The sequence below is a fragment of the Synergistetes bacterium HGW-Synergistetes-1 genome (genome assembly GCA_002839185.1).
Taxonomy (GTDB): Bacteria; Synergistota; Synergistia; order Synergistales; family Synergistaceae; genus Caenicola.
Window position 1 is genome coordinate 57,672 of sequence record PGXO01000005.1, and the last position, 115,343, is coordinate 173,014.

A 115,343-nucleotide genomic window follows, 5' to 3' on the forward strand; every position below is an offset into this window, starting at 1 on the left:
TCCCACGAACGCATCCTCCTGTCTGGAAGGTACCTTCCCCTTTCAAGGGAACGGCAGGCCTTTACGAGGGCCTGAGCAAATGTGGCGCCAAGAGCAAGGACTTCTCCTGTGGCTTTCATTCTCGGTCCGAGAGAGGAATCAGCCTGCGGAAAAGTGTCGAAGGGCCATGAGGGGACTTTCACCGCGACGTAATCAAGTGCCGGTTCAGACAATGCGCTGCCAGCTCCGGTAACGGGATTTGCCATCTCAGTGAGGTCCATGCCTATTGCAATTTTTGCGGCCATCCTCGCTATAGGATATCCTGTTGCCTTGCTTGCAAGGGCGCTTGACCTGCTTGCCCTCGGATTTACTTCTATAACGTAATATTCATTGCCGTCAGGTGAGAGTGCAAACTGAACGTTGCACGCGCCGCGGATCTCAAGAACATCCACTATTTTTAAAGCCGCGGTCCGGAGCATCTGCCATTCCCTGTCTGTCAGGGTAAGGGCAGGGGAAACCACTATCGAATCTCCCGTGTGTACACCCATGGGGTCTATGTTCTCCATGCTGCATACTGCCAGGGCGTTTCCAATGTTGTCCCTGACCACTTCTACTTCTATCTCATGCCAGCCTTCAAGATAACGCTCGATCAAAGCCCTTCCGACGGGAGATGCTGTAAGGGCATCTTCCACCTGGACTACAAAGTCTTCTATATTCCTGACGACCGAGTTGCCCGATCCTCCAAGCGTGAAGTCCGGGCGAAGTATAAGCGGAAGCGGCGAATGCATCGCAAATTCCTGAGCGCCTGCGACAGAAGATATACCCCTGCTTGCGATTATCGGCTGACCGGCATCTATCATTGCCTTCCTGAAAGGTTCCCTGCCCTCTGCACGTTCTATCGCTTCAGGCTGTGTGCCCAGGACCCTGCATTCGTATTTATCCCACATTCCTCTCTTATTGCATTCCATACAGAGGTTAAGCCCCGTCTGTCCACCCAATGTCGCAACTACACCATCCGGCCTGTATTCAGACAGGATCTCCTCTACTACTTCGGGCAGCAGAGGCTTTATGCAGACAATATCAGCAACGGTGAGGTCCGTCTGGATAGTGGCAGGGTTGCTGTTAAGAAGAAGCACTTCGCAGCCTTCCTCTTTGAGGGCACGGCAGGCCTGACTTCCGGCGTAATCAAACTCGGCGGCCTGTCCTATGCGTATCGGTCCCGAGCCAAGGACAAGTACTCTTTTTATGCTGTTATCCTTCATCGTTATCTCTCCCCTGACTCGCGAACGTGTGAGACAAAATTATCAAATATGTATCCTGCGTCTTCCGGTCCCGGTGACGCTTCCGGATGGAACTGAACGCTGGACGCGTCAAGATCCTTATGGAGCAGGCCTTCGACAGTTCCGTCCCCAAGGTGCCTGAATGATACCTCAAGCCCGGTCCCTTTAAGGCTTTCTTCTGTAACAACATACTGGTGGTTCTGGCTTGTCAGTATTCCTCTGCCGGTGGCGGTGTCGATCACCGCCTGATTCGCACCCCTGTGCCCGTACCTGAGCTTATGTGTCATTGCCCCGCAGGCTCTTGCCAGGAGCTGATGTCCAAGACATATCCCAAGCACAGGTTTTTTTCCAAGGATCTTTCTTATCTCTCCTGCCTCAAACCCAAGCACCGATGGATCTCCCGGGCCGTTGCTCAGTATGATCCCGCTTACTCCGCTGGAAAGAATATCCTCTGCTTTCGTGGTGTTCGGAAACCTGACCACCCTGAATCCTCTTCCTGCGATGCTCCTTAATATATTTTCCTTTGCCCCGTAATCTAACACACCGATCGAAAGAGCACCTTCTCCAATAACTTCGACCTCTTTGCAGGAAACTTTACTCACCATGTCATGAGGAAGTTCTTTTATCTGTGGAAGAGCGGGTTTGTGATCGAGCCTGCCCATTATCGAGCCAAGTTCACGGATCTTTAATATAAGCTGTCTTGTATCTGCGCCATCTACCAGGGGCCTACCATTTTCAGCCATCCATGAACTGAGAGAACCAAACCGTCCATTTTCTGTTTCATCAAGGCTGGATACCAATGCAGCAGAAAGCCAAACTCGTCGTCCCTCAAGCCTCTCTGTGTCAACTCCGTATATCCCTACAGGAGGGAATGCGAAGACCACGATCTGTCCGCAGTAAGAAGGGTCGGAAAGGGTCTGAGGATAGCCGCATCCTGCAGTAGTGAATACGACTTCGCCCTCGACCGGGGCTGTGATTTCACCTTTTCCGCTCCAGACAGTTCCGTCAGCAAGGGTAAGGAACAGGTTGCTTTTCATGTTTGGTATCCCCTTTGTCTCCATATAAAATGGGAAATTAGTTTCACTTTTATCCCGACAGGATAGTTTACTAAACCTAAAATTTAGTTTTGTTTATTATGTATTTTTACCTGCGGTTCAAAGTTCTTGAGTATTATAACGTTGTATCGTGATTCGTCAAGAGTATTATTTTGATTACAAATCAAGTTGCAGCAAAAGTTCAATCGGTTGCACAATTTTCGAATATTACATTACGGATTATAATTTAACGGAGGTGGGAGAAAAACATGGAGCATAGTTTTGAGCCGATTATCGACGACAGATCCAGGCTGCTTATTCTGGGCTCTCTGCCCGGAGTCAGGTCTTTGATGGAAAATGAATATTACGCGAACAGGCAGAATAAATTTTGGAAAATAATTTTTTCTGTTTTTGCCAGGCCCTTCTGCACAGACTACATTTCAAAGGTCCTGCTTTTACATGATCATAATATTGCTCTCTGGGATGTTATCAAAAGCGCGGATCGCATCGGAAGCAGCGACAGTAATATAAAAGCGGCCATTGCAAATGACATTCCTAAACTCCTGCAAGATCACCCGGGGATATCTTTCATAATTTTCAACGGCCAGTTCGCATTCAAAAGCTATAGGAATTTTTTTGGCAAGCCGCAGCCACCGTTTGAAGTACTGCTCTCAACAAGCCCCGCATGCGCAGGGAGAGACGCGGAAAAGTTTGATATGTGGGAGAGGGCCGTAAAGGGCGCATTGGAGGAAGACATTAAAAATCTTCACAGCGCCCTCTGAAAAGAGATCATTTGGATAGATATTATTCGTATTTCAGTGCATCGATCGGATTGAGGAGAGAGGCCTTCCATGCCGGATAATATCCGAAACCCACACCTACAAGAGCCGAAAAAACAAAGGCAAGAATTATTGATCCGGGAGAGAATATCGGAGGGGCAGCTGTTAATGAGGCGAGGGCATAGCCGGCAAAGATCCCCAGGATTATGCCTAGTGTGCCTCCTACCATCGAAAGCACTACCGCCTCTATGAGAAACTGGAAGCGGATGTCACGGGACTTTGCGCCGACCGCCATCCTTATTCCTATTTCCCTGGTACGCTCCGTTACAGAGACAAGCATTATGTTCATTATTCCAATGCCCCCGACAACAAGCGATATTACTGCTATAGACCCAAGGAGCATGGACATTATCGCTGTGGTCTTCCGACGGGCCTCAAGCATCTGAGATATATTCCTTACGGAGAAGTCGTCCGGTTCGCCGGGCCTGATCTTGTGTCTTTCCCTCAGAAGCGCCTCTGTCTCGTTCTGTATGTACTGAAGTGAGTTCATGGAGACGCCTTTAATGTAAATGGTGCTGATCCTTCCGGGGGTGTTCCATCTTACCAGCCTTCTTTGTGCCGCAGTCAGAGGAACAAGGACCAGGTCGTCCTGATCCTGGCCCATCGTACTTTGGCCTTTGGCTCTTAATACCCCGATAATAGTGAAGGGGATCTTCTTGATCCTGATCGACTTGCCCACCGGATCTTCCCCAAAGAACATTTTGTCTGCTATTGTTTTTCCTATGACTGCTATCTTTGCGCCTTGCCTCACATCACTGTCATTTAAGTTTCTGCCGGACTCAACTTCACGATCCTGGACAAGTGAATATGAGGGAGTGCTTCCGGTTACGCTTGTGTTCCAGTTCGTGTTGCCGTAAACAAGCTGGGCTGAAGTACCTATCATCGGTGCCACTGCTTCTATGCCTGATACTTCGCGCTCTATGGCAATTGCATCATCGTATGTCAGGTACTTGGCGACAGCCGCTGCGGAAGAGGCCGACCTGTCAGGGAAGACCATTATGAAATTGCTTCCGAACGATGCTATCTGTTCATCAATGCTCTTGTTGGCTCCCTGCCCGACTGCAAAGGCAGATATGACAGCCGCTACACCTATTATGATACCGAGCGCTGTCAGCATTGACCTTGTCTTGTTCCTGCGCAGCGCCCTCACTGCGGTAAGGGAAATTTCCGTCATTGATATCATGATTTTTCCACCGTCCGGTTCAATTCGTCGCTTGTTATCATACCGTCCTTGAAATGGACTATCCTTTTCGCATAAGCTGCGACTTCAGGTTCATGCGTAACAAGGAGTATCGTTATTCCATCTTCTTCGTTGATTTTTTTAAAAAGTTTCATTATCTCGTCGCTTGTCTTTGAATCAAGGTTTCCTGTGGGCTCGTCTGCCATGATTATTGGAGCCCTGTTGACGATCCCTCTTGCTATTGCGACCCTCTGCTGCTGGCCGCCCGAGAGTTGAGTGGGCTCATGGTAGAGCCTGTCCTCAAGTCCCATCTGGATCAAGGCCTCTTTTGCCCTCTCCCTGCGTTCTTTTTTTGCCATCCCCGCATAGAGCAGCGGCAGCTCAACATTTTCTATGGCGCTTGTTTTTTGCAGCAGATTGAACCCCTGAAAAACGAAACCTATCGTGCTGTTTCTTATAACTGCAAGGTCGTCGCCTTCAAGGTCGTTGATGCTTTGTCCGTTGAGGAAATATGTTCCTGATGTTGGCTTGTCAAGACATCCCAGGATGTTCATCGTTGTAGATTTTCCTGAACCGGAAGGCCCCATCATGGCTACAAACTCTCCCTTTTCCAGAGAAAGGCTGATGCCGTGAAGTATCTCTACTTCCTCTTTTCCCATACTGAAGCTTTTATGGATATCCTTTAGTTCTACCAGGGCCATTTATTTCGCTCCGTTCGGAACAATGATACCTGTAATTACCTCATCGCCTTCACTGAGCCCTGATATTATCTCTGTGTTCTGACCGTCCGAGATGCCCCTTTTGACCTCTACCCTTACAGGTGCCTTTTTAGCAGGCACATAGACTGCAGGAGTTTTTACTTCTGCTATGGTCTGTTTCCCCATCATGCCTGCCCCTGGCTGACCGGAAGCCGCGGAAGGATCGGCAGGTTTGAACCTGAAAGCGCTGTTAGGAACTACCACTACATCCTTGCGCTCTTCAACTATCAAAGAGACGTTGGCAGTCATCCCTGGCATCAGAAGCCCCTTATTATTAGATACTTTTACTATCACTACATAGGTCACAACATTGTCTGTTGTTTTGGGAGACAGCCTGACCTGAGTAACAACACCATCAAAGGGATCGTTTGGATGAGCATCTACGGTAAAGGTCGCTTTCTGCCCCTCTTTGACACCACCGATATCTGCCTCGTCGACGTTCACTTCCACCTGCATCTGGCCTAGGTCCTTTGCTATTTCTGCTATGCTCGGCGTCTGGTAACTGGCTGCCACCGTCTGTCCTTTTTCAACGTTTTTGGCGACGACTACACCGTCAACAGGGGAATATATTTGTGTGTACCCCAAGTTGATCTTTGTTTTGTTCAGCGTCGCCTGGTATTGAGCTATCCGTGCCCTTGACACAGCGACCTGGGCTTTTGAGGTCAGATAGGTCTTCTCGTCAGTATCAACATCTGCTTTTGCAATAAGGTCTTTTTCAGCGAGTTTTCTCGTCCTTGCGAGGCTTTTCTGCGAATTTGCCAATACTGCCTCTGAATTCATCAACTCTGCTCTTGCCGCCATCAAATTTGCCTCTGCCTGCGCAACATCAGTCCGCTGAGTGGCTGAATCTATTTCGGCAATAAGCTGCCCCTGCTTTACCACACTGTTGTAATCTATGTATATTTCTTTTACTGTACCGGATATCTGCGTTCCCACGTCGACTGTTTCAACTGCGTCAAGGGTCCCTGTGGCCTGTATGACTGAACGAAGGTCGGATCTTACTGCCTTTGCAGTTTTATACTGGATCTCATCTGCGTCTTTGCTGTAGTACCAGAAAAGTCCGCCGGAGATCACTATCAAAACCAGAATGACAGCCATGATCCTTCTTTTTAGTTTTTTTGAAATTTTATCTGTGAAATTCATTCTTCAAGACCTCCCATGGCCTTTTCAAGATCAAGACGTTTTGCTTTGCATTCATATAGAGAAAGTATTGTGTTTGTCTGAGCTGAAGCATAACTTTCTACTGCATCCGAAATTTCAAGGCTGCTTCCTACACCTGCTTCATATCGTCCCTCCGCGAGCTCATATGTCTCCCTTGCCTGTCTTTCAGCTTCGAGGGATGCGCTGAGAGCCTCCCTGGCCTCAGCAAGTGCATGCCATGCCTTTCTTACTTCCAGGATCACATTGTTGGATGCGCTGCCCAGCTGAGCCCTTGCTGTAACAAGGTCTGCCTCAGCCCCCTGTACCCTGCTTCTGGTAAGTCCCCCGTCGTATAGCGGAAAGTTAAGTGAAAGCTTTGCATTCCAGCCATTGTCATCAAAAGGGGCGCTGCCGTATGCACTGTAGCCGGCAGATGCGCTTATTTCTGGAGAAAGCCCCTTTTTTTCCAATGCCAGCAGAGTCTCGGCATATTCTACTTTTTTACGCTGTGAAGCAAGGTCAGGCCTGTTTGAGATCGCTCTATCAACAGCCTGCTCTATCGGAACGCTCCATTCTTTATATGACAATACATCTGCAACATTTTCTATGTCCATCATGGGGATACCCATTGAAGATGCAAGCTGTGCCCTATATTGTTCTGCAGCCGACGAAGCCTTTACGAGCGCAAGCTTTGAATTGGCAAGATCCGACTCAGCCTTTGTAACTTCAATTTTTGGCTTTGTTCCTACCTCGTAGTATGACTTTGCCCACAAAAGCCTCTTCTGATAATTGTCAAATCTGGCTTTTGCCACTTCATGCTGCCTTATCGCCTTGTTAAGGTTGTAGTAGGCAGACTTGACTCCCACAATTATTTTGTCCCTGGTATCTATGTATTCTGCTTCTGCAGCATCCATGTTGATCCTTGCCCCTTCTATCTTAAGCCCTCGTTTGCCCCAGTCATAAACTGACTGTTCAAGCGAGATGGATGCGTTGTACCTCCCTGTATCGTATGATGAATCTGTGCTGTCACTTCTTGTGTATGAGGCGCCTCCCTTTATCTGTGGCCTGCTGTCTGCCGCGCTCTGACCGACAGCAGCTTTTTTTGAAGCAACCTTGCTCTCCGCTGCGACCATGTCAGGGTGCGTTTCAAGAGCTGTTCTGACACATGATTCAAGGGTGAGCGTTTCCGCTGCAGCCACACCTGTAAACAATATTTGGATCAAAAATAACACTGCAATAATTTTATTTCTCAACAGACCAAGCACCTCCGATCAAGATATCCTTTTTTATGCCAATGGAAGCCTGATTATGAATATGCTACCTTCGCCTTCCCTGCTTTCTGCAGTTACGCTGCCGCCGTGTGCCTCCACTACCGCTTTTGTTATTGCCAGTCCTATTCCAAGTCCTCCGCTTGACCTTGCCCGTGACTTGTCTGTCCTGTAGAAACGTTCAAATATGTAGGGCAGATCTCTGTCTGAAATACCGATGCCTGTGTCTCTGACTTTGATGTGTACGTCCCCGCCTGCTTTTTCAAGATAAATAGTGGTCCTGCCTCCGCTGTCTGTATACCTTAGGGCGTTAGAAAGAAGGTTTTCCACCGCCTGTCTTATCTTGTCTCCATCTGCTGCAAGCATTACATCCTCTTCAATTTCTCTTTTCAGTTCCACCGACTTTGCTCTGAAAAGAGGATCAAAGGTCATAGCGACCCTTTCTATTTCTTTTGAGAGGTTAACTGATTCAAGTACAAGGCCTTTTCCGGCATTCTCTATCAAAGTTAGTTTTTCAATTTCAGAAATCATCCTGGATAGCCTGTCTATCTCGTCAACTGTAAGTTGGATCCTTTCTTTTGTCGGTTCCCATACCCCGTCCTCAAATGCTTCAAGGTGCGATTTGATTATCGTTAGGGGGTTCCTCAGCTCATGAGCAATATCGCTCATAAGCCTTTTACGCAGCTCCTCCTGTTCCTCAAGTCCAAGCCCAAGCCTGTTGATGCTGTCGATCAGCATCTGCAGTTCTGTAATGTCAGATCTGAGATCATCCTGTATCCTGTATTTGCCTTTGCTTATGAGTGATGCTCGCTTCGATACGTTTAGGACAGGCCTGCTTATGAGGTCCGCCATTATAAAAGATATGACCACTGCGATAAGAAGCATAAATGCGATTGCGTATACCATGTGAGAATTAAACTTCTTAAGAAAAAGACCCTCCCTGCTCTCCCTGAAAGGCAGGCAGAGAAAACGGACTTTCCCGACTATTTTGCCTCCTGAAGAGACAGGAAGCTCATTCATTATCAGCTCCGGCCCCATTGATCTCATAATGCCGGAGGTTTCGTTGTTATCTCTTCTTGGACCGGGCCCTCTCATTGCTCCGTGTCTCATTGAGCGACTGAATTCAGCTATCAGGATGCCATCTGTATCATAAAGCGCAGCATGGACCATAGGCCATCTGAGAATATCGCCCCGGAGCTCCGTTATGATCTCTTTGTTCCAATAGCCGTCTGAACTGTATAACTCCTCTAAGACCCGGACAGCCTCCTTTTGGTCATCCAGAAGCCTGTCAGAAGAAAAAAGGCGAAACTGCCTGTCCAAAAGCTTTGAGATCCCGGTTGGGATGACGAGCATGCAGATGATAACTATCACCACGTACTGAACAAGCATCTGCGTCCTGAGAGAGCGTTTCATTTATCTACTCCGAGACCCTGTATCCGAAGCCGTGAACTGTTTTGATATAACCATTTTCATGCACCGGATCAGCAAGTTTTTTTCTGATGTTTTTGATGTAGCTGTCAATAGAGCGCTCAAAGGCATCATATTCATAACCAAGAGCATAGGTGATCAGTTCGTCTCTTGTCCATGTTTTGTCCTGCCTCGATGCCATCTTTGAAAAGATCATGAATTCATTTTTAGTCAGAGGTATGTCCTCTCCGTTTTTTGTAACTGTAAAGTTTGAAGTATCTATGATCAGACTATCTCCTACTGTTATCGTCTCTCCGTTATCCTGATCAAATGCAGCCGTTCCCCTGAGGTTTGCCCTTATACGGGCCATAAGCACCCTCGGGCTGAAGGGCTTGATAATGTAGTCATCTGCTCCGGCATCAAGCCCTGCAATGACATCGTCTTCCCCACTCTTGGCAGTTACCATTATTATTGGGACCGGGGAGTAACTCCTTATCTCCCTGCATACAAACTCGCCTTTCATACCGGGAAGCATCAGATCCAGGATCACAAGGTCATATGCTCCCTCACTGAACATTCTGAGAGCTTCAATACCGTCTGAGGCTATGTCTGCTTCATAACCTTCCCGCAGCATATAAGCCTTTTCAACATCGGCAATGGCTTTTTCATCTTCAACGATAAGGATCTTCACAGCGTCCACCCCCGTTATCAACGCTCTTTGTCCATAATTGATATTAATAAAAAATTAGAACAACTTCAGTTTCAATCAGTATAAAGCAAAAAAAAAAACAAAAGAATGACAATACTACTGGGATCGGTCTACGCCGGCCCCAGTAGTAAAATTATAATTGTCTACTGTTGTGTAGGGTTGTTTTTGAATCCCTGGCCGAAGCCGCGGCTGTTTTTGAAAGCTTCGGGATTTTTGAGCATCTCTTCTAGGCGTGCATTATCTCGGTCATTTTTGATCTTCTGGATCTTAGCGTGAAGATCGCGTACCTTAGTCTTGTTTGGTGCTTCTTTCTGAAGCTCAGTCCTTATTTCGGAATGGAGCTTCCTTATCTCTTCCATCTGTGTTCTGCCCTCGGGAGAAATTTCATGTTTGGGTCCTCTCGCCGCAGGACTGAACTTTGAAGGGTCTTTCAACACTGCCTCAAATTGAGCTGTTTCGATCTCTCGGTTAAGCGTCTGGATCTGCATATGGATCTCACGAGCCTTCGCCTTGTTTGGAATCTCTTTCTGCAGTTCAGATCTAAGGTCAATGTGGAGCTTGGCCCTTTCATCAAGCTTTGCACTGAGTTCAGGTGAAGCATCCTGCCTCATCTGTTGGCCGTACCCCATCGGCATCCCGGCACCGGCGCCAGGGCCGCATTTTTCTGCTTTGCCATATCCTGGAGCAGCCATCGCGCTGCCCGCAAAGACAAGAACTAATATTGCTGCTGCAAAAATTTTCTTTTTCATTTACATCAACCTCCAAATTTATGATCAACATCATTTGATGTTCCATGATGCTAGTCTAGCTATACCATATGGAGATTTTATGACGTAAATGTGTGGATTTTATGGGGATTTATTAAGACCAGAGTCTGACCGACACTCTGAATGGCACCCTTTCTCCACTAAAAAAGCTTCCGCTTAAGAGGGGTTCAGTTTAAGCGGAAGCGTCATATGATTATTTTAATATCCGGACATGGGGCATATAAAAATTTTAGTTTGAAAGTCCTATCTTTCGCCCAAGGTCGTAGGCCTTCATGTTGCTCTCAAGAAATTCTGGTTTTCTTGCACCCAGTTTCAGTTTAATGATCTCCCTGGCTGTATCATCAGAAATAAAATCAGACATTGCTATGACGACTCCAAGGATCACTACGTTCACAGCCCTTTCGTTCCCCAGACTTCCTGCTATCTTCGAAGCTTCGACCGGTATAACTTTGATGTCGTCTCTTGTAGGTGTGTATTTGGCCATGTCACTGTTATAGATCAAGACACCACCGGGCTTGACTGACTTTTCGTATTTATCGAGTGAAGGCTGGTTTAGAGCAACTACCACATCCGGTTTTGTCACGAATGGCGAGCCTATCTCCCTGTTGCTCACAGTAACACCGCAGTTTGCAGTTCCGCCTCTCATCTCCGGTCCGTATGAGGGAAGCCATGTCACATATTTACCCTCTTTAATGGCACCGTACGCAACCAGCTGTCCCAGGACCATTACACCCTGACCGCCAAAGCCTGCGCAAAACAGCGTGCGTGTGTAATTCGACATTTAGCAGAACCTCCCTTACTCAAAATCCTTGAATACCCCTAGGGGGTAATAAGGGATCATGTTATCGACAAGCCAGTCGCATGCGTCAGTGGGCCTCATTCCCCAGTTCGTAGGACATGTAGAGAGGACTTCAACAAAAGAGAAGCCTTTATTGTCCATCTGGTTCTTAAAAGCTTTTTTGATCGCCTTTTTAAGACCGTTCAAATGAGCGGGTTTCGCCGCAGAGACCCTTTCTATATAACAAGGCGAAGCAAGGGATGCGAGCATCTCTGACATTCTGATCGGATAACCGGCCCTGAGAGGATCACGTCCGCTCTGGGTAGTCGTGGTCTTTTGTCCGATCAGTGTAGTAGGAGCCATCTGCCCCCCTGTCATGCCATATATTGCATTGTTGACAAAAATTACGGTTATGTTTTCAGACCGGTTTGCAGCATGAACTATTTCAGCCATACCTATCGAGGCAAGATCTCCGTCTCCCTGATATGTAAAAATAAGTCTGTCCGGCCTGATACGTTTGAACCCTGTCGCAACTGCAGGCGCCCTGCCGTGGGGAGCTTCAATGAAATCTGTATCTATGTACCCGTACATAAGGGCAGCACAGCCTACAGGAGCTACTCCCGTAGTTATATCCTGTATTTCGAGTTCATCCAGAGTCTCGCATAACATCCTGTGGATTATCCCGTGAGTACAGCCTGGACAATAATGAGTATGAACTCCCTCTATCCAGCTTTTAGGTCTCTGGTAAACGATTTTTTCTGCCACTTTTAGTCCCCTCCTTTTCAGGAGAGTTCCGCAAATATCTTGCGGCACTCTTCTTCTATTTCCTCTACCCCTGGACACATACCGCCTGAACGTCCGTAAAAACTCACAGGTATGCGGTATTTGACTCCCCTGTTGACATCTTTTAACATCTGCCCCCAGTTCATTTCCACATCGAGGATGTGTTTGCAGGAGGGAACAAGAGATTCAAAATCATCATACGGGAACGGGCTTACCAAAAGCGGCCTTATGAGTCCGACTTTGTATCCTTCAGATCTGAGGCTGTCGATCGCTGACCTGGCTATCCTTCCCACTGTACCGAAAGCAGAAATGACAACTTCCGCATCGTCTGTAAGATATTTTTCGCAGGAAGTTTCATTCTTTTCTATTTCGTGCCACTTTGCTTCAAGTTTTCTGTTGTGTTCTTCCAGTTCGTCCGGATCAAGGAAGAGGCTTCTGATGATGTTTCTTTTGCCGCCTCTTTCCCTCATGTACCCGCAGGCCCATTTTTCAGGATGCGAAAGGTTTTTGCCGTGACCTTCCGGGATCTCTACAGCTTCCATTATCTGGCCTATGACTCCGTCGCAAAGCACCATTACCGGCGTCCTGTATATCTGTGCAAGGTCAAAGGCCTTCTGCACCATGTTGACTGTTTCCTGAAGAGAACCGGGGGCCAGGACTATCAGATTAAAATCTCCATGGCCGATGCCGCATGTCGCCTGATTATAATCTGACTGAGAGGGCAGTATCCCGCCCAATCCGGGGCCTGCCCTGACTACGTTGACCACTACGACAGGGACTTCCTGCCCTGCTATATAGCTCAACGTCTCCGACATAAGGGAAATGCCCGGGCTTGAGGAACTTGTCATTACCCTTTCTCCCGTAGCGCCTCCGCCAAGAATCATATTTGATGCCGCGACTTCGCTTTCTGCCTGGAGATATACACCCCCGACCTCAAAAAGCCGTTTTGACATATACTCCGGGATCTCGTTCTGGGGAGTTATCGGATAACCATAGAAATACTTGCAGCCCGCCTGAACAGCAGCTTCAGCGATCGCTTCAGTACCTTTCATCAAAGTTTTTCCCATTTTGATCACCCCTTCTCACATCATTCTTCGCGGAAGACCTTGATAACTGCATCAGGACAGCGCATAGCGCACATTCCGCATCCTATGCAGTCTTCTGGTCTTGCCGCTTCCACAGGGCGATATCCCTTTTTGTTGATCTTGTCGGATATTTCAAGAACATTTTTAGGACACGCCTCAACGCACATTGAACAGCTCTTACAGTATTGCTCGAGTATTTCGACTCTCCCTTTTGGCATATGAAACACTCTCCTTTTGTATTAAATGCGCACTTTGCCTCTTTCCCACGGCAGTAATATCTCTCTTCGAAGTATCCACAGCGGGATATTATCCGGAAGGATCTTTCTCACATCAGATGAAATCGATTCCTCTGCTATCCCAAAAAGCATCGGAACATCCATCTTTTTTGAAAATTCGTCCACTAAAATTATTCCTTCTGCACAGTCTTTAGGGCTTGTTGTGTTCATAAGGTGCGGATTAGCTGCTGTTGCGTTGACTTTTAGTCCGCATGTAGCTTCAAGTTTGTCTTTCATTTGGGCAATTTCTGAAAAAGTTTTGGTATGGGTCCTGTAGGGGTTGATGACAAAGATAAGGTCATATCCGGCTTTAATAATTTCCGGTTCAAACTGCTTTAACGCAAGTGCTCCCTTTGAATCTCCTCCGACATCAATAATAAGCCGGTTTGACGTATCATGTATCTTTGTCCGGATCAGGGGATTGATGTAGCTCATATCTCCCCATTTTATATCTCCGGGCGGCGTCAGTACCGAAAGGTTATCCTTTATTATGTCGCCCGCAAGAGCCCTGAGGCAAAAATAGGGATTGATTATGTCCATGTCCGCCAGGATAACGCTGACGCCACTGTCCGCCATAGCCGAAGCAAGGCTCATTGTCAGTTCGGTCTTGCCTGATCCAAGAGCTCCGGTGACAGCAATTACATGATTCCATTTTTTATCTTTTAACAAAGACAGGTTGTTCTCAGGGACGCGGTTATTCTTTTTCATAGATGTGAGCCTCTTCTTCCCCTGTGAGCACTTTGTAGGCCCCTTCAGCAAGTGCTCTCAGTTCGTCTTCCCCTGGCACGAAGATGACCTCTGATATCCAGGACACCCTCTCTTTGATCAGATCGCATAGATAGGTACTGTTTGCAAGGCCTCCCGTCAGTATCACAGCGTCCACTCTCCCATAAAGATTGACAGCCCTTGAACCTATTTCAGCAGCTATCTGATAGGCAAGCGCCTCTACGATGAGTTTCGCTTTCTCGTCTCCCGCATGCACCATTTCAGCTATTTTCCTGAAATCACGCGTGCCAAGGTGGGCAGCAACTCCAGCATTTCCAATAATCATTCTTTGAATTTCTTTTTCTGAATACTTACCTGAAAAACATCTTTTTATTAGATCTCCTGCATGTACTGTGCCGGCACGTTCCAATGACATCGGACCATACCCTCCAAGTCCGTTGTTCACGTCTATCACCCTGCCTTCACAGTGTGCTCCGACGGTAACCCCGCCACCCATATGCACTACTATGAACCTGCACTCCTCAATAGGTTTTCCCATTTGCTTCGCTATCCTGTATGCCACAGCTTTTTGGTTCAATGCATGGAATATGGATCTTTTGGGCATATCTGGGATGCCGCTGACATGTGCTACGGGGGACATCTCGTCAACACAGACAGGATCAACGATAAAGGCAGGAATAGATCCTGCCTTCTCTGATATCCTTTTTGCAATTAGTCCTCCGAAATTTGAAGCATGCCTTCCATATCGGCATAGTCTCAAGTCGCTTTCCATCGCTTCGTTAATAATCCAAGCGCCGCCAATCATCGGACGCAGCAACCCACCCCTGCCTGCAACAGCAGAGAGTTCGGAAACCCTGTTCCCATGGTTTTCAAGTATTTCTATTGAATTGGAAAATCGAAAGTTTTCTTCCTTTTCAGCTGACTCTTTGCAACGGTCAATATCTTCCTGGCTATACTCCGCAGATTCTGACCAGATCATATTCAGGTCATCATACAAAGCTGCCTTCATTCCTGTGCTTCCCGGGTTGATTGCAAATATCTTCATTTTTATCCGCAACCTTTGCTAAATAGAGTCATATTTCACATTTAGGTTTGTTTTTAAAAAGAAACTCTTACCTATACTTTATTATAATACATTTTTATTTTTAAGAAAAGGTTTCAATATTCAGCTGAATTTTCTGGCTTTTCTGTGCCTTGACACTCAATATTCTGGTTGTTATACTCTCCTTCGTGGCGGCATAGCCAAGCGGTAAGGCAGAGGACTGCAAATCCTTCATCCCCGGTTCGAATCCGGGTGCCGCCTCCATAATTTCTTGATCAATGATACGATTCTTTAATAAAACATAAAAAAGATCTCAAGACTTAAGTCTTGAAATCTTTTTTATGTTTTACAAAGTATGCAAGATTTTCAGTAAGATCGCAGCCGCTGAATAAATCACGAGCCTTTCCGTGGAGTCCAAATCATCAGTATAACGGATGCTACTATAAGGGGCGTAGCCACAAGCATATTGATACTCAGATGTTCCCCTCCCAGAAGCCATCCTAGAAAGACAGCCACTACAGGATTGACAAAAGCATGGGTAGCGACCCTGTTGGCCGGTTCGACCCTCATCAGCCAGAGAAAAGATGAGTATGCGACAAGGGAGCCGAAGATTATCAGGTAAATAAGCGCAAGCACTGATCTGTCGGAAAAAGAGGCCATGCTTTGATAATTTCCCGTGAAGGCCGATATCAGAAAGTGTATGGACATCATTACAGCGCCGCCGCACATCATCTGCATTCCCGACGACATCAGCGAGTCCTCATGAATTTTCGGATTCCTTGAGATAAAAGCGCCTGTTACCCAGGTGAGTCCGCTCAGAATAAGCATAAGCACCCATATCAAATAACTTGATTCAAATGAGAAATCCGCGTTAGGATCTCCTGTGACCAGGAAAAAGATACCCAAAAAGCCTAATATTATCCCAACATAATGACGCTTTGCAGGTCTTTCGCCATTGAAGAACATCCATCCTAATACGCAGAACCAGAGCGGCTCCAGTGCCACAAGAAGGGCCGCTATGGAAGATGGCACTACGGTTTCAGCGCTCGTTATCAGTCCGTATGATATTACGAATGGGAGCAGAGATGCCATAAAGGCATTTTTCCATCCCTGCACAGTAGTCCTGTAACCGGACTGAAGAAACCTGGCAGCAAAAAGCATGATTCCGGCACTAAGAAACCTTGCTCCTCCCGAAAAAAAAGGAGGAATGGTCTCAACAGAAAATCTTATGGCAAGATATGTGGATCCCCAGATAATATAAATCATCAGATAAGCAAAAATAAGTGCCGCTTTTGAAGGCTTGCTCATCCCGACAGGAGACATATAACAACCTCTTTTCATTGTTAACAGCATTCCGCCCATTATCAACAGACAGTTCAGCAATTATACAGCCATCTTTCAATAATTCTTTTTTTCATATTTAGAAAAAACGTTGTTTAAGTGCATATACCCATGCAATAATGACAAATATAAATCAAAATTTCAGTGTTATGGAATTATGTTGTTAAGTATATTAAAAAGCAACCTCTATCAAGGGAGGCCGCGAATTTTGAAAAATATCGCAAAAATGCAGTTATTCGTAGAAAGACACATGTCTGATGGAAGAGCGCTGACAGTACCCTGTACGATCGAAGTACTTTCTAGAAAAGACCAAGACATCTCTGTGAAACTGCACAACGAAGTAGCGCATGGACTCAGCCGTGAGATCTTTGCCGCAAGCACTGAAGAAGATCTGAAAAGATTTGTGAGCAAAGACGGTCTTGCTGTAGGTGCCAGATATGAAGACCGCCTGATCTGTCTCAGGACGCTCAAAACTTCACGTGAATGGGTCAGGGAATCCTTAAAGGATTATAATCTTGCTCCCGATAGATATGCTAATTCCGCAGTAACTGGTTTTTGCGTAGTAGATAGGGAATTCAGGGGAAACAACATACAGTTTCTTTCACAGTTTTACGCGGAGAACATTGTTTCGAAAAAATATGATTCGGTAGTTACGACTGTATCTCCCAAAAACATCTTCAGCCTGCAAAATGTCCTTGCATGCGGATACTATATTATTGCAATAGAATGGACTTACGGAGGTTTTTTGCGTTTTGTTCTGAAAAAAGAATTTTATCCTGCGTATCCACTCTGGACTCACGGACATCTGAGGATACCTATAAGGGAAATAAAAAAACAGCAGGAAGCTATTTCAAGGGGCAATGTCGGCTACAAGATAGTTAGAGGTCCGAGGGGATTCATAATGCTTTACGGCAGGGTGGGCCCCTGAGCTTTTCCTTATAATCAAATAATTGCGTCTATCAAGAAAAATGGCAGTCCTGCCGTTAAGACATGGACTGCCATTATTATTAATTGTCCGGGAAAAGCTATATCAGTTTTTTTATTATTCCTGAGATCAGACTTGGTCCGGGGAAAAAAGCACGGGACAACTTTTTGCCCGTGAAGCCAGTCATCAGACCGGCAAACGCCATTGCTCCGAGGACATGCAGAGGTTTTCTTTTAATTATACGGACAGGATCGAACTCCATGATCGCGGCCTTAAAATTGGCCTTCGCCTCTTCAAGAGTCAGTTCTTTTTTGTTCTGCTCCAACACCAGCCCCACCTTTGCCGTAAGTGATCGCCCTGCCCTTAGAAAGCAGCCATATACCGGTTCCTAAAAAAAGAACAGCAACAGCAAGGGCAGAAATAGGTTTTCCGATATGATCGCTCAGCCAAATGTACAATGCTGCTCCAACGGCAAAAACTCCGTAAATGACCAGTGAGACACCAAAGAACATAATAAGAAATCCCTCTATCACAAGGACAGATTTCTCTTTCAATGTTCTTCCTTCGGCCTCAACGAGATCAAAAAAACTAACTATCAAGTTGGCGAAAGTTTCCAACTTTAATCACCGTTCCTGTCCAAAGCCCAAGAGGCCTGATTACTATTCTTCTTCGGCACGCCAGCAACAATAATCGAGAAGTTTTCCTATTACTATACCGGCCCCAAAAGCTATAACCACAGAAAGGAATGGGTTGTCTGACACTCTTGTCCCAACTTTGGCAACAGCTGCTCTTCCTGGCTCTTCATATTTTTCGATCACCGGCTTTACAGCTGCAAGGAGGGACTTAGCTCCGTCATCCAAGGTGTTTTTTACCTTGTTGAAATCAATGATGCGCTTGGCTTCGGCCTTTTCCTGCTGTTCCGCGATCGTACATTTCAAGGCCTCGATTTCAGCCTTCAATTCCATGATGATGTCTTCGCTTTTATTCACCTCTGTCATGGCAATACCTCCTTCTGATTTTTCTGATTCAGTTCGTATTGCTTATGATCTCTGTTTTGCTATTTTATCATGATAGAGTATTTTCAGGAAATAAAAGGTTAAAATATAAGCATAATTACTGCAATAATTTATTTAACAGTCGGAGGTCAGAAAATGAGAGAGAACTACGTAGAGGTACCCCTCCTGCAGCAGAGGGAGATCGAAATAAAGGTACTTGGACCTGTAATAAGGGCGTTTGCTGAGGAATTCGGCAAGGAAAAAACGTATGATCTGGTACGAAAGACTATGCAGGAGATATCACGAAGCCTCGGGAAGGAAAAATCACTCAATGGAGGCGGACTGGAAAACCTGAAGGAAAAATGCATTTCAAAGTGGAACGAGGGGGGGGCGTTGGAAGTCAAGATGAAGGAAGATCTTGACTCTGTGCTTTCTTTTGATGTCACTAGATGTGAATTTGCAAACCTATACAAAGAACTGGGGTTCGGCGACATAGGATCTCTGATTTCATGCGACCGTGACTCGGCATTCCTGGAGGGATTCGATCCCGAACTGGAACTGGTGCGAGAAAAAACTCTCATGGACGGGGATACCCTCTGTGATTTCTGTTATAGAAAAAAAGGATGATTTTTTGCATCCTGAAGAAAAGTACAAAGAGCTTGTCAAATTAATAAAAAAGCTGGGAAGAGCTGCTGTCGCTTTTTCAGGAGGTGTGGACAGTGCTTTGCTTGTTTTTGCGGCCAAAGAGGCATTGGGTGACAACGCCGTTGCCTTCACTGTCTGGTCACCGTTGCTCTCATCAAAAGATAAGATAGAGGTCCTCGCTTTTGCTGAGAGGTACGGGATCAGGCTTTTCAAAATAGGGCACGATGATCTTGACAGCAGAGATTTTTGCGAAAACGGACCGGAGCGGTGCTATGTATGTAAATCCAAAAGGCTTGACGCGATGTTATCTTATGCAGCACAGCTTGAGATCCCATGGCTCCTTGACGGTTCAAATACCGATGACCTTAATGACCACCGGCCGGGAATGAAGGCCCTTAAAGAATCATTCAATGTTCTTTCACCTTTTCTTGAGTGCGGCCTTTCGAAAAAGGAAATCAGGGAGATATCATCAAGCCTGGAACTGCCCACCGCAAACAAACCCTCTGCGGCCTGCCTTGCCTCAAGAATACCTACAGGCACTGCGATCAGTGAAGAGATGATCTTGAAGGTCGATGTCGGAGAGAGCATCATCAGAAAATATCTTCCCTTAGATTCTCAACTAAGGATGCGTTATGACGGAATAACAGCAAAAATAGAAACAGACCGGGAAAATATTCCCGGTCTGATCAAGGATCTAAGTCTTATCACGGATAAACTGACCTCTTTCGGAATAACTGACGTCCTGGTAGTGAAGGACGGCTATTCCATGGGAGGAGCTACATTTCGACCGAAATGAAGAGTGTCTGTCCTCCCCTGGACACCAGTATGCCCAGTGATTTGTTCTTTGCCCCCATGACCCTGTTCCAGTCATCCAGCGTCTTCATCTTTGTCCTGTTGACTTCTAGGATAACATCACCGGGCTGAAGTCCAAGCCGGGCACCCAGGCTCCCCCTGTCAACGTTTACCACGATAAGTCCCTCATTTGATTCAAGCTTGAACTGCTTTTGAATTTCATTGTCTATCACTGCAGCAGTGATCCCCATCTGCTTTGATATTTTTGCTGTGCCCGAAGGTTCCTTTGTGGGTTTACTGCCTGTTTTCTGATTTTCACCTTTGTCTATCTCGCCAAGCACTACTTCTATTGTCCTCTTTTTTCCATCCCTGAATATTTCGAATTCTACCTTGTCTCCGGCTAGCTTGTTCCTTACAGAAAAGACTACGTCCTGGCTGTTTTTGACCGCCTTGCCTGCTATTGATACTATCACGTCGCCTCTCCGAAGTCCGTATTTTTCTGCAGGTGAGCCGGGCTGAACATCAGCAATGATCGATCCTTCTTTAACAGGTATCTTGTAGGCGTCGACAAGCGCAGCCGTCAGCGGCTGCACTGTTACCCCAAGCCAGCCTCTCCTTACTTCCCCATGCTGGATAAGGTCGTCCATGATCTGCTTGGCCATGTTGATCGGAACTGCGAACCCTATTCCCTGTGCATAAGGAACGATAGCGGTGTTGATACCAATGACCCTTCCGTTGAGGTCGATAAGAGGTCCTCCGCTGTTTCCCGGGTTGATCGCCGCGTCTGTCTGCATGAAACCCTGGAAGTTGACTCCGGGTGCCTGTAGAGTCCTGTTTTTAGCTGAAACTACTCCCGCAGTTACAGAATTCTCAAAACCCAGTGGGTTGCCTATCGCGACGACCCATTCACCGACTTCTGTCGCATCAGAGTCTCCGAGCAAAAGCACGGGAAGGTCAGGGGCCTTGATCTTTATTACGGCAAGGTCGAATGTAGGATCCTGCCCGATTTTTTTCGCGTCAAAGGACCTGCCGTCCAAAAGTGTGACCTTGATCTTGTCAGCGCCTTCAACAACATGGTTGTTTGTCAGGATATACCCATCCTTAGTAACGATGAAGCCGGAGCCTTTGCCTCTTTGAGGCACCACTCTCTCCTGCATCCCGTCTCCGCCGAAGAAATCCTCTCCAAAAAATTCTTCAAAAAATGGATCCCTGCCGAATGGATTGCTCATTATCCTCTGTTTGACCATCGTCTCTGTGTCAATATTTACAACAGCAGGAGAGCTTTTTTTGACTATCGAGACAATAGGATTGCCGTTGTAGATATCCTGTGCGTATGCTCCGACGGTCGCAGAGGCAACAGTTTTTGCATCAGGTTCCCGTGCATTCTTTACAACAGTGTATTCTGATGCAATGAAAGTTCCAAAGGCTCCCCCAGCAAACATTATCGCACCGGCTGCAGCGGCAATACCAAATTTTTTCACAGCAGTTATAATTTTTTCTTTACTCATAAACACACCTCCGCGTTTTTGACGATTATTTTTTCGAATACGTATTTCATTTTAGTTAATCCTAATTAAATTACATCAAGTATATTACGTATGGCAAAGCGGGTGAAAAAACCTAAATCAACTTCGTAAACTTTATTGCGCATTTAGTTCCATTGTTCTTTGCGCCTTTGCCTGCTATAATATTAAAGTAATGCAATCCAACCACTGTGGAGCCTGTATATGAGGAAGATATTCAGATCTTATTTTCCGACCACTCGCACATTTTTTCTTCTGATAGCCTTTTTGGCTATTACTTTTTTTGCGATTTTTGCTCTCCTTGGACATGTCAGGTCAATTTTTTTCTCCCACGCAGACACTCAAAACCAATCAGTTGTATCTATGGCAGCAAACATGGTCAACGAACGCATATACGCAAAACTCATCCAGCTGCAGGCACTGGCATATACCCCCTCTTCACAAAAGAATTTGTTCAGCAAGGAAAACCTGAATAAAAGACTCGAACAACTAAGACCGGAAGCTGCAAAGATCGGGTATGACTTTATCCAGCTGACAGACGCAGAGGGGAACACGGTAAGTACCAACGGGAAAAAAGTTGACATCGTTGAGACAGATCATTTTTATCGGGCCATTCGAGGTTTCACTGTTATATCACAGGTAGTAAGCGATGATGTAACAAGCACACCCAGAATATCAGCTGAGAGGATAGTTTTTTTAAGCGTTCCCGTTTTTTCTGGAGCTGCAGTTATTGGTGTACTTACCGCCGCGATAAATGTTGAGAAACTTTTCATACTTCAAAACATAGATATTCCCTATAGCGGAACTTTCTTATGCCTGATAGATAAAAACAACAACGTTGTTGAGTATTCAGGAAGCTACCTGAGAGAGTTCGCTCACCTTACCAGAAGTCTGAACTTTTTCAGCCCCCTCTCTACCCTGATCGAATCAGATGAACTCAAGTTTCTCAAAGAAGAACTTTCAAACCTCGCAGGAAACATGATAAAACATCACAAAAGCACCAAAAACGACAGGATGATATCTTTTGCATCTCTTCCGCATTCAGATCAGTGGAAACTTGTTGCCGTCTCATCAGAAGAGAGTATCAGGTCCCAGCAGAACAGTCTTCTTATGAAGATAGGCGCTTTGATTTTATTGAGCACTCTTTTAATGACATTAACAGCGATATATCTTTACGTAATGAACTGGAAATATAAAAGGATCCGTGAACTTTCACACAGCACGATAAATAAGACCGGATTTCATTTTTTCAAAATTTCATCTGACGGAGAAGTTATGGACTTTGAAGATGATTTCGCATCTTTTCTGGGTATATCTCCTGATAAATCAGCTTTCAACTTTAAAGAGTTCATGAATGACGGACAAACAATATTCCCGGCTAAGATCGAAAAGGATGCTTCATTCAAACTTTCTCTTCGCAACAAGAACAACGACAAGACTTTTCTTCTTATTCAGATAATCGGAAATAACGAGAGAGGTTTCTTCCCTGCATTTGCGATCGATGTTACAAAGGACGAGCTGCTCCAGGAAAGGGTCAGAAATCTTGCTTATACTGACATGACCACCAATGTTCCCAACAGGGAGAGCTTCACCCTCAAAATTGAGAGCCTTAATCAAAAATGCCTCTCAAAGAGCTTTAAAAGCGGGCTGCTCTTTATTGACATAAACGACAGCCATAGAATAATGGAAATTTTTGGACACAGGCTCTTCCAAAAAATGCTTCGTGAGGCAGCCGGAAGGCTTACGTCTGTTTCGATCCAGGCCCAAGGGAGCATTTATAACCTTGACAGCGATGATTTTGTAATAGTTATCGACGAACATGACAATATCAGCCAGATCCTTGAGATCGCAGGAGAGATAAACAAAAAATTCCTTGATCCCTTCATACTCGGAGATTGTCCTTTCGAAGTCAAATGCAGGATAGGGATAGTATCCTGCCCTGAATACCAGAGAAGGACACCTATCACTCCAAGTGACATGATCAGATACGGTGAAATTACATTGAGGCTTGCAAAATCCAATGACGACCTCTTCATTTTGGACAAACAGTCTTATCTCGCAGTGATCAAAGAATTAGACATGGAGATGGACCTGCAGAATTCAATAAGAGACAAGGAGCTAATACTTCTTTACCAGCCCATATATTCTTTTGGATCAGACAGGATAATAGCAGTGGAATCCCTCCTTTCATGGAAAAGCAAAAAACATGGGACAGTTGCCCCTTCTGTTTTTATCCCATTGGCAGAAAGGAGCGGTTTTATAAATAAATTGGGAGACTTTGTAATAGATACATCTTTTGAGTTTGCATCAAAATTGAAAGAGAATAATATATTCGTCAATTTCAATGTTTCAACAGTACAGTTCTATCAGATGGATTTTGCAGAAAAGCTTGCAGCCAAGTTAAAAAATCACGGCCTTCCGCCGCAAAGCGTGGGCCTGGAAATAACAGAATCCTGTTTGTGCAAGGACATTGCAGAATTAGTTGAAAAACTAAGTATGATAAGAGAAGCAGGCATAACGGTCTTGATCGATGATTTCGGCACAGGGTACTGCTCTCTCTCGTACCTGAAAGATCTTCCTGTCGACTATCTGAAAATAGACAGAAGTTTTATTATGGGGATCGAAAAATCGGATAAACAGGTCAAACTATTAAGAGGAATAACCAACGTAGCAAAATCCCTTGGGGTTGAGATCATTGCTGAAGGGATCGAAACAGAAGATCAGCTTGATGCCGTTATAGGATGCGGGTGCAGAAACATACAGGGATTCTATATTTCCAGACCTATGAATGAAATAAATACTCTTGATTTTATCAACTCTTACATGGGCCCGGGGAAATAATATCTGAAACATAAGTTACAGCCATATAAAAGGTGCGCGGAGCAGCAAATGCTCCGCGCACCTTTTATATATGTGAAAGTGATACGATATATATCTATCTGCTGCGCGGGGTTCTTTTTCTTCCACTATCGGGACGTGAGACAGGACAGACAAGGACCCGTCTTGAAGGTTCTTCCCCTATTGACCTTGTCTCAACCTCTTTGTTGTCTCTTAGAGCCAGATGAACTATGCGTCTTTCCCAGCTCGACATTGGCTCAAGGCTTACCGGGGTCCCCTTGCGAAGGGCTTCCCTGGCTATTGATTCTGCAAGCCTTGACAATGTCTGCTCCCTGCGCTGGCGGTAACCCCCGCAGTCAAAGCGTACCCTGCGGGTCGACATGTCATCATGACAGGCAAGGTTTGTAAGGTATTCCAAAGCCTTCAGTGTCTCGCCATACCTTCCGATGACAACTCCCACATCTTCTCCCACCAGATTGATCATTCCGTCTTCGTTCAGTTCAGGTATCAGGTCCAGGTCCATCTTATCCAAGACCTCGTTGACGAAGTGGCATGATTTTATAAAGGTGGCTGGAGCAAATGGCCTTACCTCAACTTTATACGAACTGCCAAGAAAACCAAAAAGTTTTTTATCCTCGGAAATTATCTGGGTTTCAACATCATCCGGCTCTATTCCCCAAAGTTCCGCCGCTTTTCCACGCGCTTCTTCTACAGACACACAATCCAAGATCAGGGATTCGATCTCAGGCATCGGACATTTTTCTTCCATATCTCTGTCCATCATATATACCTCTTGCTGACTCTGATAAGAGAATGACTTTTATTCATCGTCATCTTCTTCATAGTCGTCGTCCTCGTATTCATCGTCATCTTCTTCTGCTGTTGAAGATGTCGGCTTATTTTTATGAAGAGCCGGCTTGACCTGAAGTTCCTGTTTAGTTTTGGACATTACGAAATACTGCTGGACTACTCCCATAAGAGAGGAAAGGCCCCAGTAAAGCATAACTCCACCCGGCATTGAAAGACATATAAACGCCATGAAAAATGGCATTATCGTGTTCATCATCGCCATCTGGGGGTTTGTGCCGGATGAAAGCTTCTGCTGTGCCCATGTAAGGAAGGAAATGCTTATCAGCAAAATAAGGTTTCCAATATAGAGTCCTGCATTCGACAGACCAGCAGGATTTTTGAGTATCCCGGTCAAAACCGACATGACTCCGTAGTTCCCGGTGGGATCCGCAGCTACTCCGACTGCCTGTGCCAACCCTGCGGTGGTCGAAGAACCGAGTATTATTCCCATAAAGGAACCCCCGGCAAAATCATAAGTTCTCAGTACGTTGAAGAGAAGAATGAGGATCGGAAGCTGCACAAGCAACGGGAGGCATCCTGCTGCCGGATTGACCTTATTCTCCTTATAGAGACGCATCGTTTCCTGGTTGAGTTTCTCTTTATCATTTGCATATTTTTCCTGCAGCACCTTCAGCCTTGGCTGTATCTTCTGCATCTGCTGCATGCTTGTCATCTGCTTCTGATTAAGAGGATAGAGAACTATCCTTACTGCTATGGTCAAGAGCACTATTGCCAGACCAAAAGAGTTTGTGAGACCATAAAAAAATTCAAGAATCGTTAGAAGCAGTTCGCTTGCTCCACTCCATATCGCGCCCAAAACTTTCACCTAACCTTTCGAAGTCCTTTAAATAACTTCCCCATCCAGATCCGTGTATCTACTTCTTTCTGCTCGGGTACAGGGTCATATCCCCCCGGATCCCATGGGCCACAACGCAAGATCCTGCGCAAGCCCAGCTCTGCTCCGCAAAAAAGACCGTATTTCTCAACCGCTTCAGCTGTATATTCGGAGCAATTTGGAATGAAGCGGCATTTTCCACCCCCTAATATCGGTGATATTGCTGCCTGGTAAAACCTGATAAAAAAAAGTCCTGCCTGTGAAGCTAAGCGCATGTTTCCCCTTCTTTGTCAGCATTCCAGTCAAAACCGGGCCAGTCGTTCTTCATAAGCCCTCTCCTCTTGAGTGAGCAAGCAATATCCATGTAGACATCCCTCGAAGATCTTTCCAGCGCTTTCTCCCTTAAAGAAGCAATTATCCATACACCGTCCTTGATCCACGGCAAAAGCCGTCTGAATGCTTCTCTCATCATCCTTCGACCTCTGGTACGTCTGGATGCATTTGCAGTTTTTCGTCCGACGGTTACTCCGATGAGTGGTGGGTCGCCGGGGCGTTCAACAAACAACAACCGCACCAGCTCGCCTTTTTCACGGCGTCCGGTGCGGAATACAAGGTCGAACTGCCACCCGTGCTTGAGCCTGACAGCTGACGAAAAGCCGAAATTCACGGCAGATTAGACAGCAAGACGCGCTCTACCCTTACGGCGACGATTCCTTAAAATACGGCGTCCGCTTGGGGAGGCAGAACGTACGAGAAAGCCCATTGAACGCTTTCGTCTGGTGTTATGCGGCTGAAATGTTCGTTTCACAGACTACACCTCCTGTGGTTCATTTTCACATGACCTTAATTGTCTTATATGCAACCTAGTAAATATAACATACACTTCCCTATGGAGCAAGGAAAATTATACATCTTATTCATTATATATTTTTTGGACATTTAATCTGAATTTAGAGTAAAATAGAATGTGTTGTTGCAGAAAATGCCCCATATGTGCTAATATATCCGCTGTCTTTTGTGAAGGAGGTGACGGCATTGCCAAATAAGAAATCAGCGAAAAAACGAGTTCTGGTCACTGAAAGAAACCGCATTTACAACCGCTTCTGGAAAACCCGCTGCAAAAATGCAGTAAAGAAGCTTCTGGATGCAGTTGAACAGAAAGACTCCGAGCTTGCAACAAAGAGGCTGAACGAGGCTCAGGGTGTACTGGATAAAGCGGTAGTAAAGGGCGTCGTCCACCGAAATACAGCGTCTCGCCGCAAGGCTATGATGGCAGCAAGATTTAAGTCTCTTTCTGCATAAGTGACCTGATTTAATTTACAAATCTATGGAGGGGCTAAAGGTGCGTCCCTCCATTTTGTTTTTTCGTTCAGCAGCCCATCAATTCGATCACAAGCGTCTCAAGTCCGGCCCACCCCGACCCCGTACCGCTCTTTTCATCAATATTTATCTTTATTAGGCCAAGCACAAATTTGCTTATAGATCCTGCACTGTATTTTCGAGCAGCATTTCCAGCCATACTCCATGCGTAATTCTTTGCTCCCAGCGACTCCGCAAAAAGAGATCCTTTATGCGGATGCATTGACGAGTACCATGCGAGTCTCATTCTGTTGTGCATGGCAGAAACAAGAGGGATGAGGTCGCCGTTCTTGGAGATCGCGTGAAGGCTTTTCAGAGTTTTTATATGATCTCCGCTGCACAGTCCGTCGAGAAGTTTGAGAAGGTTTCTCGTACCGTCATCCAGACACATGTTTTCAATATCAGAAGTATTGACAGTACCTCCTTTTTTAAGCAGTGACAGGCTTGAGAGCTGACGTCTGATCTCCTCCGGATCCTCAGTCAGTTCTATTATCAAGGCGGCAGCTTCACGGTCTATCTTAATTTTCATCTCTTTGGCCAGATCTATGGTCCACATCATTCTTTCCCTGGGCCAGCGAGGAAAGGGGGGTGCCTTTATGATCCTGCATTTTTGAAGGGTCTGAGGAGGAAAAACTTTTGCCGGATCTGAATCATAGACCAGCAGCAATACTACCGGAGAATCAGCATCTACCATAGGGTCAAGGTTTTCAGGAAAAGGGCCCAATATGGGAGCCGAATCAACAATAACTATCCTGTTCTCGTCAAACAGTCCGCCTGAGAGATTATCAGACAGGAGAGGGCTCCATTCCCCCCCCTCCTGTCTTCCTGATACCACATATCCTTTTTTTTCAAAATGGGCAACTGTCTCCTCCAGGAGGCGTCTCTGTGCGGTACCTGAAGCAGAGATCAGGAGGAGCGAAGGCATCAGCCCTTCACCACTATGTTTACCAGTTTGCCGGGTATCGGGATGATCTTTATTATCTCTTTACCCTCTATCCTCTTAAGTGTCTGAGGTCTTGACAGTATTTCCTTCTGAAGGTCTTCTCCTGACATGTCGGCCCTTACTGTAAACTGCTCGCGTACTTTGCCGTTTATCTGGAGCACAACTGTGACCTCATCATCAGCAAGGGACTCCGGATCTACATCAAACCACTTCTCAACTGAGAGGAACGTTTCGTTTCCGATATTATGCCAAAGCTCTTCGGTAATATGCGGTGCAAAAGGAGAGAGACAAGAAAGAAGGGTCTCCACTCCCTCTTTCATCACTGACCATGCCTCCGGAGTCTTCGGCTTAAAGCTGATCAGCGCATTAGTAAGTTCCATGAGCCTTGCAACAGCTGTGTTAAACTGGCGCTCTTCGCTTATGTCCTTTGTTACCCTGTCTAAAGTGTTGTGGGTGATGCGTTTGATATCCCTGACATCCACCGCTTTAATGTCTTTCATCGGGACCCGCTCTTTTGAAGCAGACCTGATCTCCTCAAGGTTTGCTTCAACAAGACGCCATACCCGTCCAAGGAAGCGGTTTGCGCCTTCTACCCCACGTTCAGACCAGTCCAGGTCTTTTTCCGGCGGCGAGGCAAAAAGTATAAATAGTCTTGCCGTGTCAGCTCCAAATTTTTTGATTATCTCGTCGGGATCGACAACGTTGCCAAGCGATTTGGACATTTTGGCCCCGTCTTTTATGACCATCCCCTGGGTAAGAAGCCTTTTGAATGGCTCTCTCATGTCCTTTGGAAGAAGTCCCAGGTCCGCGCATACTTTTGTAAAGAACCTGGCGTAGATGAGATGGAGACATGCGTGCTCGATACCGCCGATGTACTGATCGACGTTCATCCAGTAAGCAGCATCATCCTTGTCAAAAGGCTGTTCTGTCTCCCATGGTGATGTATACCTGCTAAAGTACCATGAAGAGCAGAAAAAGGTGTCCATTGTATCTGTTTCACGCCTTGCCGGCTTTCCGCAAACAGGGCACGTGGTATTTATCCAGTCTTCACGAAGTGCAAGTGGATTGCCTCCGTTTTCAGGCATCTCGATATCAAGGGGCAGTTCTACGGGAAGCTGATCCTCAGGCACCGGGACGATCCCGCAGTGATCACAGTAGATCATTGGTATGGGGGTTCCCCAGTAGCGCTGTCTCGAGATGAGCCAGTCCCTCAGCCTGAACTGGACTTCTTTGCTTCCAAGTTTCTTTTTATCGAACCATTCACCAATTTTTTCGATCGCCTGAGGTGTTGGCAGACCGTCGAACTCGCCTGAGTTGCATGCTATACCGTCGGCATCAACAGACTCAGGCATCGTCGCCCCGTCAGGGACTGGCCCGTCCTCAGGTCTGACTACCGGGATCACGGGTATTCCGTATTTTCTTGCAAAGTCGAAGTCCCTCTGATCGTGGGCTGGAACACCCATTATCGCTCCGGTCCCATAATCAGTAAGGATGTAGTCAGCTATCCAGATAGGCACTTTTTCTCCGTTCACAGGGTTTATCGCGTAGAATCCGGTCTCGATGCCCTCTTTATCTGCACCTACTGCAGTACGCTCTATCGCGCTGCGCGATGACATTTTCTTTGCGAAAGCCCTAAGCTCTTCAGCCTTAGTCCCTCCGACCTTTTCAGCAAATGCCTCAACAAAGGGGTGTTCAGCTGCCATTGCAACGAAGGTGACGCCGAAAATGGTATCTATCCTTGTTGTGAATGCTTCAATACTGAGGTCAGTATCGACGATGTCCATTTTAAAATGGACTCCTTCGGATCTGCCTATCCAGTTTCTCTGCATGGTAACTACCCGTTCCGGCCATCCGTCAAGATCGTCGAGGCAGTCTACGAGTTCCTGTGCATAATCTGTTATCCTAATAAACCACTGTTCCAGTCCGCGCTTAACTACAGGCGTGCCGCAGCGCCAGCAGACGCCTTCTCCTACGACCTGTTCGTTTGCAAGAACTGTTTTGCAGTCTTCGCACCAGTTGACGGGGGCGTGCTTGCGGTATACAAGTCCTTTCTTATAGAACTGGAGGAAAAGCCACTGGTTCCATTTATAGTAATTAACGTTGCATGTCTCTACCCTGCGTCTCCAGTCATAACTGTAGCCTGCTCTCTTGAGCTGATTGGTCATATGTTCGATATTGCTCCATGTCCATTCAGCAGGAGGGAGTTTCATTTTTATGGCAGCGTTTTCGGCAGGCATCCCGAAAGCGTCGAAACCCATGGGATAGAGGACGTTATAGCCCTGCATCCTTAGGAATCTTGCCAAAAGATCCCCAATGGAATAATTGCGCAAGTGCCCCATATGGAGTGCTCCGCTTGGATAGGGGAACATCTCAAGGCAGTAAAATTTTTCTTTACTGCTGTCTGCCTCAACTTCGAAAACCTTTGATTCGGTCCATTCCTTCTGCCATTTTGGTTCTATGGCACCAAAATCGTATGGCATCTATATCTCCTCCGTTGCTAAATGAAATCGAAACAAATTATACATCAGGGTATTATATACTCCCGCCAATTGCAGGGCAATCTTTAGCTGACTCCCAGTCCGGCAGCACTTAATTTCTTTTATCAGATACTGAACCTTTCGAAATATCGGATATCACAAACGCCGCCCATAATTCAAATGCGTCCTTAAAATTCCAGGGATCCTTTCCGGTAAGCGAACGAATTTTTTTCAGCCTGTACTGCAGGCTGTTCCTGTGCATAGAAAGTTTGTCCGCCACGTTGCCACTGGCAAAGGGAGATTCGCACCATGCAAGAAAGGTCTCTTTTATTTCCTCATAATCATTCCTGGAATCCAGCCCTTTGAGCGTCCTTGAAACATAATCCTCCCTCACTGCGGCAGGAAGTGAATCAAGCAAGGACTCTCCTGTGAACTCCTCAGATCTGATTATTCCATTAACACCAAGCTGCTTTGCAAGCCTTAGGGATTTCCTTGCAGAGAGAAGAGAGCGGGCCAGTCCCTGGATGTCAAATGCAAAAAAACCAATAGAGACATCAGCATATATCCCCTTGCATTTTATGCTTTCAAGAAAATCATTTAAAAGTGTTTCCGCTGCCTCGTAAATTTTTTCCGGAGCCCTCTCTGAACTGGGCGCCAGCAGTACAGTCACCCTGTAATTTTCCTGCGGGCAAATAACGTTCCTGGGATTTGAAAAGCTGGTTTTCGTTTCCCGAAGCATCCTCTGAAAGGCAGATTCGGCAGCTTCATTTGACCATTTTTTCATCTCTATCACTATTGCGGCTCTGCACCTTGACAGGTTAAAACCGAGTTCCTTTGCCTGCATCATGATAAACTCTTCGTTACCGTTTCTGGGGTCGTAAGAGGCGACGTTCTCTATAAGATCACGAAGCGCTCTCTCCCTGAGGAGGTTGGACTCGAGAAATGCCTGCTCACGCAGCATGATCTCTGCCTGTTTCTGGACCAGCAGACCATATCTGGCCACTTCTTCCGGGAGACCTGCTATCGAAACGGACCCGAGCACATTGTCAAAAAGCTGAATGGGAAGGGTATATCCCGGAAGTACGTTCAGGTAATTCTCCGCGTCAAGGGTAGATGTTGCCATTGGCCTGTTTTCCTGCATTACCCTTATCGAAGGCGGGTGAAATTCTCCAACTCTTTTTTCCTCGTTGCATCCGATAATAACTCCCTTTTCATCTGTTACAAGGACCCCATATCCGATAACTTCACTGGTGCTTTTGGCAATATTCTGGGCCATTTTTTTAAACAACCGTTCCACCCCATCTTTTTATTCATGAGCATAGTTTTAAGGTAAATATTAGATAAATGTATATTCTAAAGCATAATGCTTTTAACAGTAAAAAGCAATTAGAATTCAATTATGCGGCATGATACAGAGAATAATAAAGGGGGAATTTTAAATGCGGCTGGAACTGCACAAGATACACATCACCGGCCTTGCTTTCGCCGATAAGACATACACGTCCGGCGGAACTCTTTTTATCAACAAAGATAAGGCTGAGGCAGTCATAGCAGAAGACAAACGTTTTGCTAAAGTTGAACTGGACCTGGCATGTCCGGGAGAAAGCACACGCATCATACCTGTCAAGGACGTTATCGAACCCCGAGTTAAGATCGGCAGGAACTCTTACTTTCCAGGGTTTTTTGCGCCTATGGAAAAAGCAGGATCAGGAGAGACCCTTGTCCTTGACGGGGCTGCGGTGGTCACCTGCGGTCCTATAGTTGCATTCCAGGAAGGATTCATAGACATGAGCGGGCCCGGAGCGCCTTATACTCCGTTCTCGCAGACATTTAATGTAGTCCTCTACGTTGAACCTGCAGAAAATCTTGAGAAGCATCTCTATGAGGCCGCACTCCGCGAAGCCGGACTTAAGCTCGCAGTCTACCTTGCAAAGTGCAGTGCGGAGAACGAATGGAAAGCTGATGAAGTCCAGGTCTTCGAAAAGGGGAACTCTTTCGAGGAGACACAAAAATATCCCGATCTGCCAAAGATCGTATATGTCTGCATGAATATAACGCAGGGTCTGCTTCACGACACATACCTTTATGCGAACGACCTGAAGCCGGCTCTGCCGACACTCCTTCACCCCAACGAAGTACTTGACGGAGCCATGGTCTCAGGAAACTGCGTATCAGCATGCGACAAAAATACTACATGGCACCATCTCCACAATCCTATTGTCCAGGCTCTTTACGCGAGACACGGCAAAGAAATCAACTTTATGGGAATGATCCCCACCCAGGAAAGCACTGTTATGGACGGCAAACTAAGGGCGGCAGCCATGAACCTTTCGATAGCACAGCAGCTTGGAGCCGACGGAGCGATAATATCAGAGGAAGGGTACGGAAACCCTGACACAGACCTCTGCCTGAATGCCAGATTCTTTGAGAACGCTGGGATCAAAGCTGTCCTTGTCTCCGATGAATCAGCGGGAACTGACGGAGCAAGCCAGAGTCTTGCGGATGCAACACCGGAACTTGATGCTTTCATCTCCACAGGAAACGTTAATGAGATGATAGAAGTGCCGGCTATGGACAAAGTTATCGGCTGTAAAGAAGCAATATCTCTTCTTTCAGGTGGTGCTGAAGAGAGCCTGAGAAGTGACGGTTCAATGTTCGTAGAGCTTCAGTCGGTTATTGCTTCAACTGCAGAGATCGGTTTCAACAAACTTGGCTGCGAGTGGATCTAAAAGGAGGCGGCTGAAATGACATACAGGATAGTTCATTACATAAACCAATTTTACGCCGGAATAGGCGGAGAAGAGATGGCAGACCACAAACCGGAACTTAGGGAAGGTTATGTCGGTCCCGGAATGCAGATCGAGAAACTCTTCAACGGAGAAGGCAAAGTCGTAGGAACTGTAATATGCGGAGACGGATATTACGGCGAGCATACCGATCAGGCAAGGATCGAATGCCTTGAGTTGATAAAGGGGCTACAGCCGGACATCCTCTTTGCAGGTCCTGCCTTCAACGCAGGAAGGTACGGCTTCGCCTGCGGAGATATTGCCGCAACGGTTGGGGAAGAACTCAATATCCCTACGGTATCGGCAATGTATCCCGAAAACCCCGGAGTTGAACTTTACTCGAAGAAAACTTACATAGCAATAACAACTGACAGCGCCAGAGGCATGGCAAAAGCAATTCCATCCATGGTCAGCATCGGGGAAAAACTGCTCAAGCGCGAGAAGATGGGACCAGCAAGGCTGGAAGGCTACATCCACCGCGGCATAAGAAAATCATTCTTCCATGAAAAGAGCGGCGCAGAGAGAGCTGTTGAAATGCTGCTCGCAAAACTCAAAGGAGAAGGATTCCGTACAGAGTACGAGATGCCTGTCTTCAACAAGATCCCGCCTGCAGCTCCTGTAAGTGACCTCAGTAAAGCAACGATCGCGCTTGTATCTTCGGGCGGCATAGTCCCCAAGGGGAACCCGGACCATATAAGAGTTTCATCTGCAGAAAGTTTCGGAGCTTATGACATTTCTGAGCTCAAGAATATGACACCGGAAAATTACGAGTCTATCCACGGAGGATATGACAGAGAGTGGGCAAACGTTGACCCGGATGTCGTCCTTCCCCTCGATGTAATGCGCGAGCTGGAGGCTGAAGGAGTTATCGGAAAGATCCATCCGATTTTCTACACTACGACGGGAACGGGAACAGCCGTTGCAAACGCGGAAAGATTTGGCAAGGAAATTGGCGAAGAGCTTAAAAAAGCAGGGGTAGACGCGGCAATACTGACATCTACCTGAGGAACCTGCACACGATGCGGCGCATCGATGACCCGCGAGATCGAAAGAGTAGCAGGTATACCAGTTGTGCAGATAGCAACGATAGTCCCGATAATGCTCACTGTCGGCACAAACAGGATAGTTCCTGGAGTAGCGATACCTCATCCGACCGGCAACCCTGCACTGGGTCCGGAAGGCGATAAAGCAGTCAGGAGAGAGCTGCTGCTCCGCTCTTTCAAGGCATTGACGACACCTGTAACAGAGCAGACTATTTTTGAAAAATGATTTTTCAGGCAGGCTGTGATAAATGTGACAAAGATCACAGCCTGCCTTTTTATAATTTGAGGAGAGATCGGAAATGGCGGGAAAGATACTTCAGATAGTGACGAACAACCCTGATATCTACTGGAGCCCTGAGATGCCTTACGGTGTAGTCTTTACAGAGGGCTCTCCCCTGGATGTGCTGGATAAGACTGAGGAACTTCTTCAGCATGGATGGCGTCTTCTTTCTGCACCACTACCTCCCAATGTCCCGATAATGCGCGGCCCTTACAGGTCGCTCGTGATCGAGGAATCTGAGTCAAAGTACGATAAGGACGGAATAATCGCGATCGAGAAAGCAAGGGACAGATATTTGATAGAAAGACAGAAGAACTGCGCTGAACCTCAGGAAGATTTTGCTCTTATTGACAGGCAGATGCTTCAAAGAGCTTTAAGGGATATTTCCATCCTGAACAGTATTTCTTCATAGTTTTTCACTGTCAGGGCTTATATTTAATCACAACAAGTGATACCATAAGCAGGACAGGTTTTCAGGCATATAGTATTTCAGGAGGCGATTCCAAATGATCGAATTGACAAAGGAAAATTGTGACGCTGAGGTACGCGAAGAGAAAGTGCTCCCGGTAGTTGTGGATTTCTGGGGACCTCAGTGCGTCCCGTGCATGGGACTTATGCCCCATTACATGGAAATGGCAAAAGAATTTGAGGGCAAGGCCAAGTTCACAAAGGTAGACTGCTCTGTAAACAAGAGAGTTGCAATGGGGTTCCGGGTAATGGGTCTTCCCACATTCCTTTTCTGGAAAGACGGGGTCGAAGTAAGGCGCCTGACCAAAGAAGAGTGTACACCCGAAACGATCAGGGCAGAGATAGAAAAACTCATCGCATAGGCTTCAACGTCCATCCCGGACGCGCAAAAAAATATAAACCTAAGGAGGTGTTCAGCCATGGGCAAACTGGCAGGTAAGAAACTTCTCCTCCTGGGAGAAAGGGACGGCGTCCCTGGACCGGCCATGGAGGCATGTCTGAAAGAAAGCGGAGCTGAGATAGTATTTTCTGCTACCGAATGCTTCGTCTGAACCGCAGCAGGGGCAATGGACCTGCAGAACCAGCAGCGCATCGTTGATGCGGCTGAAAAGTATGGAGCCGAGAACTGTGTAGTGATACTGGGTTCTTCGGATGCGGAAGGCGCAGAGATCTACGCCGAGACCGTAACGAACGGCGATCCTACTTTTGCAGGACCACTTGCAGGAGTCCCGTTGGGACTCGCGGTATACCACGTGTTTGATGAAGAGATCCGTTCTGAATGCAATGAAATTAAAAGGACCGCGGAGCCCTGATTTTCAGGCTCCCCGGTCCTTTTATAGATGTATCCGGATTTTTATGCTTTAAGCAAACTTAGTTTTTTTCTGCTTTCACTGTTCTGGAGCAGTCCCATAGCAACATTGAGTACATGGATGTTGTCTACCCAGAGAAAAGAAGACCCGGACAATAATTTTCCCGGTTCATCTCTCTTTGCAAAGCAGAGGCTCCCGTTTACTATCCCCCACTGAAGATCTGACCATGGGTAAAAATCCTGTTTTTCCGTCGAAAAGGCCGATTTTGTATTAACTGTGATACCCTCATCTTCAACCAGGATGTTTGCAAAAGGATACTTCTTTCCTTCAGCAAGGCCCTCCATCATTTCAGAAAAAAGGCGCCTTCCCACTGCTTTCCAGTACTTGTCGGTAAGATGCTCATAAAAATCTTTTTGTTTTGTTTTTATCGTGTATTCTTTGTCAGATGTGCCAAAGACTGCAACATATACCCGTTTGGGGAAGACTCCTCCCCTCCTGAGATCTACTCCCCATCTGAGCCGTGTAATATTTTTCATGGGGATCAGTTCTCCACACCAGTAAAAGCCTTTGGGTGTTATCTCCAGAGTCCTTTTAAAAGGCCACATACCAAAGGAACATCTAAAATCTATTTCATAATGCCATGATTTATTCTTTTCCAAAAAAAGCACATCCTAAATAATATAATATGTTAAGTTGGACAATTATACATCGAGTTTTCAGTTGATCGTGTCCCTTATTGTCACACACCCTGCCCCCGAGACAACAACATAAAGAGTTTTGCCTTCATTTGGCGGCTCCGGTTTGACGTCTACTGTAAGAGCCGGGGTGAGTGAGCTCCATTCTCCGTCAAATATACGTGGTTTTGAAAGATCTCCGGTCTGGGGAAATATCCTGACCCTTGATGTAAAATAAGTTTCCATCTTACCATGCTGTGTGCCATCCTGCCATAAAAGCCTGAATGATGTGTTTCTTGTCCCTTCTTCAGACATTGAAAGTTTGAAACTGCATTCCTCGAACTGCGCCCTTGACATGCGGTCTGTCAGCCATAAGGCGAAATTGTCAGCCTCTTCCCTGATCAATTTGTTTCCATCCTTAACATCGGAAAACATAAAAGAGGAACTTGCCGCGATCACACCAATGATCAGCATCACTACAAGAAGTTCTATTAATGAAAAACCTCTCCTGTTTCTGATCTTACTATTCTTCCGATGGTTTCAGCCGCTCTTGGGAGATCAGCCAGTTATAAAAGGGATGTTCTTTTTTGTAGAGCCGTCCATCACAGTTCGTACAACCATGTTTTGTCCAGCCCTCTGCAATGAGTTTGTAATCAGAAGCCTTCAACAGCCTGTATTCGAATGTCACGCTGTAAATTTTCACATCTGTTATCCTGCACCAGAGCTGTATCTGGTCATCATACCTTGCAGGATGTTTGTATCGGCAGTGGCTTTCGACGACAGGAAGGATCAGACCATCCTCTTCCCATTTTGAATAGGGGATGCCCGTCAGACGGCAAAACTCTGTTCTGGCTACCTCGAACCAGTCAAGGTAGTTCGCGTAATAAACGACTCCCATCTGGTCAGTTTCGCTGTACCTCACCCTTATCGTAGTCGCAAGCGTGTAGTCTTTTTGTGTCATTGCAATACCCCCTGAATTCCTGATGGCATCAGATCGATCCAGAACTGAAATAATATCTGTACAAACATTATAAGGTATAAATTTAAAGGACTGCTCCCCTCTTATGCAGAATATATTTTTCTCTGTCAGCAGGGCTGATGCCCCTAAAGGGGACTTCCAGGCCTACTCCGGGCGGACACAGGTCATAACCGTCAAAGAATGTGTTAATCGTACCGCGTCCTCCTGTAATAGATGAAAACCTGGCAGGAAAATCTATCCCTTCAGCAACAGGATACCTTCCTTCCATAACAGCTGTTCCTTTTCTGATCAACGGGGAATTAAAAGTTCCCCTCATTCCGATTATTTCACCGATGACCTTTCCTGATTTTTCCTCAGGGTAGGTTATCCTAAACCTGTTGATAGGCTCCATCAGATCTGTTCCGGCATTCGTCAGGGCATCCATTATTCCGATCGGAGTTGCCATGATAAAATCCATAGGATGAGTATGGACAACATGATGTTCCCCATCGACCAGGGTGATCTTAAGGTCTGTTACCTGCCATCCTTTTGGCCCCTGCCGAAGGGCCACAGGGATCGTCTGCTCAACCTGAAGTTGATACTTTGTATAAATTTTCTCGTTACGGACCCTGCTCTCAAAGACCACTCCCGAGCCTGTTTCAAGAGGTTCGATCTCGAAACGAAGAACAGCCCAGCATGGTTTTGGCATCGTATACTCGACATATCCCGATCCTTTGCGAGAAGGCCTTTCTTTATATATGACCTGCGGAGACCCGATAACTGCATCGATAGAAGATCTTTCTTTCAGAAGTGCTTCTATCACCTCGATCTGGAGCCTTCCTGACACGGACAATATCAGTTCTCCCGTGCTTTGTTCCCAGATGACATCAATAAGAGGGTCTTCAGCGCTGATCTGATCTACTGCTTAAATAAGAGCGGGGTAATCTTTTTCGGATCGCGGTATGACTCTGACTCTCATCGAAGGGCATGCTATGTTTATCTCATCCCTGACATTGGAGTAGCTGCCAAGGACATCTCCGTTTCGTGAATTAGAAAGTCCGTAGATCGCCGCTATCTCTCCGGCGGAAGCTTCGCCTGTGTCGATCTCTTTCGCACCTGTTACTTTTTTTATCTGTACTGCCTTATCATAACTGTGATTGCTTGCGTTATATATCAGGTCCCTGTTCTTGATACTGCCGGAAAAAAGCCTGGCATAGGCAACACGCCCCATCTGTGGATCATGTTTCATTTTAAAAATGACCGCAGATAGGCTGCTCCCTCTATCCACTATCTTCTTTTTATGGGCAAGAAATTCGATCAGATCCAGAAATTCCTCTACTCCCTCTCCGATAAGTGCCGCACCCGCAACAAAGGGGAATACCTTCCTCTGGGAGAAAGAACTCTCATATGATTCGAGAAGCTCTTCTTCCGATATCGACCCAGGACCTTGTTCGACATATTTTTCAAGCAGATCATCATTTACACCGCAAAGTACTTCAGTGATACTTTCTTTTTCCTTAGTGAAAGAAGGTATCAGTACAGCACCAAAAGAATCCCCGATTTCTTTAATGACACTCCTGACGTCAGATCCTTCCCTGTCTCTTTTGTTGATAAAAAACATAACAGGAACTCCTGAAGAACGAAGAGCCTCCCATAACACCTCTGTCTGGGGCTGTACTCCCTCTACCGCAGAAACCACTATGGCCGCGGCATCCATAGCTCGTATCGACCTTTGGACTTCTGACGAGAAATCACTGTGTCCCGGGGTATCGATTATGTTGACAGGCTGGCCTTTCCACAAGAGATAGGCTGAAGCAGCCCTTACAGAGATGCCCCTTCGCTTTTCTATCTCCATGAAATCAGTATGGGCGTTTCCTTCGTCAACACGCCCTATTTTTTTAATAGAACCGGATATGTAGAGCATCTGTTCAGTCAGGGTAGTTTTCCCTGCGTCAACATGGGCAAGAAGCCCGATGTTCCAGGGTTCTATCGCTTTTATTTGATCCATGAAATATTCAGCGGTTTTCTTATCGGATATTGTCTGGCAGGCCTGAGCAGCGGGTAACCAAACATCTGTGCGCCGCAGACATGTTCATCAGAGCCTATGGCAAGATACTCTCTTAATCCTTCAAAATTCCTTATTGCTGCAGTGAGAAAACCTCCCCAGCAGGCCCCGATGCCAAGGGCATGCGCTGCCAGTTCAAAGTATGTAAGAGCTATAGAAGCATCTTCCGGCCACATATGGGCCTTTGGCACTACCGCAACGGCAACATGAGGCGCGCCACGTAATAGGGCATCTTCCCCAGCTTTGGCCTTTGCTATCATAGATGCTCCGATAAGCGAGATCCTGGAGGTCGGGTCCTTGAATATTTCTTCTCTCATCCAGCAAAGGATAAGATTCGTTATCTCCTGCGTTTTTTCAGGATCTGCAGATACTACCCATCTCACCGGCTGCTGGTTTGATGCAGTTGGAGCAAATTTTACGACATCAAAAATCTGATCAAATAACTCCTGAGAAAGGGGGGCTTTTTTGAAACGCCTGATGCTTCTCCTTGTTTTTATGAAATTCATTGCTTCTTGTGCTGATGGCATTTTGAGACCTGAAACTGCCACCATTTCTTCATTTTTCAGGAAAGAAAGAGAATTGGCGCTTTCCGGGCAAAAGAGTGCGCAATGACCGCACTCAATGCAGTTCGCTGAAGCCTTTATCTCCATCTCCGGAAGACCGGTCTCCCCAAACTTAACTATACCTGCTGGGCACGCTTTTACACAAATTCCGCATCTGGTGCATTTTGTAGGATCTACTATCATTGACCACATTGATATTCCTCCCTGTGTTAGAAAAACTCATAGACAGATATTATTATATCAACATGGCACAATTAGTTGGGAATTGGCAAAAATAACGAACTTTTTATAAAAATTAAATTGCAATGAGTGAGATCAGCCATCCGCTTTCAAAAAAATGAATGAGCCGCAAGTATGTTGCGTACTGGCAGATTCAGCATGAATACTAAATGAAACAAATAAATTATGTTCTATAATGCATAATCAGATCATACAAAACCGGAATGGAGACAGAAAAATGAAAAAGCTGTTTTTGATCATTATCTTATTGTTGCTGGTTATTCCATCAGCAGCCTCAGCCTCCGACTTGATTCCGCCCTACCACTGGACTTACCATTCTCTTGAGATCCTCTCCAATAAAGACCTGATCAAAGAAAAGATCATACCGGGTGAAAGCACTTACACAAAGGAACAGGCGGCAAAGATGATCATCGAAGCTATGAAAAAAATCAGGACTGACCCATCGTTATTGGGAGATGATGAACTTAGCAGCATGAGACAGCTCATAAACGGATACAGGAACGAGCTTGAAACAGAAGGCCAGGATCATGACAAAATCAGGACTGAGCTTGAGGATATGGCCCTTTCTGCCGGTCTTTCTGCAATGGAAATACCAGTCACTTCAGGCTCAAAAGAGAGACCTCTCAATTTACAGGCTGTAAGATCGGTAAATAAATTCACTTTCGACATTTACAGATATTTCGCATCAAAGAACAGGAGTGGTCTCTTCATATCCCCATACAGCATTTCTTCTGCGCTTTCAATGACTTACGCGGGAGCGGAAGGCAAAACAGCAAGAGAAATGGAGAGCGTACTCCATCTTGACCCGGGAATTCACCGAAGCATGGCCGCACTGATTAATGACATAAACTCAGTTCCAAGTGAGACAGCAACTGTTAAAACTGCCAATGCCCTTTGGCCTGCCAAAGATGAACACCTGCTTGACAGTTACACAGGCAAGGTAAGCCGCTTCTACGAAGCCTCACTGACCCCTCTGGATTACAGGAAGAAAACAGAAGAGGCAAGGGAGACTATAAACAGATGGGTGGATAAGGAGACAGAGGGGAAAATAACAAACCTCGTCGGAGAGGGTATCCTGAAAAAAGACACCTCTCTGGTACTGACTAACACGATCTATTTTAAATCTGAATGGATGAACAAGTTTGATATACAGAATTCCCGGGCAATGCCTTTTCACATAAGCCCATCTGAATCTGTTCCCACTGTTATGATGGCCAAGACTGACAAAGGGATCAGATACTCTAAAGAGAGCGACCTGGAAATAGCTGAGATACCATACAGCAACAACAGGTTTTCAATGCTGATACTTCTGCCACTCAAAGGGGTAAAACTGGAGAATATAGAAAAAAAACTTGACCATCTGAAATTCACAGAATGGACTGCTCTTATGTCTCCCAAAAAAGTCAGGCTGACTATCCCCAAATTTAAGACAGAACAGAGTTTCGAGCTTGACGATGCACTGAAAGAAATGGGGATGGCAAGCGCGTTTAAAGCTACAGAAGCAGATTTTTCAGGAATGAACGGAAAGAAAAATCTCTATATCGGGGCAGCGATCCACAGGACATTCCTTGACGTCGGAGAAGACGGCACAGAGGCCGCAGCAGCAACAGCTGTAATAATGACCAAGACATCTGTGATGCATGATCCTGAGGAAACAATCGAATTCAAGGCAGACAGACCATTTATTTATATGATCAGAGACAACCAGACCGGAACCATTTTATTCATAGGCCGCTATACAAAGCCATAAATTTTTTATGATCCGTTGCTGCCTTGGCGACGTTTCTACAAAGATCCCGGCAGCAACGGTTTTTACAATATCCCTGTCTAAACTGCAAGAAGCATGATCGCTTCAGCGTATATGTGAGTTATCTTTCGAAGATTTTCAAGGGTTACGTGTTCGTCAGGCTGGTGGATAACATCAGGTTCACCGGGAAATACGGGACCAAAAGATACTGAGTTCGGAAGATACCTGCAGTACGTCCCCCCGCCGATACTTAATGGTTCTGCTGTTGATCCGGTGACTTTCTTATAAGCCTCGAGAAGTTTTTTTATCAGTGGGCTTGAAGGATCGACAAATAGCGGCTTCTTGTCCCTGTCGACAAAAAACTTCGCGCCAAGCTTCTCCGCTGATTTTTTAAAATCTTCTGCAAGCTCTGCCCCTGACAGCGTCACAGGGTAACGGAGGTCAAAACTTAGTCTGCACACCCCGTTATCCAGCTTTATCATGGCAGTGTTGAAGGTAAGTGATCCTGAGACCTCGTCCTTTCTTGCAAGTCCGAGTCCTGCGCCGTCAGTGTCCTTAAAGCTTTCAGCTGCCTGACGCACGAAATCTGATAATTCACGAGGCTCCCAGTCAAAGGATGAAAGTGCTTTAAGAAGCAATTCAACTGCATTTGTTCCCAGCTCCGGCGACATTGCATGAGCCGATACTCCTTTTGCCCTTATTATGGTTTTTCCATCTGTGCCTCCGATAATGACGCCCTCCGCAGACCTCAGTTTCCTTATGATATTTTCTTCAAAGAGGCCGTCAAAAACCGCCTCGGCAGAGTCCGGTACAACATTATATCTTTCTCCTCCTTTGATGGAAAGAATGCGCGGGGCAGAGCCTTTTCCCGTATTTGAGAACTTTTTTTCCATCCAGCAGTGAAATATTCCCTTTTCAGCGTTGATCAACGGGAAGTTGGCATCAGGAGAAAAGCTTGAACCGGGAATTTCTTCCGTTTCGAGGTATCTGGCAATACATCTTCCGCCGCTTTCCTCGTCCAGTCCTACTATCAGCCTGATCCGGCACTCAAGTTTGAAACCGGAGTCACGCAGTGCCTTCATTGCATAAAGCACCGAAAATGCCGGTCCCTTGTCATCAAGAGACCCTCTGCCGTAGAGCCTTCCTTCAACCACTTTGCCGCTGTAGGGGGGAACGCTCCATGCCGCGGTCTCTCCCTCCGGGACTACATCAAGGTGGGCAAGTATCCCCACTAGTTTTTCTCCGCTGCCCATTTCAGCGTACCCGGCATAATTTGAAATATTGGCGGTCATGAAACCAAGTTTTTCAGCGCACTTTAGGAAGCCTTCAAGGGCTTCTGATATTTCCGGGCCAAACGGGTGCTCCACGGAGACGAGCGATTCGTCATAAACACTTCGGATCATAAGGGATGACTGCAAGTCCTTCAGCAAGTCTTCAAAATCGTCATCAATGATCTTATGCATCAAATTTTCCATACACAACCCGCCTTCTTAAGGGAGAGCAGCTGTCGTGTCGGCCGCTCTCCCTCTGTATTTGAATAATTATCAGACTCCCGCGATCATTGAGAGTATTTTTGCTACAGTAAGACCGCCAAATGTTCCAAGGACATACCCCATCAAAGCCATCAGAACTCCAACGGGGACAAGTGTCTCTTTGTAAGCTGCGGCAATTATAGGTGCAGCTGCTACAGCGCCTATGTTTGCAAGGCTTGCCACTGCACATGTAAAGAGGTCCAGCTTGAACAGTTTGGCAAGCAGAGCCATTAAGGCTGCATGGATCGCAAGTATCACAAATCCGGCAAAGAGATAGTATGGAGCATCTGTAAGTTCTTTGAACGAGGCTCTGGAAGCTATCAGGCATATTATTACATAAAGCATCGTCATAGAAACAGGTGAGGATCCCGGGACTTTGCCAAGAGGAGTAAGGGCACATATAACACCAGCGACGGTGGCAAGTACTATCGTAACAGTGTTAGCAGAATAGAAATCGCTCTTTCCGAATGTTTCGGCAAGCATAGGGGATAATATTGAGGCAAGCCAGCTTGAAAGCGCCGAAACGAGAATGCCGGCTCCGATAAGTAGACATAGGTCACTCGTTTCCATTTTTGTTCTCGCATTATCGTCGCCCTGTGACAAGGTTTCGCCTATTGAATCGATAAGGGTAGTGTCGCTCTTCGTCCAGCGGTTGAAAATATAGGCATAGGGAACCGTCGCAAGCAGCATTATTACCCAGATAGAGTAATTTACATTGTCTACAAGCAACGTGTAACCCATGGCTGAATCGTTGATGCCAAGCGCCCCCTGAATGGCGACCATGTTTGCTGTTCCCCCGATCCAGCTGCCCGCAAGTGCTCCCCATGTCTTCCAGGCTTCGGGAGGAAAACCATTCTTCATAAGGGCAAACATTACTACGAACCCAACCATGATGGTAAAGGTTGCACAGAAAAATCCGAGAAGCATTCTTGGTCCAAGCTTGAGGATCTTCCTTATGTCACAGCGCAGGAGCATTATAAAGATCATGGCGGGTATGAGGTTGCCCCTTACAGCTCTGTAAGTTGCCTTGATCGAATCATTGTTCTCCCAAAGGTCAAAAGTAGCAAATAGCATGCACATAACGTAAAGGATGACGGGTGTTGGCACATATTTGAAGAAAGTGGTATCTTTGTACTTCCGCTCGAGGGAAGATACGATACCGGCAAAACATACAAGGAATGCCAGATATGCAAAGCCATTGGTTATCATATAAAAAACCTCCTCATAATAATATATTTATTCCTATTAAATAACAAAAAATTAATCACTAATTGAACCACTGCAGACCGGGAATTTCCTCTACTCCAAATCCCGGATCTTCGGTCAGCAGGATCCTCGGACCGCCGTCAAAGATCGGACCGCCCTTGACCGGATCTGTACTGCATAAGACCGGACCGTCCAGATCGACCCTGGTTATACAGCTGTAAGCAGAAGCCAGATGGACAGCAGCGGCGCAGGAGACCTTGCCTTCGAGCATACAGCCTATCATTACCTCTGCTCCCATAGCCTGTGAGAGTGCGATGATCTGTCGTGCGTTCCTTATTCCTCCGCACTTCATAAGCTTGATGTTGACCATATCCGCTGCACGGCGCCTAAGTATCTCCATTGCGTCACGCGCCGACCAGCAGCTTTCGTCAGCTGCGACAGGCACCGGAGAATTTGCTGTTACATGCGCAAGCCCATCCAGGTCGCCGGCCTTTACGGGCTGCTCAACAAGCTCAAGGTCAAAACCGGCATCCTGCATCCGGTTAAGGATCCTTACTGCCTCATTTGGCTTCCAGCCCTGATTGGCATCGATCCTGATCTTTACTCCGCTGCCAACCGCATCGCGTATCGCCTTCAGACGCAGAAAATCGATCTCTGGGTCAATTCCTACTTTTGTTTTTATGATCCTGAAACCGTCCTTAAACGCTCTCCTGGAGTCCTCAGCCATTTCTTCAGGGCTGTTGACGCTTATTGTGACATCTGTTTCAACTGCTTTTCCACTTCCCCCGAAAAGCCTCCATACAGGCTGTTTCACAGACCTCGCCCAGATGTCATGGAGTGCGATGTCGATCGAAGCTTTGGCACTGGTGTTCCTTATCAGGGAAGCGTCAAGGATGTCAAGGCACTGCTCCAGGTCGGATGCGTCGATTCCCGTCATTACAGGTCTTATCATTTCATCTATTGCGCCCCTGATCGATCCGACAGTATCTCCTGTCACTTTTCCAGTTGGGGGTGCCGAACCCCATCCGGAAATTCCGCAATCAGTATCTATCCTTACTATCACATCGGTCATTTCATCGACTGTCCTGACCGCAGTTTTAAAGGGTACTTTGAGCGGAGTTCTGAGAACTCCGGTCTTTATACCGGTTATTTTCATAATTCCTCACCTCTTTTCCTGCATGGATCTTTCTTAAAAAAAGATGTTTCCATCATCAATCCCCCTCTTTCTTCTTTTTTAGGTTTCAGTGTTGATAATTCACAGCAGCTGGTCCAATGTGCTGCAGCAGATAGAAACAAAAAAGCACCTCTCGGCATCTGATAAACAGATGTCCAAAAGGTGCTGGATCTTCTCCCCATTGCTGTAAACGTATAGCTTACAGGCGGGTGGACAAGGCAGCTATTCCGTTATTATTATTCCTTTGTTCCACGATCTGTACTTTTTCACTGCATCTTTGTATGCAACCTGGATCGCTTTCTGGGACGAACCCAGATAGGTATGATCTATTTTTTCTATTATCACTGGGTCTACCTCGGCTAGCGACCTGCCAAGAAAAATATCTTTTATGAACTTATTCGTCAGCTTCAGTACTACTGAAGCTTCGAGATCCAATATCTCACCTGACTCGCCGTCTGCAATGAAAGTGATGAAAAACTGTGAAAACTGGTGTGTTATCGGGTTTCCCATCTGAGATTTCGCATTTCCGATAATACATAACCTCTCCCGTTCCATAACTCCACCCCTAACGGTCGATTATTATTATATATATAAGATCAAGCACAAGCAATACGACAGTTCAATAAAGAACTAAAATTTTATTCAGATATTTCGCAATTATCGGACATGTTTTCTCCGGCCTCAAGGGGGATGCCTTCGACTGTCCTTAATGTTTTTTTTATAGCTCTGGTCCTGACTTCTGCATTCTCGAGCTCTTTTCCGGCCTGTTCAATCTTTTGCCTTGTCTTTTCGAGAACTGAACCAAATTTATCAAATTCTGTCTTGACCTTTCCAAGAAGGATCCAAACCTCGCTTGAACGCTTTTCTATCGCAAGGGTACGGAATCCCATCTGGAGGCTGTTAAGCAGGGCGGCAATCGTGGTAGGTCCAGCAGGTACAACTCTGTATTCACGGGATAGGATATCGCACAGTCCGTCTATCCTGAGTATTTCTGCATAAAGTCCCTCGACCGGAAGATAAAGTATGCCAAAATCTGTCGTGTACGGAGGCTCCAGGTATTTATCCCTAATCGTTCTGGCCTCTTCTATTACACGGTTCTTAAGGGCTTTCTGGGCATCCGCAAGTGCCTGGGCATCTACGCTTTCAGAAGCTGTCACCAGCCTCTGGTAGTCCTCAAGAGGGAACTTCGAGTCTATTGGAAGCCAAACAGGCAATGCTGAGTCGTTAGCTCCAGGAAGGGATATCGCAAACTCCACCCTTTCACCGCAGTTGGGTTTCGTTGCAACGTTTTCTGCATACTGGTCCTTTGTGAGTATTTGTTCAAGAAGTGCACGAAGCTGGGTCTCTCCCCAGGTACCCCTGACTTTGACGTTGGACAGAACTTTTTTGAGGTCTCCCACGTCAGCTGTGAGGGCCTTCATCTCCCCAAGTCCCTTATGTACCAGCTCTAGCCTCTCGGATACCGTTGAGAAAGCCTCTCCAAGTCTTTTTTCAAGTGTCGAGTGGAGCTGTTCGTCAACTGTGGCTCGCATCTTTTCAAGTTTTTCCTCGTTGTTTTTATGGATCTCCTGGAGTTTAGCCTCGACTGTGCCTCTTATGGCTTCAAGTTTTTCCTCGTTAAGACGGCTGATGTTCGTAAGCTGCAGTGAAAAAGCTTCAAGGCTTTCCCTTTGCAGGTCACCTATCTCTTTGATCCTCTTTGACTGAGCTTCCCCAAAAGAGATAAGGCCTCTGGACTGCTCCTCACGTCCCGCCCTGGCTTCATCCCTTTGTTCTTTTCTCATAGAGATAAATTCAGAGTTGATGTCGCGTTCAGTATCCTCAAGCTTTTCTTCAATATTCTGCAGCCTCATAAGAAGTTCCCTTGAGACCTGCTCCATTGCAGCGCTGTTCTCCTTGAGCCTTGCCACCGATGCTATTATGTACGCGGCAACAAGAAGGGCCGCGACCGCGATTCCTATTATCAAATGCATTATGCGTGCACCTCTCCTTCCTTTCAAAACACTATTATAAGCTAAAACAAGAGAGGCTTGAAAAAGAAAAATTTGAACTGTAAAACCCCCGGACCTGCAGGTCCGGGGGCAAATTTATTGCTGGTCAGACATTCTCCGGTTAAGGCTATTTCTTCCTGTAAAGGATTATGGGAAGCCCAAGAAGAGCAAGCATCAGAGGAAGACCTGTGCTGCATCCGCCTGATGAACCTGACGGTGTGGGTGTTTCTTCGTTGCCCAAACTCACAGGGTCTCTCAGTTCATTGTTCTTATTGCCGTCGAATATAAATAATACTCCCGATACATCTTCTTCTGAGTCTTCGCTTATAACGAAATCTTTGTTAATAACGAATGGCTGTCCGTCTTCAGGAGCTTCATCCAGCAATATATACCTGATTCCAACAGTCAAGGTCTCCGCTACATCATCAACCTCGAATTCTATGAAACTTGGCAAGGAATCAGGGTATTCTGATTTTACAAATTCTACGATGTCCTTGGGGTCTATCGCCGGATCCGCACCGTCAAATATTTTAAAATAGGTGAATTCGTCAAAAAACGTTATCTGTGCATCAATTGGGTCTGCTGCAAAGAGTGCATCGGCATCAGCCTGTGGGACGCCCTGCTCAACCAAAAATTCCTTTGAAAGGGTCATTTCAAGCGTAGCAACTGTTGCAGCCGTCTTGTTTTCTGGAATCACTCCAAGGTACAGTCCAAGATGGTAACCGGCCGCTCCCAGGAAGGTATCAAAATCCACAGCTGCTTCAGCGGCATCTTCTGCCCAGTTGGCACCTGAATTATCCGTATCAATATCTCCATAAGATATACCCGGGATTCCACCCTTAACAAACTGCAATTCTTTTCCTATGGCCTCATGCAGGGCATCGATATCCCCTGTTATTTCGCCAAACTTAAGACCAATTCCGATCCCATCAGGTATAACTGCGGTTGCGAGTTCGTCTTCGACAGCTTGGTTCACCACTTCCATATTATCTTCCGTATAGGTTGCAGCTGCTTCTGCCAAAGAGGGGCTTGCTAAAATAAACAACAATAGAAAAATTGTAAAAAAAAGTTGCACTTTTCTCATATATTATCACTCCCTCTGAAAATATTTTCATGCGTTACCATGTTTTTATTCTAACATTACAATATGTTTTTGTAACTACAGTTATTACGTACTTGGTTAATGTTTTTAAAGTTATTTTAATATTTTTTTAATTAATATTAATTTTAAATTATCAGTATTTTCTGTCATTTTTGTCATCGCAAACGTTCAGGACTATCTTTGCTCCTTCTTTGCGACTAAAATATCGACTAAGAGGTGATGTTCATGTCAAAAAGAGAGGTAACAAACATACCGCGGCTTATTTCTTCATACTATACTGAACATCCGGACCCGGCTGACCTATCAAACAGGGTATCATTCGGAACATCAGGACACAGAGGATCTTCATTTAAAAGGAGCTTTAACGAAGATCACGTAATTGCAATCTCACAGTCGATATCAGAGTACAGAAAAATTAATGGCATAGGTGGACCTCTATTTATAGGAATGGACACACACGCTCTTTCCGAGCCTGCTCTAAGGACCAGCGTTGAAGTCTTTGCTGCAAATGGAGTCCTTGTCCGGATCCAGGACGGCTTAGGATATACGCCTACGCCGGTAATTTCACATGCCATACTCTCCTGGAACAGCGGTTCCGGGGCTCCGGCCGCTGACGGTGTAGTAATTACTCCTTCACACAATCCCCCGGAAGACGGAGGCTTTAAATACAACCCTCCCTCAGGAGGCCCTGCAAACACTGACATTACTTCATTGATCGAAAAAAGGGCTAACGAGATACTTGCCGGGGGACTTAAAGATGTGAAACGTATAGATTTTAACAAAGCACTTTCCTCTGACAATGTTCTGTCGATCGACTACATCATTCTCTACGTCAAAGCTCTTGAAGAGATTATTGACATCGAGGCTATCCGCAGCTCAGGACTGAAGATGGCAGCAGATCCGATGGGAGGTTCAGGAGTGCACTTCTGGGAACCAATAGCCGAGATATGGGGATTGGATATCGATGTGATCAACAAGGATGTCGACCCCACATTTTCCTTTATGCCGCTTGACCACGACGGCAAAATCCGCATGGACTGCTCTTCCCCATATGCGATGGCAGGTTTGGTATCGCTGAAAAACAACTATGACATAGCATTCGGTAATGATCCGGACTATGACCGCCATGGGATAGTAACAAAGGAGGGGCTTATGCCCCCAAACGCATATCTGGCAGCAGCAATAGAGTATCTTTTTACTCACCGACCGGACTGGAACAATAATTGTATGGCAGGCAAAACTCTTGTCTCAAGCTCAATAATCGACAAAGCTGTAAATTCGATCGGCCGGAAACTCTACGAAGTTCCGGTAGGCTTCAAATGGTTCGTCGACGGTCTGAAGTCCGGCATGCTGGGCTTTGGAGGAGAAGAGAGTGCCGGTGCGACGTTCCTGAAAAAAGACGGAACAGTCTGGACAACAGACAAGGACGGTTTCGTAATGGACCTCCTGGCTGCTGAAATTACAGCCGTTACAGGTAAAAACCCCGCTGAACATTACAGAAGACTTACTGAAAAATTCGGACATTCCTATTATTCACGAAAAGACGCACCTGCTTCACATGAGGAAAAAAGTAAACTGAAAAAACTGTCACCGTCAGATGTTACAGCAAATACTCTGGCAGGAGAAAAGATAACTGCAAAAATGACAGCTGCTCCCGGAAATGGTGCCCCAATAGACGGACTTAAAGTTACTACTGAAAACGGCTGGTTTGCAGCCAGGCCTTCAGGAACAGAGGAGATCTACAAGATCTACGCTGAAAGCCTTGTGAGCAGTGAACACCTTGACGCTATAAACAATGAGGCAAAAGAAATTGTATCGAAGGCCATCGCAGGATAATATTTAAGGTCAATAAGATGTATCTGAGAAAATACAACTGACCCGCTGATGGCGGGTCAGTTGTGAATTTAAGTTAGTTTTTTGATCTGGTTTCTGACTTCTGACTCTAGCCAAGAATAGCCTTGAGGTCCCCTTCGGCTGTTCCGATCGGCTTGATTCCGAAATTCTGTACAAGAACGTCAAGGACTGCCGGGCCGACAAATGCGGGAAGCGTGGGGCCGAGCCTTATGTTCTTTATTCCCAGATGGAGAAGGGTCAGGAGAATACATACCGCCTTCTGCTCGTACCAGGAAAGGATCAGTGAAAGCGGAAGTCCGTTGACATCAGTCTTGAATACATCCGCAAGAGCCACAGCGATCTTTATTGCAGAATAGGCATCATTGCACTGTCCGCAGTCAAGAAGGCGGGGTATGCCTTCGATATCTCCGAATTCAAGCTTGTTAAAGCGGAATTTGCCGCATGCAAGCGTGAGGATGACAGTATCCTTAGGTGCTTTCTCGGCAAACTCAGTGTAGTAGTTGCGTCCTGACTTTGCACCGTCGCATCCTCCGACAAGGAAGAAGTGGCGGATCTTTCCTGCATTGACAAGTTCCACAACTTTGCCTGCGGCACCAAGGACTGAATTGCGGGCAAACCCTATCATGATCCTCTTTTCAGGGGCATCTTCCGTGAATCCGGGAGCCTCAAGCGCTGCCTTTATCACAGGAGCGAAATCCCTGTTCTCAACGTGTACTGCTCCGGGCCACTGCACAAGTCCACATGTGAAGATCCTTGCCATGTAACTCTCCCTGGGCTTCTGGATGCAGTTGGTCGTCATAAGGATCGCACCGGGGAATTCGTCGAATTCCTTCTGCTGATCCTGCCATGCTCCGCCGTAGTTGCCAACGAGATGGGGGTATTTCTTCAACTCGGGATAAGCGTTGCAGGGAAGCATCTCACCGTGCGTATAGACGTTGATACCCTTACCCTCTGTCTGCTTAAGCAACTCTTCAAGATCGCCAAGGTCGTGTCCTGAGACAAGGATAGCTTTGCCCTTCACGGGGGTCACTCTGACCATAGTAGGTTCGGGATGTCCGTATGTTCCGGTATTGGCTGCATCAAGCATTTCCATCACTCTGAGATTGACTTCGCCAATTTTGAGGTTGAGCGCAAGCATTGAATCAACTGTAATATTCTCGTTTAGGAGTTCTGACATTGCTTCCAGGAAGAACTTGTTGACTTCCCTGTCCTTCTGGCCAAGGATCCATGCGTGGTCGGCATAAGCGGCGACGCCCTTAAGTCCGTATACGGCAAGCCATTTGAGGCCGCCAAGGTCTGCGCCGTACTTGTCGATGTCGGCCTGGGGTGAGTACTCTTGTCCCTCTTCGACCAATTCGTCGGTCGTAGGATCTTCTGAAGCTCCACATCCGCAGCAGCATGAGCATCCGCCGGCAAACTCGTCTGTTGCCTTTCTTGTATTTCTGACCATCTCTGCAAGAGTTTCGGGATCGAAGTTTACATTTGTTACTGTCGTAAATAAATTTTCGATGACCATCTTGGACACTTCGTCGGAACTGTCTCCTGATTCAAGGGCTGCTTTTGAAAGAACCATCGTCTCATAAAGAAGAAGGTCCTGAAGTGCTGCTGTCTGCGGATCTTTGCCGCATACTCCCATTGCTGTGCATCCTGTACCCTTTGCTGCCTGTTCACACTGATAACAAAACATCGAAGTCACTCTCCTTAATTATTCTGCCGATATCCCGGCGATGTAAAATAAATTCCCTAGTTCGGGAATATCTGCCTTACCTCAAGAAACTTGCCTGTCATCGAAAGTTTTATCAGTTTCAAAGTCACAGCTTCGCCTGATTTCTTTACTGCTGTATCGACAAGTTTTACAAGTCCGCCGCAGCAGGGAACTTCCATATATGCCACATCGATCTCCTCGATATCGTTCAGTTTTATGATCTGTGCAAGTTTTTCAATATATGGTTCCACTTCGTCCAGTTTTGGACATCCAACGAGGCACACTTTACCGGGAAGAAGGTCCCTGTGGAAGTTAGGACATGCAAATGCCGTGCAGTCAGCAGCAATAAGAAGCTTCGCACCTTCGAGATATGGCGCCTCGACCGGTACGAGAGAGAGCTGGACAGGCCAGTTGCGAAGCTCTGACTCCTGTCTGCAAGAAGTTTTCTCCTCTTTCTGTACAGGCTTGTCGGACTTTAGTTCCTTCGCCATGCTTCCGGGGCATCCACAAGGGAGCGTTCCGCTGCAGGGCTCTTTCTTTCTGGCTGCCATCCTTGACTTTACAGATGCTTCGTCGTAGGCAGCCGCTTCTCTCATTTCAAAAGATATAGCACCCTGGGGACATTCTCCAATACAGTCTCCGAGACCGTCACAGTAGCTGTCGCTTATTAATTTAGCCTTGCCGTTCTCGATAACTATCGCGCCTTCGTGGCAAGCATCAGCGCAAAGTCCGCATCCGTCACATTTTTCTTCATCAATTTTGATTATCTTTCTCATTGATCTGCCCCTCCTGTAAAGTTTTTTTATTTGTTTAAAATTCAGCCAATGTTTTCGATCCAAGCCACTCTTTTGCTTCTTTTGTCATCTTTACAAGGAAATCCCCGAATATGCATCCCTCACGAGAGCAGTTGCTTTTCCCAAAAACACAATCCGAATTTTCCAGCGGTCCCTCTATCGCTTCTACGATATCCAAAAAGCTTATTTCTTTTGGTTTTTTTGCAAGGACCGCACCGCCGCCAGGGCCTCTTGTTGTACTGATAAGTCCTGTGTGAGCCAATCTCAGTATCACCTTGGCAAGATGTGCTTCCGACACGCATATCGTCTCTGCCATTTCCCTTATAGATATCCTTTCGCCATCTTTCTGCCCTATCAGGACCATGGCATGAAGTCCTATATATGTCGCCTCGCTAAAACCAGCTACTTTTGCCATGCTTAACCACCAACCTTAATTAAGGTATTAAAATACCTTAATATCTTAATTCAAATATTATATGTTTTGCTTTCTTGTTCAATCAGTATAATTACTTATTCAATGAAAAAGGAGTTTTTTGGCAAATCTATGGGCAGGCAATGTAATAATTATAGAGAAGAGATTATCATTGAGGCACAGACATATCTGTGCCTCAGTGATATAGGGTTTAATCAGCAAGGATTTTTATACAAGCCTCAGCAAGTGCGTCAAGGCTTGAAATGTTTTTATCCTTTGGAAGATCCGATGCATCGTAGGCGAGTGGCAACTCTGTGCATGCGGTTATTATCGGCAGGTCTTCGATGGACCAGAGTTTTTTGACGGCATCTTCGATACACCTTACAGCCATTTCCATATTTCCGGATTTCACGTAGATTATGGTCTCCTGTATCCTATTCTGAACATCCTCCGGCGGGATCACGAGCCGATAGTTCCGATCGGCAGCAACCTTCTGATATAGACCCGATCTGGCAGTACCTATTGTCGATATAATCCAGGCGCCTTCAGGTGAGCTTTTTATCGAGGCATCTACTGTAGCTTCAATTATGTGCACCAACGGCACTTTTATCTCATTCCTGAATCTGTCTATAAAATAGTGCGCGGTGTTGCAGGGGACAGCAAGAATATCTGCTCCCCATCCGACAAGTTTTTCCATGTTTTGTCTTATGTATGGCTCAGGGTCCTCTCCCTGGCCTTCAATTGCGCTCCCTCTGTCGGGCATCTTAGGATCTGATATCATGTATACGACAGGATGGTCCTGATCTTTTTCGGCAGGATATTTTTCGGCAAGGATCTTTAAAAATTCCGCCGAAGCGGCAGGCCCCATGCCTCCCAGGACACCCAATATCTTTTCTGACATTCAAAACACTCCCTAAAAAAATTGATTTGCTGAATTATAGCCCTCACTATTTTCGATTGCAATTTATTTCGTTGAGTGATAATGTTCCTTAGTTGGAAGTATGCCGGTATACATGTTATGAAAGGATTGGTGTTTATGTCTATTTGCTTCTACAGGGGTTCGTTCATGCCATTGGAGGAATGCAGTATTCCTGTGACGGACCTGGCTATCCTTCGAGGGATAGGTGTTTTTGATTCTATAAGAACATACGGGAAAAAGATATTCGCCCTGGGCGAGCATATCGATCGACTGAGTGAAAGCGCCAAAAGGTGCGGCATAGAAGCGGAAGCAATAATCAACGAACTTCCTGATATCATCAGAAAAGGCGTTGACCACGATTCCCTCCCTAATAAAGACTTGGTGATAAAACCTTACATAACAGGCGGAAGGATAAATGATCACGGACACTTCCCCGATCCGGATTTCTTTGTGATATTCGAAGAAGCACATGTTCTGACTCAGGAGGAGCTGAACAAAGGCGTAGCTCTGAGGCCGGTCTACACACAGAGACCTTTTCCTGAGGCTAAGAGCACCAATTACCTTACAGGATACGTGCCTATGATGGGAGCCAAATCAAACGAATTTGAGGCACTCTACATAGTCAACGGAGAGATAACGGAATCCACTGCAAGCAGTTTCTTCCTGTGCAAAGAGGGCAGGATAATTACAGCTCCGGTCGGAAAAGTCCTCAGGGGGATAACGAGGGAAATACTGATAACCCTCCTAAAGGAAAACAACTTCGCAATCGAGGAAAGGTGTCCTCTTGAGAGCGAACTTTCGCAGGCGGGAGAAGCATTCATCTCTGGCTCTATCAAAGAGATACTTCCTGTAATAAGGGTCGGCGATCAGACCATCGGGAACGGATATCCCGGACCTGTTTCAAAACACGTACATAAGCTTTTTCTCTCAAATCTTGAGAGATGGATGTAAAAAGATTCAGAGGCGAAAACAATAAGGTTTCGCCTCTGAATCTTAATATATTATCAATATCACTCATTACCGTGAAAGATGGCTCGAATTGCTTATAGTTTCAATGCTGCAAGAGTCTCCGTATATTCGTCATCCATTTTGAACGTTTCGGAGACTACGGGCAGAGTGAGTCTTTTCTTGTGGATCGACAGCCCCTTACATATAGCTCTGTTTTCCTCACATGCCTTCACAACACCCTGAGAAGCTATCTGAACACCGTAACTGACCGTGGCGTTTGAAAGAGCTATGGCCGATGTTCTTGCATATGCACCTGGCATATTTGCTACACAATAATGTACTACTCCTTCTTCTATAAAAACCGGATCGTCGTGGGTCGTTGGATGAGAAGTTTCACCTATTCCTCCCTGGTCGATGGCAACATCAACAAAGACAGACCCCGGCCTCATCGATTTGAGATGTTCTCTTGTGACAAGCTTAGGAGCTTTTGCACCTCCCGGAAGAAGGACTGCTCCGATCACCATGTCAGATTCTTTTATCGTGTTGGCTATAGTCATCGAATCACTGTAGACCGAGACACAGTTCGAAGGCATGACATCTGAGAGGTAGGAAAGCTTTCTGTGGTTAATATCTGCTATCGTAACTTTAGCTCCAAGCCCCGATGCGACCTTTGCCGCATTGACCCCGACTGTACCTCCGCCATGCCAGCCACCTCACTCATAGGCTGAAGAAGGGGGAGTCCCCATTCCTCAGATACAAGCTCATATGCGACACATGTAGCTCCGGATCTCAGACATGCATTGGTAAGATCCTCATTTGCCGCAAAGTGGAAATAGGTGAAAATAATCTGGGAATCTCTCATCAGGTTATATTCAGGCTTTAATGGTTCCTTGACTTTAACTATCATATCTGATGTTTCCCAGACTTTTTCAGCTGCATCCATAATTTTGGCCCCTGCAGCAACGTATTCATGGTCATTAAAACCAGCTTGCAGCCCTGCGCCTGTTTCAACAAAAACCTCATGGCCTGCCTTCACATAGGTGGAGGTAGAAGCAGGAGTAAGTCCCACCCTGTATTCGCGGTTCTTGATCTCCTTTGGACATCCGATCCTCATATCAAATATCATCTCCCATTAGAATAAGATAATGAAAACCGTTACGAGCAAATCATACCATAATATTCAGAATATTACATTATGTACCAATTTTTTGATACTTATACATTTCAGTTAAAAAGATTTTCCAGTAAAAGTCATTGAAGATGCCAAAAGACAATCACAGAAAATTAAAAAAGGGACCGGATATATTGATCCGGCCCCCAATAATGCTAATTATGTTTTTTTACGTTATTTAATCGTCGTAATTCTTTCCGTCGTTGCCCTCTTTGCCGGGCGCATTCTTCACTGTGTAGTCAGATCTGCAGCCCAGGACTTTTCTGTCCGGCGAAGCGTTATGGTCAGGACGGCGTGACATGACTTCTGCTACAGCCTCCGCGCTTCCTTCTGCTCCAAACGCAACTATGAACCTCTCTGCCCAGTACTGCATCTCATCGACTATTCTGTCAATTACATACTGCGGCTCTGCGAGTATCCTGTCACAGAAGGGAAGATTGAGCTTTTTGTAGTCTCCGCTCTTACGGTTCATTCCCTTGCTGTCCCCGGCATTCACTATCTCGTTCCAAAGCTCTGTGGATATTCCCCTGTCTGCCTCTTTGGTGTAGGTGCCACCTTCGGTAATGGCATTTCCTGTTTCAGGGTCCATTTTTATTCCAAAATAGACGTTCTGGAAAAGGGTGGCAACATTGCCCTTTCTGATCCCGTATTTCCTGAAGGTAGAGACTTTGTCGAGGGGAGTTCCAGAGATACCGTGCTGAGCTATAGTAACACCGTAAGGCTCAATAACATCAGCGATCTCCTTTGTTCTTTTGAGGTCTATACCTTCCATCTGGCCTACTGTCGGATCATATGTCCCGTGGAGGCTTCCGTTAGAGATGGCAAGGTAGTCCGGGAAGATCCCCCATGAGTTCAGCCCGCCAATAAAATACTTAGCCTCTTCAACTGTCGAAAGTTCTCCGGGGCCTTTGATCTCTCCAACTTCAACTTCAAGGCCCAGTTCAGAGGGCAGCCATCCTGCGATGGATCTCGTTGCGACAAAGTTGTCATAATCATCAAGATGAGAAGCATCAATGGCAACAGATGTGAAACCGTTTACGAGTATCTTTGAAAGATGCGCTACTCCCTTGAGGACATCTTCGTTACCTTTGATCGCATAGTGGTCTACATGGAGACCAAATACTGCGCCGTGCCCCATCTCAGAGGAATATTTGAGCGCATAATCGGGAATGTTGTCATAATTTGCTCCGCAATAGGTGGATTCTGATTTGGCAAGTTCTATAAGGACCGCGGCGTTCTTCTTTTTTGCGGCCTGCAGTACTGCCTTTATTACCAGAGGATGCCTGGCGTTGGCTGCAAGAACTATGGAGTCAACTTCCTTTGCCGCAGCGACAATATCTCTCCCGCTTACAAGCCCCATGCCCTCACCGCCGAAACGTGCCTGTACGTTCAGCGGTCTCTTCTTCAACAGTTCCTGATAAGCTTTGCTATTTACATCCATAGGAATCTCCTCCTGGCTGGAATATTTATATTTGGGTCCTCAGCTAATTGTATCCCATCGAAAGATTAATGCAAGTTCATCATAAGAGGCAGAACAGTCTGTATATATATTTAGAACTCGTATTCTTCTCCCGGGCTCAGTATCTTTACTTCAGTAAACATCTCGCCTACAAGCCCTGCAAATTCTTCAGGATCCGCTTCGATCCTTGGGAATGTATTGTAGTGCATGGGTATCGCGATCCTCGGCCTTATCATCTTTACCGCCCTTGCGGCATCCTGGATATCCATCGTGTAATACCCGCCTATTGGAAGAAGTGCCACGTCTATGTTCTCATCTTGGAGCAGTGTCATCTCCATAGTGAGGCCGGTATCCCCGGAATGGTAGATTTTTTTACCGTCGACTTCTATTACAAAACCGCAGGCAACACCTCCGTAACGGACCTCATTGCCCTCTACTATCGGGCATCCGTGCCATGCCGGAGTAAGCTTGACCTTTCCAAATGAAAAGGTTGCCCTGCCGCCGATATGCATTCCCTCTGTCTTTATTCCTTTTGACGACAGATAACCGGCAAGTTCATTGCAGGTAAATACTACCGCGTTGTTTCTTTTAGCTATCTCTACGGTGCTGCCCATGTGGTCCCCATGTCCATGGGTAAGAAATATGACGTTGATGTCATTGAATTCTTCCTGTCTTGCCGAAGCCGCGGGATTGCCGTCAAGAAAAGGGTCTATGAGGGCTTTCAGGCCCTCTCCTTCAATGTAAAAGGAGCTGTGTCCAAGAAAACGGATCTTTGCCATTTGCCATCCCTCCAGTCAATTTGTTCTTAATAAATTATACCTTATTAGAATAAGTACCCGCCGTCAGGCACAAAAAGAAAAGGCTCCCTGGATTATGCCTCCGGGAGCCTTACTGATCTGATACGTTATCTGACCGCTTAAAGCAACAGCGGATCGACCGTTTTTATGGCAAGCTCGTCGAGTTGTTTCTCGTCTACAACGTTTGGGGCATCTGTCATCGGGCATTGGGCCTTCTGGTTCTTCGGGAATGCCATGACGTCCCTGATCGACCTGCATCCAAGTATGAGCATCACAAGCCTGTCGAGCCCGAGCGCAATGCCTCCATGGGGTGGTGTTCCGAAGCTCAGTCCCTCAAGAAGGAATCCGAAGCGTTCTTTGGCAGCTTCCGGCGTAAAATTAAGGGCCTGGAAAGCTTTTGCCTGCATCTCGGGGTCGTGTATCCTTATTGATCCACCACCAAGCTCGTTGCCATTGAGCACCACATCGTATGCCCGTGAACGCACCTTGCCGGGTTCTGTAAGAAGGTATTCCATATCTTCGTCCATCGGAGCGGTGAAAGGATGGTGAACTGCAGTGTATCTTTCTGTCTCCTCATCCCATTCAAAGAGCGGAAATTCAGTCACCCAAAGGAACTTGAATGATCCTTCGAGCATCCCTCTCTCTTTGCCAAGCTCAAGACGTATCTGTCCTAGTATTTCACATGCTTTGCGCCAGTTTTCATCGGCCATTATGAAGAGAGCATCGCCATCTTCAATTTCGGACATATTCTTAAGCAGGGATATTCGATCTTCATCAAGGAACTTAACAAGCGGTCCTTTAAGTTCTCCCTCTTTTATCTGGAAATTTGCCATACCTTTTGCGCCAAGGGCCTTTGCCCTGTTTTCGAGATCGGAGAGCTCCTTGCGGGAAAGTGCTGCCCCTCCGGGCAGCCTCAGCCCTTTGATAGTACCGCCCTTTTCTATCAGTGAAGCAAAGGGGTTCTCACCCCCTGCGAAAACTTTTCCAAGATCAGTCATCTGCATGGGGATTCTCAGATCGGGTTTGTCGCTGCCATAGAGATCCATTGCATCTCTCCAAGTAAGACGGAAGAAAGGAGTCTCAACCTTCACCCCAAGGATCTCGCAGAAAAGGCCGGCAAGGTAGTCTTCTGCCATTTTCATTATGTCTTCTTCTGTGATGAAGCTCATCTCAACATCTATCTGTGTGAATTCCGGCTGTCTGTCCGCCCTCAGGTCCTCATCCCTGAAACATTTGACGATCTGCATATACCTGTCACAGCCGCTTACCATAAGAAGCTGCTTGAACAGCTGCGGTGACTGAGGAAGTGCGTAAAACTTGCCCGGGTTTACGCGGCTGGGCACAAGATAGTCCCTTGCCCCTTCAGGTGTCGATTTGGTGAGCATAGGAGTTTCTATCTCCATAAAACCGTTATCACCAAAGAAATTGCGGGTAAACCTTGTAACTTTGTGCCTCGTCATAAGATTTTTCTGCATCGTCTCACGCCTGAGATCAAGGTAGCGGTATTTAAGCCTCAGATCTTCATTGACAGAGTCCGCGTTGTCCATTTCAAACGGGATCTGTTTTGAGGGGGCCAATATTATGAAATCATCTACCAGAAGTTCGACCGAGCCTGTTGCAAGTTCGGGATTTTCCGTCCCTTCTGGGCGCTGGTGCATTACACCTTTTACTGCAAGAACATATTCATTCCTCAGGGAGGATGCCCTCTTATGAGCTTCTGCGTTTAGTTCGGGGTTGAATACCACCTGAGTTACCCCGGTCTTGTCCCAGAGCTCGATAAAAATGATGCCCCCCAGGTCGCGGCGGCAGCGAAGCCATCCGTTAAGGACCGCTTCTTTCCCTGAATCTTGAAGTTTCGGCTCTCCGCAGAACATAGTTCTCTGCCAGGATGAGTCATAGTATCTTTCCATAAAAATCCCTCTTTCAAAAATGATCTGTCAAAATTTCTCTCTTTTCAAAAGATATATGAAAAAAGAAGGAAACCTCTTAAATAATTCAAAAGGGGTTTCATCTGCATCGTTTCAAGATTATTTTAGTTTGTTGATAATCGACTCGAGACTCAATTCCTCCTGAGTGCCTTCTTTTAGGTCCTTTATGGTAACAATATTTTTGTCAAGCTCTTCGCGGCCGATAATACAGGCATATTCAGCGAAGTTGCCGGCCGACTTCATCTGGCTCTTCATACTGCGTCCCATGTAGTCCATGTCAGCAGAGATACGGTTTTGCCTGAGCGTACGGACAAGATTCATGATCTCCATCCTGACCTCAGGTTCCGCAGACACAACATAGACCTTATTGGCAGGCTCTTTTCCGAAGCTGCAGCCCTGCGCTTCCATTGTCAGTACGACTCTTTCTATGCCGGATGCAAATCCTACTCCCGGAACATGCGGTCCGCCGATCGCCTCTGAAAGATTGTCATATCTTCCTCCGCCGCAGACAGCGTTCTGTGAGCCGAGGTCTCCGGAAAGGATCTCATATGCCGTCTTGGTATAGTAATCGAGTCCTCTGACCAGCCTGTTGTCTATTTTCACAACAGCTCCTATACGGTCAAGTCCGTTCTTCAGCTGTTCGAAATGTTCTTTGCATTCATCGCAAAGGTGTTCCATAACTGCAGGAGCGGTTTCCGTTATCTCTTTGCATATTGGGCTTTTGCAGTCCAGGATCCTGAGAGGGTTCCTGTCGTAACGGCTCTTGCATGTGTCACATAGCTCGTCGAATCTGGTTTTCAGGAATTCCTGCAGCGCTTTCCTGTAAACCGGACGGCACTTGGGACAGCCGACAGAGTTAAGCACGACCTGAAGATTCGAAAGACCAAGGCGGCGATAGAGTTCCATTGAAAAATCTATTACCTCAAGATCAACATAGGCATCCTGCGCACCAAGAGCTTCGATATCAAGCTGTACAAACTGCCTGTAACGACCCTTCTGAGGCCTTTCATAACGGAACATGGGTCCGATCGACCAGAGTTTAGCGGGCTGTGCACCTTTATACATTTCGTTTTCCAGATAAGAGCGGACCATAGAGGCTGTAAGCTCCGGCCTTAACGTAATACTTCTTCCGCCCTTGTCCTCAAAAGTGTACATTTCTTTTTCTACAACATCGGTCGTTTCCCCAACGCCTCTGCAAAAAAGCTCTGTATGTTCAAATATGGGGAGATGGATCTCTTTGTAACCATAATCATCCGCCACATCACGGCAAATGCCTGTTACATAAGCCCATTTCCATGATTCGTCGCCAAGTATGTCTCTCGTTCCGCGCGGTGCCCTGATGATATCCACAACAGCCGCCTCCTGATAAAAGATTTGTTTTCATTCTGTTCAAACTGTTATGATACTTCATTATGCGTAAACCTTACAAGTAGCAAATTTCTCAATGTTTGTTATAATTAACGTCGCATCATTTATCAGGGAGTGTTTTTATGAAAAAGTTCCTCGCTCTTATTATGATCATTTTGATATTTATGGTTTATGCGGACAAAAGCGATGCTTCACAAACATGGCAGCCAAAAATGGGAGAAAACTGGATCGGGATTAATAAAGAACAGCTCAGGCTGACTCTTTATAATGGACAGGCCCCAGTTAAAACATGGCAGATATCCATAGGCAAGGGAAAAGGCACCGAGAAAAAATCCCGTTTTGACCTCATCACACCTTCCGGTACATTCACAATATACCGTGTTGTGGAGGACGCAACCAAACTAGTTTATGATCCTGCCTGGTTCAACGAGCCCGGAGAACCCGAGGCAGGCGTGTACGGATCAAAGCTGATCTCTTTCTACAATAAGTGGCAGATAGCCATACATGGGACAAATAACCCCTCTTCAATAGGCAAATGGGCTACCCATGGCTGCATAAGGCTGAGGAACAGGGATATCGAAGAACTGGTAAAAAATGTCAGTCCCAAAATGAAACTTGTAATAGTTGAAAAAGATCTAAAGAAAAAATTCTACAGAGAGACTATATAACAACTATATCAGTGCCCGTAAGTAATCTATATAAATAATTAATTAAGGAGATGAGTATATCTATGAGCCGTGCATTTGTAAAAGAAGACGACGGTGAACGGGGAAATCTTATCTCCGACATCCAACACCGAGAATCTAAAGTTGAGTGGCTCAGGATCCAGGAAAAAAAACTGGATACTCTTCTGAATGACCCTAAATCAAAAAAAATCAAACCCGAAACACTTGAACGTTGGATAAAGGAAACCCGGGAAAACATTGAGAAAACAAAAAATGAACTGGGTTATCCGGACTAAAAGCGGTTTTTCGCCAGTCTCCCGTGACATATATGATTTCTTTTACTTAAACTTTTTCATTGATCATTGCGTTTAAGATCAATAACCTTTAAACTGAACGCGTGTTTCCTTATGCCACTACACGGAAGGGACGTGAGACAAAAATTGAAAAAAAACACTGGTGTCTGGTGTAACAGACACGTAAACGCTTTCAGCAGACCTCTGGTAACATCCTGCTTGTATCATTTATCCGCACAGCATAGCAGCGCAGTAGTTTTTTCCACTGCCTCCCCTATATATGGCAAACAACTTCGAATATGACCCCGGAAAGAAAACGGCAAGACAATTCTTTAAGGGGGCATAAATTGTGAATATAACCAACAAACCACTCATTGTAGTAGAAAATCTTTGTAAAGGCTTTGAGGATGGTGAAGTGCTGAAGAATGTCAGCTTCACTATTCGTGAGGGTGATCTGGCATCGATAATAGGTCCTTCCGGATGCGGAAAGTCGACCTTCCTTCGTTGCCTCAACTGCCTTGAACTCCTCGACTCAGGCTCGATCTCTATCGCTGGCGTCACCATATCACGCAGACCGGGGCAGGTGCCTGATGAAAAAATGCTTGATATCGCTCACGAGATAAGGAGCGAAGTGGGCATGGTCTTCCAGAGTTACAACCTGTTCCCGCACAAAACAATAATTGAGAATATTATGCTTGCTCCAATGGTCGTAAAAAAGCACGCCAAAGACGAAGCATATGAATTGGCAATGAAGCTTCTGGATAAGGTCGGACTAAAAGGATTCGCCTCAAAGTACCCTTCGACCCTATCTGGCGGCCAGAGCCAAAGAGCCGCTATAGCAAGGGCGCTGGCTATGAACCCCAGGGTCATGCTCTACGATGAACCGACTTCCGCCCTGGATCCCGAGCTAGTCGGAGAAGTCCTCCAGGTCATGAAAGACCTCGATGCAGAAGGCATGACCCAGATAATCGTCACCCATGAAATGAAATTCGCAAGAGACGCGTCTGACTACATAATATTTATGGACAATGGCGAGATAGTTGAGTACGACGACGGGGATATACTGTTCACGAAGCCAAAAAGCGAACGGACAAAAGCTTTCCTCCGCCATTTCGTCAACACGGGGGTAGCGTAAAGATGAAAAAATTAGCACTGTTGTTAGCGGTAATTATGCTTATAGTATTTTCTGCATGTCCACTTCAGGCAGAAGAAATGAAGGAGCTTGTCTGGGGAGGAGACTCCGAAGGCGGCTTTCCCTATATGTTCCCAAACCCCCAAAACACCGATGAGCTGATAGGTTTTGAGGTCGATATCGTGGACGCACTTGCTGAGCAAATGGGACGTAAGCCAGTCTATGTGAACAATGCCTGGGAAAACTTAATCCCCGGTCTCAACAGGAAGCTTTACGATATTTCCATCAACGGCCTCGAAGTGACTCCAGAACACAAAGATGTAATCAATTTTTCGATTCCTTATTACAAAACTTACCTTCAGCTTGCCGTCCGCAAAAACGACAATTCCATAAAGACGCTTGAGGACTGCAAAGGCAAAAAAGTTGGAACTCTAAAAGAAAGTTTTGCACAGGAACTGCTTGAAGAGGTCGGAGATATCGACATAAGGACATATAACGTCGAGGCCAACACTTACGAAGACCTCGCGAATGGAAGGCTCGATGCTGCTTTCTTCGACCATCCGATAGCGCTCTACTCCGCAGGCTTCAACCCGGAGATCAAGTTTGTCGGCCCTGAGGTAGGCGAACTTGAATATGCCATAGCTATCAGATTGGAAGACAAAGAGCTGCTGACGGAAGTCAACAAGGCCCTTGTCGCACTGCGTGATTCGGGCAAGCTTCGTGAGATATACGACAGATGGAATCTCTGGACACCAACAATGGCTGCGGAATTCAATGACTACAGCCCTTCGAAGATAGAGGCTTCAAGGTACAACGAATGGGCTGAGGCACACAGACCCAACCTTACATTTGCAAAACGTCTTGACCGCTATAAAGATGCCCTGCCCGCTTTTGGCCGTGCTGCTATCGTAACTATGCAGGTCTCGATCACCGCTATGATCCTTGCGATCACACTTGGGCTCACACTTGCCATTACCAGGGTCTTCGCCCCCAAATGGGTAGCCTCGATCGCCACTCTTTACATTGAGGTAGTCCGTGGAACACCTGTATTGATCCAGCTGTTCTTCATCTTCTACGGACTCCCTAGCATTGGGGTCAAGTTCTCACCTTTCTGGGCAGGCGCCATTGGACTTGGGCTGAACTATGCGGCATATGAAGCTGAAATTTATCGTTCAGGACTGTTCGCGATCCCCCGTACGCAATGGGAATCCGCTCTTGCTCTGGGCATGACAAGATGGCAGGCAATGAGGGAGGTCATCCTTCCCCAGGCAGTCCGTGTAGTTATCCCACCGATAACGAACGACTTCATCTCTCTGCTCAAAGATTCATCGCTCGTGTCGATAATAACTATGGTCGACCTTACAAAGGCCTACGGACAGATATCAGCAACTTACTATGATTACTTCGGGCCCGGCATAATAGTTGCCATTATCTATCTGCTGCTGGGACTGCCATTTGTAAGATTCGCCCGATATACTGAAAAAAGACTGGCGGCCGTGGACAAGGACGGGAAATACGGTCACAGGGAAAATATATACCGCTCATCTACACGCTATATCTGATCCAACAACTTTTTTGAGAACGACAGCAGAGCCGGCCTCTTAATGGCCGGCTCTGCTTATTTCTGTTTCTGGACCCTCAGACTGAACAAAAAAATATCGACTCAGCCTTTCAGGCAGTCTTTAAGTCTCCCCGCAAGCCTGGTGTATCTCTTTCGTGTCTTGTCGTTCTTCACCGCTATTGCAACAGCTTTTTTTGTTCCAACAAGCACGACAAGCTTTTTACCTCTTGTTATGCCTGTGTAAAGAAGGTTTCTCTGCAGCATCATGTAATGCTGAGTCATTATTGGTATGACAACTGCGGGATACTCTGATCCCTGAGATTTGTGGATCGAAACAGCATAGGCATGGATAAGCTCATCCAACTCAGAAAAATCATATGAGACACGGCCGCTGTCCATTTCGACTATTACTTTGCTCTCTTCACCGTCTATTCTGAGGACTGTCCCAATATCACCGTTGTAAACATCCTTTTCGTAGTTGTTGCGTATCTGCATGACCTTGTCGCCTTCCTGAACTATCCTGCCCATCCTCTGGACCTTTGATCCATGTTGGATATTAAGGACTTCCCTTAATTCTGAGTTTAGCCTTGTGGTCCCGACAGATCCCCTGTGCATTGGGGTAAGGACCTGGATATCCTTTACCGGATCGAAACCGAACTTCTGGGGGATCCTGAGTGTCACTAGTTCTTTTATTATTTCAAGAGCTTTGTCAGGATCGTTTTGCTCAATAAAATAAAAATCACAGGGAGAAGTTCCATTGCTTTTGTCATCAAAGCAGGGCATCTCTCCGCTGTTGATTTTATGTGCATTTACAACTATCATGCTCTCTTCACCCTGCCTGAAGATCTCTTTGAGGTGGACAACAGGGCACACACCGGAGTCGATTATGTCTTTAAGGACATTTCCGGGGCCCACTGACGGAAGCTGGTCTACGTCCCCGACAAACACAACAGATGCGTCCTTAGGAATGGCTTTCAAGAGATGGTGGAACAGTATCTGGTCAATCATTGAAGCTTCGTCCACCACCAGCAGGTCACAGTCAAGGGTGTTTGTCTCGTTTTTCATGAAGTCTCCGCCGGCCATTGAACTTCCTGTGTACTCAAGCATCCGATGGATCGTTTTTGCCTCATGCCCTGTCGCCTCTGTCATCCTTTTGGCCGCTCTGCCTGTAGGAGCAGCAAGCATTATGCGAAAACCCCTCGCAGACCTGATCTTGATTATCGCCTTTATCAGGGTGGTTTTCCCGGTCCCGGGACCGCCTGTGATAACCATTACCTGTGAGCTCAGAGCAGTCTTCAGTGCCTCGGTCTGCTGCCCTGCGAAGCTTATGCCCAGCTCCTGCTGAACCCAAGGTATTACTACATCAGGGGCAGCATACTGTCCGTTGAACGGTGATGAGAGTATCCTGCATAGATTCTTCGCGGAATGGACCTCCGCGTAATGGAAGGGAGGAAGGTAGACTGCGCAGTCATCCTTTCCTTCAATATCCGTATACCATTCGATAATAAGTTCCTGATTGAGCCTGCCATCCTCTATACCTTTTTCTACCAGCTCCGGAGAGACTGAAAGGATCTCAGCTGCTGATGCTGTCAGCTCCTCTATCGGTACAAAGACATGCCCGTCCCTGGTCAGTTCATTTATTACGTGAAGCACTCCTGCTCTTATACGAAGAGGAGATTCTTTGCTGAATCCCATGCTGGAAGCTATCTTATCTGCAGTCACGAAACCGATGCCGAAAATATCGACAGCTAGCCTGTATGGATTTTCCTGGAGCACCTGGACCGAGGCGCTCCCATAATGTCTGAATACTCTGAGTGCATAACCTGTGCCGATGCCGTAGCTCTGAAGGAAGAGCATTACTCCGCGCATCTCTCTCTGTTCAAGCCATGCTTCATGTATGGCCGCTGCCTTCTTATCTCCTATACCTTCAATTTCAAGCAGCTTTTCTGGTTTGGTGTCCAGTATCTTAAAAGCTTCAGCCCCGAAGAGTGAGACGATCTTTTCGGCTATCGAAGGACCTATACCTTTAATCAGACCCGAGCCAAGATACTTCTCTATACCCTGGATTGAGGATGGTGCAAATGATCTGTATTCCACTATTTTGAACTGCGATCCGAATTTGGGATGGTCTGTCCAGAGACCTTTCATACTCAGCACTTCTCCTACTGCGGGAGAGGCAATAGTACCCACAGCAGTGACCAGATCGGGATAACCCTTCACAGCTATGCGGAGAACAGCATAGCCGCTCTCCGCATCACTGTATGTTATGCGTTCGATCTGACCGGTAAGTTCTTTTATTTCCTTATCATCACCGGAGTACTGCGTTCCTTTGTATCCCATCTCCGCTAAAAATTCTCTGCTGAAGGACGGTGGCGTTGATCCAGTATCTCTATGATCACCCTGTCTACATTTTTCATTCCTTCACGGGTGACTTTTGCGACATTTTCGATCGTTTCTTCAATGGATGATCCAAAAACACCCTGCGGTATCCCCAGTCTTTGGCCTGCGACAGCCCACCTGGCTGCAAAATACGCCTCGGATGAGGCAGAACTGACTTTAAGGGCACAGCTTTCCTTTGCTCCGTCACAAAGCATGCCTGCAAGGTTTGAAAGCAGCAGCTGCATTGCATCGGCCATCTGGTCTTCAGAACCGCCCATCAAGTAAGTCATGCCTGCTGCAGAACCTGCTCCGGCAGCTACAGAGCATCCGCAGACAACGGACATGCGTCCAAGGCGTCTTTTTACAAAGCTGGTTGATATGTGGCTGATGGCAAGTGCCTTCGCTATGTCATCGTCAGTTTTTTTCAGGTGTTTGGCCAAAACCGCTATGGGGAGGATAGCAGTGATCCCATGGTTTCCGCTTCCGGCACTGCTCATTACAGGAAGCAGTATGCCAGACATCCTTGCATCCGCTGCCGCGGCAGTTATGCTTCTTATCTTCAGTGCTACATCTTCGCACTCTTCCAAAGCGAAAATATCCTTGAGGGTCCTTCCGAACCTGCTGCCCTGGACACATTCCCCACAGATCGAACATACGTCACTGGGTTTGTATCCTCCTTCTGCGACTGCTATGTTCATTTCTATTCCGGAAAGGAGGAATTTCCTGTCTTCATCATCTATCTCGTCAGCCATTTTGAGGGCTTCTGTAAATATCTGTGGAAAACCGTCATCTTCAAAACCTATCGATGAGACTGAAGGGTCTGATCTGTCTTCCATTACGGTAACTCCGTCGACAACGACTTTCTCTATGTGGTTATAATTCCCGCTGACCAGACATACAGACTTATGCTCGGGTGTAAAGATAGAGGCCAGCACGTAGACTCCGCTCCTGTCAGGATCGCAGTAGATGGTCACCCTCTCGTCCCGGACCCATTTTTCAGCTTTTTCAACATCTTTTGCCGTGCTCTTCCTTAGAACTTCAAGGCCCAGGTCGGGATCTCCGCAGATAGCCCCCATTGCCGCAGCCATTGCGTTGCCTCTTGCACCTCTGGTTCCCGGGATACCTACCGCCATACCGTTTTTATAAATGCTTCCGCTTACTGTGACCCTAACAGATGCCACTTCTTCCCTTTCAGGCAGTTCCTTACATGCCCTGGCAACAGCAAGAGCTACTGCACCCGGATCGGTGCACCCCAGTGCCGGTCTGACCTCTTTTGCCAGGAAATCTTTAAGCGTGAGCATGATTTGGTCCCTCCTAACGAATATAGCGGATCTTTCCATCCACGACTGTTAATCCGACTGTCAAGTTCTGGATCTCATGGTCATCGATCTTGAACGGGTTTTCCATGAAGGCTATGATATCTGCAGCTTTGCCAATCTCCAGCGTTCCCCTGAAATCTCCCTCTCCGCATATTAAAGCGCCGCCTTTCGTGTACATTGAAAAGGCTTCCACCCTGTCAAGCTTTTCGGATGGCAGCCAGCCGTGTTCCGGCAGGCCTGAAAGGTCTTTTCTAAGTATCGCTGCCCTTATTCCAAGCATCGGATCAAGCGGCTCGGTGGGTGAATCGGATCCTGCTCCTACTGTAATGCCGTACTGTATCAGCGTTTTCCATGCGTAGCTCCATCTTGCTCTTTCAGCGCCAAGCCTGGACATCACAATTGGCCAGTCGGAAGTTACAAATGCCGGCTGGATATCTGCCATAACACCCAAATCTGCCATCCTTTTATAAATGTCATGTGCTCCTACCTGGCAGTGTACTATCCTATGTGATATCGAGCTGTCTTTGTCAAAAAATCTCTTTGCTGATTCAACAGCGTTTAGGCATCTGTCTATTGCTCCGTCACCGATAGCATAGTAGGCTACCTGCATCCCGGCTTCCTGGGCAATTGCAGTAAGGCGGTCAAGTTCTCCCTGCGATCTTGCGTATATCCCCCTGTTCCCGGGTTCATCAGAATATTCTTCCCTTAGGGCAGCAGTCTTAGCTCCCAGGGTACCGTCAACATGAATTTTCAGCGGACCTGAAGCGAAATAGCTTATTCCGTTTCTCTTGTGATAGCCACACTCAATAAATGTTGTAAGTTCTGTTTCGTCCCTCAGATGCCACTGTTCTGCTATTCGCAGGGGCATCTTATCTTCAAGTTCCATCTGTTCGTATAGTCTGAATATCCTGTCAGTATTTCCCACTATACCCAGGTCATCTGTCTGTACTGATGTGATGCCGAGCTTGATCATTTCGTCTGTAGCTCTTTTGTACCACCTTATCAGTGTCTCGTCAGAAGATTCCGGGATATTCATCCTTACCCAGTTTACCGCTGCCTCGCTGACAACTCCGGTAGGTTCTCCGTTTTCATCCGAGTTGACTACACCCCCGGATATCTTGAAACCCTTTCCTATCCTCAATATCTCGAGAGCTTTGGAATTAAGGGAAGCGATATGTCCGCACGATCTTTCAAAGAAAAGCGGAATATCTTTCGTTATCTTGTCCAGGTCATACCTGTTGGGAAATCTTTTTTCTGCAAGGTGATTCTGATCCCATCCACGTGCAAAAAACCACTGTCCCTCATCTATCGGGGACTCTGAAAGGAATCGGCGGCTATTGTCTATCATTTCTTCGATCGAAGAAGCTCCGGACAGGTTAAGTGTTTCAAGGCTCCTGCCTGTTGCAAGAAGATGGCTGTGCGTATCTGTCATTCCGGGCATAAGGAACTTTCCTTTGATGTCCAGAACTGTTGTCTTGCTGTCACAGAGCGACAGTATATCTTTGTCGCTCCCTATTGCCTGAATGATCCCGTTTTTTGCGAACAGCGCCTTTGCCCGACCAGGAGATGACATCGGGTAGATAACGCCGTTGATGAGTGCAATTGAATCGTTCCTCTGTACATCCCCCATCAGTCATACCACCTTTACATCATCATTAAGAGCGTTGCCAGGGTCCTGGTCCCGAAACCGGAAGCACCCTTGGCATAATAGCTCCTCTGTTCCTTTATAAAATCAGCCGCTGCAATATCCAGGTGCACCCATGGAATGTCTTTATCAACAAATGCTTCCAGGAACATCGCCGCTGTGATGGCGCCGCCGTAGCGTCCGCCGGAGTTTACCAGATCGGCAACAGGAGACTTTATTGCTTTTTTTAGAGTCGGATCGTCTATTGGGAGTTTCCAGAAACGTTCCCCCGCCATTTTAGCCGCTGTGAGCACATCTTCCCCAAATGGATCATTATTGGTGAAAAGCCCTCCTGTATTCGTCCCCAAAGCTACAGCGCAGGCACCTGTAAGCGTAGCTATGTCGATAATTTTGTCAGGCTTGAGTTCTGATGCGAAAGAGAGTGCGTCGGCAAGTGTAAGCCTGCCTTCCGCATCGGTATTGTTGACTTCTATGGTCTTTCCGTTGCGCGCCCTAAGGATATCGTCGGGCCTGTATGCATTACCTCCGGGCATATTTTCCGCTGCAGCTATTATCACTGTAACTTTCCATGGCAGCTTAAGCTGAGCCGCTGCTTTTACAGCTCCAAGAACTGCACATGCTCCGCTTTTATCACCCTTCATTGTAGTCATGTGTTCCGCGGGCTTTATGTCCAGTCCGCCGCTGTCAAAGGTCAGGCCCTTACCTACAAGCGCAACATGACCTCTGCATTCACCTTCCGGTGACCATGTGAGGGTGATAAACCTCGGGGGATTTGACGACCCCTTTGCAACAGCATGGTACGCACACATTTTTTCTTTCACTATTCTGTCTTCGTCCCATATTTCGCATTCCAGACCAAGCTCCCGGGCCAATGATTCAGCTTTTTCTGCAAGAGTCTCAGGGGTGATAACATTACCCGGTTCGTTCGCTATATCCCTTGTATAGCACTGCGCCTCACCAAGTATCCTTCCTTCCTCAAGCCCTGCGGGGTCTGCATCTGCAACACTGACAACATCAGGAGATATCAGTTTCTCATCCTCTTCCTGCGACAGATACTTGTCAAATCTGTAGCATCCAAGGACAGCCCCTTCTGCAGCAGATCTTGAATTGATCCTCTCTTCCGCACTTGGCATGGTGATGTGGACGCTTGAGCATCTTTTTGCCGCAGCAGTTCTCAGGATCATAAAACTTCCTTCCCTGATGTTTTCCTGGAGACTATACTTTTCATTTCCAAGTCCATGTATGACAACGTATTTGACTGAACTGTGCATGACGGGGATCTTTATCGTGGAACCTGCCTTTGCCTTGAAGTTCCCGTTAATGACTGCTCTGCGGCAAAACTCCAACATATCTCCGGCAAGAGGTTCCAGGCACAATAACTCAGATGAGGCTTCCTCAGCAAGTATTCCGATCAACTGGACACTTTCCTGATCGAAGCCTTTTTCACATTTATTAATGTTCAATATATTCCCTCCATATAAGTAACTTGCTTTTATTCTGAACGTCATAATAATATCACTATTTAATCTCAATGTTGATGTACTTTCTGCTTACCCAATCTTTTCTGCTATACTAATCAGGGTCGATTTTCTGCTTTTTACGGAGGAATGAAGGATGGATCACAAATACGATGTAATAGTCGTCGGATCAGGTCCCGCAGGACTGTTTGCAACTCTCGAACTTATAAAAAATGGTAAAAAAGTTCTTCTCATTGACAAGGGAAGATCCATAGAAGCCCGTATTTGCCCAATGAAAACCGGCGCTCCTGAATGCGTACACTGCAATCCTTGCAATGTTGTATGCGGATGGGGAGGCGCGGGCGCTTTCAGCGACGGTAAACTTACACTGACCCCTGAATTCGGGGGCAACCTTGAAGAATACTGCGGACGCGAGAAGCTTCTCTCTCTTATCGACGAGGCGGACCATGTATATCTGGAGCACGGAGCCAGCAGCACGCTGTTCAAACCAAGCGGCGACCTTGCAAAGAAGGTCATTACCAAAGCTCTTCAGGCAGGCCTCGATATAATACCTGCAACAATACGCCATATGGGAACAGACAGATCGAAGCAGATCCTTGGTGCCATATATCAGACCATAAAAGACAGTTGTGAGGTAAGGACAAACACAATGGTAGAAAAAGTCCTGCTCAAACCTGACGGATCCGTTGCCGGCGTACTGCTTGCGAACGGGGAAGAGCTCTGCTCCGACAGGGTCCTTCTGGCACCCGGACGCGAAGGCGCTGCATGGATGGAAAAAACCGTGAAGGAACTTGGACTGGAGATCGAGTCCCTGCCCGTAGATATTGGCGTAAGGGTGGAAATACCCTCTGCCTGGGCTGAGGATATCACCGACCAGTTCTATGAGGTCAAGGCACTTCTCGACACGCCCACCTTTGATGACAAGGTGCGCACATTCTGCATGTGTCCGCACGGTGAAGTCACATCTGAGTACCAGAGCCACCACGAGATCCTGACTGTCAACGGCCACTCGAACCAGGAGAATGACTGCAAGACAGAAAATACAAACTTTGCGATACTGGTCTCGACAAAATTTACAAAACCTTTCAGGGATCCGATCGGTTACGGCAGCCACATAGCCCGCCTGGCGAACATGCTTGGCGGAGGAATTATCGTCCAGCGACTCGGTGACCTCCGAAAGGGGAGACGCTCAACACCGGACAGGATCGCCCGCGGACTTGTAAGACCCACTCTTACAAGCGCAGAACCGGGAGACCTTGCCTGTGTGCTTCCATACAGGCATCTGGTTGGTATAATGGAAATGCTTGCAGCTCTTGATCATATTATACCCGGGGTCAACAGCGGCCATACCTTGCTCTATGGAGTCGAGGTAAAATTTTACAGCCTGAAAGTCGCTCTCGACAGCGGACTCAGGACCTCTATCAAAGGTCTGTACGCGGCCGGAGACGGAGCCGGAGTCACAAGAGGAGTGATACAGGCCTCCGCATCGGGCCTTTGGGTCGCCAGGGCAATGCTCTCAGAAAAATGATAAACCTCATGGTCTGCTGAGTAAAAATGATCAGTAATCTGAAGAAGAAGCGCCTTATTAGAATTTACAAGATAATGCTGCCGATTCTGGCACTTATATCGGTTTTCACCCTTATGTCCTTAGGTTCATACTTTTTCAAATATAGTCTTCAGCCCAAATTGATATTCCTCCTGAATCATCTTATATGGGTCGTTTTTACCGCTGATTTCTTTGTAAGGATGCACCTTACAGATAACAGAAAACATTTCCTGACGAGACATCTGGCAGAATTAATTGCAATAGTCCCCGTCTTCCCATTCATACTGCTTGCCAAGCTATTGGGCAACTTACACATGACAGATGCTGCTGCTGTAATATTTGAAATAGTTTTTATAATAAAATTTTTTTCATACCTGATAAGGGCCTTCGTAACACAGCACAGATTCATCAGAACCAATCCTTTGCATTATGCGGCCGCTGTAACAATGACAGCACTTGTCATTGCCGCAATGCTTTTTTCCAGTTTTGAAGGAAGAAATTATTCAGACAGTATATGGTGGGCTTTTTCGACAGCAAGCACTACAGGTTTTGGCGACATCGTGCCCGTGACCCCGGAAGGAAGAATTGTTGGAATGTTCCTGATGGTAGTCGGACTTGCCTGCATAAGCATGCTCACAGGCGTTATTGCCGGGATAATGATGTACTCCAATAATCTTTCAGGACCAGAAAGCTCTGTCGTAATGGGGATAATCAAAGGACTTTCTCGGTTTTCAGAGCTAAGTGAGAACGATGTAGATGAAATATGCGCAGTTTTGAAAACATTGAAAAAAAGGCATTCAAAGACAGCAGTAAAGACCGATCATAGTCAAAGAGAAACGCCCGAAGATGATATTGCTGAAAAGGCTAAAAATAGGAAGGGACCTTTTGCAAGGTGGCTCAATGATACCTTTATCTGCGATCCTCACGAAGACGCAATTATTGAAAAGAAACTTTCGGAGGAAAAAGATCCTAAAGAGTAATTAAGATAAACGACTAGCCCGGGCCAGCAAAAAAAAGCTCATGCCTTCTGTTGGAGACATGAGCTTTCGAGTTATATCAATTCTGTCATCGTTACCTGTTGGTCATATTTGATCAGAATTTCAGCAATCCCACAGAATTTAAGAAGATGATGAGGACCAACAGCGGGGTTACGTAACGAAGGAGGATTCTGATCACCCTTACCTTTCCTTCATTATTCAGTTTCCCGTGATTGGTCAGTTCGTCCATCAAGTCTTTTTCTTTCATCTTGTAGCCTGTATAGAGTGCAATAAAGAGGCCTCCCAAAGGCAGACATATGTTCGACGATAAGAAGTCGAAGAGGTCAAAGAATCCCCTGCCCATGACTTTGATCCCTCCGAAGAAGCTCGAGCTGTCGGCTGAACCGGCTGCCAGAACTCCTACCACTGCGATGATGGCACAATTGAGAATCGCAGCTTTTTTGCGCGGCATGTTGAATTCTTCCGACATCCATACAGTCGGAACTTCTACAAGCGAAAGCATCGCCCCATTGGCTGCGAATGACGTCAACAGGAAAAATGCAAATAGAAGTACCTGCCCAAAGGGCATCTGTGAGAAGACCAGAGGAATAGTGATAAACAACAGACCTGGTCCTGCCCCCGGTTCAACTCCGAAGGAGAAAACCGTTGGGAAGATCGCAAGACCTGCAAGCATCGATACAGAGATGTCTGCTATGGCTATCTTAAGCGGAGCAGTCGAAAGATCTGAATCCTCAGTGAAATATGATCCGTAAGTTATCATGGTCCCCATTCCAAGCGATAGCTTAAAAAAGGCAAGACCCATTGCCGCAAGCGTTACAGATGGTGTTATCTGTGAAAAATCCACATGGAAAAGGAAGCGAAGACCATCAGCGGCACCCGGAAGCGTAAGCGCACGGATAGCACAGATTATGAGAAGCAGGAATAGTACGGGCATCATGATCCTGATAGCCCTCTCTATACCGCGTGAAACACCCATGGAAATGATAGCGCCTATTACACAAAGTACCACCACCTGCCAGAATATCGGAGAAAGTACTGCTGCCGAAAAGAAACTACCTCCAGCAGTCCCGGCTCCGATGGCGCTGCCGAACATTGCTCCTGCCTTCTCTGCAGTGATCCCTGCAAAAGCTCCTGTTGCAGCCTTGAATGTATAGTAATATACCCATCCTGCCACACAGCTGTAGAAAAACATTATCAGGTATGCAGCAAGTGCTCCCATAAAACCGATACCGGACCAGGGAGACTTAGGATCATTATCAAGTTTCCTAAAAGCGCCGACCGGGTTCATCCTTGATCTGCGGCCGATAACAAATTCGCTTATCATAATAGGAACAGCTACCATAAAGACAAAAAAGAGGTACAGGACAAGGAAAGCGCCGCCGCCGCCTGTTCCTGTCATATAAGGAAATTTCCATATGTTTCCCAGACCAACGGCTGAACCAAGGGATACCATCAATGCAGCTAAAGTTGAACTAAAACCGTCTCTTTTCTTTGTTTCTAATGACAATAAAATCTCCCCCTTAATTAGGTTTAACAGAGAATAAAATAATGCGTTTTTAAAAAATCGCCTTAATTTTACACCTAATTATTTAAAAGAGGAGAGTAAACATTAATTACATATTATCCTCTTCAAGTCCAGAAGTTCGAACTGTAGCACAGACAATTGCAATAATAATAATGGAACAGCCTATTATCTCCTGCATTGATGGCGGCTGATTCAGTAAAAGAGAGGTCAGTCCGACTGCAACAACTATCTCAAGCGTACAGAGGAGGCTGACCGTCGCGGCCGGCAAATATTTTAAAGCGGTGTAGAAGAGGCCGTATGCAAGAAGGCTCCCGCAAAATGCCTGGAAGACCAAGAGGCCAAAAAGAGGAAATGTAAAATTTATAATATCTTCCCATCCAATGATGGCACTTTTACCTAAAGCCAGGACTGTTCCACCCAGAAGATGTGCAAAAAAGAGCAGTACTAGCTGATCTGTTTCCTGTCCTTTACAGACTCTTCGTGCAACAAGAGCCTGCCCCGAAATGCCAATAATAGCGAGCCCCCCCCACATAAGTCCGGGCACGGAGAGGCCGGAAAAAGTCTTTTCTCCGCCTACCATCCCCAGATATACACCTGCTATTATCAGAAATCCGGATACTACCTGAAGAAATGTAGGCTTCTCATGCGTTATGTAGAGCGAACCAAGAAGGGTCACAAGGGGAAAAGTGTAGTGAAGTATCAGGGCTTCAGCCACAGAGAGATATTTTAGTGACATCAGGAATCCCCCGCCGGAGAAAACAACAGAGAGTATTCCGGAGAGAAAATAAAAACAGATCATGCTCCTGTCAGGTCTGAACACTCCGGGCCCTTTCGTGAAGTAAATAAAAGGACCTATTGTGACCACAACAAATAGGGCACGAAAAGCCATAACTGACATCAGGCTTATTCCCGCACTTGAAAGGACTTTAGCTATTGGACTCATTATGCCCCAGCAGACAGCGGCGATAAGCGTCATAACAACTCCGTGCCAATATTTATTCATTTTTTTGACCTGCCTTGCTGATAACAATCAGTTCGCGGTCCCGTCTCGATGTCCGGGACACGGCGCCAAGTTTTAAAACATTTATTGCTCCATCTCTACAACTGTACCGATGTTATGTGCTTCAGCCCGTTCCAGCGCTACTTTGGCAGTTATCAGATCCTGCAGCGCCATTCCTGTGGCGTCAAACATCGTTATCTCATCAGCTGAAGTCCTTCCGGGTTTAGTGCCGTTAAGCACCTCTCCGATCTCTGTGATGCATTCGGGCATTATCAGTCCCATTGATACAGCGTACTGACACTCTCCCTTGTGTGCCACCTGTGACCTTGAATCTCCGAAAACTTTTACCGTTGCTGTTATTTCCGGATCTATCTCCTGTTTGCCGGGCATGTCAGCTCCTATCGTATTTATGTGACAGCCCTTCTTGAGCCAGCCGCTTTTGATGAACCCCTTTTTTGAGGGCGTGCACGTAACAACTATGTCGGCTTTTTTAACATACTCTTCAAGAGATGCAAATGGCCTGGCGGTTATTTGTATTCCCGGATAGCAAGGGGCGATCTCTTCTGCCATTTTTTCAGCTGCCGGATCCAGGACATCGAAAACATCGACCCTTTTCAGCTTCGGCATTACCTTTGAAAGACCCATGATCTGAGCTCTCCCCTGAGCTCCTGAACCTACCACAACAGCGTTTTCAGATCCGGGGCTCGCAAGTGCTTCAGCTCCTATTGCTCCTGCTGCTCCGGTCCTCAAAAATGTGACGGGAGTTCCCTCAAGTATACCCAGCGGTTGCTGACGCTCGATATCCATGACCACTATAAGTCCAGCAAGAGCCGGAACTCCCATGGTTGAGGGATTGTCTCTGTTCCAGCCCAGGATCTTAAGTCCATATATCCCCGCACCATCCATGTATGCGGATTTGATATCCATATCTGTCCTTCCGGGGTCAAATTCATGTGTTATTATCGGGAAGAGCCCAGCCCTTCCGGAAGAAAACAGCTTGTATGCCTCTTTTACTCCGGGAATTACGTCATCCATCGTGACCAATGCGCTAAACTGCTTTGAATCCAGTATCCTAAGTCTGTACATCAGTCTCTCCTATCTTCCGCACTTTAGTGCGGAAAGGAATTTTTCTTCTCCGATATTGCCTCCTGAAACTACGATCCCGACCTTTTGACCTTTCAGGTCGATGCTCCCTGCAAGAGCCGCCGCCGCCGCTATTGCACCTGCTCCCTCTACCAGCTGGTGGTGTTTTTCAAACATAAAGCGGATACCTTTTGCTATATCCTCTTCAGAGACGGCAATAAGTCCCTCCAGTTTATTAAGTACAAAATCCAGATGGTTCTGGCATGCTCCTCCTCCAAGGGCATCTGCAAGGCTTACTTCCTCGTCGACAAGTTCGACCATACCTTTTTTGACAGCTTCAGGCCAGGCAGGGTTGGCTTTTGCGTGAACTCCCCAAACTTTTATCGCCGGTCTCAGTGCTTTTGCAGCGGTTGCTACTCCGCGGATCAATCCGGCTCCGCTTATCTGACAGAGGATGATGTCAAGCTCGGGCTCATCCTGCAGCATCTCAAGGCCGACCGTTCCCTGTCCGGCTGATACATAGGGGTCGTCAAAAGCAGAGATGAAGACCAGGTTTTCTCTTTCAGCCATCTTCATGCTCTCTATCTCTGCCTCGTCATAATATGTTCCTATCACGCGGAGCTCGACAAACTCGCCGCCCTTTTCAAGAATGGATTCACGTTTTACCTGGGGGCACTGGCCCGGCACACATATAACTGACCTTACCTTAAGGTCCTTGGCAGCCATTGCTATTCCCTGTGCATGGTTTCCGCTTGAACAGGTAATAACTCCTTTTTGCCTCTCTTCTTCAGTCATCGCAAACATCCTGTTGAAGGCTCCCCTTGGCTTGAAAGAACCGGCGATCTGCTGGTTCTCCAGTTTGAGCCAGACCTTTCCTCCTGTTATTTTGCTAAGTGCTGGAGAAAATTCAATAGGTGTATGCCTGATCCTGTTTTTTAGAAATCTTGCTGCAAGCAGGATGTCGGTTATTGTAACTTCATATGGCATTATTTCTGCACTACCCTTCATAAATTTTAGTGACGTAAGAGGATGTCGATGAAGAGAGCATTCCGGGATAATCAAGTCTGAAACGAAGTATCTCCCCGACCTTATGCAAAACAGGACAATCTTCGATGTCTACCAGGAGATGATCACTTGAAGCTGTGATTATTTTGACCCCTTCATCCAAGGGCGTTAGTCCGCCGATATTTACATCCTGCCTGCCTATCGCAAGTATCCCGCGAAGCCTTTCGCCCCTGTCCTCGAAATGGGGAACGTTGCCGAAAGCATCTCTTCCAACTTCGCCTATGGGCTTTGTCGGTTTCCTGCGGACTTCGACCAGTTCGGCTTCCAATTCCATAGTGTCCTGGCGCAGCCAGGGTACTATCACTCCCGAAGATTTATCCGAACCAAGCAGGTACCCTTCGCCTATCCTGAGGTTATTTATCCTCGCAGAGAAAAGACCGTCATCTAACGCGATAAGTGAACGTGTCGTAGCTCCTCCCGAATAGATATCGAGCTTTCTGCCAATTACGGATTCGATTTTTTCGCCGAAGGACAAAAATCTTTGCATGCTTTCTTTTGAAGGGAGGACTCCGCTGGCACAGCCGTAATTGACTCCGATCCCGCTTATTCTAAGGGCGGGGCTCAGTTTTTTGAGGCCCTCAGCAACGGCCTCAGCCTCATCCGGCCAGAAACCTTCCCTCAGGTCCCCCATGTCTGCCATCAGGAGGACAGAATGTTCTTTCTTTTTTGCTTCGCATACTTTTGACATCAATTCCAGCGTCCCAATATCTGAAACCAGGGAATAATCTGCAAGGCCGATTACATCTTCGATCTCAGAACGCATTGGTATCCTTATCAGAGCGAAAGGAGTTTTTATGCCATCCTCCTTCATCCTTCTGATATTCTTTATCCTGCTGTCTGCCAATGCAGATACCTTAGTACCGGAAAGCCGTCTGGCCAGTTCCAGGGGAGCGGATAATCCTTTTGTGACTGCCCAGACCGATATTCCATGTTCTGCGCACTTTGAAACGATCTTGTTCATGTTGCTTTCCATAACATCCAGATGAACTCTAAGTACTGGGTATGACATTTTTATCACTCCTTTTCGATGTAATACAAATACTGATATTATATCAAGCCTAATGAATCCCTTATAGTGATGAGGTCTTCTATTACTCCATATGCGGTATCCAGAAGGTCAGGGCAGTCCTGCACAATGATGTTGGGGTGCATCAGGTCTGACTCGATCCGGACTGCTGAACCATAATGGGAAATGAGACAGAAGACATCATCCCTGCTTACCTCCTCTACCCTTACGCTTGCATGGACATTATTCCCATCTTTCCAGCCTCTGCAGAGGAGTTTGAGCCTCATACCTCTTTTGACAGCATCCTGCGCCATATCAGGGGTCACTGCCCTTATTCCATCTCTCTCCACGTCAAGAGGTGTTATATTCCCACCCATCAGGACATTCGCAAGAGCGGCTGCTTTGGCTGAGGGATCCCATCCGTCAACGTCCATTGAAGGATCTGCCTCCGCGATCCCGGCTTCCTGCGCCATTTTTATGCCTTCTTCAAGAGACCCCCCTTTTTCCATGTGGGAGAGTATAAAATTAGTAGTCCCGTTCAGTATCCCAGAAAATCCATTTATAGTCGCGCCCTTCATGCAGCGGCTGCAGAAATTGAAGAGAGGTGCTCCGTCCATCACTGCGGATTCAAATAGATAGAGCGCTCCATTTTTTTCAGCAAGCTCTTTGAGTTCTCTATAGCGAAAACTGACCGGGCCTTTATTTGCAGATGCTACAGATTTTCCCCTTTCCAGGGCGGTTTTTATGTGAGAAGCTGCCGGTTCGCCCCTATCTTCAATAGAGAGGGCGGAAAGCTCAACAAGAACGTCGTAATCAAGTGTTTTCGCAGCTTCCAGCGGAGTCAGTGAGGAAAGTTCCCTCTCGGCTGCAGTAAGTCTGTTGTTAAGTTTGAGTTCATCCAAAACTTTTTTAAGGTCTATTCCATCTTTTTTCTCCAATCCACCGTGGCGGCCTGTAAAGATCCCGACAACTCGGGACTCCAGATTAAGAGCCGGATATAGATCACGTTGAATAAATATTCGGGACATCTCTTTTGCCACATTACCGAAACCGATAAAAAGTATTCTCATTTATTGCCCTCATCCCTTTAAAAGTGTTATACATTCGATTATAGTTACTGTAATATTGATGTCAATTTGCAATAAAGAAAAGATGCAGGCTCATACACTTCAGGGATCCCATGATCCTTAAAATATTACATTCCGAGGAGGATTTATGTTGAACAAACTTCCTATCGACCCAAACATTACTGATGTTGCCAAGGCTTACCGATTTCTTAAAAACCGTGTGAGACACACTCCTACCGAGTATTCTTTCCCGCTGAGCGAAATATGCGGCAGCCCAGTGTACTTGAAATGGGAAAACCAGCAGCTTTGCGGCTCATTTAAATTAAGGGGAGCACTTTATAAAATGAATTCACTCTCCCTTGAAGAACGGGCAAAAGGCGTTGTGACCTGCTCAAGCGGAAACCATGGTCAGGGCGTTGCTCTTGCAGCTAAGGAACTTGGCATCAAGACACTGATCTTTGTCCCCAACGTATGTCCCGAAACTAAGAAAGCTGCCATAAAACGAAGGGGCGGAGAATTTGTAAATCTTGTTGTTACAAGCGGAGATTATGACTTTGCGGAACATTCAGCCCACGAACATGCTGAAAAAAACGGGATGACCTATGTCTCTTCTTTTGAAGATGCTACGGTGATCTCCGGACAGGGAACTGCGGGTTTTGAAATGTTTACCGATGAACCGGACATAGAGCTTCTGATCATTCCCGCGGGGGGCGGAGGCCTCATGAACGGGATCGCGATAGCGGCAAAAGCCCTTAACCCTGATGTTGAAATATGGGGAGTGCAGTCTGTCGCGTCTAATCCATGGGTAGTCTCATGGGCTGACGGCATCGTCAGGGAGGTCACATACCTTGAAACTCTGGCTGACGGACTTGCAGGCTACATACCCCAGAGCCTGCTCTCACTCGCAAAGAAACGCGTGACAGGCATCCTTGAGATCACGGAGGAAGACATCGCCAAAGCGATTGCCTTCCTGCACAGAGAACACCATCAGATAGTTGAGGGAGCAGGTGCTGTAGGAGTTGCCGCACTGCTGGCAGGCAAGATCGATCCGAAGGGAAGGAAGACAGGGATAGTAATATCAGGAGGCAATATCGATGAGGAAAAACTGAAAGCTATCCTTTCCAGATACTGATCTTTGTAAAAAACAAGTCCCGGGTATGACCCGGGACTTGTTTTTTAACATATATACTGCAAAACAGCAATGCTGATCTGTTTTTACTTAGTTATTCCGACTTATCGAGAGGCAGCTCAGGATTTCCTGCCCACGCCTGGAATCCCTCATCATAACACTGGGATTTGTGGAATCCTGCGTAACGCAGTGCCATCGTGACAAAGGCGGCTCTTACTCCGGCAGTATCGTATACAACTATCTCGTTATCCGGCGTTATGCAATGTTTATTGAGAAGAGCAACTATCTCTTCAACTTCTTTAAAGTGATACTGATCCTGAACGAATTCCTGCATTTCTATGTGTATCGCTCCGGGAAGGTGACCGGCTCTCTTTTCCTGGAATGGCCTTATTTTGCCCTGGTATTCCGCGAGTGTGCGTACGTCAAGCAAAACCAGTCCGCTCTTGCCCATATTGTTGTTTATCCATTCTGTATCAACAAGATAATGCTCTTTGTATTTAGATACTGAGAAGGCGACCGCCTTATTCTTGTGAGCGGTCCTGGATACTGCTCCGCCAGCCTTCTTCCAGGCTGTAAAGCCCCCTTCAAGTATTCTCGCATTCTTTATGCCGCTCATCCTGAGTACCCAGAGGGTCCATCCGCTCTGTCCCCATCCGCCTGCATCATCATATACAACTACCTGTTTCTTTCCGTTTATACCTAGAGCTCCTATCCTCTTTGCCATTGTAGCAGGCTGCCAGACAGTACCCCATTTTTTTGAGCCCGTCGGAGCATTCATATTTGCAAAGTATGTCCAGCTTGCGTTGACCGCTCCAGAGATGTGTCCGCCTGAATAAAGGCTTTCCGGCCTGGCATCGACTAGGACGACATTGCCCTTGTTTTTCTTCAGCCACTCAGCAGACACCAGAAGTGATTCCTCTGTCTCGGGTTCACCTACTTGCATCGGAGAAGGTTTCAATGGCCTGATCTGGGGGACCGTGACAGCAACAGGAGCTTTTTCTATCGGTGCTGCAGTTGCTGTTTTATTCTCCGGTACTTTTGTCTCGGGCGTGGCAGTGGTTTTGGACTGCTGTGATGTCTGTAATGTGTTGTCTGCCGATGAGGGTGTCTGTGTCTGGGCTGAAAGGGGCGGGACCATAAGGGTCAGGGCCATAAATGCGATCAATATTGCGCTGGACAATTTTTTCATAATATCATTCCTTTCATACTTCATGCTCTTCATATCAGGCACTATTACATTATCTAAGTCAGTATCATAACAAAATATAACTTTTTTAAATCTGCTAAATTACTGTTTTGATCATCAATGCCAGTTCTCGTATATCCACTGTGCCGCTCTTTTCGCCTCATTGAATTCTTCCCACATTTTTCTTTCTTCCTCGTCCTGCGGCTCAACAATGGTCTCATGCCTTCTCTTTATCCATTCCCTGAACTCCAACAGAGCATCATGCCTTGCAAAGTGTTCAAAAACAAGATCGAACTTTGGGATGCCCCAAAGCATATTGGGAGCCAGAGCACCTATACCTACCAGCCATGCTGTTGCGTTCTGGAGCATTTTTTTGATTCCTTTTTTATGTGCGACGCGGAGAAGAACTGCCCTATGCCCTCCTGTAACTGTCTCAGATATCATATTTACTGAATCCTCAGTACAAAAGACTTCAGTTGAAAAACCAAGCATGGCTGGAATAGGGTTGAAATCGCTTTCAGACGCAATCAGAAGGTATCTTACAGCAGTAGAATGGGAAGCAATATATTTCAGAGCCTCGACTGATCCGGGAGAGGTTCTTCTTGACGTTGTAATGTAGAGGTCGGCCTCTTCATGTTCAGCGATCTTCATTATATGTCCGATCTTTTTTTTGATCCATGCGGGCGATACTGAATAGTTTCCGTCATCACCGCCGATAAGGATCGACCATATCCTCGAAGAATTCGCCGGATATTCCTGTAACAATGCTTCACCCTGCTTTTTAAGCTCATCCTTCATGATCGAATTGGGTGAACCAAGCGTGACAAGTACATTCGGTTTTCTGTCAGGATAATCATGCTCCGGCACTATCGCAAAATCAAACGGACCGGTGCCTACGATCCCGGGTGTCATTACAGTGGCACACGCACACCTCCATATATAGCCAAGGGCAAGGTTGTAGGGGGCTGGTGTGCTTCCTGCGGAAATTATGAGAACTTCCCTTGTTCCCTCGTGGATATCTCTCTCTGCGAACCACTGGCCCACCCTTCTGACAACAGCGTCTCCATCAGCCATGGCAAGCCAGTCCCTTGCGTCTCTTCTGTTTCCCTGTACAAGCTTTCTTGCTGCTGCCTTTGCCCTAGTTCTGGCAGCTCCACTGAGTAAGGGAACCTCTGCTTCCAGTATCTCGGCACCTGTCATCATGGACAGCCAAAGGGCCACACCACGGCTCTGGTTTAGGTGTCCCCTTATTCCGTCACTTAAGATGACTATCACCCTGATACTTTTATCTTCGTTCATTGCACCCTGTTCTTGTCCTTTTCTTCTGCAAGTATCTTTCTTACTATCTGCAAATCTTCCTCTGTGTTGACGTTGGGGCCGAGAGAAGGATACTTTGTCGCAATTACAGCCATTGTATAGCCATGTTCCAATATCCTTAACTGCTCCAGTGATTCTTCTTTCATCAGCGGAGTAGTGGGAAGTTCAACGAATTTCAGGAGGAATTCCTTTGTAAAAGCATATATGCCAAGATGCTCCCAGACGGGACATTCTGTAGCATTGCGCCTGAAAGGTATCGGTGACCTGCTGAAATAGAGCGCTCTGCCCTTTTGGTCGGTGACGACTTTAACAATGTTGGGGTTGTTGAAATCTTTTTCGCTGGTTATAGGCACGCACACCGTTGCAGAGTCTGCACCTGGGTCTGATACTATTCCCTCTGCAAGCTCCCTTAGCATCCTCGGATCTAGCATGGGCTCGTCTCCCTGGATGTTTATCACGTAGTCTGTATCGATGGTTCTGGCTACCTCTGCCACCCTGCTGGAACCATCAGGATGATCAGCTCTCGTAATAAGTACGTCTCCGCCGAATTTTTCAGCTGCGTTGTATATCCTTTCGTCATCTGTAGCAATCACTACTCTGAAGAAGACACCCGAAGCCAAGGCTCTCCTGTATACGTGTTCTACCATCGGTTTCCCGCAAATATCAAGAAGCGGTTTACCGGCCAGCCTTGTAGATGCGAACCTTGAAGGTATCACACCAAGAATCCTGGGTAAATTCATTTACTCACATTCCATTCTCTGAACTTTTTCAGCATCTTTTCCCTGTCGAGAAACTTTACGTTTCTGACGATCCATTCGCGCATCTCTCTGCCGTCTTCTGTCTCCTGCTTGTAGCTTATGAAGTCAAGTTTAATTCCAAGTTCGTCAGCAATTTTAACAGCAAAGACGGGCCAGATCATACCAATATCACCGATCACCGGGATGCTGCCCTCGTGTCGTGCAAAGGCAGACATTTCCATCCTGAATGGTATTTTGGATATCTTCGTCTTGGGAAGTCCTTTATCGATAGCTTCCTGTATCATGGAACTCTTTTTCTGGAGGTCCTGTGCAAGCCTCAGGTTTTCGTCCAGATCAAATCTGATGAGAGTTTTGCCTTCAAGGCTGAATACCGGCTGTCCCTGCCACCACGACCAGATTCCGTGTCCGGTATATGTTTCGAATGGACCATCGTGGATCTCCTGGGTAAGAGCCACTGCTGATTCGATAATGACATCTGCCGCACCGAGCATATCTGCTATACGCCTTGAACGTTCTGCTACAGGGATGCTGTCTCCTACTGCAAGTCCGACATGCCCTCCGCCTACCATCTGCGGTATGGTCACAAGAACGGGAAGTCCCTTTTCCGCTCCCATCCCAAGCATAGTCCTGCTGTCACATCCCCATCCCGCTATTGTTTCAAAAGGAAGCCCCGACTGCCTTGAGAGAGAGAGTATCTCCTCGGCAATTTTCTCAGTTCTCAGTCCCATAGGGTAGGCCATATTGCCGGCCGCTTTAATGACCATCCTGCCCTCCGAGGCCTTACCTTTTTCCAATAGGTCCCCGTCAAGGATCATCTCTTTGCGGATAAGGTCTATATCCTCATCAGAAAGCTCAGTGAATTCGAAGACATTTCCTCTTGGCATTTTTGTCCTGTCAAGTCCGAACCCGGATGCATTGCACATTTTTACTCTATCCAGAGAACCGCTCATTTCATGGTTTATGACAGCGGAACTTGTCGTTACTCCGTCAACTATGCCCTTTCCCATTAGTTCAGCGATCAGTGTCGTCACGCCTTCGTGCAGATTGGGTCCGCTTCCGGTCACTACTGCTACCTTGCCGCCCTTTTTCTTCGTTTCGACTACCTTTGAAACAGCACAATCAAGTCCTTCGCGGGAACGTTCATCCAACCCGTTGTAAAAATCATTTAAAAGATCCCTTTTAATTTCCATGTATACTCCTCCTTGCGCTGAGCAGATAGTTTTCAACTGAATAATTTTTCAAACCGTATATCTGACCAATAGCATAAAATGTGATCAATAATATTTATATATCCGTTCCCATGTCCTTGACGACGCTCCGGAACAGCGTTCAAAATATTTGCCGCTGATCTTCTCATAATTTTCTCCGTTGTCATTGTCTGATAACTGTATTATTTGTAACCATGCCTCACCAAGGCTTTCAGCATCTTTTACCTGTGTCGCTATACCGAGTTCTATAAACTCATCAGAAGCCTCGGCAAAATCCTCCATGTGAGGACCGTATTGAACTGGGATCCCCCATGAGACAGGCTCTAAAATATTTTGACCGCCTTTATCTGCGAAACTGCCTCCCACGAATGCCGAGACAGCTGTTCCGTATAACTCAAAGAGGATACCTATCTTGTCAACCACTGTTACATCTTGATCAAACTGATCGGATGAAAGCAAACCTGCGCTGAACTTCTGCCGGGCAACAGCAAGGATCTCTTCGGCTCGTTCAGGGTGTCTGGGCGCCAATATCAATTTTGTCTTAGGGTATCTTTGTTTAAGCATCTCAAAGGCCCTTATGACTTCCTCTTCTTCGCCTGGGTGGGTGCTCCCAGCTATAAATATTTTATACCTGTCGGACCCTAACTTTGCTGCCCAGCGGTCACGAACTGCCAGGTCCTTCCTCGAAAGGAGGGCGTCTGTCTTTGTATCCCCGAAAACATTCAATTTCCCAAGAGGGACCCCGATGGATCTGAGTCTTTCAAGATCTCTTTTTTCCCTCAGAAAAATTTCCGTAAAGAGATCGAAAAAAGATGCTCCAATTCTTTTTCTCAGAGTGCCTTCAAGGCGTTTCCAGGTCCTGTCAGATATCCTTCCGTTGACAAGGAAAGCCGGAATAAAAACATCTTTTAGTTCCCAGAGCATATTCGGCCACAGCTCAGTCTCCGCTGTTGCAAATGCCCAGGGATCAATGCTTAGTATAGCCCTTTTTACAAATTCTTTTTTATCCCATGGGTAATATATATGATGATCAAAAAGACCTTCTCCCAAACGTATGGCCATATCTTTTCCTGTTTCTGTCGTTGTGGATATCACTATCGGTCCGCTGTAACCTGAAGCCCTCGCAGCACGGATCACAGGGATCAAAGCCTGGACCTCTCCGACGGAGACACCATGGGCCCAAAAGGGTCTTCTTCCTTTCAGTTTTTCGATCAATTCCTGAGACTGGAGGCCCCTTCTCTCGTCATAACCCTCGCTGTATTTATTCTTGAGCTTTGGCCAGGACAAAAGGAAAATTGAATCGATAAGAGGCTGATAAAGAGATCTGAGCAGGGACAGCTAGGCCACCCCCGCTTTAAGTATCTCATGGATATGGACCATACCGACGGGCTTGTCATCTTCGACAGCGATAAGTGCCGAGACTTCCCACTCTTCAACTATGCGGACTGCCTCAACAGCAAGCCTGTCCGGCGAAATTACTCTAGGGGTACGTGTCATTCCCATGTGCACAGGCAAATCCAACCCCTGTACTCCCTCTCTTTCAATAAAACGCCTGAGGTCTCCGTCAGTAAATACTCCGACAAGTTTGCCCGAGTCATTTACCACAGCAGTAGCTCCATAGCCTTTACTCGTTATCTCAAAGAGAGCATCCCTGACTCGCGATGATTCATTTGTTACCGGAAGTTTGTCTCCGGTACCCATAAGGTCTCTTACCCTCAGCAGAAGTTTCCTGCCAAGCGAACCTCCCGGATGGAAGAGTGCAAAATCATCTTTTCCCAGTCCAAGAAGGAGCGTAGCCATTCCTGCAACTGCATCTCCTAAAGCCATCTGCAGGGTAGTGCTGCTTGTCGGGGCAAGTCCAAGCGGATCGGCCTCGCATTCCACATGACAGTTCAGCACTACATCTGCCTCTCTGGCCAATGTGGAATTTAAATTCCCCGTTACCGCTATTATCGGCGCTCCCAATCTTTTAAAATAGGGAATTATGTCAATAAGTTCCCTTGTCTCTCCGCTGTTGCTCAGAAAATAGCCAAGATCATCGCGGCATACCATTCCAAGGTCTCCGTGAGCTCCTTCGGTTGCGTGGAGAAAGAATGCCGGAACTCCCAGGGACGCAAAAGTAGCAGCTGTCTTTCGTCCGACATGGCCCGACTTGCCAAGCCCGGATACGACGACCCGTCCTTTGCACCTGCTTAAAAGATGGGATGCTGCAACAAGTTCATTGCTTACCCTTGATGCTGCTGATGTCAGTGCATCTGCTTCTTTCTGCAGAATATTCCTTCCTGCTGCAAGCATATCTTCATCAGAAAATTTCTTTTCTTCACGCTCGTACGGAAGATCCATTTTTATTCACCTGCCCAATCAAGAGAAGCAAAACCTATCTTCTCCTTTACTATTCTGTCTATTTCAGCAGTCTGTCTCAAAACCTCGCGCATGGAGTGCAGCGGAACCATATTTGGTCCGTCGCACATCGCAGAATCGGGATCGGGATGTACTTCCATAAAGAGGGCATCTATCCCCACGGCAACAGCGGCACGTATCAGGGACAAGACGAAGGATCTGTCCCCCCCGCTTCTGTCACCCTGACCTCCCGGCTTTTGAACGCTGTGGGTCGCGTCGAACATGACTGGAAAGCCAAGGTTTCTCATTACCGGAAATGAGCGAAAATCGACTGACAGTTCATGATATCCAAAAGCCGTTCCCCTCTCGCAGAGTATTATCTGCTCGTTGCCGGCCTCACGGCATTTGCTTACTACCGATCGCATATCTTCAGGCGCCATAAACTGCGCCTTTTTGATGTTCAGGGGTTTGCCTGTTCTGCTTGCAGCGACCAGAAGATCTGTCTGACGGCATAGAAATGCTGGGATCTGTATCAGGTCCACGGTCTCAGCAAGTTTTTCCGCCTGCCATGGTTCGTGCATATCAGTCACCACTGGGACGTCAAGCCTGTTCCTTATCTCTTTAAGCCATTCTAGGCCCTCTTCTATGCCAGGACCCCTGTAACTTGAGATAGATGTCCTGTTTGCTTTGTCAAAAGAGGCCTTGAAGATATAGCCAAAACCAAACTCACTGCAGAGTTTTTTCATCTCTTCTGCAATGGCATAAGCACCTTCAAAACTTTCAAGTACACAAGGTCCTGCTGCTACAGCCAGCTTCTCTCCTCCGACAGTAATGCCGCGGACCTTGACTTTCGTTATTCCCTGTGACGATCCTGTATTCACCCGGCAGCCTCTCCTTTTTTATAGGGCGATTCCTTTCCGCTCTTTTGTTCTATAAAAGAACGGTATTTTTCATAGACAGCACATCTATTATCCCATCCAAGAGCGGATGCGCAATACTCAACAACGTGATCAAGCGCTCCAAATCCACCCAAATTCCGTATACCTGCCTCTTTCATGCTCTTCTTCAGTTCAGGCTCGCTAAGAATTCGTTCAGCAGCTTTTGCAAGCTCCTGCGATTCAGCTTTTACAAGAATCTCCGCCTCTTTCAGAAGCTTTTTCTGTATAAGTTTCCCTTTTTCAAGTATGGAGACAACTGGCACGCCAAGACCTGCACACAGCTGGTTTGCTGTCCCGCCAAGCCCGATAAGCAGATCCGCTCCTAATGCTGCGTCTGCCACTTCTCCCCTGAATATCCTGACTTTTATCTCCTCTGACTCAAGTATGTCGCTGCAAGAAGTCAATTCCCAGCTGCCAAGGTTTTCAAACAGTTTATCCACATCGATCATAGGGGCCGGTACCATGACGAAGCTGCATTTCTTTCTTTTTGAGAGTTCCTTTGCAGAATCCAGGATCAGTATCACATCTTCGTAAGTCCTTGGACGACTCCCCGGCAAAAGCAGGATCCTGTAGCCTTCTGTTCCACTCCATACATTTATTACAGACTTATCCTTATCTATAAGATCCATTACCGGATTGCCGCAAAATTCTGCATTAACTCCCCCCGACCTGAGTTCCTCTGCTGTTTCCGAGTCCCTTGTCCACACAAATCTGCTTCGGTGTTTAAGCAAAAATTGTTCGACAGAGAGGTGTCCGCTCAGATGTACAGATTTTGCGGTCGCGACAAGGACCGGTTTCATCCCCTGTCCCCAGAGCATGCTTGCGATCAGGTAAACATCTCCGACACAAACAGGAGTCCTGTATCTGCTGTAAAGTGATGAAAGTGCGCTCATTTGAGAGGTGATAGAGCTTCCCAGTCCGTGCCTCAGATCCTTTATGAACTCGAGGAAACTGTATTTTATTACTCCTCCGCTTGGCATTTCAATAGACGGTGACAGGACTCTGAAACCCTCGTTCCTGTAATGTGTGCCTGAACCGACGAATGCAAAGGCTGAAACCTCTGCAGCAGTGAAGCGCTTCTTCAACTTTTTCGCAAGTACAACTCCTATCGCGTCTTCTCCATATCCGTTAGATGCTATCATCAAATTGGGCTTGAGCTTCTCCAAAATTTTCTTTCTGAATCCGAGATCATCATCAAGAGTTACAACTATACGGGGAATATATATGGGAATATCCAGATCCAACCCCTCAGGAAGGTTCACAAGATCCTTTTCCGTGCAGATAAAACCGTCAACGCCTCTGTTCTTTGCCAGTTCGACCAGACCGTTTATGTCGCTTTCTGTAAAGATATGGTGATCCCTGAATGTTCGATGGTCAGAAATCGTAATATTTATTTGTTCAAGGAATCTATAAAATCCAGCAGGGCTGCCTATTGCAGAAAAGGCTATGTAATTTCCACGCGGACTTACTCCGGCAGGAAGGCTGCGTTCTTCTCTCCTGAGTATCTCTATCCATGATTCCATTTTGATTTCAGCGGTAAATATCTTATGCGGATCCAGAAGTTTTTCAAGTTCAGCCTTTGCCGAAGCAAGCTGACTAGGATTAGCCTGGTTTGCCTTGGTTATGACAAGGATATCCGCCCTGCTGAAAGCTGATTTAGGCTCCCTCATAGAACCCGCAGGAATAACATTGCCGTTTCCAAAAGGACATGTTGCATCTACAAGGACTATGTCTACATCGCGCGCCATCCTTCTGTGCTGGAATGTATCATCGGTCACAGCAACTTTGGCTCCCAGAGAAGCAAGCAGTGCGACTCCCTGGACTCTGTCTCTGGATACAACGATTTTTACTCCGGGAAGCCTTTTAGCCAGCATCAGAGGTTCGTCCCCTGCAGTATTCCTGTGAGTGCTCTCTTCGTCCTGGCCTATCCATATGGGGCCATGCTCTTTAGTCCTGTATCCTCTGCTTACAAGCCCGGCCTCTATTCCGGCTTCCTGAAACTGCCTGACGACAAGCTCGGTCATGGGGGTCTTATTCGTACCTCCCAGGCTGTTGTTGCCAATGCTCACGACGGGAAGCGGAGGCTCCGTTACCCCCAGCAGGCCTCTTGCGTATAGGTTGATCCTTAACTTCATCCATAGGCGCGTAATAAACTGAAGGGGATAGAGCAGCGCCCAAGGTGATATCTTTCTTTCTCCCCTTGCGTATCTAAGATAACTGCGCAGTAGTTTTGACATTTTCTTCGCCGTGTTCTCCGTTGCTTGCTTTGAAAAGCTTGTAATAATGCCCTTTTAGCGACATAAGCTCATCGTGCGTGCCCTGTTCAACAAGTCTTCCTCCCGAAAGTACAGCTATCCTGTCGGCATCACGTATCGTTGAAAGCCTGTGGGCTATTATGATCGCGGTCCTTCCTTGCATTGCCTTTCGCATCGCTTCCTGTACCTGCTGTTCTACCAAAGCGTCAAGCGACGAAGTAGCCTCATCCATTATCAGTATCCGCGGATCCCTTACTACAGCCCTTGCGATCGCAATACGCTGTCTTTGCCCCCCGCTAAGAGTTACTCCTCTTTCTCCTACAGCTGTATCAAAACCATCGGGAAGGCTCCTGATGAAGCTGAGTATTCCGGCAGTCTCGGCGGCTCTTACAAGGTCATCGTCAGTAACTCCTTCATATCCATATCCAATATTGTATGCAAGTGTTCCCTTCATCAGGACTGGATCCTGAGGTACTACTCCTATCTGCCTGCGGTAGCTTTTCAGGTCAAGCTGTTTAATATCTGTTCCGTCAATCAAAAGTGTTCCTTTCTGCGGGTCGTAAAATCTCATAACAAGATCAGCCAGTGTTGATTTTCCGGCACCGGTAGATCCAACAACTGCTACTTTCTGCCCCCTGGCGATCTCAAAATCCAGGCCTTTCAGGACCCATGCTTTGTCGTTATAGGCAAACCAGACATCATTGAATGTTATTTGACCTTCCATCGGGGCGAGGATCAGTGGGTTATCAGGCAAGGGCACTTCGTTTTTTTCGTCAAGTATTTCGAAAACCCTGTCAGCTGAGGCAACTCCCTGTTGTATAGTGCTGATGACTCGGCTCAGTATCCTTATCGGCTGGACAAGAAGGCCGATGTATGTAAGAAAAGCAAGAAGCGCGCCGGCAGTCAGCTTTCCTTTTATAACATCCATGCCGCCAAACCACAAAATAAAAGCAAGAGCCGCAATAAGTATCACTTCAACTGTGCCTTCCAGGAAACCTCTCACCTGGGTCCCTTTCATTACCGCCTTAAAATGCCTGTTGCTTTCATACTCGAACCTTGCATATTCTTTCTCTTCAGTGACGAAAGCCCTGACTATCCTTATTGATGAGAGTGCTTCCTGTGCGATCGCCGCCACCATTGCCAGTTTTTCCTGTATAGTACCTCCGACTTCACGCAGCTTTGAAGAAGCTTTATCAATAACTAGCACAGCCAGAGGAGTAACTATGAATGTAATAAGAGTAAGCTTCCAGTTTATGAAGAGAAGGAAACATATGATCCCAATAAACGTGCAGCCCTGCACTACGAAATCTACTATGACCGAAGCAAGGATATTCTGCAAAACGGCAACATCGTTAGTTATCCTTGAAAGGAACTCTCCCGAACGCTTGCTGTAAAGTTTAGCAAGGGAAAGTCTTTGGGTGTGGTCGTAGAGCTCCAGCCTGATATCTATGACCACCTTCTGTCCGACCCATGTCATAAGATACATATGCCCATATCCGAAGATAGCTTTCAGAACGTAGAGAGTTATTATTCCTATTGCAAGAAGATTCAGAGTTGAAGCTTCTTTGTTTATAAGGACATCATCAACGATATTTTTTATTAGCCAGGGAGGGACGATCCCAAATATTGACGAAAGGATCATACACGCAAGGGCAGCTGCCAACCTCTTTTTGTAGGGCTTGCAGTATCCGAGCAAACGAATATAAGAGGACCATGCTTTTTTGTCTTTCAAAGAGAACATCTCAGGCTGCCCCCATTATTCTTCTTGCCCACAACTCGTAGACTCCCGTCTCTCCAAGCATTTCCCTTGCAAGATCCATTTTTTGAGATATATATTTTTTGGTTTTATCATCACCATTTAGCCACTTCAAAACCTCTTTGAGTATATTTTCCTCTGTGGCTTCCTCCTGCATCAGCTCCGGAAAGAGTTCCATGTCCAGCAGGATATTTGGGATCGTATAATAAGGGGTCTTAACAAGACGTCTTGCCAGAAATGCAGAGAGCGGACTGAGCCTGTATGCCGCCACCATGTAGCTCCCCAGCATCATTGCTTCTACAGCGACGGTCCCGCTTGCAGCAACCGAGCAGCATGAAGCGGCAAGGAGATCCCTGCCCTGACCTGTGTAAACATCGAAATTACCTGCCTGAAGGCGCTCTGTCATCTTCATTTTTTCCCTCTCATGAAGTCCGGGGGCTATCGAAAAAACAGGACGCCATCCCATCGCTCTAAGTCCAGAGGCTGCTTTTTCCATTACAGGCAGGAGATTTCTGACCTCGACTCCCCTGCTTCCCGGAAGGAAACCTATAAGCATTCTGTCGTCTCTGTAGCTCTCCGGCAGATTTGCTGCAAGGGCCTCTTTGTCTGAAAACTCCTCTATCATCGGATGACCTTTCCAATAGCTGCTGCAACCATTTTTCAGAAGAAATTCATGCTCAAACCTGAAAAGCGGAAAACATTCATCTACAACGGCAGCTATTTTTTTTACCCTTTCTCTTCTCCACGCCCATACGGACGGCGGAGAAATGTAGAAGACCCTGCCTTTGTATCCTTTCGACCTCAGTTTCTGCACAAGGCGAATATTGAAATCAGGACTGTCGGCGATCACAACGCTTTGAGGCCCCCTTTGCATTATTCGGTCTGTCATCTCATTCAACAGTCTGAATAATTTGGGCACTGAGGATAGCACCTCTGCAATTCCAAAAAGCTGAAGTTCCTCACCAGGCCACTCGACCCTTACGCCAGCTTCCTTCGGCTCTTTGCCGCCCATGCCCCATATATCGCCTTCATAACCCATTTTGCGGAGAGTTTTAGCGACAGAGGCGGTATAGTGATCTCCGGATGCTTCGCCTGAGCTCAGGAAGATCGACACTGTTCTATTCCCATCACGGTAATTTTTTCTTTTTCAGCAACGGAACGGAATTCTTCGGGTTCCATTATAAGAGTCCAGCCTGCGTGAAGAGCAAGACAGGTCAGTTTTGCCTGTGCCATGTTTCTCAGTGTGTTAGGTCCCACGGTTGGGATGTCATATCGCTGATCCTGGTCAAGCCGCATCATTTTAACTACAGTTCCTCCCGAGCAGATTGAGCCGGCCCTTAGAAGAGTGGCGTCCGTTCCTTCCATGGCCTCCACGGCGACTACCGAACGTTTGTTGACGACAACTGTCTGTCCAAATGACAGAGGGACAAGAGTTTTACAGATCGAGAAACCATATTCCGCATCATCCATCTCTTCAGAAGTGGGCCTTCTTCCTGCTATATGCCCGGGCCTGGCAAGCAGGTCCGGGATGATCTCCCTGTAACTCATTACCTCGAATCCGGATTTTTCAAGAAAATCTACAAGAGCTCCCAAAAGTGAGTGATCGTCCCTGAAAACCAAGCTTGCAAGAAATTTCTGCGTTGTAAGATCAAAAAGTGAGGGTTTGAATGCAAGAGTCTTTGATATGAGGCCAGCCATAATAATTTTTTTAACGCCTCGGCTTTTCATGTCCTTGATAGTGGACCCCAGATCAGGCTTTACAATGTTTACTACCTCGAGTGCATACTTAGATATCTCCCCGACTTTTTCCCTGACAGAGTAAACGACCGGAGGTGTCCCCATGTCAGTAAGCCTGCTTGCTATTACGACAGGCAGATTTCCATCCCCGGCTATCAAGGCTATCTTATTTTCCATCAATTATTCCTCCTGAAACCATATCTGCTGTAAAGTCACATACTATAATTGTCACTCATAAAAACGGAATTAGTCACATATCTTTGGTGCCATCGGGAAAGTATAGCACAGCTCGCTGTCCTGCCGTTCCGAAAGGGCAATGACAACGAAAGTCAGGAGCCTCTGTCGTTTATGTTTTTACTATCCCAGTGCAACATCAAGGACCATCATTACAGCAAAACCAAACAAGACCCCCATTGTAGCCAGATCCCCGTTTCCGCTCGATTGCGACTCGGGGACTACCTCTTCAACAACAACAAATATCATCGCACCTGCCGCATAAGCAAGCGCATATGGAAGTACGGGCCGGGCTATCTGAACTAAAAGAGCGCCGATAAGGGCAAAAAAGGGTTCAACTACCGCAGAAAGCTGACCATATAAAAAAGCCTTCTGCCTGCTCAGTCCCTCACGGCGAAGAGGCATCGAAACAGCAAGCCCTTCCGGGAAGTTCTGCAGCCCTATGCCTATAGCCAACGCTATCGCTCCGGCCATAGTTGCCTCCGGCATAAGTCCGATTGCTCCGAATGCGACCCCGACAGCCATGCCTTCAGGTATGTTATGGATGGTTATAGCCAAAACAAGGAGCGTCGTCCTCCTCATTCTTGACGGAGGTCCTTCCGGGTCTGTTTCTGCCATTCCAGGATGGAGATGAGGCATGAGCATGTCAAGAAGCCGCATTGAAATACCTCCGAGAAGGAAGCCAATAAAAGGAGGCAGCCATCCGGGGTAGCCCAGTTCCTCTGATATCAATATCGCCGGGGCAAGCAGAGACCAGAAACTGGCGGCGATCATTACCCCTCCGGCAAATCCCAGCATTACATCAAGAACTTTCTGATCAGGCCTCTTTGCAAGAAAGACTCCCGAAGCGCCCAAAGCTGTCAGGCTCCATGTAAAGCATCCTGCCAAAAGCGCCTGGATCGGCGCCGACAACTCCATAAACCAATTCATAGGGACACCATCCTCCAAAGAGTGATCTCTTGGAACAACTCCTATTTTACAAGCAAAACATAAGTACCAATAGCGCGGATTTAGCGCAACGGATATAAAAAGCATTTCAATCTGAGGTGATATAATATTCTCTCAGAATGTGGGGGGCGAAGCCAGTGTTTTCTACCGATAGGACAAATGAATGGTTCAAAGTCTTCACAGATAGTTATAAGACAGAAGGTATACTCCACCCTATGCTTGACCTCAAGCTCAAACACAGCAAAAGGGTTTCTGAAATATGCTCTGAAATAGCTGATTCAATGGGATGGGACGAGTATGGAGACAGCTGGCTGGCACATACCTCAGGTCTTCTGCATGACGTGGGAAGATTTCCACAATACAGTAAGTACGGTACCTTTTTCGACAGTATCAGTGTTGACCATGGAGACCGGGGCGCAGAAATAATCTCAAGAGAATTCAACTGGGAAGGCATCCCTGAGAATTTTAGGGAAAATGTCATATCTGCTGTTAAGTTCCACAACAAGAAATTAGTACCGACCGACATTAAGCTTGGTGCTTATAAGTGGTCATGCCTTGTCAGGGACGCGGACAAGATCGATATTTTCAGAATGGTAGAAGAGCGTATCGACAAAGGAACGATATTTGAAATGCTCCCGAGGCACCAGTCGGCAGAAGGCCTTTCTTCCGATCTTGTGGAAGAAATAAGGAAGACGGGCTCCGGTTCCTATTCAAATGCCAGCTCCCTTCAGGATTACAGGCTGATACAGCTGACATGGGGATGCGACCTGAATTTTCCTGTTTCAGTGGCTACTATCAAAGAAGAAAAAATAATCGAGAGGATCCGGGAAGACCTCCTGCCCTTCGGTATAACCGACCTCGTTGACGATCTGATAAGCCGAATATATTCCATGGAATAACAAAAGGGAGACCTGCATATCAATAAGGGTCTCCCGTAACTATGACTTATCCTCGCTTTGTCTTGTTAACTGATCACTGAGCTTCAAACATATCCTTGCCTACACCGCATACAGGGCAGGCCCAGTCATCGGGGATCTCTTCAAAAGGTGTTCCCGGAGCAACTCCTGAATCCGGATCTCCTGCTTCTGGATCATAAACATAACCGCAAACGGTGCATACGTACTTCTTCATTGTCCATAGTCCTCCTTTTAAATTGGGCCTCACCAACGGCCACTATTGCCGGAATCATTATCATTTTAACATTATTTATCATACACGGTAAAAAGACTGATCAAGTTTTCCTGTCAGCCTTGTTCCCGCTTGCTCAATTATAAGGTAATTATCCTCTAATCTCAATCCTCCCCAGCCATCGATATAAATTCCGGGTTCGATCGTGACAACGTCGTTATGTTTCAATTCATATGAATATTTTGAGGAAATGTATGGCGTCTCGTGTATCTCAATGCCCAGGCCGTGCCCCAGTCCATGTGTAAAATATCTGCCCAGTCCCATTGATTCGAGCACATCATATGCAGTTTTATATACAACGGTTCCCTTTGCGCCGGAGCACAGAACTCTGACAGCCGCATGGTGCGCCTCTGACAATATTTCATGATAATCTTTTGCACGGGGATCCGGTGCACCAAATGAAAAATTTCTTGTAATGTCGCAAAAGTATTCCCTATACCTGACGCCAAAATCCACCGTGACCCACTCGCCCCGCACCATTTCTTTATCTGTGGCCCTTCCATGCGGCATCGAGCTTCTTGTTCCTGACGCAACTATCATGTCAAATCCGGCCTCGCCGCCAAATTTATTGATGTTGAAATTGAGGAGCGCTTCAAATTCTTTTTCAGTCATTCCCGGCCTTACTAGGCCTAATGTTTCCAAAAAAGCGTCAGCGGCGATCTCTCCCGCCCTTATGATAAACCGGACCTCATGTTCATCTTTTGAACGGCGAAGTTCTGATATCAGATAAGATCCGTCGCTCCATCTGGTATTTTTAGCAGAGGATAGTTTTTCCCATGTTAAATGGGAAGTTTTTGTTGCTTCACAAAGTATTTTTTGAGCGCCGTGAGCGGATATGCTTTCAATAAGATCGTCGACCAGACTGTTTTTTTGGGCAGAGACCCGGTGCGGCGACTGTATTTCACCCTGCTGCCTGTACCTGGCATCAAGGATCAGTTCGGCAGAATCTTTATATACAGCCAGCGCTCCCGATGTGCCTCTAAAACCGCTAAGATAGTACAGTGACTCCCAGTTGTAGCTTTCCTCTGTGAAGACGACAAAAGCATCAGTACCCGTTTTTGCCATCTCTTCCCGCAGCTTTTCAGCTCTTTTCAGGATAAACTTATTATCCATTCTTTGCTCCACCCATCTTAAGGAGTCTCCAGAGCTCCTCTGAAGGTTCGGGCACCGGGTCTTGAAGTTTTTCTCCCATTGATCCTACAACAGATGCATCAATATTTAATTTTGCAAGCTCCCGCAACGCTTCAGATGTCTTTTCCCCAGGCACAGCGGCAATGAGGCTGCCTGAAGCTATCAGTCGAAGCGGATCGAATCCAAGTTTTTCTGCCGCCCTGGCTGTAAGGGGATGGACAGGAACTGAAGCATAGTCTATATCCGTCCTGAGACCGCTCAGGGCCGAAATCTCACCTATTCCTCCCATGAAGCCTCCTTCAGTGGGATCGTGCATGAACTTGGCTATTTTTCTCAATACTTTGGATTCTTCAAGTACTGAAGTCTTTTCAGCCCATGAAACCATCTCGGTTATATCTGCTTCAGACATGAAGGGTTTTAAAAGCTCCGGCTTATCTGTTGCAAGGATAGACATACCCTCTATGCCTATATGTTTCGTGACAATCAGTGCATCGCCCGGTCTCAGTTCATTGGCCCTAAGCACTCTGTCTGCTGTGCCAATAAGGGCTCCCATGATCACAGGCCTTTCATATCTGTCGTTGAATTCCGTATGTCCTCCTGCAACAGCGATACCCTGAGCCAGACATTCCTCGTGTATCTCACTCATGATCCTTGCTGCGCCATCTTCCCCCCATGAAGGAGGAAGGATGAGTGTAACGGCAAGATAAGCCGGATCGCCGCCCTTGGATGCTATATCGTTTGAATTTATCCTTACAAGAAGTCTTCCCGCACCTTTTTCCGCGCCTACGATGGGATCGGATGAAAAGACAAGGTACTTTCCTTTCGGCCACTCGATGACAGCCGCATCCTCTCCCACTGCCGGGCCGATGAGAAGCTCTTGGCGTACTGCCCCGATGTAGCGCAGTACGTTCCGCTTAAGAGCTTCCGGCGAGAGTTTTCCGGATGGAAGTCCTTTGGTCTCGTCCATTTTCAGTCACCTGTTTCTTATCGAATATATACAGCCGCAGTAGTCCTGCCTGTAGAGTCCCAGTTTTTTGCTCTCATCCACGGACCTTTTGAATCCGTTGTTTTTTCGCCAGATCTTTGAGACCCAGATCAGACCGTAATCAGAACAAATTTTTTCTCCTATTTCGTTAATGACGGAGGGATCTTTATGCGGACTGATAGTGAGGGTGGTCGTCAACAGTCCTGCCCCGCTCCTGACTGCATATTGAGCCGCAGCTTTCAGCTGGAGCTCAAAACAGAGCAGGCATCTTTTCCCGCCCTCAGGCTCAGATACAAACGTTTTCGTTTCCCTTACCCACTTCTCGGGGTCGTAAGGCATTACATGACACACTATACCTTTCGCTTGGCATAGAAACACTACTGCATCTGCCCTTTTTTCAAATTCGTCCTTTGGGTGGATATTGCCCCCGTAGAAAAAACCTTCTGTACTATATCCCTCATCCAAAAGGAGATCTGCAGGTACTGTTGCATCAGGAGCACAGCATATATGAAGGATCAGTCGCTTTTTGTCATCCATGTATTTAAACGGCGCCTCTTTATAGCTACTCTTCTATTACCTCTTCTTCTGCCTCAGCCTCAGCCTCAGCTTCAGCTTCAGTTTCAGCATCTCCGTTATCCTCCGCCAGGGGTACCTGTTCCGGCAATGGAAGTGTCTTCACTGCAAAGATCAGGTATCCGGTATGACCGATCATCACATCTTCGGGCCTTATGCGGTTGGGTTCGGTCTTATAGTAGCGCAGCATAAGCTCGACCACCTGGACATCAGCGAAACCAAATTCCGAGAGTTTTACAAGGGTCTCAGATATCTGATTTGCAGTAGGGACAAGTATGCCGAGATGATTTCCGGGAGCCAGTGCTTCATATGCCTTGTCTATGTACTCCCACGGAGTCGGAATATCAAGGAAAACTGCATCGGCATCCCTCTCTTTGAACCCATCGTCAAGCGACCTGACGTTGAATTCTATCCTGTGGGCAACTCCCCATTTTTCGGCATTCTTCTTTGCAAGCGCTGAGAATTCCTCTCTCCTGTCATAAGTACAGACCTTCCCCTCGTCACCGACAAAATGGGCAAAGGTACAACAGAGGCTTCCTGAGCCTGTGCCGCATTCGACGACAGTACAGCCCGGGAAGATGTTCATGTGCTGGAGTATAAACCCCGCATCTTTAGGGAAAACTATCTGGGTCTGTCTCTTAATTCTCCTGGTGTATCCGGCCAGGGTAGGCCTTAGCAGATAATAGACCTCTCCTTTCGGAGTAACTATGCCCTCCCCGTATCCGTGCTCCATAAGCTCGGTGTGCTTGATCTGTCCGAAATGAGTCCCCTGAGACATCCCCGGTGTTACTTTTATGAGGAAATTATCTCCCTTTTTGGGGTTCCAGATAAATACCAGGTCTCCTGCCTTTATCATCTAGTTCAGCGTTCCTTTGACTGCAGCTGCTATATCTGCCGGAGAAAGCTTCATCTCAGCCATGACTTCATTGCCGGGCCCTGAGCATCCATAATGGGTCACTCCCAGATTGACTATCCTGACTGCTTTTCCGGCACGGGCAAACATCATTGCCGCTATCGAGCCGATCCCTGTGTTCACATGGTGGTCTTCACATGTGATAAGGGGCTTGTCTCCCACAAGCTCTATGAGTTTCTGAGCATCCATCCCCAGCGGCGAGGCACAGTGAAGGACTTTAACACTGACACCTTCGGCAGCAAGGAGGTCACTTGCAGCCATGGCACGGCCAGCAAAATGTCCCATTGAGAGTATCGTTGCATCTTTGCCGTCCCTGAGAACATCTATATCCCCGTAGTTAAATGTGTATCCGTCACCGTAGTAAGGAGTCCCGTCTTCTTTAAGGACGACAGAAAGTACGCTCCTTCCCATTGCAAGGCAGATGTTGCCCGGTTCTTTCAGCATCCATCTTGTAGCCCTGTCCGTCTGGTTGGGGTCGGCCGGAACTATGACCTTCCATCCAAAAGTGTTGCGGAAAAGCCCGACATAATCTATGCACTGGTGGGTCATTCCGTCTTCGCCTACATCGAGCCCTGTGTGAGTGAGAACTGTTTTTATCGAAGCCTTGTTTATGTCGTTGAGCCTCTGCTGGTTGTAGACTTCATCAGCACCAAAAACGCCAAAAGCTGCCCACAGAGAGACTGCTCCGGCAGCGGAGGCTGCTCCAGCAACTGTAGCAGTCGCGTGTTCCTGAATACCGGACTGTATAAAATTGTCAGGACATACCTTGGCAAAACCGTCTACTTTGACCGAACCGGCGAGATCGCAGTCAAAGACGATCATCGGAGTACGTCCTTCTTTTTTGTAATTCAGCTCCCCAACCTGGGCGAGTGCCTTGCCAAAGGCGCCTCTGTTGTCCTTCTTGTCCTCTTTTGTATATGTTACAGGGGTCCCTGTATCGAGATCAGGCACGCATCTTGTTACCTCACGGCCCTTTGGAAGTTCTCCCTTTCTGGCTTCGAGCGCCTTTTCAAACATCCCCATATCAGCTCCAAGTTCACTCAGAGCTGTTGCAAGATCCTCGCCCGATGCAGCCTTGCCATGATAATCAGGGATATTCTGCATAAAAGAGACCCCTTTTCCCATGACTGTCCTGCAAAGTATCACGTAACAACCCTCATGGGTCACTGCACATCTCATCGCATCGTAGATCTGCGAATAGGAGTGTCCATCGCACTCTATGACATGCCATCCGTCTGCCTTCCAAAGTGCTGGGATATTGACCGGCATTACTTCTTCGATATGTCCGCTTATCTGTATATCATTCCAGTCCACAAGCACTGTGAGGTTGTTCAGCTTTTCTTTCGCTGCTATCCTTCTTGCTTCAGATACCTGTCCTTTTACCTGTTCCCCGTCACCCATTACTACCCAGGTCTTGGAGTTTGATCCGCGGGCTCTTGCTGCCAGCGCAAATCCGACTCCTGCTGCAAGCCCCTGTCCAAGGTTGCCTGTTCCCCAGTCGACACCGGGAACATCCCTTTCAACATGTCCCTGGAATGGACTGCAGGTACGCCTGAAGTTCGGATACATCTCCTCGGGAGAGAAAAACCCGTATGCCGCAAGCGCGGAATAAAAGCCTGCGGATGTGTGTCCGTGACTTATTACGATCCTGTCGCGTTCCATGCAGTCAGATCTGTCAGGAGAGACTTCAGCCACAGCCAGCAGTGTCATGTATATGTCCATAGAAGAGAGTGCTCCGCCCGGGTGTCCGCTTTTTGCGGCTGAGGTCGCTATTACCGACCACACTCTGCCTTTTCGCGCTCTTTCCTTAAGTTCCGCTGTCATTTCCGGGCTGACCTTTGCAGCCCTGAAGCCTTTCATTTCAGTCGTTGGGTCCATTTCTTAATAACTCCTCTCAAAAAACAGAAAAATTGGTCAAAACACAGACAGGTCAATTGTAACCTTAATATGGAAAATTTGGAAAAATATTTTTGATAGTTTATAATAGCGAATCGCTTTATACTTATCTGCGGTCTCACTCAATCGTCCAAAATGCATGGCAGGAGGAATCAACTTGCGTATAGCTGTACTGGTAAAACAGGTCCCGGCAGTCGATAATGTCAAAATTGATGAAAACACAGGAACAATGGTCAGAGAGGGAGTGGAGGCTGAACTCAATCCGCTCGATCTCCATGCTGTAGAAGCTGCTGTAAGGATAAAGGAGAGCATGCCGGAAGGATCTGTTGAAATAACAGCCATTACCATGGGACCTCCTCAGGCAAAAGCATCTGCCGCATACGCTGTCTCTATGGGATGCAACAGAGGTGTGCTTGTTTCTGATAAAAAGTTTGGCGGATCTGACACCCTGGCCACAGCCAGAACTCTGGCTAAAGCGATCGAAAAACTTGGCCCTTTTGACATTATCCTGGCAGGCGAAAGAGCGACAGACGGAGAAACAGGACAGGTCGGACCTGCTTCCGCAGAATTCCTCAACATACCGGCGCTTACTTATGTGAGTTCGATAGATGAACTTAATGATGAATATATAGAAGTCACCAGGTCAATAGAAGGAGGCCATGAGAAGCTGAGAGCTCCGCTTCCCTCAATGGTCATCCCTGTCAAGGAAATGAACATTCCGAGACTCTGTACTCTCGGCGGGAAACTGCGCGCAAAAAAAGCAGAGATACCGCTCCTGAATGCGGATGACCTTGATCTTGACGAGAATTCAACAGGCTTGAAAGGCTCCGCTACGTGGGTCATAAACGTAACATATCCGCAGATGACAAGGCAGGGTAGAAAGATCACTTCTTCCGGAAGGTTGGAAGAGACTCTTAATACGATCTTAAACTTTCTTGATGAGAAAAATTGTCTGGGGGAATCAAAATGAACGTCAATAAAAATGAGGTATGGACACTTGCAGAGGTCAGGGGCAAAGAGATCCATCCTGTTTCCAGAGAACTTCTCGCATGGGGAAGGGAACTTGCCGACTCAATGGGCGCTCCTCTTGCAAGCATACTTATCGGATGTGGCGTCTCTCCAAAGGCAGAAGAACTTTTTCCTTACGGAGCTGACAAGGTATATGTAATAGACGACCCGTCACTTGAAAATTTTCTCTGTGACTCTCAGGTAAACATCCTTGAGGACCTTATCAACAGATTCAGACCGTCCATCCTGATAGCCTCCGCAACAACACAGGGGAGGACCGTTATGCCGATGCTCAGTGCCAGGATAGGCTGCGGGCTTACTGCTGACTGCACTGAACTGTCCATAGACCCCGGATCAGGTAAACTTATCCAGACAAGGCCTGCTATCGGAGGCAACGTTATGGCAGACATAAAGACAAGAGGACGTGATCCTCAGATGTGCACTGTGAGGCCGAAGTCAAAAAGACCTCTCTGTCCTGACATTACACGCAAGGGGGAACTGATCAACGTCTCTCCTTCAACAAACTTGCTGGCATCCGCGCTGACATACCTGGGATTCACTCCTGAGACGTCAATAGGCCTCCCTATCCAGGAAGCAGAGATCATAATTTCCGGCGGCAAGGGAATGAAAAACTCCAAAAATTTTGCAAAGCTTGAAGAACTTGCAAGACTGCTGGGAGGAACAGTGGGGGCTTCGCGTATGGCGGTAGATCTGGGCTGGGCTCCCTATTCAGCTCAGGTGGGACTAAGCGGCAAGTCTGTTACTCCAAGGCTTTACCTGGCATTTGGCATATCCGGTGCCGTCCAGCATATCGCAGGCATGTCAGGAGCTGAAACAATAATTGCAGTGAACCATGACCCCGAGGCACCGATCTTCAGGGTGGCAGACCTGAGCATCCAGGGCGACGCATTGGAGATCCTTGACGGACTTATTGAATCACTAAAGAAAAGGCAGTCATAGAAATGGATGTATATGGCAGGCTGACAAAGGATATAGAAAAGGAACTGGCCTCAGTACTAGGCAGCGGGGGCATCATAACAGAAGACAGTGATGTCCTGGAAAACTATTCATGGGATCAGGCCGGCAGGATCTGGGGACACATGCCTGATGCTGTCGTCCGACCTGAAAACACTGAACAGGTAAGCTCCGTAATGAAGATCGCATCCCGTTACAGGATACCTGTGACTCCAAGAGGAGCAGGTAGCGGACTGAATGGTGGTGCCGTCCCTCTTGCAGGAGGAATAGTAATGTCCCTTGAAAGGATGAATTCTATCCTTGAGATCGACCCTCTCAACCGTGTAGCAGTTGTGGAACCCGGCGTAGTCACGAACGACCTCTGCAGGGCCGCCGCTGAAAAGGGTTTTCTTTATGCAGGATATCCTATGAGCACAGAGACAAGCTTCATAGGAGGAAACTTCGCAACTAACGCCGGAGGCGGCAAGGTCGTGAGGTACGGCAGTACAAGAAGACACATACTGGGAGCAGAAGCCGTCCTTCCCTCCGGAGAGGTCATAAATCTCGGAGGCCGCTTCAGAAAAGATACATGGGGATACAACCTCCTTCAGCTGCTCATTGGGAGCGAAGGAACACTGGCAATAGTTTCAAAACTGATAGTTAATCTTGAACCCAAACCGGGAAAGACAGTAAATCTCCTTGCATGCTACCCGGACATAGAGACTTTGGTAGATAGCGTTTCAAAGGTAATAAGCTCGGGCAAGAAAATAATTTCCTGTGAATTCATGGACAGGAATCTTGTGAGATACACTACCGAGTATCTTGGGTGCAGACTGCCTGAACAGGACAGAAGCGAAGGTTACCTGATAGTGCAGATCGAGGCTGATAACGAAGAACAGCTTGAAGAAAGCTACGAAGTCGTTGGCAAGATCTGCATGTCCTGCGGCGCTTTCGAAGTTTTTGTAGCAGAGAGCAGGACAGATTCCGCGGCTATGTGGAACGTAAGGCAGAACGGCCTCGAGGGCATGAGAGCCAAAGATCCCTATGCCTGTAGCTCGGGAGACCTGATGGTGCCGCTCTCGGCTGTTCCTGAGATGTTGAAGAGGATAAGCTCCGCCGGCAGTAAGTGGGGCCTTGAAATGGGCATAATAGCTCACATCGGCGACGGGAATATCCATCCTATACCTATAAAGCCTGAAGGGATGTCACCTGAAAGATGGGCCGTATACTCGGAGGAATTTTTTGAGGAACTTATCAAAGAGGCTATCAGCCTTGGAGGCGTAGGCAGCGGAGAACACGGAGTTGGACATGTAAAACAGCATATAATCATCCAGAGCAAAACTCCCGCGGAACTTGAGTTATTAAGAGGTATCAAACGTTCATTTGATCCTCTCAACATATTGAACCCGGGAAAGATGTTTTTCCCTCTGGAAAATCAATAAAAATCAATAAAATTAGTTGACATTTATCGAACATCAATATAGAATTTCCGCAATTTAATAATTTCCCGACTGAGGAAAGGAGGAAGCGCGATGCAGCATAATACCCTATTCGGAATAATGTGCATGATGATGTGCGGCATGGGCGGATCCTCTCCTGAAATGGTCGGCGCTTAGCCAGCTCTTGCCATATCAGGGCCGGACCCGCTAGGGTTCGGCCCTTTTCTTTTTTTAAATGGAATACAAATCACGAGGAGGAAGAAAGAAATGAAGAAAGCATTGATCATCGCATTAATCGCAGCAATATTGATACCAACAGCCTGTTTTGCAGCCGACAAAAAAATCGTACTCGGAGTAACGCCATTTCCGGCCAAAGACATCGCCGCAGTAGCAAAAGAAGTACTGAAAAAAGATGGATACGAGCTGGTGATCAAAGAATTCACCGACTTTGTCCAGCCAAACTATGCCCTTCAGGACAAAGACCTCGATGCCAATTTTTTCCAGCACGTCCCCTATCTTGACAACATGAAAAAGGAAAAGAAGCTTGACATAGTCCCCCTCGTGAAGGTGCACCTGCTTCCCATAGGCATATATTCACAGAAGATAAAATCACTTAAGGACGTCAAAAAGGGAGCAGTAGTGGCTGTGCCGAACGATCCAACGAACGGGTTCCGCGCATACAAACTTCTTGAGCGTGAGGGACTCCTGAAAATGGACCCATCGAAAAAGGACCTGACGGCCAGGGATATAATCGATAACCCCAAATCTCTGAAGATAATTGAGCTTGAGGCGCCGCAGCTTCCCCGGAGCCTTCCCGATACAACGATATCGGTGATCACAATGAATTTTGCCGTTGATGCCGGGCTCAACCCGACAAAAGAGGCCTTGGCGCTTGAGGATAAGAATTCACCATATGCAGTGGTCCTGGCGGTAAGGAGCGGAGACAAGGATACTCCGGCTATAAAAGCCCTTTCCAAAGCCCTCAATTCTCCGGAGGTCAAAAAATACATAACAGAAGTTCTTTCTCCAAAGGGCGTCGTACCGGCTTTCTAAAAACGATTGCTGAAAATATTTTAAGACAAAATATTGCCGGGATGTGCAAGTTCGCATCCCGGCAATATTGTTTTACTATTTTTTGTTTTTTTAAGAGGTAAAGATGTTAAATATAACCGTTTTCTTTGAGAACTGCCTTCGCCTTTTCTATCCTGGCACCTGCCATTTTTATCACCGGCCCGGTGCATCCCATCGAGGATTCTGCGTATATTCCGGCTTTCCAGAGAATCTTGACAGCATCCTCTATCTCAAGGACATCTATCCCGTGTATTTCCTCGTCCGTCGGTTCTGACGGGGGTGAGGTTACATCTTCTTCAGATGAGGCCTGTTTCGGCTGAAGAGATGCGATGACCTCATCAAGTCCGGCTTTTTTGGCAAGCTTCAATTCCTCAGCTACAGCCGCCGGCAGCCCGTTTTTTGCACATCTTGCGTTCAGCGTTATCGCCCCTGCCACTACAGGAGCTCCGGATGCCCTTGATATTATCGACACGACCTTGTTCCAGTTTTCGCCAGCTGAAGGTCCGTATCCCCAGCCTAGAGCCTCGTAATTCCCTCCTGTGTTCCACGCTGCGAAAAGTTTCATCAGGACATTCCCTGTCAGTGTGTCTGTTACGCATACATCTACCGATCCGGCAAGAAGGTCATTGCCCCTTAGTATCGCTCCGCCCTCTTTTCTCATGCTGGACCCGAATGTTATCGGGTAGCCTCCCTCACTAAGTTTCTGAAGAGCCCTGAGTACGGTCTGAGCTCCGTCAAGGTTCAATATGCCAACATTCGGGGAAACAATGCCGTCTGCCCTCGCCGCAGCGATGCCATATATCGCGTTCCTTACCATGGCCTCTACACGGTTGGATGATGAAGTCCCGGTGGAGGATGCTATGAAACAAGGTTTTGCTCTTGCAGGGGTCAGCACCTTGCCTATGGTCGTCACGCCTAGGGGGAAGGGATAGTGCAGCGCTACCGCTCCCGATATTATTCCCTTATCCAGCGCATCTTCCATCGCTTTGGATATATCAGACTCGCAGGCAGGTGTCTCTATCCACTCCATCTGCTCGAAACCCTCTACCTTAGGGCCGATGGGTACGACATTGACTGACGGGTCATTCTGCATGGCAAGTGCGGCTCCCTTTAAAAGTTCTTCGCTTCCGAGCTCGCTGCCATATGCCATCAGTCCTATGCTGATTTTTTTGACACAACCGCTTTTTACATCCTCAATGATCTCAGCAAGGACTTCGCCAATGATCTTTTTTGTTGCATTTCTCTCTTCCATCACATGTACCCTTACTTTTTCATTCCTGCCGCAAGTTCTCCCAATGCTTCAAGAATAAGCTCGCGGATCTCTTCACGGGTAACGCCTTTATCACCTTCGGGTTTGCCCAGCGATGGCTTTTCCATCAGGAAGGAGGCACCGTCAGCAAGGTTTGTAAGCCTGCCGAGGAAGAGGCTTCCCTTGCCTATTATCATCGCTCTTGTTATCTTGCCTGAGCTGATAGCTTCTGCAGCGTGTCCCATGTACGGCACTCCTGATGGGATGTGCCCCTGGGTGTGAGCGAAACCCTTCATGCCACGGGTCTTTATGAATTCCGGCATATCTGCCTTTTCTATCTGCTTTTTCATCACTCCAAGCGCCGCTATCATCTTGAAGTTTGCCTCTGGCACGTTTCCTGCTCCCGCTGGAAGAGTGATTTCCGGGTTATGGAGCTCGGGTGCATATTTATCAACGTCAGTCAGCAGCAGCCCTACTTTCTGAAGCGGTTCAAGAGTGAGGACACTCGTAACTGTCTGCGGTGATGCGCCGGCTCCGACAGTGTGTTTGCCTATGGCATCCAGCCTTATCACTGGAAGTGTCCCGTCATCAGGTACGATAAGAACACCAAAGGAGCCAAGGCAGTTTTCCAGAGCCGGCAATGATTTTTTAACATGATCACGGCTGTTCATGTACAGTTTGGGAATAGCTCCTCCGGCTACAACAGCCACGTTTTTGCGTGTACCGGCTGCTACCATTGAGGCTCCTGCCAGCACTGCATTGACCGGTCCGGCGCAGAACCCCCTCACGTCACATCCTGAGGCGTTTAAGCACCCTGCTATCTCGGCAATGGCCTTCGCAAAGTTGCCTCCTCCGCGCTGGTTCATATCTCCCGCAGCCTCTTCAGAACATTCAACAACAAAATCCACATCCTCAGGTTTTATCCCACTGTTCTCGATGAGGTGAAGCAGGGAGAGGACCGCACTAGCTTTGCTCGTCATATTAACAAGCAGCTCGTATGCTGTCAGGTTTGGGTCAAATTCATGACCTCTTCTGCTGCAGCCAACGATCTTTCCTCCTGAATAAAGGGGGAGTGCAGCAGAGCTCGCTATCTCATGTTCGATCTCGCTTAATTCATGGCCTGATTCAAGGCGGGCCAACAAGTCTTCCCTTATCAACGGATGCTTTGCCAGTTTTTCTTTTACTTTCGCCGCAAAGTCTTTCTCAAGCCACACGAGGTCAAACACATCACAAAGATCAAGAAAACCAATTGTTTCGTCCTCCGGCATTATCTCCCCGTACTTACCATATCTGACAGATACCTGCTCAAGTTTTTCATACCAGGGCTGTTCCTTTTTTTCAAGCTCTTCAATATCCATCGCCCCAATGTAAACAAGGTTTGGAGCATATCTTGAACATTCATCGTAGCTCTGGACATGCTTTGGAAGAACAGAGAGGAATTCCGAATCCGGATGAGCTTCTCTCTCGACGAACGGGGTATTACCGTAATGGAGCGCCAATTCGGGAGTGTGATTGAGAGAATATGATGTACCTTTAACCGCTGCATTGGGCATTTCGCATTCCTCCATATATTTGCTGTTTTATTGTTAAACTTAACTTGTACGTATGACTAATTATAATTTTTTAAAAAATCAAGGTCTTTGTCAGATCGAATAAAGAAACATTGAAACCACTCAATATTTATGTTCTGATAAACAGTCCATTCTTTTGCTCTGATTTACAAAGAGCGGCAGAACAGTCAAAAGAAAGAAGACTATCCTGCCGCGATCTTCTTTACGGCCTATCGGATCAAAATGATCGGTCTAATTGAAAACCGTCTGTTCCTTGATCGGTGTCATTAGTGCCTTGAGTGCCTTCTGAAGAATAGCCCTTCTTATTACTATCTCCTCTTCATGGGTCTTTGAGGGATCTCCCAGCGGATGAGGGATCGCCACTGCAGGGACTATCCTGTTAGCACCGACCGTCTGAGAAATGGGAACTATCGTGCATATGTGGACCACTGCTATCCCAGTTGCTTCAATTGCTTTTACCATCGTTGCCCCGCAACGTGTGCAGGTTCCTCAGGTGGATGTGAGGATCACGGCATCAACACCGTCTTTTTTCAGCCGCTCTCCAATTTCAGAACCGAATTTCTTTGAACTGGCTACTGAGGTTCCGTTTCCTACAGTTGTAAAAAAGTAGTCGTAGAGCTTACTGAACATACCTTCTTTTTCCATCTCACGAAGGACATCTATAGGAAGTACCCGGTTAGGATCTGTATTGGCGTATGTAGGATCATAACCTCCGTGAGCTGTTGCGTAGGCGACTTCATCTGCGCTCTGCACACCTGCTATACTGTAAGTTCCATATTTAGACGCGCTTGAAGCTTCGATATGGTCAGGATTTCCCTTCGGCACTATCCCGCCGGACGTTACGAGCGCGATGACCGCGTTTTTCATGTCCTTTATCGGTTCTGCAGGAGGCACCCTGTCAAAAACAGGCATCGGGTATTCTGTCTTGAATTCTTCCCCTTTCAGTTTTTTGACAAGCATATCAACAGCTCGCGCAGCGCCTATCTTATCGTGGAAGCGGTTGACCCTGACTCCACGCTGGATATAGCCGTCATCAGCAGGGCTTCCAATAGGTTCTCCCCTGAGCATCTTCATTATAAGTTTCGACATCGCTGGGACTGCATCCTTAATACCTCTTGCGCTGTCAGAGGTCTCAAGTATATAAACGCTCTTCCTGAACATGTCGACTCCTGGGTTCTCAGGATACATTCCTGTAACGACCGGTATCCCAAGTTTTTTGATAACAGCTTCACTTACAGCGCCGCATGCCGTTCCGTAGCGTCCTGCGTTGAAAGCAGGGCCTGCGATGACGGCATCGGGCTTAAAGTCTGCGATCATCTTAAGTATCTTTTCGCCTGCTTCGTCCATGTTTTCGGCAAAATAACCATCCCCGCAGATAACAGTGCCGACTATCTCAGCTTCATTTCCGAAAACAGCCTTGAAAGCCATCCCCGGACCAAGTACCCCATTACGGAATTCTGGTCCGACACCCGCTTTTTCTTCTCCGCCTATTCCGGCGAAAAACTGATTGATGTAGTGAACTATCCTGTAAGTCATTTTTAACCCTCCCCTACCAGGTCTCTGCTCCGAGCTTATTGAAACCAAGCTCGCATGTCGCGCCTGTTATCGCCTGAAGTTCAACTTCTATCGACCCGTCGGGTTTCAGTGATCCGTCAAAGCCTCCTGCTATTACATCAACATATTCAGTGAAACCTATGATCCTCTCCTGAGGAGGGAGGGTAACGGTCATGTTGGCGTTACCTGCGGTAACGACAGCATTTGCCTCCGTCGCAGCGTCTGCAAGGGATTGGCTTGCTCCGTCCCTGCCTGCGAACTCATCTGTTATCAGTACCGTTTTCATCCCCGCCATTTCTGCCTTGCGGCAGTTCATGATCAGGTCCGCGTCAGGGTTGCCGAAGCCCTCCTCGCTGATGACAAGTCCGTCTACCCCGAACATTCCTGCAATTTTTACCGCAAAAGAGGAACTTCTTTTTTTGTCTGCGAGAGTAACGTTTTCATTGGTGATTATGACCCCAACAAAATTGATATCCTTGCCATGACGCTCATAAAGAGATCTTATGACCGGGTTGTTCTGATGGACATAAGTGCTGTTTTTATCACATGCTGAAACGCAGTTGCCCGACACAATGGCCCCGTCCATCGTTTCGTTCGGATGGATGATGGTTGGAAGGATCCTTTTGGCATCAATACCGTATACATAGGTATCGTGGAGGAGCCCCTGCGTCTGGAGCATGTAGAGGTATGCCACTTTCGGAAGACCTGAATAGGACTTCATGCTCTCAGCAAAAGGAGCTATCTCATATGTCTCAGTCTTATCGGCTCCATGCCCCGACTCATATACACTTTTCGCAAGGTACATCGCGGCCTTGAGTCCGGCCAGCCTGCAGGCTTTTTCGTAATCATGCTTTTCCAGGCCATCCCTAGGCTCAAAAACCAGGACTACATTGCATGTTTTGGAAAAAGGCGTGTACTCGGCACCCTTTCCTGACATGTCAATTATGCCTTCCTGAAATCCCACTATTTTGCCACATGTAACAACTGCAGCGCCCTCAAGGACAAGTGTCTTTCCCTCCCCAACAGATTCAACATCGCTTACCATTCCTGGGAAGACCTGCCCGCCGCCTTCGATCTTATATCTCGGCTCGATAACATCTTTTACAGGTACTATTCTTACACTTTCTCCGGGAAGAGCGATATCCGCATTAATGCTTTTAAGGTTGTCATCATCTGCTACAAAGGCCAAAAGGTCTTCTTTGCTTACCTGAAGGGTACCGTCTTTCAGCACTTCAGTGCTGCCGCCCCACTTCACACCTTTAATACTTACCTTCAACAGTTCAAGTTTCATAAAAATCCTCCTCATGATCAATGATTGGAATTTTTTTCAAATCAAAAAACTTATTTTAGCTTCTCACCCCCTGGTGCATCTGTGAAGATCACAACGAAGAATGCCGCATTCCCGCAAAGTATCTTCCATTAATGCAAAGTCAACATATTTATAGTCACTGTCAATTTGGTCGGGCATGTCACCGGGAATTCTTTTGATTTCACATTCGCGGAAAATGTTCATGGCTGATTCGATCAGTTCAAGTGAATAGCTGTCTGCAGAAATCTGTGTGTTTTCGTCCCTCCTACTCAAAATAAGCGTCCTGTAAGGCTGTTGAGCAGGCTTGAAATTTCCGTATAACGGGCTAGCTACAAGTTTCCATCCCTGATGTACCATATCTCTTGCAAT

Annotated in this window: 107 protein-coding genes, 1 tRNA gene and 1 pseudogene (2 of these 109 cut by a window edge); 27 read left to right on the top strand and 82 right to left on the bottom strand. The window is 46.9% G+C overall.

Features of this window, described 5'->3' with window-relative positions:
* Both CVV54_05495 and CVV54_05500 read right to left on the bottom strand, forming a co-directional pair.
* Window positions 1-1,241: the start of a carbamoyl-phosphate synthase large subunit gene (locus CVV54_05495; GenBank protein ID PKL04332.1), read on the bottom strand. Its footprint begins 1,906 nt before the window's first position; the window shows 1,241 of its 3,147 coding nt (coding positions 1-1,241); its start codon is at window positions 1,239-1,241; its stop codon lies off the left edge, out of view.
* Between the two features lie 2 nt (window positions 1,242-1,243).
* Window positions 1,244-2,320, bottom strand: coding sequence for a carbamoyl-phosphate synthase small subunit (locus CVV54_05500; GenBank protein PKL04333.1), 1,077 nt, complete (start codon window positions 2,318-2,320; stop codon window positions 1,244-1,246).
* Window positions 2,321-2,562: 242 nt separating this feature from the next.
* On the opposite strand from CVV54_05500, the gene CVV54_05505 reads away from it, so the two are divergent.
* The gene (locus CVV54_05505) at window positions 2,563-3,075 is read left to right on the top strand and encodes a DNA-deoxyinosine glycosylase (protein ID PKL04334.1); all 513 of its coding nucleotides are present in this window, start codon (window positions 2,563-2,565) and stop codon (window positions 3,073-3,075) included.
* Between the two features lie 22 nt (window positions 3,076-3,097).
* On the opposite strand, the gene CVV54_05510 is transcribed toward CVV54_05505, so the two are convergent.
* From CVV54_05510 to buk, 13 genes are all read right to left on the bottom strand, one after another.
* The gene (locus CVV54_05510) at window positions 3,098-4,315 is read right to left on the bottom strand and encodes a multidrug ABC transporter substrate-binding protein (GenBank protein ID PKL04335.1); all 1,218 of its coding nucleotides are present in this window, start codon (window positions 4,313-4,315) and stop codon (window positions 3,098-3,100) included.
* The gene (locus tag CVV54_05515; GenBank protein PKL04336.1) at window positions 4,312-5,013 is read right to left on the bottom strand and encodes a macrolide ABC transporter ATP-binding protein; all 702 of its coding nucleotides are present in this window, start codon (window positions 5,011-5,013) and stop codon (window positions 4,312-4,314) included. The genes CVV54_05510 and CVV54_05515 overlap by 4 nt, the downstream gene beginning before the upstream one ends.
* Window positions 5,014-6,213 (bottom strand): efflux RND transporter periplasmic adaptor subunit, encoded by a 1,200-nt coding sequence (locus CVV54_05520; protein PKL04337.1) that lies wholly within the window; start codon window positions 6,211-6,213, stop codon window positions 5,014-5,016. It abuts the gene before it with no gap.
* Window positions 6,210-7,463: a hypothetical protein gene (locus tag CVV54_05525; GenBank protein PKL04338.1), complete on the bottom strand. Its 1,254-nt coding sequence runs from the start codon at window positions 7,461-7,463 to the stop codon at window positions 6,210-6,212. Before CVV54_05525 ends, CVV54_05520 begins: the two co-directional genes overlap by 4 nt.
* Before the next feature lie 33 nt (window positions 7,464-7,496).
* Entirely contained in the window at window positions 7,497-8,891 is a 1,395-nt protein-coding gene (locus tag CVV54_05530) for a hypothetical protein (GenBank protein ID PKL04339.1), read from the bottom strand.
* 4 nt (window positions 8,892-8,895) lie between these two features.
* Window positions 8,896-9,597: a DNA-binding response regulator gene (locus CVV54_05535; GenBank protein PKL04340.1), complete on the bottom strand. Its 702-nt coding sequence runs from the start codon at window positions 9,595-9,597 to the stop codon at window positions 8,896-8,898.
* 140 nt (window positions 9,598-9,737) lie between these two features.
* Window positions 9,738-10,343, bottom strand: a complete 606-nt coding sequence (locus CVV54_05540) for a hypothetical protein (protein PKL04341.1) — start codon at window positions 10,341-10,343, stop codon at window positions 9,738-9,740.
* Window positions 10,344-10,590: 247 nt separating this feature from the next.
* Window positions 10,591-11,142 carry a 2-oxoacid:ferredoxin oxidoreductase subunit gamma gene (locus CVV54_05545; GenBank protein ID PKL04342.1) on the bottom strand — a complete coding sequence of 184 codons (552 nt, stop codon included), beginning with the start codon at window positions 11,140-11,142 and terminating at the stop codon, window positions 10,591-10,593.
* A 15-nt stretch (window positions 11,143-11,157) separates the two neighbouring features.
* Entirely contained in the window at window positions 11,158-11,904 is a 747-nt protein-coding gene (locus CVV54_05550) for a 2-oxoglutarate oxidoreductase (GenBank protein ID PKL04343.1), read from the bottom strand.
* A gap of 17 nt (window positions 11,905-11,921) precedes the next feature.
* Window positions 11,922-12,989 carry a 3-methyl-2-oxobutanoate dehydrogenase subunit VorB gene (locus CVV54_05555; protein PKL04344.1) on the bottom strand — a complete coding sequence of 356 codons (1,068 nt, stop codon included), beginning with the start codon at window positions 12,987-12,989 and terminating at the stop codon, window positions 11,922-11,924.
* Between the two features lie 20 nt (window positions 12,990-13,009).
* Window positions 13,010-13,225 (bottom strand): tungsten formylmethanofuran dehydrogenase, encoded by a 216-nt coding sequence (locus CVV54_05560; GenBank protein ID PKL04345.1) that lies wholly within the window; start codon window positions 13,223-13,225, stop codon window positions 13,010-13,012.
* Between the two features lie 21 nt (window positions 13,226-13,246).
* Complete coding sequence (locus CVV54_05565) at window positions 13,247-13,990, bottom strand: hypothetical protein (GenBank protein ID PKL04346.1); 744 nt, start codon at window positions 13,988-13,990, stop codon at window positions 13,247-13,249.
* Window positions 13,977-15,053 carry a butyrate kinase gene (gene buk, locus CVV54_05570; protein ID PKL04347.1) on the bottom strand — a complete coding sequence of 359 codons (1,077 nt, stop codon included), beginning with the start codon at window positions 15,051-15,053 and terminating at the stop codon, window positions 13,977-13,979. The genes CVV54_05565 and buk overlap by 14 nt, the downstream gene beginning before the upstream one ends.
* Before the next feature lie 187 nt (window positions 15,054-15,240).
* Between buk and CVV54_05575 the strand changes: the two genes are divergently transcribed.
* Window positions 15,241-15,314: transfer RNA gene (locus CVV54_05575), tRNA-Cys, on the top strand.
* Window positions 15,315-15,443: 129 nt separating this feature from the next.
* Here CVV54_05575 and CVV54_05580 read toward each other — a convergent pair.
* On the bottom strand, window positions 15,444-16,433 hold the full coding sequence (locus CVV54_05580; protein ID PKL04348.1) for a hypothetical protein: 990 nt from the start codon (window positions 16,431-16,433) through the stop codon (window positions 15,444-15,446).
* Window positions 16,434-16,599: 166 nt separating this feature from the next.
* On the opposite strand from CVV54_05580, the gene CVV54_05585 reads away from it, so the two are divergent.
* Window positions 16,600-17,319 carry a hypothetical protein gene (locus CVV54_05585; GenBank protein PKL04349.1) on the top strand — a complete coding sequence of 240 codons (720 nt, stop codon included), beginning with the start codon at window positions 16,600-16,602 and terminating at the stop codon, window positions 17,317-17,319.
* A 97-nt stretch (window positions 17,320-17,416) separates the two neighbouring features.
* Here the strand turns inward: CVV54_05585 and CVV54_05590 are convergent, their stop codons facing one another.
* From CVV54_05590 to CVV54_05600, 3 genes are all read right to left on the bottom strand, one after another.
* The gene (locus CVV54_05590; protein ID PKL04350.1) at window positions 17,417-17,641 is read right to left on the bottom strand and encodes a hypothetical protein; all 225 of its coding nucleotides are present in this window, start codon (window positions 17,639-17,641) and stop codon (window positions 17,417-17,419) included.
* Window positions 17,610-17,870, bottom strand: coding sequence for a hypothetical protein (locus tag CVV54_05595; GenBank protein ID PKL04351.1), 261 nt, complete (start codon window positions 17,868-17,870; stop codon window positions 17,610-17,612). Before CVV54_05595 ends, CVV54_05590 begins: the two co-directional genes overlap by 32 nt.
* Before the next feature lie 105 nt (window positions 17,871-17,975).
* The gene (locus CVV54_05600; protein PKL04352.1) at window positions 17,976-18,314 is read right to left on the bottom strand and encodes a hypothetical protein; all 339 of its coding nucleotides are present in this window, start codon (window positions 18,312-18,314) and stop codon (window positions 17,976-17,978) included.
* Between the two features lie 153 nt (window positions 18,315-18,467).
* Here CVV54_05600 and CVV54_05605 point away from each other — a divergent pair, with 153 nt between their 5' ends.
* A complete protein-coding gene (locus CVV54_05605) occupies window positions 18,468-18,938 on the top strand; it encodes an L-2-amino-thiazoline-4-carboxylic acid hydrolase (GenBank protein PKL04353.1) in 471 nt (156 codons plus the stop codon).
* The gene (locus tag CVV54_05610; protein PKL04354.1) at window positions 18,829-19,752 is read left to right on the top strand and encodes a TIGR00268 family protein; all 924 of its coding nucleotides are present in this window, start codon (window positions 18,829-18,831) and stop codon (window positions 19,750-19,752) included. Before CVV54_05605 ends, CVV54_05610 begins: the two co-directional genes overlap by 110 nt.
* Here CVV54_05610 and CVV54_05615 read toward each other — a convergent pair.
* Window positions 19,733-21,256, bottom strand: coding sequence for a protease (locus tag CVV54_05615; GenBank protein ID PKL04355.1), 1,524 nt, complete (start codon window positions 21,254-21,256; stop codon window positions 19,733-19,735). The genes CVV54_05610 and CVV54_05615 overlap by 20 nt on opposite strands.
* A gap of 219 nt (window positions 21,257-21,475) precedes the next feature.
* Here CVV54_05615 and CVV54_05620 point away from each other — a divergent pair, with 219 nt between their 5' ends.
* Complete coding sequence (locus tag CVV54_05620) at window positions 21,476-24,112, top strand: hypothetical protein (protein ID PKL04356.1); 2,637 nt, start codon at window positions 21,476-21,478, stop codon at window positions 24,110-24,112.
* A 94-nt stretch (window positions 24,113-24,206) separates the two neighbouring features.
* Here CVV54_05620 and CVV54_05625 read toward each other — a convergent pair whose 3' ends face one another.
* From CVV54_05625 to CVV54_05645, 5 genes are read right to left on the bottom strand one after another with little or no spacing between them, the layout of a single operon-like run.
* Complete coding sequence (locus CVV54_05625; protein PKL04357.1) at window positions 24,207-24,893, bottom strand: single-stranded DNA-binding protein; 687 nt, start codon at window positions 24,891-24,893, stop codon at window positions 24,207-24,209.
* A 36-nt stretch (window positions 24,894-24,929) separates the two neighbouring features.
* Window positions 24,930-25,775, bottom strand: a complete 846-nt coding sequence (locus tag CVV54_05630) for a preprotein translocase YidC (protein PKL04549.1) — start codon at window positions 25,773-25,775, stop codon at window positions 24,930-24,932.
* A gap of 5 nt (window positions 25,776-25,780) precedes the next feature.
* Window positions 25,781-26,068, bottom strand: coding sequence for a membrane protein insertion efficiency factor YidD (locus CVV54_05635; GenBank protein ID PKL04358.1), 288 nt, complete (start codon window positions 26,066-26,068; stop codon window positions 25,781-25,783).
* Window positions 26,059-26,460, bottom strand: a complete 402-nt coding sequence (locus CVV54_05640) for a ribonuclease P protein component (protein ID PKL04359.1) — start codon at window positions 26,458-26,460, stop codon at window positions 26,059-26,061. The genes CVV54_05635 and CVV54_05640 overlap by 10 nt, the downstream gene beginning before the upstream one ends.
* Before the next feature lie 6 nt (window positions 26,461-26,466).
* Window positions 26,467-26,601, bottom strand: coding sequence for a 50S ribosomal protein L34 (locus tag CVV54_05645; protein PKL04360.1), 135 nt, complete (start codon window positions 26,599-26,601; stop codon window positions 26,467-26,469).
* 227 nt (window positions 26,602-26,828) lie between these two features.
* Here CVV54_05645 and CVV54_05650 point away from each other — a divergent pair, with 227 nt between their 5' ends.
* On the top strand, window positions 26,829-27,095 hold the full coding sequence (locus tag CVV54_05650) for a 30S ribosomal protein S20 (GenBank protein PKL04361.1): 267 nt from the start codon (window positions 26,829-26,831) through the stop codon (window positions 27,093-27,095).
* Window positions 27,096-27,162: 67 nt separating this feature from the next.
* Here the strand turns inward: CVV54_05650 and CVV54_05655 are convergent, their stop codons facing one another.
* The 3 genes from CVV54_05655 to CVV54_05665 form a co-directional block, all read right to left on the bottom strand.
* Window positions 27,163-28,077: a hypothetical protein gene (locus CVV54_05655; protein ID PKL04362.1), complete on the bottom strand. Its 915-nt coding sequence runs from the start codon at window positions 28,075-28,077 to the stop codon at window positions 27,163-27,165.
* The gene (locus tag CVV54_05660; protein PKL04363.1) at window positions 28,077-30,575 is read right to left on the bottom strand and encodes a leucine--tRNA ligase; all 2,499 of its coding nucleotides are present in this window, start codon (window positions 30,573-30,575) and stop codon (window positions 28,077-28,079) included. Before CVV54_05660 ends, CVV54_05655 begins: the two co-directional genes overlap by 1 nt.
* Window positions 30,576-30,684: 109 nt before the next feature.
* Window positions 30,685-31,860 (bottom strand): hypothetical protein, encoded by a 1,176-nt coding sequence (locus tag CVV54_05665; GenBank protein PKL04364.1) that lies wholly within the window; start codon window positions 31,858-31,860, stop codon window positions 30,685-30,687.
* Window positions 31,861-32,011: 151 nt separating this feature from the next.
* Here CVV54_05665 and CVV54_05670 point away from each other — a divergent pair, with 151 nt between their 5' ends.
* From CVV54_05670 to CVV54_05690, 5 genes are all read left to right on the top strand, one after another.
* A complete protein-coding gene (locus tag CVV54_05670) occupies window positions 32,012-33,301 on the top strand; it encodes a beta-aspartyl-peptidase (GenBank protein ID PKL04365.1) in 1,290 nt (429 codons plus the stop codon).
* Window positions 33,302-33,316: 15 nt separating this feature from the next.
* The gene (locus CVV54_05675) at window positions 33,317-34,627 is read left to right on the top strand and encodes a glycine/betaine/sarcosine/D-proline family reductase selenoprotein B (protein ID PKL04366.1); all 1,311 of its coding nucleotides are present in this window, start codon (window positions 33,317-33,319) and stop codon (window positions 34,625-34,627) included.
* A gap of 73 nt (window positions 34,628-34,700) precedes the next feature.
* Window positions 34,701-35,093, top strand: a complete 393-nt coding sequence (locus CVV54_05680; protein PKL04367.1) for a hypothetical protein — start codon at window positions 34,701-34,703, stop codon at window positions 35,091-35,093.
* A 94-nt stretch (window positions 35,094-35,187) separates the two neighbouring features.
* A complete protein-coding gene (locus CVV54_05685; GenBank protein PKL04368.1) occupies window positions 35,188-35,511 on the top strand; it encodes a thiol reductase thioredoxin in 324 nt (107 codons plus the stop codon).
* 57 nt (window positions 35,512-35,568) lie between these two features.
* Complete coding sequence (locus CVV54_05690; GenBank protein ID PKL04369.1) at window positions 35,569-35,961, top strand: glycine/sarcosine/betaine reductase complex selenoprotein A; 393 nt, start codon at window positions 35,569-35,571, stop codon at window positions 35,959-35,961.
* A 41-nt stretch (window positions 35,962-36,002) separates the two neighbouring features.
* Here the strand turns inward: CVV54_05690 and CVV54_05695 are convergent, their stop codons facing one another.
* The 6 genes from CVV54_05695 to CVV54_05720 all read right to left on the bottom strand — a co-directional run bounded on the left by CVV54_05695 (window position 36,003) and on the right by CVV54_05720 (window position 40,410).
* Window positions 36,003-36,617 carry a hypothetical protein gene (locus CVV54_05695; GenBank protein PKL04370.1) on the bottom strand — a complete coding sequence of 205 codons (615 nt, stop codon included), beginning with the start codon at window positions 36,615-36,617 and terminating at the stop codon, window positions 36,003-36,005.
* 57 nt (window positions 36,618-36,674) lie between these two features.
* Window positions 36,675-37,151: a hypothetical protein gene (locus CVV54_05700; GenBank protein ID PKL04371.1), complete on the bottom strand. Its 477-nt coding sequence runs from the start codon at window positions 37,149-37,151 to the stop codon at window positions 36,675-36,677.
* A 4-nt stretch (window positions 37,152-37,155) separates the two neighbouring features.
* Window positions 37,156-37,593, bottom strand: a complete 438-nt coding sequence (locus CVV54_05705) for an acyl-CoA thioesterase (GenBank protein PKL04372.1) — start codon at window positions 37,591-37,593, stop codon at window positions 37,156-37,158.
* A gap of 82 nt (window positions 37,594-37,675) precedes the next feature.
* Window positions 37,676-38,443 carry a hypothetical protein gene (locus tag CVV54_05710; protein ID PKL04373.1) on the bottom strand — a complete coding sequence of 256 codons (768 nt, stop codon included), beginning with the start codon at window positions 38,441-38,443 and terminating at the stop codon, window positions 37,676-37,678.
* A gap of 72 nt (window positions 38,444-38,515) precedes the next feature.
* Entirely contained in the window at window positions 38,516-39,598 is a 1,083-nt protein-coding gene (locus CVV54_05715; protein ID PKL04374.1) for a hypothetical protein, read from the bottom strand.
* Window positions 39,586-40,410, bottom strand: a complete 825-nt coding sequence (locus CVV54_05720) for a nitroreductase (protein ID PKL04375.1) — start codon at window positions 40,408-40,410, stop codon at window positions 39,586-39,588. Before CVV54_05720 ends, CVV54_05715 begins: the two co-directional genes overlap by 13 nt.
* Window positions 40,411-40,633: 223 nt before the next feature.
* Between CVV54_05720 and CVV54_05725 the strand changes: the two genes are divergently transcribed.
* Window positions 40,634-42,208: a hypothetical protein gene (locus CVV54_05725; GenBank protein ID PKL04376.1), complete on the top strand. Its 1,575-nt coding sequence runs from the start codon at window positions 40,634-40,636 to the stop codon at window positions 42,206-42,208.
* Between the two features lie 77 nt (window positions 42,209-42,285).
* On the opposite strand, the gene CVV54_05730 is transcribed toward CVV54_05725, so the two are convergent.
* The 6 genes from CVV54_05730 to CVV54_05755 form a co-directional block, all read right to left on the bottom strand.
* Window positions 42,286-43,680, bottom strand: a complete 1,395-nt coding sequence (locus tag CVV54_05730) for a dipeptidase PepV (protein ID PKL04377.1) — start codon at window positions 43,678-43,680, stop codon at window positions 42,286-42,288.
* A 69-nt stretch (window positions 43,681-43,749) separates the two neighbouring features.
* Window positions 43,750-44,946, bottom strand: a complete 1,197-nt coding sequence (locus CVV54_05735) for a hypothetical protein (protein PKL04378.1) — start codon at window positions 44,944-44,946, stop codon at window positions 43,750-43,752.
* Between the two features lie 58 nt (window positions 44,947-45,004).
* Window positions 45,005-46,099, bottom strand: coding sequence for a dipeptide epimerase (locus CVV54_05740; GenBank protein PKL04379.1), 1,095 nt, complete (start codon window positions 46,097-46,099; stop codon window positions 45,005-45,007).
* 240 nt (window positions 46,100-46,339) lie between these two features.
* Window positions 46,340-46,672: a hypothetical protein gene (locus tag CVV54_05745; GenBank protein PKL04380.1), complete on the bottom strand. Its 333-nt coding sequence runs from the start codon at window positions 46,670-46,672 to the stop codon at window positions 46,340-46,342.
* 83 nt (window positions 46,673-46,755) lie between these two features.
* Window positions 46,756-48,093, bottom strand: a complete 1,338-nt coding sequence (locus CVV54_05750) for a DNA recombination protein RmuC (GenBank protein ID PKL04550.1) — start codon at window positions 48,091-48,093, stop codon at window positions 46,756-46,758.
* Between the two features lie 142 nt (window positions 48,094-48,235).
* A complete protein-coding gene (locus tag CVV54_05755; protein PKL04381.1) occupies window positions 48,236-49,192 on the bottom strand; it encodes a hypothetical protein in 957 nt (318 codons plus the stop codon).
* Between the two features lie 243 nt (window positions 49,193-49,435).
* Between CVV54_05755 and CVV54_05760 the strand changes: the two genes are divergently transcribed.
* Window positions 49,436-51,046 carry a phosphoglucomutase, alpha-D-glucose phosphate-specific gene (locus CVV54_05760; protein ID PKL04382.1) on the top strand — a complete coding sequence of 537 codons (1,611 nt, stop codon included), beginning with the start codon at window positions 49,436-49,438 and terminating at the stop codon, window positions 51,044-51,046.
* A gap of 106 nt (window positions 51,047-51,152) precedes the next feature.
* On the opposite strand, the gene CVV54_05765 is transcribed toward CVV54_05760, so the two are convergent.
* From CVV54_05765 to CVV54_05780, 4 genes are all read right to left on the bottom strand, one after another.
* Window positions 51,153-52,751: a hydroxylamine reductase gene (locus CVV54_05765; GenBank protein ID PKL04383.1), complete on the bottom strand. Its 1,599-nt coding sequence runs from the start codon at window positions 52,749-52,751 to the stop codon at window positions 51,153-51,155.
* A gap of 56 nt (window positions 52,752-52,807) precedes the next feature.
* Window positions 52,808-53,545 (bottom strand): 4Fe-4S ferredoxin, encoded by a 738-nt coding sequence (locus CVV54_05770; GenBank protein PKL04384.1) that lies wholly within the window; start codon window positions 53,543-53,545, stop codon window positions 52,808-52,810.
* A 34-nt stretch (window positions 53,546-53,579) separates the two neighbouring features.
* Window positions 53,580-53,978 carry an Rrf2 family transcriptional regulator gene (locus tag CVV54_05775; protein ID PKL04385.1) on the bottom strand — a complete coding sequence of 133 codons (399 nt, stop codon included), beginning with the start codon at window positions 53,976-53,978 and terminating at the stop codon, window positions 53,580-53,582.
* A 208-nt stretch (window positions 53,979-54,186) separates the two neighbouring features.
* Window positions 54,187-54,876: an aspartate racemase gene (locus CVV54_05780; protein PKL04386.1), complete on the bottom strand. Its 690-nt coding sequence runs from the start codon at window positions 54,874-54,876 to the stop codon at window positions 54,187-54,189.
* A 135-nt stretch (window positions 54,877-55,011) separates the two neighbouring features.
* On the opposite strand from CVV54_05780, the gene CVV54_05785 reads away from it, so the two are divergent.
* The gene (locus CVV54_05785; protein ID PKL04387.1) at window positions 55,012-55,845 is read left to right on the top strand and encodes an aminotransferase IV; all 834 of its coding nucleotides are present in this window, start codon (window positions 55,012-55,014) and stop codon (window positions 55,843-55,845) included.
* Between the two features lie 92 nt (window positions 55,846-55,937).
* On the opposite strand, the pseudogene CVV54_05790 reads toward CVV54_05785, so the two are convergent.
* The 5 genes and pseudogenes from CVV54_05790 to CVV54_05810 form a co-directional block, all read right to left on the bottom strand.
* Window positions 55,938-56,956, bottom strand: a pseudogene (locus CVV54_05790) (alanine dehydrogenase).
* A 235-nt stretch (window positions 56,957-57,191) separates the two neighbouring features.
* A complete protein-coding gene (locus CVV54_05795) occupies window positions 57,192-58,454 on the bottom strand; it encodes a ketose-bisphosphate aldolase (protein PKL04388.1) in 1,263 nt (420 codons plus the stop codon).
* 110 nt (window positions 58,455-58,564) lie between these two features.
* Entirely contained in the window at window positions 58,565-59,251 is a 687-nt protein-coding gene (locus CVV54_05800) for a metal-dependent hydrolase (GenBank protein ID PKL04389.1), read from the bottom strand.
* Window positions 59,252-59,388: 137 nt separating this feature from the next.
* The gene (locus tag CVV54_05805; GenBank protein ID PKL04390.1) at window positions 59,389-61,179 is read right to left on the bottom strand and encodes an aspartate--tRNA ligase; all 1,791 of its coding nucleotides are present in this window, start codon (window positions 61,177-61,179) and stop codon (window positions 59,389-59,391) included.
* A 117-nt stretch (window positions 61,180-61,296) separates the two neighbouring features.
* Window positions 61,297-62,547: a histidine--tRNA ligase gene (locus CVV54_05810; GenBank protein ID PKL04391.1), complete on the bottom strand. Its 1,251-nt coding sequence runs from the start codon at window positions 62,545-62,547 to the stop codon at window positions 61,297-61,299.
* Between the two features lie 140 nt (window positions 62,548-62,687).
* On the opposite strand from CVV54_05810, the gene CVV54_05815 reads away from it, so the two are divergent.
* The 4 genes from CVV54_05815 to CVV54_05830 all read left to right on the top strand — a co-directional run bounded on the left by CVV54_05815 (window position 62,688) and on the right by CVV54_05830 (window position 66,217).
* Window positions 62,688-63,233, top strand: a complete 546-nt coding sequence (locus CVV54_05815) for a L,D-transpeptidase (protein ID PKL04392.1) — start codon at window positions 62,688-62,690, stop codon at window positions 63,231-63,233.
* Between the two features lie 62 nt (window positions 63,234-63,295).
* Window positions 63,296-63,526, top strand: a complete 231-nt coding sequence (locus tag CVV54_05820) for a hypothetical protein (protein ID PKL04393.1) — start codon at window positions 63,296-63,298, stop codon at window positions 63,524-63,526.
* A gap of 346 nt (window positions 63,527-63,872) precedes the next feature.
* Window positions 63,873-64,658, top strand: coding sequence for a glutamine ABC transporter ATP-binding protein (gene glnQ, locus CVV54_05825; protein PKL04394.1), 786 nt, complete (start codon window positions 63,873-63,875; stop codon window positions 64,656-64,658).
* Window positions 64,659-64,660: 2 nt separating this feature from the next.
* A complete protein-coding gene (locus CVV54_05830) occupies window positions 64,661-66,217 on the top strand; it encodes an amino acid ABC transporter permease (GenBank protein PKL04395.1) in 1,557 nt (518 codons plus the stop codon).
* 101 nt (window positions 66,218-66,318) lie between these two features.
* Here the strand turns inward: CVV54_05830 and CVV54_05835 are convergent, their stop codons facing one another.
* From CVV54_05835 to CVV54_05850, 4 genes are read right to left on the bottom strand one after another with little or no spacing between them, the layout of a single operon-like run.
* The gene (locus CVV54_05835) at window positions 66,319-68,556 is read right to left on the bottom strand and encodes an ATP-dependent RecD-like DNA helicase (GenBank protein ID PKL04396.1); all 2,238 of its coding nucleotides are present in this window, start codon (window positions 68,554-68,556) and stop codon (window positions 66,319-66,321) included.
* A gap of 5 nt (window positions 68,557-68,561) precedes the next feature.
* Window positions 68,562-69,896, bottom strand: a complete 1,335-nt coding sequence (locus tag CVV54_05840; protein ID PKL04397.1) for a serine dehydratase subunit alpha family protein — start codon at window positions 69,894-69,896, stop codon at window positions 68,562-68,564.
* 13 nt (window positions 69,897-69,909) lie between these two features.
* A complete protein-coding gene (locus CVV54_05845; GenBank protein ID PKL04398.1) occupies window positions 69,910-71,544 on the bottom strand; it encodes an amidohydrolase in 1,635 nt (544 codons plus the stop codon).
* Window positions 71,545-71,558: 14 nt separating this feature from the next.
* Window positions 71,559-73,022: a leucyl aminopeptidase gene (locus tag CVV54_05850; protein PKL04399.1), complete on the bottom strand. Its 1,464-nt coding sequence runs from the start codon at window positions 73,020-73,022 to the stop codon at window positions 71,559-71,561.
* 151 nt (window positions 73,023-73,173) lie between these two features.
* Between CVV54_05850 and CVV54_05855 the strand changes: the two genes are divergently transcribed.
* Together CVV54_05855 and CVV54_05860 are read left to right on the top strand one after the other, a co-directional pair.
* Window positions 73,174-74,565 carry an FAD-dependent oxidoreductase gene (locus tag CVV54_05855; protein PKL04400.1) on the top strand — a complete coding sequence of 464 codons (1,392 nt, stop codon included), beginning with the start codon at window positions 73,174-73,176 and terminating at the stop codon, window positions 74,563-74,565.
* A gap of 26 nt (window positions 74,566-74,591) precedes the next feature.
* Window positions 74,592-75,563, top strand: coding sequence for a hypothetical protein (locus CVV54_05860; GenBank protein ID PKL04401.1), 972 nt, complete (start codon window positions 74,592-74,594; stop codon window positions 75,561-75,563).
* A gap of 112 nt (window positions 75,564-75,675) precedes the next feature.
* Here the strand turns inward: CVV54_05860 and CVV54_05865 are convergent, their stop codons facing one another.
* The 6 genes from CVV54_05865 to CVV54_05890 all read right to left on the bottom strand — a co-directional run bounded on the left by CVV54_05865 (window position 75,676) and on the right by CVV54_05890 (window position 82,330).
* Window positions 75,676-77,094 carry a transporter gene (locus CVV54_05865; GenBank protein ID PKL04402.1) on the bottom strand — a complete coding sequence of 473 codons (1,419 nt, stop codon included), beginning with the start codon at window positions 77,092-77,094 and terminating at the stop codon, window positions 75,676-75,678.
* A 100-nt stretch (window positions 77,095-77,194) separates the two neighbouring features.
* Window positions 77,195-78,109: a hypothetical protein gene (locus CVV54_05870; GenBank protein PKL04403.1), complete on the bottom strand. Its 915-nt coding sequence runs from the start codon at window positions 78,107-78,109 to the stop codon at window positions 77,195-77,197.
* Window positions 78,110-78,190: 81 nt separating this feature from the next.
* On the bottom strand, window positions 78,191-79,192 hold the full coding sequence (locus CVV54_05875) for an ornithine cyclodeaminase (protein ID PKL04404.1): 1,002 nt from the start codon (window positions 79,190-79,192) through the stop codon (window positions 78,191-78,193).
* A gap of 9 nt (window positions 79,193-79,201) precedes the next feature.
* Window positions 79,202-80,197: a serine/threonine dehydratase gene (locus tag CVV54_05880; protein PKL04405.1), complete on the bottom strand. Its 996-nt coding sequence runs from the start codon at window positions 80,195-80,197 to the stop codon at window positions 79,202-79,204.
* Window positions 80,187-81,263, bottom strand: a complete 1,077-nt coding sequence (locus tag CVV54_05885; GenBank protein ID PKL04406.1) for an alanine racemase — start codon at window positions 81,261-81,263, stop codon at window positions 80,187-80,189. Before CVV54_05885 ends, CVV54_05880 begins: the two co-directional genes overlap by 11 nt.
* Window positions 81,264-81,301: 38 nt before the next feature.
* Window positions 81,302-82,330 (bottom strand): homoserine dehydrogenase, encoded by a 1,029-nt coding sequence (locus tag CVV54_05890; protein PKL04407.1) that lies wholly within the window; start codon window positions 82,328-82,330, stop codon window positions 81,302-81,304.
* Between the two features lie 148 nt (window positions 82,331-82,478).
* On the opposite strand from CVV54_05890, the gene CVV54_05895 reads away from it, so the two are divergent.
* Window positions 82,479-83,459, top strand: a complete 981-nt coding sequence (locus CVV54_05895; GenBank protein ID PKL04408.1) for a serine/threonine dehydratase — start codon at window positions 82,479-82,481, stop codon at window positions 83,457-83,459.
* Window positions 83,460-83,550: 91 nt separating this feature from the next.
* Here CVV54_05895 and CVV54_05900 read toward each other — a convergent pair whose 3' ends face one another.
* The 12 genes from CVV54_05900 to CVV54_05955 form a co-directional block, all read right to left on the bottom strand.
* Window positions 83,551-84,687 carry a sulfurtransferase gene (locus CVV54_05900; protein ID PKL04409.1) on the bottom strand — a complete coding sequence of 379 codons (1,137 nt, stop codon included), beginning with the start codon at window positions 84,685-84,687 and terminating at the stop codon, window positions 83,551-83,553.
* 72 nt (window positions 84,688-84,759) lie between these two features.
* Window positions 84,760-85,941, bottom strand: coding sequence for a hypothetical protein (locus CVV54_05905; protein PKL04410.1), 1,182 nt, complete (start codon window positions 85,939-85,941; stop codon window positions 84,760-84,762).
* A complete protein-coding gene (gene kdsB / locus CVV54_05910; protein PKL04411.1) occupies window positions 85,938-86,699 on the bottom strand; it encodes a 3-deoxy-manno-octulosonate cytidylyltransferase in 762 nt (253 codons plus the stop codon). Before kdsB ends, CVV54_05905 begins: the two co-directional genes overlap by 4 nt.
* Window positions 86,696-87,907, bottom strand: a complete 1,212-nt coding sequence (locus tag CVV54_05915; protein ID PKL04412.1) for a hypothetical protein — start codon at window positions 87,905-87,907, stop codon at window positions 86,696-86,698. The genes kdsB and CVV54_05915 overlap by 4 nt, the downstream gene beginning before the upstream one ends.
* Window positions 87,908-87,991: 84 nt before the next feature.
* The gene (locus CVV54_05920; protein PKL04413.1) at window positions 87,992-89,263 is read right to left on the bottom strand and encodes a 3-deoxy-D-manno-octulosonic acid transferase; all 1,272 of its coding nucleotides are present in this window, start codon (window positions 89,261-89,263) and stop codon (window positions 87,992-87,994) included.
* Entirely contained in the window at window positions 89,264-90,268 is a 1,005-nt protein-coding gene (locus CVV54_05925) for a KpsF/GutQ family sugar-phosphate isomerase (GenBank protein ID PKL04414.1), read from the bottom strand.
* A gap of 2 nt (window positions 90,269-90,270) precedes the next feature.
* Window positions 90,271-91,122, bottom strand: a complete 852-nt coding sequence (locus CVV54_05930) for a 3-deoxy-8-phosphooctulonate synthase (protein ID PKL04551.1) — start codon at window positions 91,120-91,122, stop codon at window positions 90,271-90,273.
* A gap of 20 nt (window positions 91,123-91,142) precedes the next feature.
* Entirely contained in the window at window positions 91,143-93,440 is a 2,298-nt protein-coding gene (gene lpxK, locus CVV54_05935; GenBank protein PKL04415.1) for a tetraacyldisaccharide 4'-kinase, read from the bottom strand.
* Window positions 93,412-95,199 carry an ABC transporter ATP-binding protein gene (locus tag CVV54_05940; GenBank protein ID PKL04416.1) on the bottom strand — a complete coding sequence of 596 codons (1,788 nt, stop codon included), beginning with the start codon at window positions 95,197-95,199 and terminating at the stop codon, window positions 93,412-93,414. Before CVV54_05940 ends, lpxK begins: the two co-directional genes overlap by 29 nt.
* Window position 95,200: 1 nt before the next feature.
* Window positions 95,201-96,328, bottom strand: a complete 1,128-nt coding sequence (gene lpxB / locus CVV54_05945) for a lipid-A-disaccharide synthase (protein ID PKL04417.1) — start codon at window positions 96,326-96,328, stop codon at window positions 95,201-95,203.
* Complete coding sequence (locus CVV54_05950) at window positions 96,313-97,128, bottom strand: DUF1009 domain-containing protein (GenBank protein PKL04418.1); 816 nt, start codon at window positions 97,126-97,128, stop codon at window positions 96,313-96,315. Before CVV54_05950 ends, lpxB begins: the two co-directional genes overlap by 16 nt.
* Before the next feature lie 180 nt (window positions 97,129-97,308).
* A complete protein-coding gene (locus CVV54_05955) occupies window positions 97,309-98,115 on the bottom strand; it encodes a ZIP family metal transporter (GenBank protein PKL04419.1) in 807 nt (268 codons plus the stop codon).
* Between the two features lie 137 nt (window positions 98,116-98,252).
* Here CVV54_05955 and CVV54_05960 point away from each other — a divergent pair, with 137 nt between their 5' ends.
* Complete coding sequence (locus CVV54_05960) at window positions 98,253-99,032, top strand: hypothetical protein (protein PKL04420.1); 780 nt, start codon at window positions 98,253-98,255, stop codon at window positions 99,030-99,032.
* Window positions 99,033-99,105: 73 nt separating this feature from the next.
* Here CVV54_05960 and CVV54_05965 read toward each other — a convergent pair whose 3' ends face one another.
* The 6 genes from CVV54_05965 to CVV54_05990 all read right to left on the bottom strand — a co-directional run bounded on the left by CVV54_05965 (window position 99,106) and on the right by CVV54_05990 (window position 104,801).
* Window positions 99,106-99,264, bottom strand: a complete 159-nt coding sequence (locus CVV54_05965) for a rubredoxin (protein PKL04421.1) — start codon at window positions 99,262-99,264, stop codon at window positions 99,106-99,108.
* Between the two features lie 78 nt (window positions 99,265-99,342).
* Window positions 99,343-100,434 (bottom strand): peptidase M24, encoded by a 1,092-nt coding sequence (locus CVV54_05970; GenBank protein PKL04422.1) that lies wholly within the window; start codon window positions 100,432-100,434, stop codon window positions 99,343-99,345.
* Window positions 100,427-101,419: a hydrogenase expression protein gene (locus CVV54_05975; GenBank protein ID PKL04423.1), complete on the bottom strand. Its 993-nt coding sequence runs from the start codon at window positions 101,417-101,419 to the stop codon at window positions 100,427-100,429. Before CVV54_05975 ends, CVV54_05970 begins: the two co-directional genes overlap by 8 nt.
* Before the next feature lie 6 nt (window positions 101,420-101,425).
* A complete protein-coding gene (locus tag CVV54_05980; protein ID PKL04424.1) occupies window positions 101,426-101,974 on the bottom strand; it encodes a hypothetical protein in 549 nt (182 codons plus the stop codon).
* Between the two features lie 25 nt (window positions 101,975-101,999).
* Window positions 102,000-102,866 (bottom strand): tRNA (adenine-N1)-methyltransferase, encoded by an 867-nt coding sequence (locus tag CVV54_05985; protein PKL04425.1) that lies wholly within the window; start codon window positions 102,864-102,866, stop codon window positions 102,000-102,002.
* Window positions 102,867-104,801: a transketolase gene (locus tag CVV54_05990; GenBank protein PKL04426.1), complete on the bottom strand. Its 1,935-nt coding sequence runs from the start codon at window positions 104,799-104,801 to the stop codon at window positions 102,867-102,869.
* A 175-nt stretch (window positions 104,802-104,976) separates the two neighbouring features.
* On the opposite strand from CVV54_05990, the gene CVV54_05995 reads away from it, so the two are divergent.
* The 4 genes from CVV54_05995 (at window position 104,977) to CVV54_06010 (ending at window position 109,273) form a co-directional block, all read left to right on the top strand.
* Window positions 104,977-105,789, top strand: coding sequence for an electron transfer flavoprotein subunit beta (locus tag CVV54_05995; protein ID PKL04427.1), 813 nt, complete (start codon window positions 104,977-104,979; stop codon window positions 105,787-105,789).
* Window positions 105,786-106,787 (top strand): electron transfer flavoprotein subunit alpha, encoded by a 1,002-nt coding sequence (locus tag CVV54_06000; protein ID PKL04428.1) that lies wholly within the window; start codon window positions 105,786-105,788, stop codon window positions 106,785-106,787. The genes CVV54_05995 and CVV54_06000 overlap by 4 nt, the downstream gene beginning before the upstream one ends.
* A 2-nt stretch (window positions 106,788-106,789) precedes the next feature.
* Window positions 106,790-108,223, top strand: coding sequence for an FAD-binding oxidoreductase (locus tag CVV54_06005; GenBank protein PKL04429.1), 1,434 nt, complete (start codon window positions 106,790-106,792; stop codon window positions 108,221-108,223).
* 264 nt (window positions 108,224-108,487) lie between these two features.
* A complete protein-coding gene (locus CVV54_06010; GenBank protein ID PKL04430.1) occupies window positions 108,488-109,273 on the top strand; it encodes a methionine ABC transporter substrate-binding protein in 786 nt (261 codons plus the stop codon).
* Window positions 109,274-109,379: 106 nt separating this feature from the next.
* Here the strand turns inward: CVV54_06010 and CVV54_06015 are convergent, their stop codons facing one another.
* The 5 genes from CVV54_06015 to CVV54_06035 form a co-directional block, all read right to left on the bottom strand.
* Window positions 109,380-110,543, bottom strand: a complete 1,164-nt coding sequence (locus CVV54_06015; GenBank protein PKL04431.1) for a glycine reductase — start codon at window positions 110,541-110,543, stop codon at window positions 109,380-109,382.
* Window positions 110,544-110,554: 11 nt separating this feature from the next.
* Complete coding sequence (locus CVV54_06020; protein ID PKL04432.1) at window positions 110,555-112,093, bottom strand: glycine reductase; 1,539 nt, start codon at window positions 112,091-112,093, stop codon at window positions 110,555-110,557.
* A gap of 249 nt (window positions 112,094-112,342) precedes the next feature.
* Window positions 112,343-113,647, bottom strand: coding sequence for a glycine reductase complex selenoprotein B (grdB, locus tag CVV54_06025; protein PKL04433.1), 1,305 nt, complete (start codon window positions 113,645-113,647; stop codon window positions 112,343-112,345).
* 13 nt (window positions 113,648-113,660) lie between these two features.
* A complete protein-coding gene (locus CVV54_06030; protein ID PKL04434.1) occupies window positions 113,661-114,956 on the bottom strand; it encodes a beta-aspartyl-peptidase in 1,296 nt (431 codons plus the stop codon).
* A gap of 63 nt (window positions 114,957-115,019) precedes the next feature.
* Window positions 115,020-115,343 carry the 3' portion of a hypothetical protein gene (locus CVV54_06035; GenBank protein ID PKL04435.1) on the bottom strand. The gene runs 129 nt beyond the window's last position, so the window shows 324 of its 453 coding nt (coding positions 130-453); its start codon lies off the right edge, out of view; it ends in the stop codon at window positions 115,020-115,022.

Coding starts and splice junctions, on each gene's coding strand:
- CVV54_05880 (PKL04405.1), bottom strand. CDS start 80,197: ATGAAGGGTAGTGCAGAAATAATGCCATATGAAGTTACAATAACCGAC.
- CVV54_05830 (PKL04395.1), top strand. CDS start 64,661: ATGAAAAAATTAGCACTGTTGTTAGCGGTAATTATGCTTATAGTATTT.
- CVV54_05670 (PKL04365.1), top strand. CDS start 32,012: ATGCGGCTGGAACTGCACAAGATACACATCACCGGCCTTGCTTTCGCC.
- CVV54_05740 (PKL04379.1), bottom strand. CDS start 46,099: ATGAAAATAACCGGTATAAAGACCGGAGTTCTCAGAACTCCGCTCAAA.
- CVV54_05685 (PKL04368.1), top strand. CDS start 35,188: ATGATCGAATTGACAAAGGAAAATTGTGACGCTGAGGTACGCGAAGAG.
- CVV54_05805 (PKL04390.1), bottom strand. CDS start 61,179: ATGGAAAGATACTATGACTCATCCTGGCAGAGAACTATGTTCTGCGGA.
- CVV54_06030 (PKL04434.1), bottom strand. CDS start 114,956: ATGAAACTTGAACTGTTGAAGGTAAGTATTAAAGGTGTGAAGTGGGGC.
- CVV54_05960 (PKL04420.1), top strand. CDS start 98,253: ATGTGGGGGGCGAAGCCAGTGTTTTCTACCGATAGGACAAATGAATGG.
- CVV54_05855 (PKL04400.1), top strand. CDS start 73,174: ATGGATCACAAATACGATGTAATAGTCGTCGGATCAGGTCCCGCAGGA.
- CVV54_05635 (PKL04358.1), bottom strand. CDS start 26,068: ATGCGCTTAGCTTCACAGGCAGGACTTTTTTTTATCAGGTTTTACCAG.
- CVV54_05565 (PKL04346.1), bottom strand. CDS start 13,990: ATGAAAAAGAATAACCGCGTCCCTGAGAACAACCTGTCTTTGTTAAAA.
- CVV54_05990 (PKL04426.1), bottom strand. CDS start 104,801: ATGGACCCAACGACTGAAATGAAAGGCTTCAGGGCTGCAAAGGTCAGC.
- CVV54_05520 (PKL04337.1), bottom strand. CDS start 6,213: ATGAATTTCACAGATAAAATTTCAAAAAAACTAAAAAGAAGGATCATG.
- kdsB (PKL04411.1), bottom strand. CDS start 86,699: ATGAATTTACCCAGGATTCTTGGTGTGATACCTTCAAGGTTCGCATCT.
- CVV54_05510 (PKL04335.1), bottom strand. CDS start 4,315: ATGATATCAATGACGGAAATTTCCCTTACCGCAGTGAGGGCGCTGCGC.
- CVV54_05975 (PKL04423.1), bottom strand. CDS start 101,419: ATGGACGAGACCAAAGGACTTCCATCCGGAAAACTCTCGCCGGAAGCT.
- CVV54_05560 (PKL04345.1), bottom strand. CDS start 13,225: ATGCCAAAAGGGAGAGTCGAAATACTCGAGCAATACTGTAAGAGCTGT.
- CVV54_05500 (PKL04333.1), bottom strand. CDS start 2,320: ATGGAGACAAAGGGGATACCAAACATGAAAAGCAACCTGTTCCTTACC.
- CVV54_05985 (PKL04425.1), bottom strand. CDS start 102,866: ATGATAAAGGCAGGAGACCTGGTATTTATCTGGAACCCCAAAAAGGGA.
- CVV54_05890 (PKL04407.1), bottom strand. CDS start 82,330: ATGAGAATACTTTTTATCGGTTTCGGTAATGTGGCAAAAGAGATGTCC.
- CVV54_05980 (PKL04424.1), bottom strand. CDS start 101,974: ATGGATGACAAAAAGCGACTGATCCTTCATATATGCTGTGCTCCTGAT.
- CVV54_05660 (PKL04363.1), bottom strand. CDS start 30,575: ATGCCATACGATTTTGGTGCCATAGAACCAAAATGGCAGAAGGAATGG.
- CVV54_05735 (PKL04378.1), bottom strand. CDS start 44,946: ATGATAACCAATGGCTTTGCATATCTGGCATTCCTTGTATGTTTTGCC.
- CVV54_05875 (PKL04404.1), bottom strand. CDS start 79,192: ATGTACAGACTTAGGATACTGGATTCAAAGCAGTTTAGCGCATTGGTC.
- CVV54_05625 (PKL04357.1), bottom strand. CDS start 24,893: ATGATGGACAGAGATATGGAAGAAAAATGTCCGATGCCTGAGATCGAA.
- CVV54_05725 (PKL04376.1), top strand. CDS start 40,634: ATGCATAATCAGATCATACAAAACCGGAATGGAGACAGAAAAATGAAA.
- CVV54_05955 (PKL04419.1), bottom strand. CDS start 98,115: ATGAATTGGTTTATGGAGTTGTCGGCGCCGATCCAGGCGCTTTTGGCA.
- CVV54_05760 (PKL04382.1), top strand. CDS start 49,436: ATGTCAAAAAGAGAGGTAACAAACATACCGCGGCTTATTTCTTCATAC.
- CVV54_05515 (PKL04336.1), bottom strand. CDS start 5,013: ATGGCCCTGGTAGAACTAAAGGATATCCATAAAAGCTTCAGTATGGGA.
- CVV54_05545 (PKL04342.1), bottom strand. CDS start 11,142: ATGTCGAATTACACACGCACGCTGTTTTGCGCAGGCTTTGGCGGTCAG.
- CVV54_06000 (PKL04428.1), top strand. CDS start 105,786: ATGAACGTCAATAAAAATGAGGTATGGACACTTGCAGAGGTCAGGGGC.
- buk (PKL04347.1), bottom strand. CDS start 15,053: ATGAAGATATTTGCAATCAACCCGGGAAGCACAGGAATGAAGGCAGCT.
- CVV54_05730 (PKL04377.1), bottom strand. CDS start 43,680: ATGGAAAATTTGATGCATAAGATCATTGATGACGATTTTGAAGACTTG.
- CVV54_05530 (PKL04339.1), bottom strand. CDS start 8,891: ATGAAACGCTCTCTCAGGACGCAGATGCTTGTTCAGTACGTGGTGATA.
- CVV54_05795 (PKL04388.1), bottom strand. CDS start 58,454: ATGGATGTAAATAGCAAAGCTTATCAGGAACTGTTGAAGAAGAGACCG.
- CVV54_05715 (PKL04374.1), bottom strand. CDS start 39,598: ATGGATCAAATAAAAGCGATAGAACCCTGGAACATCGGGCTTCTTGCC.
- CVV54_06020 (PKL04432.1), bottom strand. CDS start 112,093: ATGCCCAATGCAGCGGTTAAAGGTACATCATATTCTCTCAATCACACT.
- CVV54_05505 (PKL04334.1), top strand. CDS start 2,563: ATGGAGCATAGTTTTGAGCCGATTATCGACGACAGATCCAGGCTGCTT.
- CVV54_05775 (PKL04385.1), bottom strand. CDS start 53,978: ATGGCAAAAGTAGCTGGTTTTAGCGAGGCGACATATATAGGACTTCAT.
- CVV54_05720 (PKL04375.1), bottom strand. CDS start 40,410: ATGTGGTCAATGATAGTAGATCCTACAAAATGCACCAGATGCGGAATT.
- CVV54_05885 (PKL04406.1), bottom strand. CDS start 81,263: ATGTCATACCCAGTACTTAGAGTTCATCTGGATGTTATGGAAAGCAAC.
- CVV54_05815 (PKL04392.1), top strand. CDS start 62,688: ATGAAAAAGTTCCTCGCTCTTATTATGATCATTTTGATATTTATGGTT.
- CVV54_05940 (PKL04416.1), bottom strand. CDS start 95,199: ATGTTCTCTTTGAAAGACAAAAAAGCATGGTCCTCTTATATTCGTTTG.
- CVV54_05785 (PKL04387.1), top strand. CDS start 55,012: ATGTCTATTTGCTTCTACAGGGGTTCGTTCATGCCATTGGAGGAATGC.
- CVV54_06015 (PKL04431.1), bottom strand. CDS start 110,543: ATGGAAGAGAGAAATGCAACAAAAAAGATCATTGGCGAAGTCCTTGCT.
- CVV54_05965 (PKL04421.1), bottom strand. CDS start 99,264: ATGAAGAAGTACGTATGCACCGTTTGCGGTTATGTTTATGATCCAGAA.
- CVV54_05800 (PKL04389.1), bottom strand. CDS start 59,251: ATGGCAAAGATCCGTTTTCTTGGACACAGCTCCTTTTACATTGAAGGA.
- CVV54_05620 (PKL04356.1), top strand. CDS start 21,476: ATGAGGAAGATATTCAGATCTTATTTTCCGACCACTCGCACATTTTTT.
- CVV54_05605 (PKL04353.1), top strand. CDS start 18,468: ATGAGAGAGAACTACGTAGAGGTACCCCTCCTGCAGCAGAGGGAGATC.
- CVV54_05705 (PKL04372.1), bottom strand. CDS start 37,593: ATGACACAAAAAGACTACACGCTTGCGACTACGATAAGGGTGAGGTAC.
- CVV54_05755 (PKL04381.1), bottom strand. CDS start 49,192: ATGAGAAAAGTGCAACTTTTTTTTACAATTTTTCTATTGTTGTTTATT.
- CVV54_05780 (PKL04386.1), bottom strand. CDS start 54,876: ATGTCAGAAAAGATATTGGGTGTCCTGGGAGGCATGGGGCCTGCCGCT.
- CVV54_05555 (PKL04344.1), bottom strand. CDS start 12,989: ATGGGAAAAACTTTGATGAAAGGTACTGAAGCGATCGCTGAAGCTGCT.
- lpxK (PKL04415.1), bottom strand. CDS start 93,440: ATGTCAAAACTACTGCGCAGTTATCTTAGATACGCAAGGGGAGAAAGA.
- CVV54_05680 (PKL04367.1), top strand. CDS start 34,701: ATGGCGGGAAAGATACTTCAGATAGTGACGAACAACCCTGATATCTAC.
- CVV54_06010 (PKL04430.1), top strand. CDS start 108,488: ATGAAGAAAGCATTGATCATCGCATTAATCGCAGCAATATTGATACCA.
- CVV54_05950 (PKL04418.1), bottom strand. CDS start 97,128: ATGGAAAATAAGATAGCCTTGATAGCCGGGGATGGAAATCTGCCTGTC.
- CVV54_05745 (PKL04380.1), bottom strand. CDS start 46,672: ATGGAACGGGAGAGGTTATGTATTATCGGAAATGCGAAATCTCAGATG.
- CVV54_05840 (PKL04397.1), bottom strand. CDS start 69,896: ATGCTCACGCTTAAAGATTTCCTGGCAAAAGAGGTCAGACCGGCACTG.
- CVV54_05655 (PKL04362.1), bottom strand. CDS start 28,077: ATGCCTTCGCTCCTCCTGATCTCTGCTTCAGGTACCGCACAGAGACGC.
- CVV54_05845 (PKL04398.1), bottom strand. CDS start 71,544: ATGGGGGATGTACAGAGGAACGATTCAATTGCACTCATCAACGGCGTT.
- CVV54_05860 (PKL04401.1), top strand. CDS start 74,592: ATGATCAGTAATCTGAAGAAGAAGCGCCTTATTAGAATTTACAAGATA.
- CVV54_05770 (PKL04384.1), bottom strand. CDS start 53,545: ATGAGAAAGATAATCAAAATTGATGAAGAAAAATGTGACGGATGCGGA.
- CVV54_05820 (PKL04393.1), top strand. CDS start 63,296: ATGAGCCGTGCATTTGTAAAAGAAGACGACGGTGAACGGGGAAATCTT.
- CVV54_06005 (PKL04429.1), top strand. CDS start 106,790: ATGGATGTATATGGCAGGCTGACAAAGGATATAGAAAAGGAACTGGCC.
- CVV54_05915 (PKL04412.1), bottom strand. CDS start 87,907: ATGGAAATTAAAAGGGATCTTTTAAATGATTTTTACAACGGGTTGGAT.
- CVV54_05925 (PKL04414.1), bottom strand. CDS start 90,268: ATGGATCTTCCGTACGAGCGTGAAGAAAAGAAATTTTCTGATGAAGAT.
- CVV54_05765 (PKL04383.1), bottom strand. CDS start 52,751: ATGTTTTGTTATCAGTGTGAACAGGCAGCAAAGGGTACAGGATGCACA.
- CVV54_05835 (PKL04396.1), bottom strand. CDS start 68,556: ATGGGATACAAAGGAACGCAGTACTCCGGTGATGATAAGGAAATAAAA.
- CVV54_05615 (PKL04355.1), bottom strand. CDS start 21,256: ATGAGTAAAGAAAAAATTATAACTGCTGTGAAAAAATTTGGTATTGCC.
- CVV54_05600 (PKL04352.1), bottom strand. CDS start 18,314: ATGACAGAGGTGAATAAAAGCGAAGACATCATCATGGAATTGAAGGCT.
- CVV54_05540 (PKL04341.1), bottom strand. CDS start 10,343: ATGAAAAAGAAAATTTTTGCAGCAGCAATATTAGTTCTTGTCTTTGCG.
- CVV54_05905 (PKL04410.1), bottom strand. CDS start 85,941: ATGAACGAAGATAAAAGTATCAGGGTGATAGTCATCTTAAGTGACGGA.
- CVV54_05870 (PKL04403.1), bottom strand. CDS start 78,109: ATGAATAAATATTGGCACGGAGTTGTTATGACGCTTATCGCCGCTGTC.
- CVV54_05970 (PKL04422.1), bottom strand. CDS start 100,434: ATGGATAATAAGTTTATCCTGAAAAGAGCTGAAAAGCTGCGGGAAGAG.